This window comes from Sphingobacterium sp. JUb56 (genome assembly GCF_014191365.1).
GTDB classification, from domain to species: domain Bacteria; phylum Bacteroidota; class Bacteroidia; order Sphingobacteriales; family Sphingobacteriaceae; genus Sphingobacterium; species Sphingobacterium anhuiense.
Genome location: NZ_JACHWL010000001.1, coordinates 2,710,560 through 2,825,902, shown reverse-complemented (window position 1 = coordinate 2,825,902; position 115,343 = coordinate 2,710,560). Strand labels below are relative to the sequence as shown.

The 115,343-nt window shown below is 36.3% G+C and carries 100 protein-coding genes and 2 tRNA genes (2 of these 102 cut by a window edge); 47 read left to right on the top strand and 55 right to left on the bottom strand.

All coding sequences use genetic code 11. From position 1 onward, the window contains the following. The 14 genes from FHR29_RS11910 to FHR29_RS11845 form a co-directional block, all read right to left on the bottom strand. Nucleotides 1-893, bottom strand: partial view of an efflux RND transporter periplasmic adaptor subunit gene (locus FHR29_RS11910; protein ID WP_183914899.1) — the 5' portion only. Its footprint begins 211 nt before the window's first position; 893 of the gene's 1,104 nt are visible here — the first part of the coding sequence; its start codon is at nt 891-893; its stop codon lies off the left edge, out of view. Nucleotides 894-904: 11 nt separating this feature from the next. Continuing rightward, nucleotides 905-4,081 carry an efflux RND transporter permease subunit gene (locus FHR29_RS11905; RefSeq protein ID WP_183914897.1) on the bottom strand — a complete coding sequence of 1,059 codons (3,177 nt, stop codon included), beginning with the start codon at nt 4,079-4,081 and terminating at the stop codon, nt 905-907. A 9-nt stretch (nt 4,082-4,090) separates the two neighbouring features. Beyond that, nucleotides 4,091-5,479 (bottom strand): TolC family protein, encoded by a 1,389-nt coding sequence (locus FHR29_RS11900; protein WP_183914896.1) that lies wholly within the window; start codon nt 5,477-5,479, stop codon nt 4,091-4,093. Nucleotides 5,480-5,597: 118 nt separating this feature from the next. After that, entirely contained in the window at nt 5,598-5,999 is a 402-nt protein-coding gene (locus FHR29_RS11895; RefSeq protein WP_183914894.1) for a hypothetical protein, read from the bottom strand. 189 nt (nt 6,000-6,188) lie between these two features. Continuing rightward, nucleotides 6,189-6,548 (bottom strand): DUF4180 domain-containing protein, encoded by a 360-nt coding sequence (locus FHR29_RS11890; RefSeq protein WP_183914892.1) that lies wholly within the window; start codon nt 6,546-6,548, stop codon nt 6,189-6,191. Nucleotides 6,549-6,584: 36 nt separating this feature from the next. Further along, complete coding sequence (locus FHR29_RS11885; protein WP_183914890.1) at nt 6,585-6,923, bottom strand: n-acetylglutamate synthase; 339 nt, start codon at nt 6,921-6,923, stop codon at nt 6,585-6,587. After that, complete coding sequence (locus FHR29_RS11880) at nt 6,920-7,219, bottom strand: antibiotic biosynthesis monooxygenase (RefSeq protein WP_183914888.1); 300 nt, start codon at nt 7,217-7,219, stop codon at nt 6,920-6,922. Before FHR29_RS11880 ends, FHR29_RS11885 begins: the two co-directional genes overlap by 4 nt. A 467-nt stretch (nt 7,220-7,686) precedes the next feature. Continuing rightward, nucleotides 7,687-7,774: transfer RNA gene (locus FHR29_RS11875), tRNA-Ser, on the bottom strand. Nucleotides 7,775-8,080: 306 nt separating this feature from the next. Next, nucleotides 8,081-9,955, bottom strand: a complete 1,875-nt coding sequence (locus FHR29_RS11870; protein WP_183914886.1) for a sodium:solute symporter family protein — start codon at nt 9,953-9,955, stop codon at nt 8,081-8,083. 279 nt (nt 9,956-10,234) lie between these two features. Further along, the gene (locus FHR29_RS11865) at nt 10,235-11,419 is read right to left on the bottom strand and encodes a glycosidase (RefSeq protein WP_183914884.1); all 1,185 of its coding nucleotides are present in this window, start codon (nt 11,417-11,419) and stop codon (nt 10,235-10,237) included. A gap of 30 nt (nt 11,420-11,449) precedes the next feature. After that, nucleotides 11,450-13,267 (bottom strand): aryl-sulfate sulfotransferase, encoded by a 1,818-nt coding sequence (locus FHR29_RS11860; protein WP_260292074.1) that lies wholly within the window; start codon nt 13,265-13,267, stop codon nt 11,450-11,452. A gap of 106 nt (nt 13,268-13,373) precedes the next feature. Continuing rightward, nucleotides 13,374-14,999, bottom strand: coding sequence for a RagB/SusD family nutrient uptake outer membrane protein (locus FHR29_RS11855; protein WP_183914882.1), 1,626 nt, complete (start codon nt 14,997-14,999; stop codon nt 13,374-13,376). Nucleotides 15,000-15,050: 51 nt separating this feature from the next. Continuing rightward, a complete protein-coding gene (locus FHR29_RS11850) occupies nt 15,051-18,065 on the bottom strand; it encodes a TonB-dependent receptor (protein WP_183914880.1) in 3,015 nt (1,004 codons plus the stop codon). Nucleotides 18,066-18,547: 482 nt separating this feature from the next. Then, on the bottom strand, nt 18,548-19,417 hold the full coding sequence (locus tag FHR29_RS11845) for an AraC family transcriptional regulator (RefSeq protein WP_132845586.1): 870 nt from the start codon (nt 19,415-19,417) through the stop codon (nt 18,548-18,550). Between the two features lie 142 nt (nt 19,418-19,559). Between FHR29_RS11845 and FHR29_RS11840 the strand changes: the two genes are divergently transcribed. Then, nucleotides 19,560-20,126, top strand: a complete 567-nt coding sequence (locus FHR29_RS11840; protein WP_183914878.1) for an NADPH-dependent FMN reductase — start codon at nt 19,560-19,562, stop codon at nt 20,124-20,126. Nucleotides 20,127-20,166: 40 nt separating this feature from the next. On the opposite strand, the gene FHR29_RS11835 is transcribed toward FHR29_RS11840, so the two are convergent. The 10 genes from FHR29_RS11835 to FHR29_RS11790 form a co-directional block, all read right to left on the bottom strand. Then, nucleotides 20,167-20,240, bottom strand: a tRNA-Arg gene (locus tag FHR29_RS11835). A 352-nt stretch (nt 20,241-20,592) separates the two neighbouring features. After that, nucleotides 20,593-21,297 carry an FAD-binding oxidoreductase gene (locus FHR29_RS11830; RefSeq protein WP_183914876.1) on the bottom strand — a complete coding sequence of 235 codons (705 nt, stop codon included), beginning with the start codon at nt 21,295-21,297 and terminating at the stop codon, nt 20,593-20,595. 73 nt (nt 21,298-21,370) lie between these two features. Next, nucleotides 21,371-21,940 carry a Crp/Fnr family transcriptional regulator gene (locus FHR29_RS11825; protein WP_183914874.1) on the bottom strand — a complete coding sequence of 190 codons (570 nt, stop codon included), beginning with the start codon at nt 21,938-21,940 and terminating at the stop codon, nt 21,371-21,373. A 76-nt stretch (nt 21,941-22,016) separates the two neighbouring features. Next, nucleotides 22,017-22,784 carry a siderophore-interacting protein gene (locus FHR29_RS11820; RefSeq protein WP_183914871.1) on the bottom strand — a complete coding sequence of 256 codons (768 nt, stop codon included), beginning with the start codon at nt 22,782-22,784 and terminating at the stop codon, nt 22,017-22,019. A gap of 43 nt (nt 22,785-22,827) precedes the next feature. Beyond that, the gene (gene ribB, locus FHR29_RS11815) at nt 22,828-23,466 is read right to left on the bottom strand and encodes a 3,4-dihydroxy-2-butanone-4-phosphate synthase (protein WP_260292265.1); all 639 of its coding nucleotides are present in this window, start codon (nt 23,464-23,466) and stop codon (nt 22,828-22,830) included. A gap of 26 nt (nt 23,467-23,492) precedes the next feature. Next, nucleotides 23,493-24,668, bottom strand: a complete 1,176-nt coding sequence (locus FHR29_RS11810) for an MFS transporter (RefSeq protein WP_021189470.1) — start codon at nt 24,666-24,668, stop codon at nt 23,493-23,495. A gap of 343 nt (nt 24,669-25,011) precedes the next feature. Continuing rightward, nucleotides 25,012-25,344, bottom strand: a complete 333-nt coding sequence (locus tag FHR29_RS11805; RefSeq protein WP_183914869.1) for a nuclear transport factor 2 family protein — start codon at nt 25,342-25,344, stop codon at nt 25,012-25,014. Between the two features lie 3 nt (nt 25,345-25,347). Next, nucleotides 25,348-25,845 carry a DinB family protein gene (locus FHR29_RS11800; protein ID WP_183914867.1) on the bottom strand — a complete coding sequence of 166 codons (498 nt, stop codon included), beginning with the start codon at nt 25,843-25,845 and terminating at the stop codon, nt 25,348-25,350. A 257-nt stretch (nt 25,846-26,102) separates the two neighbouring features. Then, a complete protein-coding gene (locus FHR29_RS11795) occupies nt 26,103-26,969 on the bottom strand; it encodes a cation diffusion facilitator family transporter (protein WP_132771126.1) in 867 nt (288 codons plus the stop codon). A 167-nt stretch (nt 26,970-27,136) separates the two neighbouring features. Further along, nucleotides 27,137-27,517: a hypothetical protein gene (locus FHR29_RS11790; protein WP_132771127.1), complete on the bottom strand. Its 381-nt coding sequence runs from the start codon at nt 27,515-27,517 to the stop codon at nt 27,137-27,139. Nucleotides 27,518-27,747: 230 nt separating this feature from the next. Here FHR29_RS11790 and FHR29_RS11785 point away from each other — a divergent pair, with 230 nt between their 5' ends. After that, on the top strand, nt 27,748-29,310 hold the full coding sequence (locus FHR29_RS11785) for a serine hydrolase (RefSeq protein WP_221197851.1): 1,563 nt from the start codon (nt 27,748-27,750) through the stop codon (nt 29,308-29,310). Between the two features lie 255 nt (nt 29,311-29,565). Then, on the top strand, nt 29,566-30,108 hold the full coding sequence (locus tag FHR29_RS11780) for a hypothetical protein (protein WP_183914865.1): 543 nt from the start codon (nt 29,566-29,568) through the stop codon (nt 30,106-30,108). 89 nt (nt 30,109-30,197) lie between these two features. On the opposite strand, the gene FHR29_RS11775 is transcribed toward FHR29_RS11780, so the two are convergent. After that, nucleotides 30,198-31,283, bottom strand: a complete 1,086-nt coding sequence (locus FHR29_RS11775) for a TlpA disulfide reductase family protein (RefSeq protein ID WP_183914863.1) — start codon at nt 31,281-31,283, stop codon at nt 30,198-30,200. A gap of 650 nt (nt 31,284-31,933) precedes the next feature. Between FHR29_RS11775 and FHR29_RS11770 the strand changes: the two genes are divergently transcribed. Both FHR29_RS11770 and FHR29_RS11765 read left to right on the top strand, forming a co-directional pair. Then, nucleotides 31,934-32,701, top strand: coding sequence for a DNA polymerase beta superfamily protein (locus FHR29_RS11770; protein ID WP_183914861.1), 768 nt, complete (start codon nt 31,934-31,936; stop codon nt 32,699-32,701). After that, the gene (locus FHR29_RS11765) at nt 32,688-33,749 is read left to right on the top strand and encodes a nucleotidyltransferase domain-containing protein (protein WP_260292072.1); all 1,062 of its coding nucleotides are present in this window, start codon (nt 32,688-32,690) and stop codon (nt 33,747-33,749) included. The genes FHR29_RS11770 and FHR29_RS11765 overlap by 14 nt, the downstream gene beginning before the upstream one ends. Nucleotides 33,750-33,940: 191 nt before the next feature. On the opposite strand, the gene FHR29_RS11760 is transcribed toward FHR29_RS11765, so the two are convergent. After that, a complete protein-coding gene (locus tag FHR29_RS11760) occupies nt 33,941-35,215 on the bottom strand; it encodes an ATP-binding protein (RefSeq protein ID WP_183914859.1) in 1,275 nt (424 codons plus the stop codon). Between the two features lie 223 nt (nt 35,216-35,438). Here FHR29_RS11760 and FHR29_RS11755 point away from each other — a divergent pair, with 223 nt between their 5' ends. From FHR29_RS11755 to FHR29_RS11720, 8 genes are all read left to right on the top strand, one after another. Further along, nucleotides 35,439-36,287: an AraC family transcriptional regulator gene (locus FHR29_RS11755; protein WP_132771129.1), complete on the top strand. Its 849-nt coding sequence runs from the start codon at nt 35,439-35,441 to the stop codon at nt 36,285-36,287. A 96-nt stretch (nt 36,288-36,383) separates the two neighbouring features. Beyond that, nucleotides 36,384-37,706 carry a TolC family protein gene (locus tag FHR29_RS11750; RefSeq protein ID WP_183914857.1) on the top strand — a complete coding sequence of 441 codons (1,323 nt, stop codon included), beginning with the start codon at nt 36,384-36,386 and terminating at the stop codon, nt 37,704-37,706. A 37-nt stretch (nt 37,707-37,743) separates the two neighbouring features. Next, nucleotides 37,744-38,901: an HlyD family secretion protein gene (locus FHR29_RS11745; protein WP_183914854.1), complete on the top strand. Its 1,158-nt coding sequence runs from the start codon at nt 37,744-37,746 to the stop codon at nt 38,899-38,901. Next, on the top strand, nt 38,901-40,454 hold the full coding sequence (locus FHR29_RS11740; protein WP_183914852.1) for a hypothetical protein: 1,554 nt from the start codon (nt 38,901-38,903) through the stop codon (nt 40,452-40,454). The genes FHR29_RS11745 and FHR29_RS11740 overlap by 1 nt, the downstream gene beginning before the upstream one ends. A gap of 112 nt (nt 40,455-40,566) precedes the next feature. Continuing rightward, nucleotides 40,567-41,460 (top strand): NAD(P)-dependent oxidoreductase, encoded by an 894-nt coding sequence (locus FHR29_RS11735; protein WP_183914851.1) that lies wholly within the window; start codon nt 40,567-40,569, stop codon nt 41,458-41,460. 72 nt (nt 41,461-41,532) lie between these two features. Next, complete coding sequence (locus FHR29_RS11730) at nt 41,533-42,108, top strand: Crp/Fnr family transcriptional regulator (RefSeq protein WP_132845609.1); 576 nt, start codon at nt 41,533-41,535, stop codon at nt 42,106-42,108. A 64-nt stretch (nt 42,109-42,172) separates the two neighbouring features. Then, the gene (locus FHR29_RS11725; protein WP_183914849.1) at nt 42,173-43,183 is read left to right on the top strand and encodes an NAD-dependent epimerase/dehydratase family protein; all 1,011 of its coding nucleotides are present in this window, start codon (nt 42,173-42,175) and stop codon (nt 43,181-43,183) included. 157 nt (nt 43,184-43,340) lie between these two features. Continuing rightward, the gene (locus FHR29_RS11720) at nt 43,341-44,315 is read left to right on the top strand and encodes an alpha/beta fold hydrolase (protein WP_183914847.1); all 975 of its coding nucleotides are present in this window, start codon (nt 43,341-43,343) and stop codon (nt 44,313-44,315) included. A 93-nt stretch (nt 44,316-44,408) separates the two neighbouring features. Here the strand turns inward: FHR29_RS11720 and FHR29_RS11715 are convergent, their stop codons facing one another. Next, the gene (locus tag FHR29_RS11715) at nt 44,409-44,921 is read right to left on the bottom strand and encodes a GNAT family N-acetyltransferase (protein WP_183914845.1); all 513 of its coding nucleotides are present in this window, start codon (nt 44,919-44,921) and stop codon (nt 44,409-44,411) included. A gap of 278 nt (nt 44,922-45,199) precedes the next feature. On the opposite strand from FHR29_RS11715, the gene FHR29_RS11710 reads away from it, so the two are divergent. From FHR29_RS11710 to FHR29_RS11660, 11 genes are all read left to right on the top strand, one after another. Next, nucleotides 45,200-46,177, top strand: a complete 978-nt coding sequence (locus tag FHR29_RS11710) for a S9 family peptidase (RefSeq protein ID WP_183914843.1) — start codon at nt 45,200-45,202, stop codon at nt 46,175-46,177. Between the two features lie 84 nt (nt 46,178-46,261). Further along, a complete protein-coding gene (locus tag FHR29_RS11705) occupies nt 46,262-46,555 on the top strand; it encodes a S9 family peptidase (RefSeq protein WP_183914841.1) in 294 nt (97 codons plus the stop codon). A 146-nt stretch (nt 46,556-46,701) separates the two neighbouring features. Then, on the top strand, nt 46,702-47,271 hold the full coding sequence (locus FHR29_RS11700; RefSeq protein ID WP_183914839.1) for a dihydrofolate reductase family protein: 570 nt from the start codon (nt 46,702-46,704) through the stop codon (nt 47,269-47,271). Nucleotides 47,272-47,339: 68 nt separating this feature from the next. After that, nucleotides 47,340-47,729: a DUF1398 domain-containing protein gene (locus FHR29_RS11695; protein WP_183914837.1), complete on the top strand. Its 390-nt coding sequence runs from the start codon at nt 47,340-47,342 to the stop codon at nt 47,727-47,729. A 246-nt stretch (nt 47,730-47,975) separates the two neighbouring features. After that, on the top strand, nt 47,976-48,359 hold the full coding sequence (locus FHR29_RS11690) for a hypothetical protein (protein WP_132771139.1): 384 nt from the start codon (nt 47,976-47,978) through the stop codon (nt 48,357-48,359). 271 nt (nt 48,360-48,630) lie between these two features. Next, on the top strand, nt 48,631-50,115 hold the full coding sequence (locus FHR29_RS11685) for a hypothetical protein (protein ID WP_183914835.1): 1,485 nt from the start codon (nt 48,631-48,633) through the stop codon (nt 50,113-50,115). A 24-nt stretch (nt 50,116-50,139) separates the two neighbouring features. Further along, a complete protein-coding gene (locus tag FHR29_RS11680) occupies nt 50,140-50,772 on the top strand; it encodes a hypothetical protein (RefSeq protein ID WP_183914833.1) in 633 nt (210 codons plus the stop codon). Nucleotides 50,773-50,779: 7 nt separating this feature from the next. Continuing rightward, on the top strand, nt 50,780-51,892 hold the full coding sequence (locus FHR29_RS11675) for an SMI1/KNR4 family protein (protein ID WP_183914831.1): 1,113 nt from the start codon (nt 50,780-50,782) through the stop codon (nt 51,890-51,892). Between the two features lie 138 nt (nt 51,893-52,030). After that, complete coding sequence (locus FHR29_RS11670) at nt 52,031-52,549, top strand: hypothetical protein (protein ID WP_260292068.1); 519 nt, start codon at nt 52,031-52,033, stop codon at nt 52,547-52,549. A gap of 18 nt (nt 52,550-52,567) precedes the next feature. Beyond that, a complete protein-coding gene (locus FHR29_RS11665; RefSeq protein ID WP_183914828.1) occupies nt 52,568-53,059 on the top strand; it encodes an SMI1/KNR4 family protein in 492 nt (163 codons plus the stop codon). A gap of 76 nt (nt 53,060-53,135) precedes the next feature. Continuing rightward, nucleotides 53,136-53,591, top strand: coding sequence for a hypothetical protein (locus FHR29_RS11660; protein WP_183914826.1), 456 nt, complete (start codon nt 53,136-53,138; stop codon nt 53,589-53,591). Between the two features lie 17 nt (nt 53,592-53,608). On the opposite strand, the gene FHR29_RS11655 is transcribed toward FHR29_RS11660, so the two are convergent. Continuing rightward, nucleotides 53,609-54,685, bottom strand: coding sequence for a resolvase (locus tag FHR29_RS11655; protein ID WP_183914824.1), 1,077 nt, complete (start codon nt 54,683-54,685; stop codon nt 53,609-53,611). A gap of 133 nt (nt 54,686-54,818) precedes the next feature. On the opposite strand from FHR29_RS11655, the gene FHR29_RS11650 reads away from it, so the two are divergent. The 6 genes from FHR29_RS11650 (at nt 54,819) to FHR29_RS11625 (ending at nt 63,788) form a co-directional block, all read left to right on the top strand. Next, nucleotides 54,819-55,379: a hypothetical protein gene (locus tag FHR29_RS11650; RefSeq protein ID WP_183914822.1), complete on the top strand. Its 561-nt coding sequence runs from the start codon at nt 54,819-54,821 to the stop codon at nt 55,377-55,379. 490 nt (nt 55,380-55,869) lie between these two features. Then, complete coding sequence (locus tag FHR29_RS11645; protein WP_183914820.1) at nt 55,870-56,430, top strand: RNA polymerase sigma factor; 561 nt, start codon at nt 55,870-55,872, stop codon at nt 56,428-56,430. 62 nt (nt 56,431-56,492) lie between these two features. Further along, a complete protein-coding gene (locus tag FHR29_RS11640; protein ID WP_183914818.1) occupies nt 56,493-57,626 on the top strand; it encodes a FecR family protein in 1,134 nt (377 codons plus the stop codon). 44 nt (nt 57,627-57,670) lie between these two features. After that, the gene (locus FHR29_RS11635; protein WP_221197849.1) at nt 57,671-61,024 is read left to right on the top strand and encodes a SusC/RagA family TonB-linked outer membrane protein; all 3,354 of its coding nucleotides are present in this window, start codon (nt 57,671-57,673) and stop codon (nt 61,022-61,024) included. A gap of 27 nt (nt 61,025-61,051) precedes the next feature. Beyond that, nucleotides 61,052-62,917 (top strand): RagB/SusD family nutrient uptake outer membrane protein, encoded by a 1,866-nt coding sequence (locus tag FHR29_RS11630; protein WP_183914816.1) that lies wholly within the window; start codon nt 61,052-61,054, stop codon nt 62,915-62,917. A 298-nt stretch (nt 62,918-63,215) separates the two neighbouring features. Further along, nucleotides 63,216-63,788 carry a GNAT family N-acetyltransferase gene (locus FHR29_RS11625; protein ID WP_183914815.1) on the top strand — a complete coding sequence of 191 codons (573 nt, stop codon included), beginning with the start codon at nt 63,216-63,218 and terminating at the stop codon, nt 63,786-63,788. A 42-nt stretch (nt 63,789-63,830) separates the two neighbouring features. Here FHR29_RS11625 and FHR29_RS11620 read toward each other — a convergent pair whose 3' ends face one another. Next, nucleotides 63,831-64,361 (bottom strand): HAD family hydrolase, encoded by a 531-nt coding sequence (locus FHR29_RS11620; protein ID WP_183914812.1) that lies wholly within the window; start codon nt 64,359-64,361, stop codon nt 63,831-63,833. Nucleotides 64,362-64,598: 237 nt separating this feature from the next. Between FHR29_RS11620 and FHR29_RS11615 the strand changes: the two genes are divergently transcribed. Then, complete coding sequence (locus FHR29_RS11615; protein ID WP_132846005.1) at nt 64,599-64,982, top strand: DUF6896 domain-containing protein; 384 nt, start codon at nt 64,599-64,601, stop codon at nt 64,980-64,982. 175 nt (nt 64,983-65,157) lie between these two features. Here the strand turns inward: FHR29_RS11615 and FHR29_RS11610 are convergent, their stop codons facing one another. The 9 genes from FHR29_RS11610 to FHR29_RS11570 form a co-directional block, all read right to left on the bottom strand. Then, the gene (locus FHR29_RS11610) at nt 65,158-65,553 is read right to left on the bottom strand and encodes a hypothetical protein (protein ID WP_168125920.1); all 396 of its coding nucleotides are present in this window, start codon (nt 65,551-65,553) and stop codon (nt 65,158-65,160) included. A 432-nt stretch (nt 65,554-65,985) separates the two neighbouring features. Continuing rightward, a complete protein-coding gene (locus FHR29_RS11605) occupies nt 65,986-66,735 on the bottom strand; it encodes a LytTR family DNA-binding domain-containing protein (protein WP_221197848.1) in 750 nt (249 codons plus the stop codon). Between the two features lie 7 nt (nt 66,736-66,742). Further along, complete coding sequence (locus FHR29_RS11600; RefSeq protein WP_183914810.1) at nt 66,743-68,656, bottom strand: histidine kinase; 1,914 nt, start codon at nt 68,654-68,656, stop codon at nt 66,743-66,745. 127 nt (nt 68,657-68,783) lie between these two features. Further along, nucleotides 68,784-71,402, bottom strand: coding sequence for a carboxypeptidase-like regulatory domain-containing protein (locus FHR29_RS11595; RefSeq protein ID WP_183914808.1), 2,619 nt, complete (start codon nt 71,400-71,402; stop codon nt 68,784-68,786). Nucleotides 71,403-71,451: 49 nt separating this feature from the next. Beyond that, complete coding sequence (locus FHR29_RS11590; RefSeq protein ID WP_132771156.1) at nt 71,452-72,246, bottom strand: GLPGLI family protein; 795 nt, start codon at nt 72,244-72,246, stop codon at nt 71,452-71,454. 124 nt (nt 72,247-72,370) lie between these two features. Then, on the bottom strand, nt 72,371-72,637 hold the full coding sequence (locus FHR29_RS11585; protein ID WP_132771157.1) for a hypothetical protein: 267 nt from the start codon (nt 72,635-72,637) through the stop codon (nt 72,371-72,373). A 33-nt stretch (nt 72,638-72,670) separates the two neighbouring features. Then, nucleotides 72,671-72,922: a hypothetical protein gene (locus FHR29_RS11580; RefSeq protein WP_132771158.1), complete on the bottom strand. Its 252-nt coding sequence runs from the start codon at nt 72,920-72,922 to the stop codon at nt 72,671-72,673. A 1,037-nt stretch (nt 72,923-73,959) separates the two neighbouring features. Next, nucleotides 73,960-74,631, bottom strand: coding sequence for an MBL fold metallo-hydrolase (locus FHR29_RS11575; RefSeq protein ID WP_183914806.1), 672 nt, complete (start codon nt 74,629-74,631; stop codon nt 73,960-73,962). A 57-nt stretch (nt 74,632-74,688) separates the two neighbouring features. Then, nucleotides 74,689-75,264 carry a Crp/Fnr family transcriptional regulator gene (locus tag FHR29_RS11570; RefSeq protein WP_183914804.1) on the bottom strand — a complete coding sequence of 192 codons (576 nt, stop codon included), beginning with the start codon at nt 75,262-75,264 and terminating at the stop codon, nt 74,689-74,691. Nucleotides 75,265-75,548: 284 nt separating this feature from the next. Between FHR29_RS11570 and FHR29_RS11565 the strand changes: the two genes are divergently transcribed. Both FHR29_RS11565 and FHR29_RS11560 read left to right on the top strand, forming a co-directional pair. Beyond that, the gene (locus FHR29_RS11565; protein ID WP_183914802.1) at nt 75,549-76,376 is read left to right on the top strand and encodes an AraC family transcriptional regulator; all 828 of its coding nucleotides are present in this window, start codon (nt 75,549-75,551) and stop codon (nt 76,374-76,376) included. 104 nt (nt 76,377-76,480) lie between these two features. Then, nucleotides 76,481-77,047 (top strand): NAD(P)H-dependent oxidoreductase, encoded by a 567-nt coding sequence (locus FHR29_RS11560; RefSeq protein WP_183914800.1) that lies wholly within the window; start codon nt 76,481-76,483, stop codon nt 77,045-77,047. Between the two features lie 141 nt (nt 77,048-77,188). Here the strand turns inward: FHR29_RS11560 and FHR29_RS11555 are convergent, their stop codons facing one another. Genes FHR29_RS11555 through FHR29_RS11545 form a run of 3 tightly spaced genes read right to left on the bottom strand, consistent with a single transcriptional unit; the run spans nt 77,189 to nt 82,905 of the window. Continuing rightward, a complete protein-coding gene (locus FHR29_RS11555) occupies nt 77,189-78,622 on the bottom strand; it encodes a TolC family protein (protein ID WP_183914798.1) in 1,434 nt (477 codons plus the stop codon). Between the two features lie 3 nt (nt 78,623-78,625). Beyond that, the gene (locus FHR29_RS11550; protein WP_132845985.1) at nt 78,626-81,760 is read right to left on the bottom strand and encodes an efflux RND transporter permease subunit; all 3,135 of its coding nucleotides are present in this window, start codon (nt 81,758-81,760) and stop codon (nt 78,626-78,628) included. 2 nt (nt 81,761-81,762) lie between these two features. Continuing rightward, nucleotides 81,763-82,905, bottom strand: a complete 1,143-nt coding sequence (locus tag FHR29_RS11545; protein WP_183914796.1) for an efflux RND transporter periplasmic adaptor subunit — start codon at nt 82,903-82,905, stop codon at nt 81,763-81,765. A gap of 97 nt (nt 82,906-83,002) precedes the next feature. Here FHR29_RS11545 and FHR29_RS11540 point away from each other — a divergent pair, with 97 nt between their 5' ends. The 4 genes from FHR29_RS11540 (at nt 83,003) to FHR29_RS11525 (ending at nt 87,555) form a co-directional block, all read left to right on the top strand. Beyond that, complete coding sequence (locus FHR29_RS11540; RefSeq protein ID WP_183914794.1) at nt 83,003-83,884, top strand: LysR family transcriptional regulator; 882 nt, start codon at nt 83,003-83,005, stop codon at nt 83,882-83,884. 587 nt (nt 83,885-84,471) lie between these two features. Next, entirely contained in the window at nt 84,472-85,689 is a 1,218-nt protein-coding gene (locus FHR29_RS11535; protein ID WP_183914792.1) for an MFS transporter, read from the top strand. Nucleotides 85,690-85,709: 20 nt separating this feature from the next. Further along, nucleotides 85,710-86,660, top strand: coding sequence for an LLM class oxidoreductase (locus FHR29_RS11530; RefSeq protein WP_183914790.1), 951 nt, complete (start codon nt 85,710-85,712; stop codon nt 86,658-86,660). A 124-nt stretch (nt 86,661-86,784) separates the two neighbouring features. Beyond that, nucleotides 86,785-87,555 (top strand): type 1 glutamine amidotransferase domain-containing protein, encoded by a 771-nt coding sequence (locus FHR29_RS11525; protein WP_260292063.1) that lies wholly within the window; start codon nt 86,785-86,787, stop codon nt 87,553-87,555. A 111-nt stretch (nt 87,556-87,666) separates the two neighbouring features. Here the strand turns inward: FHR29_RS11525 and FHR29_RS11520 are convergent, their stop codons facing one another. From FHR29_RS11520 to FHR29_RS11505, 4 genes are all read right to left on the bottom strand, one after another. Beyond that, nucleotides 87,667-90,330 (bottom strand): carboxypeptidase-like regulatory domain-containing protein, encoded by a 2,664-nt coding sequence (locus FHR29_RS11520; protein WP_183914789.1) that lies wholly within the window; start codon nt 90,328-90,330, stop codon nt 87,667-87,669. Continuing rightward, nucleotides 90,327-91,292 carry a GLPGLI family protein gene (locus FHR29_RS11515; RefSeq protein WP_183914787.1) on the bottom strand — a complete coding sequence of 322 codons (966 nt, stop codon included), beginning with the start codon at nt 91,290-91,292 and terminating at the stop codon, nt 90,327-90,329. The genes FHR29_RS11520 and FHR29_RS11515 overlap by 4 nt, the downstream gene beginning before the upstream one ends. A 263-nt stretch (nt 91,293-91,555) precedes the next feature. Next, entirely contained in the window at nt 91,556-92,542 is a 987-nt protein-coding gene (locus FHR29_RS11510; protein WP_165902523.1) for a kelch repeat-containing protein, read from the bottom strand. Nucleotides 92,543-92,552: 10 nt separating this feature from the next. Continuing rightward, complete coding sequence (locus tag FHR29_RS11505; RefSeq protein ID WP_183914785.1) at nt 92,553-93,920, bottom strand: DUF4270 family protein; 1,368 nt, start codon at nt 93,918-93,920, stop codon at nt 92,553-92,555. Between the two features lie 118 nt (nt 93,921-94,038). Here FHR29_RS11505 and FHR29_RS11500 point away from each other — a divergent pair, with 118 nt between their 5' ends. The 5 genes from FHR29_RS11500 (at nt 94,039) to FHR29_RS11480 (ending at nt 100,954) form a co-directional block, all read left to right on the top strand. Beyond that, nucleotides 94,039-95,586, top strand: coding sequence for a cell wall metabolism sensor histidine kinase WalK (locus FHR29_RS11500; protein WP_183914783.1), 1,548 nt, complete (start codon nt 94,039-94,041; stop codon nt 95,584-95,586). Next, nucleotides 95,583-96,257 carry a response regulator transcription factor gene (locus FHR29_RS11495; RefSeq protein WP_183914781.1) on the top strand — a complete coding sequence of 225 codons (675 nt, stop codon included), beginning with the start codon at nt 95,583-95,585 and terminating at the stop codon, nt 96,255-96,257. Before FHR29_RS11500 ends, FHR29_RS11495 begins: the two co-directional genes overlap by 4 nt. Nucleotides 96,258-96,449: 192 nt before the next feature. Further along, nucleotides 96,450-97,088: a flavin reductase family protein gene (locus FHR29_RS11490; protein WP_183914779.1), complete on the top strand. Its 639-nt coding sequence runs from the start codon at nt 96,450-96,452 to the stop codon at nt 97,086-97,088. 559 nt (nt 97,089-97,647) lie between these two features. Further along, nucleotides 97,648-100,074 carry a hypothetical protein gene (locus tag FHR29_RS11485; RefSeq protein ID WP_183914777.1) on the top strand — a complete coding sequence of 809 codons (2,427 nt, stop codon included), beginning with the start codon at nt 97,648-97,650 and terminating at the stop codon, nt 100,072-100,074. Nucleotides 100,075-100,807: 733 nt separating this feature from the next. Continuing rightward, nucleotides 100,808-100,954 carry a hypothetical protein gene (locus tag FHR29_RS11480; RefSeq protein WP_165902522.1) on the top strand — a complete coding sequence of 49 codons (147 nt, stop codon included), beginning with the start codon at nt 100,808-100,810 and terminating at the stop codon, nt 100,952-100,954. 122 nt (nt 100,955-101,076) lie between these two features. On the opposite strand, the gene FHR29_RS11475 is transcribed toward FHR29_RS11480, so the two are convergent. Further along, nucleotides 101,077-101,721 carry an alpha/beta hydrolase gene (locus tag FHR29_RS11475; RefSeq protein WP_183914775.1) on the bottom strand — a complete coding sequence of 215 codons (645 nt, stop codon included), beginning with the start codon at nt 101,719-101,721 and terminating at the stop codon, nt 101,077-101,079. 439 nt (nt 101,722-102,160) lie between these two features. Here FHR29_RS11475 and FHR29_RS11470 point away from each other — a divergent pair, with 439 nt between their 5' ends. The 3 genes from FHR29_RS11470 to FHR29_RS11460 all read left to right on the top strand — a co-directional run bounded on the left by FHR29_RS11470 (nt 102,161) and on the right by FHR29_RS11460 (nt 105,663). Beyond that, nucleotides 102,161-103,033 carry a lipocalin family protein gene (locus FHR29_RS11470; RefSeq protein ID WP_183914772.1) on the top strand — a complete coding sequence of 291 codons (873 nt, stop codon included), beginning with the start codon at nt 102,161-102,163 and terminating at the stop codon, nt 103,031-103,033. Nucleotides 103,034-103,854: 821 nt separating this feature from the next. Continuing rightward, nucleotides 103,855-105,186, top strand: coding sequence for a hypothetical protein (locus FHR29_RS11465; protein WP_132845953.1), 1,332 nt, complete (start codon nt 103,855-103,857; stop codon nt 105,184-105,186). Nucleotides 105,187-105,201: 15 nt separating this feature from the next. Continuing rightward, nucleotides 105,202-105,663: a hypothetical protein gene (locus tag FHR29_RS11460; protein ID WP_183914770.1), complete on the top strand. Its 462-nt coding sequence runs from the start codon at nt 105,202-105,204 to the stop codon at nt 105,661-105,663. A gap of 277 nt (nt 105,664-105,940) precedes the next feature. Here FHR29_RS11460 and FHR29_RS11455 read toward each other — a convergent pair whose 3' ends face one another. Continuing rightward, nucleotides 105,941-106,564, bottom strand: a complete 624-nt coding sequence (locus tag FHR29_RS11455) for a hypothetical protein (RefSeq protein WP_132845648.1) — start codon at nt 106,562-106,564, stop codon at nt 105,941-105,943. Nucleotides 106,565-106,960: 396 nt separating this feature from the next. Between FHR29_RS11455 and FHR29_RS11450 the strand changes: the two genes are divergently transcribed. After that, nucleotides 106,961-107,344, top strand: coding sequence for a hypothetical protein (locus FHR29_RS11450; protein ID WP_183914768.1), 384 nt, complete (start codon nt 106,961-106,963; stop codon nt 107,342-107,344). A 78-nt stretch (nt 107,345-107,422) separates the two neighbouring features. Here FHR29_RS11450 and FHR29_RS11445 read toward each other — a convergent pair whose 3' ends face one another. The 8 genes from FHR29_RS11445 to FHR29_RS11410 form a co-directional block, all read right to left on the bottom strand. Then, entirely contained in the window at nt 107,423-107,818 is a 396-nt protein-coding gene (locus tag FHR29_RS11445; protein ID WP_260292062.1) for a (deoxy)nucleoside triphosphate pyrophosphohydrolase, read from the bottom strand. Nucleotides 107,819-107,934: 116 nt separating this feature from the next. Then, on the bottom strand, nt 107,935-108,411 hold the full coding sequence (locus tag FHR29_RS11440; RefSeq protein WP_183914764.1) for a hypothetical protein: 477 nt from the start codon (nt 108,409-108,411) through the stop codon (nt 107,935-107,937). 183 nt (nt 108,412-108,594) lie between these two features. After that, the gene (locus FHR29_RS11435; RefSeq protein WP_132845656.1) at nt 108,595-109,119 is read right to left on the bottom strand and encodes a GNAT family N-acetyltransferase; all 525 of its coding nucleotides are present in this window, start codon (nt 109,117-109,119) and stop codon (nt 108,595-108,597) included. Nucleotides 109,120-109,152: 33 nt separating this feature from the next. After that, nucleotides 109,153-109,332 (bottom strand): hypothetical protein, encoded by a 180-nt coding sequence (locus FHR29_RS11430; protein ID WP_183914762.1) that lies wholly within the window; start codon nt 109,330-109,332, stop codon nt 109,153-109,155. 14 nt (nt 109,333-109,346) lie between these two features. Next, nucleotides 109,347-111,323 carry a leucine-rich repeat domain-containing protein gene (locus FHR29_RS11425; RefSeq protein WP_183914759.1) on the bottom strand — a complete coding sequence of 659 codons (1,977 nt, stop codon included), beginning with the start codon at nt 111,321-111,323 and terminating at the stop codon, nt 109,347-109,349. Nucleotides 111,324-111,325: 2 nt separating this feature from the next. Further along, nucleotides 111,326-111,694, bottom strand: coding sequence for a hypothetical protein (locus tag FHR29_RS11420; RefSeq protein WP_183914757.1), 369 nt, complete (start codon nt 111,692-111,694; stop codon nt 111,326-111,328). Nucleotides 111,695-111,704: 10 nt separating this feature from the next. After that, on the bottom strand, nt 111,705-113,276 hold the full coding sequence (locus FHR29_RS11415) for a hypothetical protein (RefSeq protein WP_183914755.1): 1,572 nt from the start codon (nt 113,274-113,276) through the stop codon (nt 111,705-111,707). Beyond that, nucleotides 113,260-114,729 (bottom strand): hypothetical protein, encoded by a 1,470-nt coding sequence (locus FHR29_RS11410; protein WP_183914753.1) that lies wholly within the window; start codon nt 114,727-114,729, stop codon nt 113,260-113,262. The genes FHR29_RS11415 and FHR29_RS11410 overlap by 17 nt, the downstream gene beginning before the upstream one ends. Nucleotides 114,730-115,066: 337 nt before the next feature. On the opposite strand from FHR29_RS11410, the gene FHR29_RS11405 reads away from it, so the two are divergent. Next, nucleotides 115,067-115,343: the beginning of a hypothetical protein gene (locus tag FHR29_RS11405; protein ID WP_183914751.1), read on the top strand. It continues 2,030 nt past the right edge of the window; the window shows 277 of its 2,307 coding nt (coding positions 1-277); its start codon is at nt 115,067-115,069; its stop codon lies off the right edge, out of view.

Below are 115,343 nucleotides of genomic sequence, written 5' to 3'. Positions count from 1 at the left end.
GTCTTGCGTTTTAATTTTAATTTAACTTGCGCATAGTCGCCTCCTTGTAATTCGCGTGATGGATTGTCGACATCAAATTCTAGTGTAAGTGACCGATCTTGCTGATTCAGTAATCCTGAAGTACGGGATAATGTTGTCTCAAATGTTTTTCCAGGCTGTGAACTTACGGTGAAATTCGCTTGGACACCTTGCTGAACAGAAGCCGCATGTTTTTCTGGAAGTGACAAAGTTAAGCGTAATTTATTACCTTGTGCCATCATGAACAGCGATTGGTTGGATGAAGTTCCTGCCAATGCTCCTACGGAAACATTTCGCTCTGTAATGACGCCATCGAAAGGGGCAGTGATACGCAGATATTGCTGTAATTGTGATGTATGGGTCGTACCAGCTTTAGAAGCTTCGTAAGCTGCACGTGCACTTTCAACAGAACTCTTTGCTCTGTCTAATTCAATTGCCGCTACAGCACCGGCTGTCGCTGATGCATCTTTCAAACGATCGTATGCTTGTTGTGCAAAGAGGTAATCGTTATATATCTTTTGCTCAGTAGCTTTGTCAGAAAGATATCGTTGATCCATTTCTGGGGCCTCTAGTATTGCCAATAGCTGTCCTTTACGTACATGATCACCACGGTCTACATATAACTGTTTTACAAATCCTGATACTTTTGCAAAAACAGCCACCTGTTCATAAGGTTTCAGTTCTGCTGGAACTGAAATCTCATATTCCGGATTTATGAACTGTACCGCCACAGTACTATAATTTATTTGTTTGTCCGCTTTTTTATTCTCTTTTTTAGTTTTTTGTTCTTGCTGACCGCATGACATACATGTAAGGAGGAGCAAAGCAAAGCCCGTTAAACTTGATATTTTATATTTAGAGATTGTCGTATTCATGATGTGATATTTTATATGGATGATGTTTTATTATTAGAATAATACTGACTTGTCTCATCATCAGGATCTAGAGATGGGCTACTAACTGATGTTCTGGACATGAGCGAAGAAAAGAAATGCGGTAAAAGCAGTAAAATAACAATTGTAGATGCAATAAGACCGCCAATAACCGCTCTACCGAGAGGTGCTACTTGTTCGGCACCATCTCCAATACCTATTGCCATAGGCAACATACCGGCAAGCATGGCCGCGGCAGTCATTAATATCGGACGCAATCTTGACGAAGCAGCTAATCTTGCCGCGTTTGTAGGTTTTAAGGCCATGTTTCTTCTGTAATATTCAGCTTGATTAATGAGCAATACGGCATTGGATACCGATACACCAATGGACATGATAATACCCATATATGATTGTAAATTAAGAGTACTGTTCGTAAGAAATAATACAATTAAGCTCCCCGTAATTACAGCAGGAATGACTGATAGGATAATTAAAGGAACTTTAAAAGACTGGTAGTATGCAGATAACATCAAGAAAATAGCAATAATAGCTACAGCTAATCCTGTCAAAAGATTGCCTAATGTATCGTCAAGAAGTTGCATTGTACCTTCAGTCCATATACTAACACCACGTGGAGGTTCGCCCGCATCTTTTATAGCTTTTTTTACGGCTGTAGAAGCTGTTCCCAAATCTTGATTGTAGACATTTGCTATGATCGTGACATATCGGTTAGGACCTTTGCGGTTTACTTGTGCAGGAGCGGTTACTCGGCGAACAGTGGCAATATCTTCAAGTACCGGACGGAGGTTTCCTTTCTTTAAAGGAAGTGATTTAAGCCTTTCTTCTGATGACATGATATGCTCGGGGATCTGAACCTGAACTTGAAAAACAAGCCCCGATTTCGGATCTACCCAAAGATTTTTATCTGTAAAACGGGTAGAAGAGGTGGCGGTCACTAAGCTCTTCGTGATTTCCTGCATGGTCAATCCAAACTGTCCGGCCAAGTCACGGTTAACTTCAATTTCAAGAGTAGGGTAGGCGATTGGTTCAGCAATTCGTACATCTCTTAAATAAGGTATTTCTTTCAAATTTGATTCAATTTTCGAAGCATGTGTATTTGCTGCTTTAAGCTGTCCGGCACCAACTTTAATTTCAATGGGCGTCATAGCTCCCTGTCCCATTATTTTTTCTGTCAGTTCCATCGGTTCAAAATTGAACTTTATCTGTGGATGATTCTGAGTTATTGAAGTTCTTATTTTTTCTTTCAGGTCCTCCATAGATCCAGCATACAAATTTTGATCTACGGATACTTGCAGTACCGCTTCATGTGAAGAACTTGTGAACAGAAAAATAGGATTGATTGGCGATGTAGCAGGTTGCATGCCCACGAAAGCAGAAGTTATCGCTATGCCATCTTCAGGAAGCTGTGTTTTGATAGCATCAGTAATGGAGTTGACGATCTGTTCTGTTTTTTCGATTCTGCTTCCTTGTGGGGCTTGTATACGTAATTGGAAGTCACCGCTATTTGATACAGGCATGACATCGGTTCCGACGAAATTTAATAATAAACCGATTGTTCCCCCAGAAAGTACAATATAGAGTAAAAAAAGACCAAGTGATTTTGCGGACCACTTGCGCATTCTGTAAGAATAATTTACTCTGAATTTCTCAAAAAAAGCTTTTTTTCTATTCGTTTTACTTACAATTTCCTGTTTATTTTTCATTAACCAATTCGCCAAAATAGGTACGAATGTTTGAGAGGCAATAAAGGATGCTATCATTGCAAATGCTACAGCCATTGATAAAGGAATAAACATGTCCTTAGGAATACCGGTCATAATGAAAGCAGGAGTTAACACTGCTAGAATGCAAAGTAGAATTAAAAGCTTTGGAACAGATATTTCAAGCAACGCATCTAAAATAGCGCGCTGTTTTCCTTTTTTCATTTCCATATGTTGATGGATGTTTTCGATCGTCACTGTAGCTTCGTCGACAAGAATACCGATCGATAGGGCTAAGCCGCTTAGTGTCATGATGTTGATGGTTTGTCCAAATAGGTAAAGAACCATAACAGCCGAGAGTATAGCGATCGGTATTGTCAGTACTACGATAAAAGCCCCCCGCGTATCTCCTAGAAATAAGAAAATCATCAATCCCGTAAATACTGCACCGAGTATGCCTTCATGTATCAGATTAGAAAGTGAGCGCTCAATGTATTTGGATTGATCAAATTCGTAACGGACATCCACATCTTCCGGAAGTTGATTCTTTAATTTATCCATGGAGGACTTTAAATTATTTACAGCATCTAGTGTAGAAGCATCTGCTTTTTTGATGATAGGCAGGTATACGGAGCGTTTCCCGTTGACCAATGCATATCCCACTGTTTGATCTGCGCCATCTGACACAGAAGCGACATCTCTGACATAGATGGTACGGTTGTCAGTGGTCTTGATCGGTGTATTTAAAAACTCCTCCGGATTTTTAGCGATTGAGTTAATTGGAGCCATTAAATTTTCATCACCTATACGGATATTTCCGGCAGGAGAAGGAACACTGCTTTTGGTGATGGCAATTGTAATGTCTTCGGCACTTAGTCCGCTGGCCTGCATCGCTTCGGGATCAATATCGACGACAATTGAACGCGCATTACCTCCAAAAGGTGCGGGTGCGGTGATCCCGGGGATTTCGACAAACATCGGTCTGATTTTGGTTAATACAAGTGTCTGTATTTCATTGATCGAGAGTTTGTCGCTTTCAAAGACCAACTGACCTACCGGTAATGAACTTCCATCAAAACGGACTACCATCGGCGGTACTGCACCAGCAGGTAGAAAGCCCATCGCTCTTGAAACTGAAGTAGATACTTCTCCGGCTACTTGTGCCATGTTGGTACCTGGATAAAAGGTAAGCTTCATCAGGCTGAGCCCCTGAACACTTTTAAAGTCTATATTTTTAACACCGCTGACAAATAGGAGCACTTTCTGAAATTCATTTGCCATAAATCCGTCCATATAGGCCGGGGATAATCCGCCATAAGGCATAGCGATATACATAGCCGGTAATTCAACTTCAGGAAAGATGTCTACATTGATTTTTTTTATTGTGCTATAAGAAAAAAAGGCAATCGTAATGACCGCTACCATGATAGCAATGGGTTTCCTGAGTGCAAATCTTATTAGATTCATATCTATATATTAAAGGTTATTAAACAGATAATCGAAATTGGCCGTTAGCTCTGACTCATATGCCAGTAACATCCAATACGAACGGGAGGCTTCGATATGATTATTCTCGGCCTGTTCAAGTAAAATGCGGATCTGTAATAATTCACTAAGCGTGATCAGTCCACTTTTATAACGGGCTAGGTACATACCATAAGCATCTTGTGCCTGTTTAACGGCGATTTGAGATTTCTGTAACTGCTTATATTGCCAGTGGCTTTTTGTTTGAGATGCTGATAGATCTGCTTCCATCGCATCTTGATATTGCGTTTGCAATAATTTAGCGCTGTTGGCCTCTTCATTTAATCCTTTACCTTTTAATCGGTTTGTATATAAACTTGTTATATTCCATGTTATGCCTATACCGACAAGCATATTATTCGTGTTATTTCTAAAACCGTCTTGCCATGCACTTGAACTTTTACCATTGGAGTTAACACCTGTTCCTCGGTAAGCATAGCCACCTAGTAGCTTTAATGATGGCATCGCTGCTCTCTTTTGGGCTTCTCCGCTTTGCGTATAGTATTGCACCTGTTTGCCTAATGCAGCTAATATTGGATGACTGTCGTTGATGCCCTGACTAGCATTTACATCCTGACTTTCCATGGGAGCTGAAAAATGCCGAATGGACGAACTGTACATAACAGTATCTTGACCATATAGTTCTTGGAGTTTGATATAGGAAGCATATTTATTACCGTTCCATTTATCATACTCACCCATGGCCTGCACATAAGAAGAAGTAGCCAAAAGACTATCTGCCGTAGGTTTAAGACCCGAAGCCGCTAAACCTGAACTGATTTTACGGATATCATCTAAGCGTTCCGTATTTTTTTTAGACCATTCTAATTTTGCATGATTATAAAGCAATGTGATGTAGCGTTCAGAAAGTACTTTTTTGAGATTTAGGATGTAAGCATCCTGCTCACTAACTTTTTTCTGAACTAGCGTTTCTGCCACTTCATTTTCTTTTTTAAGTCTACCAAAGGTGAACAATTCCCATTCAACAGTAGCCGAAGCAAAGCTATTTGCTGCTAAACTGCTTCCTTCTAATGCTCCAGGATTACCGCTTACATTAAAAAAACCGGGCTGCGGAAAGAAAGCTCCGGCACTTCCTTCATAAGTGCCATAGGTGTTTTGAAATTGTGTTTTTACTTGTGGAAGATGAGTACTTTTTACAGCTTTGGCATTTAGCTCGACCGCATTTATAGCAATTTTTTTAACACCTATTCCAGGGTAGTTTTCTTCCACCTGAGACCATAAACTGCCCAGTGTGTTTTCTTTTTTTTGCTGTCCGTATAAGGGTAGCACGGATGCAAGGGCAAGCCACATACATATAGCTGCCACTATGTCTTTTATCATAATGATATTATGTTTTTGAAAAGCCGTTGAAATAACAACAAGCTGTCTAGAATAAAATAGAAGTTTTGCCTATTGAAAAGTAATGATCAATAGGATTATAGGAAGGTAAAAAGAAGTACTAAATTTGGAGATTGCGATCTCTTATAAAAATAGGAATGGAGCCTGATAGTTTCAGATTACCATAATTGGGGTGTACTTGTTGACTGCGGATAACAATGTTAAGCAGTAACATAAACGCAAGGGTAAATAATACAAGTGGAGCAAAATCACCAACATGAAAAGAAACAGCTTGTGATATCTGTGTATCTGTGCTTTCACTATTGATACATTTTTCAGCTACGTTGCTGGAAAAGAGATTTCCATTTTTTATCGGAGCTTTTGTTGTATTACTTGTTATATCTGCCCAGCTTTTGATGCTACTTTTTATTGCACAGGAAGTCAACAGTACACAAAAAACCGTTGCAACGACAAATAAGATGCGTTGCGATTTTCTTGCGATATGTAGTCTAAAGCGGTTCATATAGAGGTAAAGCTAGGGCTTTTTATGCGAGCCAGCAAATATTAGGTGGTGTTTTTTTCATATCTAACAGTTTTGTTGCTGAAGCAGGTTTTTTCTAAAAAACAGAAAATTTAAATTTTATACTTCATTCAAGCTTATGAATAATACTTGCATTGCCATTGAAAGTTCAAAATCACTCCTTCATGCTTTTTATTTTGTAAGAAGTGACAGTGCCTCCTCTAGTGTTTTTACAAAATTAACCTGTCTTCCTTTATTACTTTCATATATGAAATCAATCATGCTTTTGGAAGTGAATTTTGAAAAATCACCTATAATAATGATTTGCATGCGGTAATTAGAAAACTTTTGCAATACTTCTCCCGCGATTTTATTTTTAAGATCAAAAAAATCTGATATCAAATTTTTTTCGTGTACGATTACTTTAGAGAGATCCTCATAATAAAGATTTCCTATTAAATCTACGGCATCATCTGCTGTTTTTATGACTACGGCATCGGAAATTAATTCTGCTACTTTAATGTGATTGATCTGGTGGAACGTGAAATTCATTATTTATTGTTTTAGTAATGGTATTCAAGATATGGTTTACAATTCTTCAATAATAGACTGCCCTAAAGATAGGTCTCCCGAAGTCCATTGCCAGCTTTCATGTAATCTTATTTTTCCATTCGGTAAGATTTCGGGTTTAGATTTACACATTCCAGTCATTAATTTTCCTTCTCTATTCACCTGTTGATAGCGCATATCAATCTCACCCTGCTCATTCACCAGACCAATCAATTGACCATGGATGATTTTACCTCCTTTATATTGAGCTGTTACAATAGAGTCAACCTGTTTATAGTGGAAAACTGTTTCATGCGATGTTTCTCCATTATTGCTATTGTTTACAGCAGAAAAACTTTTGTTATTATAATTTATCATATTTTTTGAGGTAAATCTTCGTAATGAAAAACTTGAGGAAAGGGATCATAATAGTCGTGAAGCAGCTCTTTCCATTTTAAATATTGCGGAGACTGGCGGAATCCAATTTCATGTGCTTCAACCGAACTCCACTCCACTAGAAGTACATACTGGTTTTCTATCTCAATACATTTTTTTAGTGAATGCCTTATATAGTCGTCAATAGCTGCAATATATTGGCTGGCTGTGATGAAGTCATTTTCAAATGCAAGCCGCTTACCTGCTTTTACATGTAATATCGCTAATTCTAATATCATCGGTTTGTTTACATTATCGGTGGGAAATTAAAACGATTTCGAATTGTCTTTAATTCCATTTTCCAAAAAATAAAAAAGTTGAAATCTTTTATTTCTTTATCTTGCAATTTAAAAAATATTTGATAGAATAAAGTATGCTTGTTGTTTCGATACCGATCGTTTTTAATATTTGGAAAGTGTGGCGGATTATTTTATGATCCCAGGAAGAGGCATCCCTATAGAATATAGTAATATAAAAAAGCTTGCAAAATATCATAAAAAACAAAAGCCCAAATTACTTTGGGCTTTTGTTTTTTGGCGGAGAGCGAGGGATTATTTCATGATCCTAAAAAGGGGGGGCTTCAATCACAAAATATAACCATTCGCTTTGCTCATTTCTTTTGTTGTTTATAGAGTTTTATTTAAGCAAGCTTCAAAACTTCATAAACAACAAAAGCCCAACTTTGCAGTTGGGCTTTATTTTTTGTTGGCGGAGAGCGAGGGATTCGAACCCCCGGACCTATGACAGTCAACAGTTTTCAAGACTGCCGCATTCGACCACTCTGCCAGCTCTCCGCGACAAAAGTACGAATTTTAACATTCCTACCAAATTTATTTTAAAAAAATAAAGGTAAAAATAGATTTTGAACAGTGATTTTGCTGATTTTAAGTGTCTTAATTTTTATTAGTTTTTTGTTTTATGATAAAGAGATCGATGTTTTCGATAAAACAAACATCACTTGTATTTCCAAAATCCGATAATACCGTGTTCCAGAAGCCATATTTCGATTGTTTTAGACATTCATTTTCCGTTTTGAACTATATTTCATATTGGATCTATTATGAAAAAGGAGTTGTATGGAGGGAAGAATCTTCAGTTTTTTATGGTGTGAAATTCTTTTTCATAAATGCATCGTATTCTTTCTCTTCTATATTCATTTTGTCGTACCAATTTTTCTTTAATATTAACGAGGTAATACTCAGAACCAATATACTGGTTATTAATGGAAATCCTTGTTGAACAACAATATACATCGGTATTAATGTCAAAGAACACTGCCACACAATACCGATAACAATATTGAACATATCACGTTTGAAGTTTTTGTTTTCCTTTAAATCGGGATATTGGGCTTGTGCTTTTTTTATAATTGGATCCCAGAAACCCCACGGACGTACTTTAATGTAGAAGTCTATGAGCGTTTTATCTTCAGTAGGTTTGGATAGTAATGTGCCTGCTATACAGCCAATCAATGAAATACACATTAATATCGGAAAATAATACAAAGGCAATATGTCTGGGAAAAACAATGGTGCCACCATTGCAGCTACAATACCTGTAAACATACCTGAAAAGAAGCCATTGCCATTAAATCTCCACCAATGCCATTTTAAAACATTAGCAGCGATGTATCCGCCATACAATGCAGAAACGATCCATTGTAAAATAGAATTGATATTGTGCAGATAAAGGCCAATTATGGTGCTGACAACAACAACCAGTACGGATATGATGTAGCTTGCTCTAATTTGAGTTTTGGAGGATGCTTTTGTGTGGATGTATTTTAGAAAAACATCATTTACCAGATATGCTTGAGCAGCATTTACAGTGGAGGCAAATGTCGACATAAAAGCAGCGAGCAATCCTGCTAGCAAAATACCTACGAGCCCTACGTATGCAAATTCATTGATCGCTTTAGGAAGAATGGTTTCAAAGTCAATATTATTTCCCATTGTCTTAAATTCGTCACTAAAAAATACAAGTGCAAGTACTGTAAAACCCATGATCATCAAGTATCTGGGAATTAATAAAATGACCGATACCGAGCCACTCATGAGTGCGGCTTCTCTTGGACTACGACAGGCAAGTATTTTTTGCATATCATAGTTAGCTGCTGGTCCTGCCATACTCATAAATACTCCCTTGAAAAGCATCATCATAACAAATATCGTAAACAAGCTATATTGATCTTCTTGGATTTTAGTCATGATAGAGGGAATTAAATTTCCCCAATCAAGATCCAATTTCCATCCAAAAAAAGGAGAGTCCCACCCTTTGGGTGTATGTGCTGCAAGCATTTCCGGACTCACTTTATTCATGGCTATTGTCGCAATGATGATTCCTGAAATAGTCATAATGCTGAATTGGACAACATCGGCCCAAACAATGCTATGCATGCCTCCAAGCATCACATAAGAGGTTGCAATAGTCGTAAAAAATATACCGTAAACCTTAGCGACAGATTCTGGTTCCAGATGAATGGGAACATAGGGAGATATATACTCCCAGGGAAAAAATACTTCCATGAATTTTCCGATTCCGATGAAACCATAGCTAAGAAATCCAAGAACCCCAATTATTGCATATAAGATTACTATTGTATGGGACAGGTTGGCTCCTCGTCCATAGCCAAAGCGTGTTCGGATCCATTCAGCTCCCGTTAAAACATTGGAACGGCGTAACCATACTGATAGGTAGATCATTAAAAATACCTGATTGAAAACGGGCCATAGCCAAGGAATCCAAAGGCTTTTAAAACCATAAACAAATGCAAGATAGACCATCCACATGGTTCCCGAAATATCAAACATGCCAGAGGCATCCGATAGACCAAGCATGTAGAAAGGAAGTTTTTTGCCTCCAAGAAAATAGGAGTCCAGATTTTTTGAGGCTCTTTTTTTTAATAATAAGCCGATAACGATCATAGCGATGAGATAGACGACTATTATAAGTATATCTATGAGTTGGAGCTTCATTGAATATTAACTATTCCTTTCTAGTGATTGATTTGTAAATTGGTTTCTTCGGTAACCAAATATACATTTTTTTTCTACTATTCCTTATCCCGTTTTCAGCGATAGGGATGTTACCATATACATCGTTATCAGGACAATTTAGTATAAGCAGATGAAGACTTTAAAGAAATTAATGATTGTATCGTTGAGATAAAGCCGTCATGAATTCCTAAAATTATGAGAACTCATGACGGCTTTAAGAAAAAATTGATGTTTCTGGCCGATGGCTTGAAATTTCTTTTAGATCATTTTAGCGAGGTAAGCGTGATTTTTGTCGATCAGCTGATTTATTTTTTTTACAGATTCCAATGATCTAAAATCATCTTTTGGTGTATGATGACAGTAATCCAGTAGTCTGTCAATATCTGATATGGCAACATGCATGCGTGTATCACTGGATGCATAGTATATATAAACAGTTCCATCATCTTTTGCAATCCATCCATTTGAAAATAAAACATTGGACACATCTCCAATTCTTTCATCTTTTTGAGGGGCTAGCAGATATCCACCTGGCTCCGCAATCAATAGACTAGGGTCTTGCAGGGCGGTGAGGTAGAGGTATAAGACGTATCTTAGACCCGCTGCGGTTTTACGCACACCATGGGCTAAATGCAACCAGCCTTTAGTCGTTTTAATAGGAGGTGGACCTTCTCCATTTTTAACTTCCTTGATCGTATGGTAATGTCTGAAATTGACGATCTTTTCTTCCTGTACTGTGGCATTAGCGATATCATCTATCAATGTCCATCCAATTCCGCCACCACTTTTGGCCAGGATAAAATCATCTTGAGGTCTTGTGTAAAGTGCATATTTTCCATCGATAAACTCCGGATGAAGCACAACATTACGTTGCTGACTGGAAGCACTCAGATTGGGGAGACGTTCCCACTGGATCAGGTCTTTTGAACGTATAATGCCTGCAGAAGCAAGAGCACTTGAGAGATCACCTGGTGCTGCGTTAGGGTCTAATTTTTCACTGCAGAAGACTCCGTAAACCCAGCCATCTTCATGAACAGTGAGTCGTATATCATAAATATTTGTTTCGTCAGGATCGGTATCTGGCACAGAGATCGGACGATCCCAGAAGCGAAAGTTGTCAAGACCATTTTTACTTTCAGCAATTGCAAAAAAAGATTTTCTATCTGTGCCCTCGACACGGATAAAAAGGAGATATTTTTCTTTCCAGTAGAGTGCACCCGCATTCATAGTCGAGTTAAAACCTATGCGTTCTAAAAAAAAGGGATTCGTCTGTGGATTAAAATCATAACGCCAATGCAAAGGAATGTGATCTTTTGTAATTACTGGATTTTCACAGCGTTGTATAATACCATTTGACGAAGGAATGCAATAATTGGGTCGGTTAAGTAAAGATTCATGGTATTCAGCTACTTGTTTCTTTTGGTTTTCAAATATAGTCGACATCAGGCAGTAAAATCTAGAAGTATTTTCAATTTAGTAGTTCTCTGGGTATAAAGGCATGCGGGTTACACGGTGGAAGGCGAAGCCACTGTTGGCCGCGATTTCAAGTTCAAATAGTATTTCTTTAGTCTTTGGATTTATTTCCATGATGCGGCCCCCTGTTCCCAATGAGGTGGACACACCCATACCGGGACAGAACAGGACATTTCCGGTTTGTTTCAGGTATTGTACTCCTGACACGGCAAGAGAAAATCCCTTAGCACCGCGTTCCTTACCATAGGACCAAAGTTGCTGTACAGTTTTGTTGGCAACATCAATTTTGTACTCCACTATACGACTATAATTCGTTCTAGAGGGGATGGAGTTTGATATCCAATTACGGTCATAACCATTGTCAAATACCAGTATGCGGTCATTGGCAATAGCTACCGGAGTATGAGGCCCCCATGGCCAGTCAAAGCCGTCGATTTGTGCGTCGCCATTGATAACTGCGGGATCTGTAACCGGAGTGCCGTCTTCAGCAATAGGATTTAGTAACAGAGCGTGATATTGGCTTTTCCATAATTTGTGAGGTGATATGATCCAGCGAAGACTTCCGGAATGATTAAAACTTACAATTCCCTGGTAGCGTAGCGTGGCTAATAAATCATTGCCTATTTCGCCAATAGCATTATTGTGGGCCCAGTTGTTGGGTGTCTGCGAGAAAAGGGGCGGAGTAATACCATCTGGCTTTATGTAGCGGGAAGTATCGAGCTGATGAGCAAGATCCCATTCGGTTACTAGCGTACCACTTTCGGGATTTAACTCGATAATGTGGTCATTGACGCGTGGTTCACCATTTCGCAGGCGCGCACCAGTTTTTGTCACTGTAATTAAGAAGTTCCCGTTGTTCGATTCCGTAATTTCATGATGAAATCCATATCCTAGTTTTTGAAGATCCCACTGACGCTTTAAATTACCAAACATATCGATTTCCACCACACGTGCCTGTGCTTGATCACCTGCAATAAAAGTTCCTTTTTTAGTCCGTTTGAGCCCGATAGAGGTCGAAAGTTTCTGTAAATCTGGAGATGATTTAAGAAGCAATAGCCAACGTAATTCTCCTTCGCTATCTAACATATAAGGGAGGGATACATCCGCTTCACTCATACCCGGATAGTTAATTAAATTCATTCCAGGTTCCATTTTTTCGGGTAGTGCTTTCACTTTTTTCCATTTCGGAAAGTCTGTAAGTGAAATCGCTGCTGTACGTATATGTATCTGGGTACTGCCTCGTTCCTTACCTTCCATATCGGTATAAGTAAGATCAACCAGATTGTCATGGTCAGGATAAAGACCCAAAATAGGTACACTTTGGCGGATTGCATTTTCCTGACATAAATGTGTTATTGTTCCGATTGAGCTGTTTTTGCCCTTTACCGTTACTTTTATTCTACCGTAGGTTGGCAACCATACATCGACTAAAGCCGCTAAAGGATTGTATCCGGAGGGGTTGAGTTTTATCTTTTCAACGATATAATCAAGTTCAGTACCTTTGGTCGGTACAATAAGCTCTGAACCGTCGCGGAAGATAATCTTGGTACGCCAGCGCTCAAGTTCTGCTTCGATCCTGGAAATATCCTGCAATGGAATCCGTAGTGTCTCCTTTTCAAAAGTGAAGATATAATCTTCACTTTTAGAAATATTGATCAGTAACTCACCGGCATCGATTTTAGAACTTAGTGACTGCTGTGACGCTATCATTATAGGTGTAGCTTTATCTTTAGCACAAGAGGAGAGCAGTATGATCAGGAGGATTATTTTTAGGATCTTATTTGCTATGTTATTTTGTGTTCTACCTGTTACCATCATCTATTGTATTTTAAAGCTGGAAGAATTTTTTAAGTTTTCTAGCGAAGCCGTTCCTGTGTTCGCTAGAAAACTGTGGTTACTTTATTGTGAGCTGCTTTTGACTAACTTATCTCCATAATGGATGTTGCTGTATTTTTGTATTTGTATTCATCTCCGATTCCGGAATAGGCAGGTAATAATGTTTTGGTTGAAAATTATTGGCTCCTTGTTTTTTATTTGTAATCAGGATCTGTTTCATTTCGGCTGGAGTATACAAGCGTTTTAAGTCAAAGAAACGATGCCCTTCAAAGAAAAACTCGAGTTCATTTTGTTTGATGATCTCCTTCATCAGTTCGTTTTCACCGGTCCAGTTTTTTGTCCCCAAACCAGCTCTACTACGGACACGTGTCAGCGACTTGACTGCATCTATCAAGTTCCCATTCTTTGCACAGGCCTCTGCATGCAATAATAATACTTCAGCAAATCGGAATACGCGAAAATTGTTATTTCGATTTGTTGCATCATACATGCTGTTCGAGCCAGCTGCATTTAAGAAAAAGTTCGTGTATTTTTTGATTAGAAAGCGCCCAGGTTTATTGCTAATCGTTGGATACACCGGTTCGCCACGTTGTCTTTTGCTGCTTGCATTGCTCCACATCAGATCAAAAGGTTGATTTCCGAACCAGGCACCATCTGTCAGACCGGTTTCATAGTCGGAATATTTCCAAAAAAAGCTGGTATACATCCTTTTGTCAAAACGTGTGTCTGATCCCGCCGGACGCTCTTCTGCAATAAAGCTTGACACGACAGAAGCACCCGGCATTAATTTGAACCAAGCTCCGGTGCCATCAGGTCCGGCAAAATTTGGCAGAACAAATCCTTGTGGGCTGTTTGGCGATTCTTGTCCCCAAGGACCATCTGATCCAAATTTGCTGTCATATACCAGTTCCCAGATTGATTCTTTATTTAACTTGGTATTATCTTTAAAGTTATCTTCAAAATTTTCAACCAGATCATACGTGTATGGTGCGGTTAGCAAGGCTTTTAACTCTGTTTCAGCCTGTGCATATTGCTTGGTGTAAACAAGGGATTTGCCAAGATAAGCAATTGCCGCACCTTTTGTTACTCGTCCCGCTTCGGCGGCAGGTCTGGTTACAGGAAGATTGTCTTTGGCTGCTTTAAAATCAGTTATGACCTGTTTCCATACTTCAGCTTCTGGAGAAGCCGGTTTATTAGTTCCTTCTGGATCATCACCAGCTGGAATTAGCAACAGAGGTACATCGCCATAATTAGCAGCCAATAAAAAGTAATACATTCCCCGCAAGAAGCTTGCTTCAGCACTTAGTTCTTTCTTTTTATTTTCATCCATTGGAACCTTGGATATGTTTTGAAAAAACACATTAGCCCTGTTTATACCACTATACAAGCTGCCAAAGTCACTCGCAGAGGTCCCAGCAGAGTTTAAGAAATTAATATATTCCCAGGTAAATGGTTCTTCACCAGCGAGGAACCATACATCATCTGCTCTGTTCATCGTTTGATAGCCACTATAGGCACCATAATATCCGCTCATCTGCGAGCGAATAGGTGAGTAGATGGTAGCCATGGCTGCCTGGGCATCTCCCTCATTGACCCAGAAGATATCTTCCACTGGTTTGTTGGGATTGATGCGGTCTAGAAAGTCAGATTTACAGCCCCCTAGCGACAGAAGAAGGGTTGCCGCGATCGAACATTTTATGATTGAAATTTTCATGTATATCGTATTTAGGAAATTAAAGGTTGTTGTTTAAAAGTCGTCTATCCATTAAAAGTTAGCTTGTATACCGAACATAATGGTACGTGCCAGCGGAAAACGTCCATGATCTGTACCAGCTGTTAGTACACCCGACGGAGCTCCATTGTCACCATTACTTTGTCCAAGATCGGGTGTATAACCTTTATATTTTGTTACGGTAAACAGGTTGTCTGCAGCCAAAAATATACGACCGTTTTTCAATGTAGCTTTGCTCAGCCAGTGTGTAGGCAATGTGTAACCCAATTCGATGGTTTTAAGACGGAAGAAAGCACCACTCTCTATCCAACGGTCACTAACTCGACGCTTATTGTCATTAGGATCTTCTCTTGTATAGCGCGGAATATCGGTATCCGTATTTGTTGGGGTCCAGGAATCTAAGATACGTGCCGAGTGGTTGTTTACCTCATTGGTTTGTTCCATACGAGCGCGCGTGTAGTTATAGATCTTGTTGCCATACATGCCATCAAAGAAAAAAGCAAAATCAACTCCTTTAAAATCTAAGCCTCCTCGAATACCATACGCAAGCTTAGGGAAAGGACTGCCTATGTATTGGCGGTCATTATTATCAATATGTCCATCTCCATTAAAATCGACAAATTTAATATCCCCTGCCATTGCATTGGGCTGGATTACTGTGCCGTTTGCGGTTTTGTAATTTTGTGCTTCGGTATCCGACTGGAAGAGTCCGTTGGTTTCTATCGCCCAAAATCCGCCTATAGGATAACCAACTTTTGCCCATGATACAGTACCTTCGCCCTGTGGGTTATAACCTTCAAATTCCTGTTTGCCACCCACTGTGACAGCTTTTACTTCATTTTTCACGGTAGATGCATTGATGCCGATGTTATAATTTACATCTCCAATAGCATCTTTAAACGTTGCCGAAAACTCAAAACCCTTGTTTCTGATTGTACCCGCATTCATGGTGGGGGTACCACTAAGTCCTGTAGAAGGTGGCTGATTAATTCCTAAAAGAATATTTTTTGTATCCCGGATATAATAGTCGGCACTGATGTTCAATTTGCTTTGCAAAAAGGCTAGATCTAAACCGATATTGCTGGTTTCAGTCTCTTCCCAGGTTAAATTCCGAGGCGATACCCAGCTGTTACCGGGGATAGCACCCTGCCACCACATACCACCCTGTATATAATTGATACCGTAGGTGGTTACATTTTGTGTTGTATAATCACCGATTTCCTGATTCCCCAATCGGCCATAACTCGCTCTCAGTTTGAAATCATCCACTGTATTTTTAGCGCTTTCAAAGAAACCTTCGTTCATGATATTCCAGCCAAGGGCAACAGAAGGAAATACGCCGTATCGCTGTCCGCTGGCAAATTTGGATGAACCATCTCGACGTACTGTGGCTGTGAACAGATACCGGCTATCGTAGCTATACATTAATCGGCCAAATTGAGATATTAAAGCGGCTTCATTTAAATTTCCGGAGGTGGACTGTTCGGCTGGTGAACCTGCACCAATTACGTCAGTTCCTATCGGAATATCCTTTCGGCCAGCACCAAACCCCCGATTGGAGTTTTCCTGTGATGAATAACCCGCTAATGCGGAAATCGTATGCTTATCAAAAGTATTGTCATAGTGAATGGTATTTTCGATCAACCATTGATTGTTGAAGAAAGCGTTTTCATTGAGGGAAGATTGATTCTTGGCTGTACCATAGGTATAAGCTTCATTCTTGTTGTAATTTCTTCCAGAAGTTCTATTGATCCCAACGTTTAACCTATATTTTAAGCCTTTTATAAACAGATCTGCTTCAGCATAACCATTAAGCATGATATCTGTTTGATAAACATGTTTATTGTATAGATTTAGATAGCCTACAGGATTTTCTAAATTTTTCATCCAGGGTGCATAGGTGGCATAACCACCCAGCGTATTTTCATCATAGATCGGTAGCAAAGGATTTTGGCGAAGGATATCAGTAATGGTCAAATCCGAATATTTCCGATCACCTGATTTTAGTAGAAACGTATTTCCGATGCGGAGGTGATCATTAAAAAAATTAAATGTATTCTTTGAACGAACATTGAATGCTTTGTAACCCGTTGTTTCTAGGATCCCTTCTTGATTTAGGTAGCCCGCAGATACACTATATGTAGAGCGTTCCCCACCTCCAGAAATATCGACATTGATCTTATTAATAGGAGCAGTGTCAAATACCTCATCCTGCCAGTCGGTATTGGCATTGAAACTTTCAGCTTGTGTTGGGAGATATTTATTTTCCTTTTGAAATTTTTTCCATTGTGGTCCATCCATCAGGACCATTTTTTTTGGAAGACTCTGTATACCTGTATAGGCGTTTATTCCAAGTGTAGCAGGTGAAGCTCTTTTTCCACCTTTAGTTGTAATTATTACCACACCATTTGCGGCACGAGAACCGTAGATTGCAGCAGCAGAAGCATCTTTTAACACATCTAATGATGCAATATCGTTAGGGTCTACCAGGTTAATATCACTGAATACACCGTCTACGACATATAATGGTGTATTGTTTCCCATGGAGCTTAGACCGCGAATATTGATACTCATGCCCGCTCCAGGTGTGCCACCAGCATTGGAAACACTTACGCCGGCTATACGGCCCTGCAAAGCACCTGAAGCACTTTTTGCAAGGTTAGACTGTAAATCTTTACCCGTAACTGTGGCTACGGCTCCCGTTAGATCTCGTTTTTTTACCGTTCCGTAGCCGATAACGACTACTTCATCCAGTTGGCTGTCACTTACGAGGCTTAGATTGATAAACGAATCGTCTTTAATCGGTACTTCTGCACGCTGCATACCTACATAGGTAATGAGGAGAAGTTTTCCAGTAGGAACGCTGATCGAAAAATTACCGTTTTGATCCGTCTTTGTGCCATCTGTGGTTCCTTTCACAACAATTGTTGCTCCGACAATTGGATTATTTTCTTTGTCTTTTACCGTTCCTTTAACTGGAATAGCCTGCTGTGCCCATGCAAATAGGCTAGAGCTGCAAAGTAGTGATAGTAATATGGTTTTTCTCATATTCTTGTTGATAATTAGTTGTTTGTCATGTTGGCGGATTTAAGGGTAAAATGATTTATCCTTAAGCTGCTAATTGGTTTATTAGTAATCAGTGGGGGCTAAACTACGGTAAAACACAATTGGTAAATTGTACAATAGATTCAAGTTGATTGAACTATTTATTCTTTGTTTATACAAATTGGGGAGAAAAGAGGAATAAATAACCGAATAGAACGGGTTTTGGTCTATTTATGCTTCATTTTTAAAACTATTCGTCTAAGAGTTTGAAAAGTATTAATGAGTTAATATTTAGTTAGTTATGTGTTGGTTGTCTTTTTGACACTTGCACTCTACACTCAAATTATTTGAATTTTAAGCTCTTTGGTGGAAAGGCGCGGAAGGGGAGAGGCTATTTAATAGGGCTTATATCATAATAAACCCTATTTTGAATGGAATGTGGGAGATGATCGTTTGATGATGAGAACTATGTCTCTAGGTTGTTGTTAGATAATGAGCTGATGATTTTTACAGTTGTCCCTAAATTCTGCGGGTGTAACCCCTTTAGCTTTTTTAAAGACTCTATAAAAATAGGAAATGCTATTAAATCCGCAGAGATTCACAACGTCTGCGATGGATGTTTGTTCTTTTAGCTTTCGTGTGGCCAGATTAATTCGGAAATCGAGCAGGTAATCGGTGAAATTCATGTCCGTGTGGCATTTTATAAATCTAGCAAATGTAGAACGGCTCATATTAAGCGTATTGGCAGCTTCCGGTAGTCGAATCATGTGACTAACATTGTTAGAAATGTAATTCTGTAGTCTTTGTAGGAGTATTTCATTTGGGGTCATACCCATTTTTGTGGAACTAGAAAGTTCTCTGAGGTCTTCTCCTTTGGATAATTCATATAGCAGGATAAAGAGTTTCATGACAGCGTAAAAGCCATCTTTTTCCATGGTCAAAATGCGTAGTAAGGGAAGCACCTTCTCAATAGTTGCGGTGCCAAAGTGAACTCCTTTGGATGCCCTGTTAAATAATTCCTGTATGCTTTGAAATTGCTTTTTGTCTAAGATCTGTTCAACCAGCGAGGGGTGAAATTGTAAGGTGATTTCGTGAATGTCTGTTGATGTGCATTCCCCATCCTTCCATGCGTGTTTTAATTCCGGATTGGCAATAAGAACTAAATCTTTGTGACCGATGGTTTCAATGGAATCTCCAATGATCCGTTGCGCTCCAGATGCTCCTTCTACATAATTCAGTTCATACTCCGGATGTATATGTACAGGAAAGGTAAAAGATGATTTTCTACGGTCGAATACTACGAAACAATCCTGCTCTGATAAAGGTGATTTTTCTCTATAGATATCTGACATCATAATGCTTAAAATATTTGGTTTAATGGTTCGCTAATGTAATGATTTTTAAACTTAGAAATCATGTTGTGTAAAGACAAATCAGAGAATTATATGCAAACCAAAAGCTACTGTTGTACGTTATTAAAAAAACAAATGATCATTTATGAAACCATTTAAAGTTGCACTCATCGTTGGAAGTTTAAGAAAGGAATCTTTCAATAAAAAGATAGGAAGAGCTATTGGCCAATTTAAAATAGCCGGTATGCAGTTTGATGACATTGAAATTGGAGAATTGCCATTGTACAATGAGGATTTAGAAAAAGACGTACCTGTAGCTTGGCAAAATTTTAGAGAAATAATCAACCCTTATGACGCGGTATTATTTATCACTCCCGAATACAATCGATCGGTTCCTGCAGTACTTAAGAATGCACTGGATGTAGGTTCAAGACCATACGGAAAGAGTGTGTGGGATGGTAAGCCTGCGGCCATTATTAGCTGTACCCCGGGAGGATTAGGTGCTTTTGGTGCCAATCATCATCTTCGCCAATCTTTGGTATTCTTAAATATGCCCACTTTACAACAGCCGGAAGCGTATATCAGCCATGCTGCAAAGTTGTTTGATGCCAGTGGAGAACTTATAGATACTTCTACACATGATTTTCTAACCTCCTTTGTTGAAAAATTTGAAATGTGGATCGAAAGAAATGTTCAAGTGAAAAAGTCATAAAGCAAAAAATCCTCTTTACAAAAGTAAAGAGGATTTTAAGTACGCCCATCAGGATTCGAACCTGAGACCGTCGGTTTAGAAAACCGATGCTCTATCCAGCTGAGCTATGAGCGCGTTTCCCTTTCGGTGATGCAAAAGTACTTAAATGATCTATATTTCCAAAACTTATGTACTTTTTTTTTACTCAAAAACATTAAGTCATTGCATTTCAAGCTGATTAATTTTTCTGTCCAAATACAAAAAAATGTCGATTGGTGGCATCTGAGCTTATTTACTTTCTTTTGAAAGCTCTTTTGACTTGATTTTTTTTAGTTTTATTGTGATCTAATTTAAATATGCGCGTAACATTGCCATCGTAGTTCTTTCGCTATTCAAATCTATTCTTCTAGTCGTAGAGCTTCGTAGGGTAATTTTGTTATTTTGATCAATCTCTCTTTGTACCTGCTATAATCATCTTTATTACATGTTAAATGATTGTTTTGTTCCAAAAGCTTTTGATGTAAATCGTACTGATGTTATACATTGGATTATCTTTTAAATAATTATAAATATAGGATACTGTTTTAGAATCACCAAGTATGTAAGCAATGGTATTTGTTTTATGTTCAGGAAAATTAAGGGAAATCAATTCAATAATTTTCTGCGGATTTAATGATTCAATTATGTGCGTTTCTAAAGGAAAACTATGATCGAGATCTGGAAAAATATCTTCTTGATGTTCTGCAAAAATAAAACTACTTACTTGTTTACTTACCGATAAGGCTCTGTTTATTTCATATAGATGAGATAAAGCAATAATATCCCCAATTAAAAAGTAGTGGTCTGCTGTGTCATTCATACTTATTTCACCAGACGGTTCTTTGAAAAATATGGTATCGCCTTCTTGTACAGTTTGAACCCATTGTGCCCCCTTGCCATTGGAAAAGGTATTAATGGCAAAGTCTGCAACATGATAGACCGGTTCATAATTCCAGAATGAATATCTTCGCACTTCGCTCAGTGGATTGTAATAAGGATTGGATAAAAATATATCAATAAAAAAACCAGGAATATAGTGGATACGCGAAAAATCCATACTCTGAATTTTGATATGATACGTATGCTCAGCTATTTTATTCTTCTGAAGAATAATTCCTGAAAATATTTCGAAGGTACGGGCCTGGTTGCTCATTGTCTTTGTATTAGTGATACAAAGTTGGTCAATAGCATATATTAAAACATTGACCTGAGTCAAAAAAAGAAGATCAGATTTTTGATTTTAGTCTACTTAGCGTCTCCTGAGAAATATTGAGATAGGAAGCGACAAGCTTATTCGACAATCTTCGGACAATAATCGGATTTTCATCTAAGAGCTGCCGATATTTTTCCAAAGCGTCCTGCATTAGAAAAGACATTAACCTTTTGGTATTGGTTACGTAAGCAATTTCAAGATATATACGGTAAAATTTTTCCCATAGGGGTATGATATCCAGAAGATGATAAAAGCTTTTATGTGTGATGTAATATACTTCCGAATCTTCAACAGCCTGAATAAATTCTTCTGAAGGTTCGGAAGTAATAAAACTTACTAATGCTGTTGCAAATTGATTCTCAAAAGCAAAATATCGGGTGGAGTCCGTTCCTTCTTCATTGATAAAGAAAATGCGCAGACATCCCTGTGTAACAAAAAATGTCCGTTGACTGGATTGACCATTTGTTAGTACGAGTTCATTCTTTTTGAGCTTTATTGGCTTAAAATGGGACAAAATGATCTCTAGATCTTTATCCGTTAATGATATTTTACTTTTAATATATGAAGCTAATAGTTCTTGCATGTACTTGAAATCAGTGATAGACAAATTTACCAATAAAAGCTCGATCGTAGCGCTGTTTATTTGTCGTGTTGTATCTTTAAAGATATGCGCTTTCAGATTCACCAGACTTCCAATAGCTGCAGCTGTATATCATCTGTGGATCCCACTCTAGGTCAGTTTTAAAATAGTTTCTTAATTCTTTGACAGTAGCATATTCAGCGGCTAAATATACATAATTACGCAGGTCTGCCTTTGCGAATGTAAAAGTCTTTACTGTAGACGCTAATTTGCTTCCTTTTTCAGGATGCGGGTTGTATAGCCAGTCAATATCTACATTTGCCGAAGATGGAATATTTATGCGATCTTCTTTAGCAGATACTTCCAAAATAACCTTAACATCAATCCCGGTTTTTAATTTTTCTAAAATTGCACTGATTACGGGCAATGCTGTTGCGTCACCTATGAGTAGATAGGAATCGGCTTCGGGCACTAAGGGTTTCATACTTTCTTTCATACCGATACCTAGAGCATCGCCCGGTTTAGCTTTTAATGCCCATGCAGATGCAGGTCCATTATCTCCGTGGGCGACAAAATCAATGGTCAGTTCCTTTTTCTTCAGATCAATTTTGCGATTGGTGTATGTTCTTATTGATGCCAGCAATTCAGGTCTTGTTTCTGATTCTTTTTCAGGGAAATAAATGACATTTCTATCGGCAGGCGGTATGAAAATTTTATTATTAGATCCGGACTTTATATGCGTTAAAAGTACCGCTTGTTCATTACTGATTCCAAACACCACACGAATCATATGTGGTGTCAGGAATTCTTTGCGTTTAACGGTAAATACGAAACGTATTTTTCTCATTATGGTATTGTTTAATGCTGAATTTTTGATGTATTAAAAGACTTTATAATTCATTCGCTACTAACTGCAATTTTCGGTATTCGATAATATCGGCGATGGATAATATTGTTAGATGATGATCTAGAGCAAAGGCGATCATCTGTGGCAGACGCGACATGGTTCCATCATCTTCCATTAGTTCACACAATACGGACATTGGTTTTAGACCAGCAAGCTTCATGAGGTCGATACTGCCTTCAGTGTGACCATTTCTTCCTAAGACACCATAATCGTGAGCGCGCAATGGGAAGATATGCCCCGGTCGAACCAAATCTCCAGGTTGCGCATTTTCAGCACATGCCGCTTTAATAGCGGCAATTCTATCAGATGCCGAAAGACCAGTTGTTGCACCTTCCCGAGCATCAATCGAAACTGTAAAAGGAGTCTGAAAGAGACTGGAATTAGCATTGACCATATAAGGTAAATCGAGTTCATCAGCCTTTTCATTTGTAAGACACAGACAGACTACACCACTACAGTGCCGTATCATCTGCACCATATCCTGAATGTCCATGTTTTCTGCCGAGAAAATAAGGTCACCTTCATTTTCTCTATCTTCATCGTCTAAGAGGATAACGCCTTTACCAGATTTTAGTTCCTTTAAAGCATTCTCAACCCTTTCGTTGGCATCTTTACCAAACATTTTTAATGTATTTTCCATTGTTATACTTATTTTTTATTCATCATTAATGTTATCATCGAGAGGATGCAACTTATTCCTCCAAATAAATAGACAGTCTGGTAATCGAACCAGCCAGCTATTAACCCTGCTAGAGGCCCTGCCAATCCCAAAGAAAGGTCAACAAAAGCTACATAGGCACCTAAAGCCGTGCCCCTCATTTGTGGCTTTACTTTCTGGATAGCTAGAACACCTAGAGCTGGAAAAACCAGTGAGAACCCAATCCCTGTCATCCCACATCCGATAATGGCAATCGTTTTTGATACGGAAGTCCAGATCAAAACTTGACCAATCACTTCAATAATAAGTGAAAGCAATGCAATTTTATAACCGCCATATTTATCAGGAGAAGAAGCAAAGAAAATTCTGGTTAAGATGTAACAAGCCCCAAAGACCATAAAAGCTAATGAGGCGTCACCCCAATTTTTTTCGCTAAAAAACAAGGCGATGAAAGAAGCAATACAGCCAAATGCCATTGAAGAAAAAGCGAGACTTAATCCTTGTCCGGATATAGCTCCGATTACTTTGTAAAAAGGTGTTCTGACATGGTCTTTGTCAACTGCTATTGCGGGTAGTTTTACTGTAGATAGCCAGCTGACAAAGGGCAGGAGCATGATCATGATAAACGCTGGGAAACCGCCATAACTTTTATTGATCCAAATACTTAAAGGTGCTCCAATTGCAATACCTGCATACATCGCTATTCCGTTCCAAGTCATTACTTTCCCAGAATTTGATGGTCCGACAAGTCCGATTCCCCAAGTTAACGCTCCTGTAACCAAGAAACTTTCTCCTACACCATGAATGATTCTTGCAAATAAGAGTAAGGCTAATGCAAAGATTACATTACTTTGTATTGTGGCTGATAGGAGATATGTAATGCCAGCTATTACTGCAAGTACTACACCGATCATTTGGCTTTTTTTAGCTCCTCTGGTATCTGTAAGTTTCCCTGCATATGCCCGAGTTAATAAAGTCGACAAGAATTGCATTCCAATAACAAGGCCTACAATGATACTGTCAAATCCTAAGGTTTGCTGAACAAATTTTGGCAGTACACCTAATGCAATCCCTATGGTAAGATACACTCCGAATACCGATATTATAATCGGCGTTATGGCCCTGTAAAAATTACTGGTTATGCCATTTTCTAATGTTACACTCATAATTTTTTGTTTTAATTATTATTATGAGTGCAAAGCTGCAAGTATTGCAAACCTTAACCTTTGACTTAAGTCAAAAAAGGAAAAATTATTATTTAATCATCAGCTGATGCGGTAAGGAGGTATAGGGATAACGGCTCCATTAACATATGTGCCTTTAATACTCGTGTGTTATTATAAATCTTCTTAGACAGGAAAACTAGCTATGGAAGCTTATGGCACTGCGCATTTATTTATGCTACAGGGTAAAGTTTTATGTTTACAATGCTTAAAATCAGCGGATGGTTTTAAGTGAGTAGGGTATGGCTAACGAATAGTGTAATAGGTGATGAAATTAATAGAAATATTAATTATTCAGCGTTCCGTAGAATACCCTGACCTTTTTTATTTTTGCATTTTCGATCTGAAAGTATTCGGCATTTTCAAACTTATTTTCATTATCAGTCGTGCAGGTATAAATGACAAAAATACTGTTTTTGTCTTCCAGGAAGGTATCGATGTGATATGCAGATGCTTTTTTATGAAATGGCCAGCACTTTCGGAAATAGTCTTCTTTAGTAAGCATTGGATCGTGAGGACTACTGAATTGAAAATCTTCATCCAGCAGGCTTTGTAGCCTATTCCGGTCACCTATTTCATAGCAATTAAAATAAGCTAAAATGAGATCTTTATTAGTCATATTTTAAGATTTAATTGATTGAATCATATCTTTTAACTGATGTACATGCCGCTGTGTATGATAGGTATTGAACCAAGCCCACTCCAAAACTGTAAATGGACCATATTCCGGGATGGCAAAATCGATACAGGTATCTGAAAGATTTTTCTCCTTAATTATGGTTTCGATCTGGGCAGTACGATCACGAAGATTTTGTAGTAAACGCTGTTTGTCGAGTCGTTTTTCAGAAGGCAATATCGCTTGAGGAGATTTCATGCGTATTGTAAAGTCCGTAAATGTATCTTTAATGGTTGTTACCTTTTCATCTGGTTCCCGATGAGTCGATTCGGTACGCCCATTCATGACTTCTGCTGAAGCATAAGACTTCAATATAGGATCGCCGATTTGTCCAGGCGACCAATCGTCAGCTTTAGGTTTCGTATTCAGTTCATTTTCATCTAAAGAATCAAGTAGCGAGATGAAATCTTCTGTAATTTGTTGAAATGCTTTATTTAGTTCCATGACCTAAATTTAAGAATATTAAATGAATCAAAATATATGATAGGAACAAGATGAATAGTTTTATAAATTAATGATTTCCATCTATTAATCTGCTGTTAATGAGGTGGAAGTAGTGAAAAGATACCCATGTAGGAAATCTTTAAATCTTCGTTTAAGATATTACATATCATCTTTGATTTATGTGTAGCTCAATCCAGTTGTTTCTAGTTTTTAATGAATTCATAGGACGTTTGGATTTTTCTTTCAGACTGCCAGCGTTAATCTGGTTCAATATGTATTAAAATGTTTCCCAGTTGGGGCATTTTTTTTTGCAGATAGTCCTGAAGTTTATGTGCTAATTGATGGCCCTCTTTTACTGAGATATCACCACTAACAATTGCATGTAAATCAACCAGATGTTTTGTGCCTAATTTACGAACAAAGCATTTCTCTGTACCCAAGATACCATCTACCTTTACGGCGTTGATACGTATCTCAGCGATTAAATCATCGTAAAGGTTTTCATCCATGATCTCTCCCAAGGCAGGGCGAAAGATAAGATAGCAATTGTAAAGTATAAATCCCGAAGCAAATAGCGCTGCAAAGTCATCGGCACTCTCATAGCCCTTTCCTAAAATCAAAGCGATTGATATGCCGATAAAGGCTGCTACCGAAGTGATCGCATCACTTCGGTGATGCCATGCGTCGGCTCGTAATGAAGAGCTTCCAGTTTCTTTACTTTTTTTAATGACAACCCTAAAAGAAACTTCCTTCCAGATAATGATCGCCAATAGGACGAATAAAGTCCATGGTTTGGGCAACTCATGAGGGGTGCGAATATTTTGAATGCTTTCGTAAGCAATGATTGTCGCTGAAATAATTAAAAAGCCCACTACGACAAATGTTACAAGTGGTTCAATGCGACCATGTCCGTAAGGATGGTTCTCATCTGCCGGCCTCTTTGCATATTTTAATCCAAGTAAAACCAAAAAAGAGGAAAATATATCTGCTGTAGATTCTATTGCATCTGCAATAAGCGCGTATGAATTTCCAAAATAACCAGCTAACCATTTTAAGAGCGCCAGTAAAAAATTTCCAATTATACTAAAGTAGGTTGCTTTTATAGCCGTTTGTTCATTTGACATTTTATTGTTTTTTAAGCGTCAATTCAATGAGAATATAGAAATGTTTCCCCAATAACCACGGATTTGCATGATCAGCAAAGGTTATTAAAGAAATCCAGACCGTAACCAAATGCTGTTTTAACTAACAACAAATGAATGCAGATAAAGGATAAAAAAAATGAAAATAATTAAGAAATTTTTGGAGGTTGCCAAATATGGCAGGTATAAGTATTTAAATAATACTGATCAGGGTAAAATAACAGCTTTTTCTCAAAGAATATGCTTGATGTCATTAATGGTACTTCCGATGACACGGTAGAAGAAATTGCTGTGATGTTTAAAAAATTGACATGTTTTACAAAAGGAAGTTTTTCATCTGTATCCCGGTCATTATCTTTTACAGGAATATTATAATGATCATTTAAGAATTGTACAAACGTCAGTTTACTGTTGTTATTTTTATGTTCTATACAATGAGAAATTAATACAGGAATTTTCAACAATTGAATCAGTTCAGTTGTTGAAAACAAATAAATTGATAATATCAATAAGATTGAAAAATTTTTCACTGAGACAAATGTAGCAACTTTTTATTTATTATGAAGTTAAATGAGTCTAACAACATCAATCTTAATAAAATATGAGAACAGACTAAAAAACCACTATTTTCCCATTAAAGAGATTTTATATTTTAGACTAATTTTACGAACTTGTAGACTATCGTCATTCTGTTACAGTTTTTAATAAGAGCAATGATTAACAATCTAATCCAAAGAATTTTAAAGCCATATTAATAATTATGAAGAATTATAAGTTGATTTTATTCACGATCTTAATTCATCTCCAAACATCACAGAAACTTGTTGCTCAGATCAATGTTCCTCTTGTCGATTCACTTATGGGAGCGGCCATATCAAAACTGAATGTTGTTGGTGCGGCAATTGCAATTGTCAAAGATGGAGAAGTAATCATTCAAAAAGGATATGGAAATCCGGATATTGGATCACAGATTAAAACCAATGAACAGACTAATTTTCAAATTGCCTCTAACTCGAAATCCTTTACTGCGACCGCTTTGGCAATTTTAGTTGATGAAGGAAAAATTACTTGGGAAGATAAAGTCAAAGATCATATCCCTGAATTTAAGATGTACAATGATTATGTGACTAATAATATGAATATTGCAGATCTCCTGACACATAGGAGCGGTTTGGGGCTAGGTGCCGGTGACCTCATGCTTTTTCCTGATGGTGGAAATTTTACGGTCTCAGATGTGGTTCAGGTTTTTCAACATTTTAAGCCGGTATCTGCTTTTCGTACACAATTTGATTATGATAATTTACTTTACATTGTCGCCGGCGAAGTTATTCATCGTGTAAGTGGACTTTCTTTTGCAAACTTTATTGAAAATCGAATACTAAATGTGATTGATATGAAGCGGTCAAGTGTAGGTAGAAAGACATTGTTACAGGATAAAAATGTTGCTTATCCACACAGTATTACATCAGAAAAAACTAAAAAGATAAACTTCTTTGAAGATGAATTATCAGCACCAGCAGGTGGTATTTATTCCAACGTGACGGATATGACTAATTGGATGTTACTTCTTTTGAATCGTGGTAAATATGGCGAAAATCTCGAATCATCTCTTTTCTCTATAGAGAGTAGTAAAAGAATGTGGACAATTCATACGCCAATTGCCACAGATGAATCAAAACGTTATAACACAAACTTTTTGGGATATGGGTTAGGTTGGTTTCTAACTGATATGAAAGGACATTTAGTAGTTTCCCATACGGGTTTTGTTCCAGGTATGCATTCAACTGTTATTCTTGTTCCAGATTTAGGTTTAGGTATTTGCATTTTAAATAATACAGATGCTGGTGGGGGGGCACTTAATCATAGTGTGACAAGTTCTATTTTAGATAAATTTTTCGGATTGAATGAACTACCTTGGGTAGATATGGGAGTGAAATTTCTCTCTCAAAATGCAAGTAAGACTGATGAAGAAGCAAAAAAAGTATGGACATTAGTCGATTCTTTAAAGCAAACAAGATTTGAAACTGAAAAATATATTGGCACCTATTCTGATAGATGGTTTGGTGATATGGTAGTATACTTAAAAGATACTGACTTGCGAATCAGAAGTGTCAGATCTCCGAAATTAGATGGTTCTATGCATTTTTATCAGAAAGATATTTTTGCAATTCGATGGGATTATAGAGATATGAACTGCGATGCACTAGCCACCTTTTCACGAGATGAAAAAGGAAATGTGCAAAGTGTTAAAATGAAAGGCATATCGCCAGATATAGATTTTAGTTTTGATTTTCAGGATTTGGATCTTCGTAAAATTTTTTAAAATAAATACGTATTTGATTAAACTAAACCTTTATAACAAGAATTAAGTAGTTTGCAACTTTATTTTCTCTAAAAAAAATAAAATTTGGTGAGGAGACTAGTTGTCTTCTGGTTTTGAATCGTTTTTAGATCATATTTTTATTTAAAGCGTAAATTTCAGGGTTTATCATAATCAATGAAATTGCTACATTTGAGTAAATTGAAAATGCTCCAAATAGATAAAGCTGATTAAGTAACTTTAAATAGTGAAATAAGTATGAAACCTGAGACAATCATAGAAAATCTTAATTTTAGAGCGCTTGAAACTAAAATGTATCGAATAGCGATCTTTCTTATCGTGCTAGCGATCTTAATACCTGCAGCTGTTTTTATGATTATTGTCATATATTATGATATCAAAAATCTTGGACGAGGGCAGATCATCAGTATAATGGGACTTGCAGGATTTGCATCATTTTTTTTGGTAGCATTTATCTTTTCTAAATTCTTGACGAAAAACTATGTTATGGCTTTTTATCCTGAAAAACTTACTGTTCAATCTGAGCTTAAGGAAAAACAGTTCGAACTGAATAGGATACGGAAATTTGAAGTCTGGAATAACTCAGATTATTCCAAATTGGTGCTATACTATGACGATGAGGAAATAAAATATCATGTGGGATTTGCTAATTTGTTAAATGTAAAGCCCATCTTACAGGATGAAAATATATTAGATGTTGTTTTTACTGAAAAAAAGGGATTTATAAAGCAGGTTAATAATGTAAAAGGGTTTTCAAAGATTTGCTATATCAAAGCGTGACGACGATTTTTTGATTGATAGGGTTGAACTGTTTAAAGAAATAATGAATTGATAATTTTTAAATATAAAGTACTTATAATTTAATAAACCTAGTTCACTTCTTTCTGTTTGTACTGATGCAGTTGTGACTCTAAAGCACTTAAATCAGATGTTGAATAGTTTTGTCTGTTTTTTAAAACTTTTATGGATTTTTTTTGTGCTTTTACCGCTTTTGATCTATTGTTCGCTTTCCAATACCATTTAGCCATATTTTTATAGTATTGAGATATATCTTCGAGTGTGGCATCATCGACATTCTTAATTTCTATCTGATAAGCTTCTGCACCTAAAAGATAAATTTCAGGTTGAAGTTTTAAAGAATCCTCTTTGTATGTAAGAGCTTCAATAATATCATAATACAAATACTTATTATCGTTTGATTTTAGCATGCTTTTACCATAATCATGTGCTTTTTTTTGATCAATATAAAGTAATGATTTAAATATGTAAAAATTAATTAAACCGGTGTTTTTTAAATTTGGTTCTTCCTTAACGATCTCATTTACTTTATTAAGAGTAAGAATGGCCTTTTCAGCATCACCTATTTTTAATTTATCTAATTCATATCGATGATTAAGTAATGAGTAACTTGCTTCTGATTTTAGAAGATTGAGTTGTATTTCATTATTTCGGTCTTTTAATGCTTTGTTAATATTCCATTTATCAGCAATCATTTTAGTTAATATAGCATCTAAACCATTAGGATGTCCTATCCATGCTATCCTGCCTTCTGCATTTACAACAAAAGATCTTGGTATACCATTACTTTTTTCACCAAATGCATGTATCCAGTTATCGACCATCTGATTGTTACTGTCTATTGCCACATGATAAGTCATTTTATCGCCCATACTGTTAACAAATGCCTGAATTTCCTTTGTTGAAGTATTTTTTGTTTCATAGACACTTACACCTATAATCGTGATTTTGTTTTTGTATTTAGATGCTAACGCAGATAAATGAGGCATAGCAGCAATACAAGGTTTACACCAAGTTGCCCAAAATTCGATTACGTAGATACGACCCTTTTCAAATTGTTGTATGGGTGTGCCTTTTAGCCATTCTTGTACATATAAAGATGGTGCTGGATCAGCTATATTGAAGGAAACCTGAGCTGTATCTTGCGCATGTGCCATATTTGTTAGAGTAAATAAAAGGAGACATAAATAGGTTTTTAATCTCATATGTTTTGTAATTATGATGCCACATTCTCCCAATCGAAGCCAACTCCATAGAAATCACTTTTGCATCTAGGGAATATGATATATTTGCTTAGTTATCTAGATACTTTATCGCGTTTTCCGCTTAGTAATTGGATAATGGTACCGCCATGTCATTGGTTTATTTGGTAAATTACCCTAATTTAGGAAAATTGATGAACATAATTATAGTTTAGAGTAAATTAAATTTTTAATATAATCTGGTCAATATCAATGTTACGGTTTAGATATTGATCTCTATTTTTTTGATATTGCTCTTGTAATTCGCATTATATCAATTGATGGTTTCATGTACATCGCTAATCGTAACGGACCTTAAATTTATCTTTTAAAACCGAACGTATCATCTTTTCGATCAATAAAAACAATATACGTTATTCCTGCGCAATCAAGTTGCGTAGCTACTGCGATTCGACTTGGTTTATTTTGATCTTAAATATTTTATTTTTTTGATTTTCAGTTTTTTATATTGTTAATTTTTATTGCGCAGTTAAGCTGCAGTAGGTAGATCTCATCTTTGTCATGTAGTACAAAGGAATGTTCCTTTGTGGAAAATAAAATTGAAAATGGATCATCATTATTTATGCGGAATCATTCAAGAGATTGAAATTAAGGAAAATATAAAGATACTTTATGCATGTGAGTCAGGAAGTCGTGCATGGGGTTTTCCATCTTTAGACAGTGACTACGATATTCGGTTTATCTATCAAAGACGAAAGACCGATTATCTATCGGTTTTTTCTATAGAAGAGGATATTAAGTACCCAATTGTTGGTGATCTTGATATTTATGGTTGGGATATTCGCAAAGTACTGAAGCTACTTTACAAAAGTAACTGTACATTATATGAATGGTTGCAATCCCCAATTTGTTATGGAGATTATAGTTTTTTTAAAAATGATTTTATAACACTACTGGATTATGCACCTAACTTGCGTGCACATATGCACCATTATTTAGGTTTATGTCATAAGAAAATGGAAGGGCTTGATCAGTCAAACATCTCGCTGAAAGATTTTCTTTACATTGCTAGAAGTCTTTTATCAGCTCTATGGATTGAAACAAACAGATCTTATGCGCCAATGGAAATGAAAGATTTAATGCGATTGCTTCCATCCGATCTTATTAAAAGTCTGGAGTCGATTATTATGATAAAAGCATCAGTTAGAGAAGATTTTATATTCTCTCCGGATGAGAAGCTGTGTATCTATATGAAAAATACATTCAAAAAACTTAAAGATACTGTTATGACAATACCTGCTTTAAAAATCTCAGTAGAACCGGTCAATAGTTATTTTATAGACTTAATTCGTAAAGAAGATGATGACAATTAAAGATCTGCATGATCAAAATCTGATTCTGTTTAAAGCAATAACAGGAAGTAGGGCTTACGGTTTAGATACAGCGACATCTGATACAGATATTAAAGGTGTGTTTTACTTACCAAAAAATGTGTTCTATGGTTTAAGCTATATCGCTCAAATTAATAACGATAGTCATGATGAGGTATATTATGAATTAGGCAGATTTGTCGAATTACTCAGTAAAAATAATCCGGGAGCAATGGAACTACTGGCTAGTGCTTCAGCATCCATATTGATAAATCATCCATTAATGGCAAATTTTCAATTTAAAAAACTCCTTAATATGGGATTGATAGATAGTTTTGTTCAATATGCGATGCAGCAGGTGAAAAAAGCCAAAGGCTTGAACAAAAAGATCAATAATCCACATGTAGGAGCGCGGAAAAGTTTATTAGATTTTGCTTACATAATGAGTAGCGGAAAAAGTTATCCTGTAGAATCATGGTTACAGGATCATAAGTTAAAGTCTCACTTTTGCGGATTGATTAAATTGAATCATTGTAAAAATGTGTTTGCATTATATTATGATAAGAATGAGCAAGGATTATATCGCGGTATAATGGCAAAAGCAGATAGCCATGAAGTTGCCTTGAGTTCCATTGCCAAAGGAGAGGAGACCTTAGCATTGCTCTTTGTTAATCATGAAGCCTATTCTTCATATTGTAAAGATTTTAAGGCATACAAGGAGTGGGAAAAGAAGCGTAATGTTATACGTTATGCTGGAACTGTCGCACATGGACAAGGATATGATGCTAAAAATATGATGCATACTATACGTCTGATGGAGGTTGCGCGAGATCTGTTATTAAAGGGAGAACTCATTCTTAAGCGCCCTAATCGTGAAGCACTGCTCGAAATAAAATCAGGCAGATGGACATATGACGAATTATGTAGAAAGGTGGAAGTGATACAATGTGAAATTGATGAACTGTATTTTGAGAGTTCATTCCCAAAATCAGTGGATACCACTTATTTAGAAAAAAGTCTTCTTCAAATACGCGAATCGTTATATCAATAGATACTGAATATGATCGTTCGTATAGAAATATAATTGTCTTAAATATTTTTTATGTTTAAGACAATTATACAGTAAGTCAAAAGCATTTTTCAATTATTTCGCAGCCTTGTCTAACGTCCAAATGAATTTAATTTCAGATTTGGATACGGAAAATGCTTAAATTTTAAGTTCACCCATTGAATACAGCAGATCTACCTTTCCAGTATCTTTCTGATCGTATCACGCTCTTTTTCCGAAAGCGCAATAGCATTTTCAAAAAGTGGTACTATATCCTGTTTACGGTCTGTTTGCAAGAGCAAGTCCAGAAGACCGAGATAAGTACGTATGAGGTCAGCTTTGATGCCAATAAAGGCACGTGGATCGGCAATATACAGTTCCTGAATCAGGGATAGTAAAATCCTTTTTCGGTTTACATCGATATCCGACGAACTATAATGCGGCAGTAGGTTTTTCTTCTCCAGTTCTTCAAGTTTGACTGTGACGGCCTGCTCGCGAATATATTTTTTCTGTTTACGCTCCAGAAAATCACGTAATTCAGCCAGTAATTTACGATAAATAACCTGCTGTTCTTTTTCACTGAAGAGATTGCTTTCCGAAGAAATCGCGATATCAGCTTGCTCGAATTGATCAAAGAAGTCAGATTCTATATATACCGAGTGGTGGAAGTCGATCGCATTATTATTAAAACTACTGAGCAGTTTTGCTACTTCAGTTTTGTTGCTGTTTAAAAAATAGTAATAGTAACGGTCTCCGATCTGTTCTTTCCATCGGATATAGTTTACACGGAAGCTGTACGAGTTTTCCGCTATACTATAAAGAGTGAATATCGTACTGTCGGTTTCCTGTATCAGGTTATGATAATGAAGTGCAGACCCATTGAGGAGGATGCAGTACCCCCAATCCCGGTTGAGAAGCAGATACCAACCAAATTCCTGCGCAAGAAAATCTGTAAATTCTTCAGACTCCAGTGTAGTAGCTGTTAGTCCAAAGATACCTTCCAGTTTGACAGTTGTACCAGTTCCCTCAGGTTTAGCCGCTGATTTGATATCCCCGATATCATATTGTTCTTTAGCGTCACGATCTATTCGTATGCTATAGGAAATCAGCTCATCGTCTGTCTTAACAGTGGTATTCCAAGTTGCTCGTGTGGCAAAGAGTGAGAAAGAAAAACGGCCTTTTCCCTTTTTTCCACGCGTATAGGAGCTCCGTTTTAAGCTATTTTTCTTGAGCGAATCTAAAAAATTCCCAAATGAAAGGTTCAGTGTTTCCCTGGGAATTCCTTCCCCATTATCACGAATGCAGATACTTGTTATAAATCCGAGGGTATTACTTTCGATGTCGATAGAGACTTCTGTAGCCTTAGCATCAAATCCATTCCAGATATATTCTGCCATAACATGTTTGGCGTCTTTTGGTAAACCTGCCGATTCTATACTTGTATTGGTGATCTTGGTGTTATTCTTCATAATGGATTGATCTATTTAAAAGTACAATAATAATTGGGTAAATCATAGTCCTGTGTGACTGATGCTGATCATATATATGAAATAGCTAAAAATTACGCTATAGTTTCTGCAACATACCTGTAATGAAAGTAAACGAGTCATTCGATAGACAGCGTCAAAAGATAATATTGCATATAAAATAATTTTATCTTAGTTTGTCCCTTAGTACTTAAAGAGTTTGCTGATGTCATTGATAAGAATACTAAATGAAAAAGACTTTTTTGAAAATGCTAAGATGGGCCATATCCTGAGACCCGCTAATTTTAGCATGATTTTTATCAGAAGCGGATCCATTCATTTGGAGATCAATAACCAATCTGTTTCTTATGTGGAGGATCACGTTTTACTGATATCCTCGCATAACAGCTATAAATTGAGCCATTATACCGATGACCTTAAAATATACATGCTGATCTATAATCGGGAGACTATCAGGGAAAAGATTCATTTTAACTTTAGCCGGTACGATGTGTACCGGATCATCAATGCGGAGAAAAATCAAAATATCTTCAATCCAGATAAAGTGATTTTTGACCAGTTAACAGGTTTGGTGGAACTTATGATTTATCAGACTGATATGGAGAATAGACAATCTTTCTTTCACGAACAGATCATCCTCTCCATATTTTCCACCATAACCTATAAATTGATGGATTCATTAGAAATCCAGCTTCAATTTGACCGAAAACGAAATGCACGAAAAGAGGAAATCACCTTGCAGTTTCTTGAATTGGCTACAGATTATTATAAAACGGAAAAGGAGTTAGATTTTTATGCCAAAAAACTCAATATCTCGATCAAGTATCTATCGATTTGTGTCAAGGAAATTACCGATATAGCACCTTCTGTATTTATTGCTACAGCCTTACTCAATGAGGCTAAAACTTTACTGTTCAGTTCAAAGGATACCATTACTAGAATTGCCGAGGAATTAAACTTCTCAGATCAGTATGCTTTTGGTAAATTTTTTAAAAAGCATACGGGATTAAGTCCCAAAAATTACCGGAATAAACACGAGGTTACCTTGTTTTGATACTATTTGGACTTCTTTTGCCCCGCTTTCAACCTTTTTGTTAGGGTTGTTTTTTACGACTTTTGTGCTGTGAAATTCTAAAATGTATCGCACACAATGAAAATAAAACCATTCAGTTATCTGTTTTTGGTAATCGGATTGCTTTTTTCAGACTCCTTACTATTTGCTCAGGAAGCTACTCAAAAAAAGCTCAGCGTTGAAGAACTCTTTTCTTTGGTTCTGGAAAACAATCCAACTTTATCAGTTTCCAAAGCAGGTATAAAAATAGCAAAACAGAACGTAGAGGTCGCTAAAAATTTACAGCTTCCTGATCTTAATCTAAGCGCCAGCGCCCTTTATATCGGTGACGGTGTCCTACTTGATAAAGATTTTTCCAATTCGACGACGGTCAAGATGCCACATTTTGGCAATAACTATGCCTTAGAAGCGACTCAGTTAATCTGGAAGGGTGGTATGGTCAAACATACTATCGAAGCCAAATCGCTACAAGAAGATCTCGCAACCCTGAATTATCAGTTTAACGAGCAGAATATCAAGTTGCTAGCCTTGGGCTACTATTTGGACTTTTATAAGTTGCAAAATCAGGCTTCCGTATACCGTAAAAATATTCAATTGGCCGAGCAACGGTTACAGAATATCAGCCGGTTTTATAAAGAAGGTATGGTCACTCGAAATGATGTGATCCGTGGTGAACTGCAGATCTCTAATCTAAACCTGGCTTTACAGGTGATCGAGAATAATGTGCAGATCTTGAATAAACAGCTCTTGGTTGCCTTGGGTCTTCCTGAAGGAATACAGCTCCTGGCAGATGAAAAGCTATTGCAAACCAATTTGGAAGCATCTCCTTTAGCGTTCTATCAAAACGACATTGATCAGCACCCCTCAGTTCTCATGAGTAAAAAGGGGGTTGAACTATCCGAAACGGCAACGAAGATAACAAGGACCGAACGTATGCCCACTTTAGCCGCTTTTGCAGGTAATAAATTGCAAAGACCAATTACGACGACATCGCCCGCCATGGATATGTACTCAAATGGTTGGAATGTAGGTTTGTCATTAAGCTATGATATCAGTTCGCTCTATAAATCTTCGAAAAAGATACAGGCTAACAGATATGAATTAGAGAAAGCTAAAGCCCAGGAAAATGAAACAGAAAAAATGATCGAAGTTGCGGTTAATGCCGCCTACATAAAATATAATGAAACACGTAGCCAGAACTCAACATTGGCAAAAAATAAAGATCTGACAGAGGAGAATTACAGAATCATGGAAAGTAAATACAATAACCAGCTGGCCATTCTGCTTGATATGATCGATGCAAGCAATGCGAAGTTGGATGCTGAACTGCAGTACACCAACTCGGAAATCAATATTGTGTTTGCGTATTACAAATTATTGAAAGAAAGCGGGAAAATGTAAGAACTGGAAGCTAACTCCATTGAAGTAGATAAAAAATATGTCACAAAATCAAGATCAGAATCAAGGAACAGATTCGGTAGAAAATACAGGTGTTAAATCAAGTAAAGTAAAACAGAGAATGCCTAAAAAAAAGAACAGAGGAACGATCGTCAGCATGTTGGTGCTATTATTGGTATTGGCAGGACTCTATTGGGTGATCCACGCCTATTTCAATATCGGTAATAACCGTTTTACCAATGCAGCACAGGTCGAATCGTATATTAACCCGATCAATACCCGGGTATCGGCCTATATCAAAGATATTCGTTTTATCGAGCATCAGTACGTAAAAAAGGGAGATACTTTGCTTATATTGGATGATAGTGAGATTCAGACTCAACTGGGGCAGGCAGAAGCAGCCTATTTGTCGGCACTTGCATCTAAGCATGTTACGGCTAATTCGGTCAGAACGGCAACTAATAATATCGGTACAGCACAATCCAACAGCGATGCCGCTCAGGCTAACATTGCTTCGGCAAAAGCAAGATTGTGGAATGCGGAACAGAATTTTAACCGTTATAAAAATCTTTTGAAAGACGAGGCGGTAACCCGTCAACAGTTCGACCAGGTGAAAACGGAATATGAAGCGAGCAGTGCTGCTCTGGAGGCGGTATCTTCGCAATATGAGGCGATTGCGAATTCCCGGAGTACTTCTGTGCTCACGGTGACTGAGGTACAGTCCCGATTAGGAATGAACGATGCAGAGATCAAACGTGCTGAAAATGCATTAAATATGGCTAAGCTCAATCTTTCATATACCGTAATCACAGCGCCTCATGATGGTATCATGGGAAGAAGGACGATCAATATTGGACAGCTGTTGAGTCCAAGTCAGCAGGTAGCCACTATCGTAGACAGTAATAACATTTGGATCACGGCCAATTATCGTGAAAAGCAGATGGAAAATGTTATGATCGGAGCTTTAGCGACCATTCAGGTAGACGCTTTGGGGGGAAAGGAGTTTGTCGGGAAAATCACGGCGATCTCAGGCGCAACAGGCGCGCGTTATGCGGCAGTACCTTTGGATAACTCCACCGGTAATTTTGTAAAGGTACAGCAAAGAATACCTGTAAGAATAGAATTTACTTCGGAAAATAAAACCGAGGACTTAAAACTGTTGCGTGCAGGAATGAATGTGGAGGTTACTTTAAGATAATGTATAATAAAGGATTGTTTGCAGCTTGGGTGCCCAAACCGCTCATGTTATTGCTCATTTTTATTTTTCTGATCCCGATACTCAGTATCAATAGCGTTTACAGCAATAGTATTACCGATATTTCAGGGGCGCTTGCGACCTATACGGAATATATGGCGATGGCAAGTAATGCTACTACAATCGGAATGGGAGTAGCTATTATCTTTAGTCTGCGGGTGAAAATGCGTTTCCGCTCTAAGGAAATCATTGTGTTCTGTTCGATAGTTCTTGCACTGTTATCGTACTGTATTGGTACGACTGACAATCCTTTGGTCGTTATTATTGCAGGTTTCTTTATTGGTTTTTTTAAAACTTTTCCTTTTATAGAGCTTTTATTGGTCATGATGGTCATCCTGACGCCTACTGGAGATCGCGGCAAATTCTACGCGATGTTTTATCCGCTTTCGATCTGTCTGTCTCAGTTATCAGCTTATCTCATGGCCGACGTCGTGTTTGACGGAAACTGGCAGGCACCCTATTTTCTGATGTCTGCGGTTATGCTGGTCATTGCGGCGCTTTCATTGATCTTTCAGCACAATCAACGGTTCTCCTTTCGGATGCCCTTATCACAGATTGATTGGCTTTCTTTAGGTTTACTTGCTATTGCAGCCTTGAGTTTGGATTTTGCACTTACCTTTATGAAGCAACAGGGATGGTTTAATTCTCCTTATATAATAGTGTCTATTCTGCTATGTCTACTACTTATAGCAATCGTAATTTATAGGCAAAAGGGAGCAAAACGTAAATTAGTCAAATTTGAACTGTTTACCGCAAGAGTCAACATCTGGTACAGTATGTTGCTGCTGTTGCTGCTGGGGATATATCTGGCAACTTCTACTTTGCTGTCGCAATATACAGTAGGAGCACTCGGCTACAATAATCTCTTAAATTCGGAGCTGAATCTATGGATGATTCCTGGAATCATATTGGCAGGTATATATGGGTATATCAGTTTTAAGCATAAATGGTTACTGAAGTATTTTATTGCTTCGGGATTTCTGGTGTTCTTTATTCATTGCCTAATGATGTATCTGCTCATACAGCCACAGATGAATATGGAATATCTTTATTTTCCGATGTTCTTAAAGGGGCTAGGGATGGGAATACTCTATATTGGAATCTGGTTTTATGCCGGTTCTGGTCTGAATATGGATGAGCTTCTCGGTATTGTAGGGGTTTTGATCATAGTCAGAACATTTGTAGCAACGGCACTTGGCGCCGCTATTTTAAATTGGGCTTCCTATCAAGGGCAATGGCAGAGTCTGTATGACAGTGCACTGTATATGGATATCGGTGATTTTTCCAATGGGATAGCGATGTATCCGGCCTCACAGCTCAATGCCATGCTGGCGGCTTTGAAGATCGTCTTCGGTGTATTGTGCTGGATCAGTATTCCGGTGCTTCTATTGGTGCTGTTGCATCACTTTGGCAGATTCAATCAAAGACGATTGGTGCTGTTTCGCAAAATAGTCCGGGGAAACAAGGTGCGTGGATATTATTTCAGCCGCCGTTAGTCTTAAGAAGATCGGTTGTAAGAGAAACCTATGTCAAAGCAAAGTGTCTGTCTCTTTTGCACAATTCTATTTAAAAGAATTTGCTGGTGTATTATTTCGCTATATTTGATGAATGAAATTTAATCAAATTACGATTATAGATGATTGTGGCATTCAAGAATCTATTGTACAAAAGATAGCCGAATTGTCGAAGTCGTCCATCATCATATTTAATAATACACCCGTTTCTAAAGAGGAAATTATTCAAAGAATTGGTGATAGTGATTGTATTCTTCTAAGTTGGAAGACAATTATTTCTGCTGAAATTTTAGAAGCTTGTCCGTCCTTGAAATTTATTGGACTTTGTTGCAGTTTGTATGATGAGAGTGCTGCAAATGTTGATATAGCAGCCGCGCGAAAACTAGGAATAACGGTTAAAGGTGTAAGGGATTACGGAGATGAAGGAGCTGCCGAATTTATCTTTGCTCAATTGATCTATTTATTTCAGGGATTAGGAAAATACCAATGGAAAGCTGACTCAACCGAATTGAAGGGGAAAAGTATAGGTATTATAGGTTTGGGAACCCTCGGGAGTATGGTCGCAACAATGGCTGGACATTTTGGAATGAAAGTGTTTTATTATAACAGAAATAGAAAAACAGAAGCCGAACAAAAAGGAATTACTTATTTACCGCTGCATGAGCTTCTTGCTATTTGTGATGTTGTTACGACCCATCTTCCTAAAAATACAATTCTTCTTGGAGAGTCCGAGTTTAGTATCAAGAAAAAGAATTCAATATTGATCAATACATCATTAGGATTGACATTTGATAAAGTAGCTTTTAGTCAATGGTTGCTTACTGATGAATCTTCTTATGCAATTTTTGATGCAGATGGAATGGCTCCATATGCTGACGAATTGTCTAAAAAGAACCGGGTTATCAGTTCTGATAAATTTGCGGGTTTTACTGCTGAGGCGAAAATAAGGTTATCTGAAAAAGTATTGGAAAACCTGTTGGCTTATTAATAGCTTAGTAAAACAATTCTCTTGTAAAAACTATTTCCGTAAAAAAAACAGATCATTATTAAATTTCAATCCATGCACGCAAAGTTTATTGATCTTATCACCAAGCATGTTATCCTTTCCGATCAGGAAAAAGAATTATGCCGGCGTTTTATGGAACCTGTTTTTTATCCTAAAAATCAGATCATCGAAGAGCAAGGGAAGGTTCCGGCTTATCTATATTTTGTGGTATCAGGCTTTGTACGTTTGTTTCATTATAATGAAAAGGGTGATGAAGTGACGACTCATATCAACTGTCCTCCTGGGTTTATCACGTCCTATATAAATTTTAGCAATCAGACCCGATCGGACGAAAATCTTGAATGCATCACCGAATGCGAGCTTTTGCGTATTACCAGATCTGATCTGGATCTTTTAATACAACAGACACCATCATTCAAAGACTTTAGCATCTATGTGTTTCAGCAATCGTTATCGTACAATGAAAAAAGATCCAGGGAGTTGGCAACACTAACGGCAGAGCAACGGTATTTAAAACTAATGAACGAACAACCAGAAATACTTCATCACGTTCCGATGCAATATATCGCTTCTTTTTTAGGAATGAATCCTAAAAGTTTGAGCCGAATCCGTAAAAAGATCATTAAGTAACATTTGTGAAGTGGTTTAAAATGAATAAGGCAGAACTTTGCTTTATCATTTAAAATCAATGAACATGAAAACTAAAGATTTGGTATTGGTATCCGGAGCAAACGGGCATTTGGGAAACAACTTAGTAAGATTATTAATAAATAAAGGTTTTCGCGTTAGAGCGTCCGTCCGTAATATTAGAAATCTAGATTACTTCAACGATCTGGATTGTGAAGTCGTGCAGGCAGATATTACAGACAAGCAATCATTTAAAAAAGCATTGCAAGGTGTTAATACTTTCTATGCCGTGGGGGCCGCATTTAAACTATGGGCTAAAGATCCACAGAAAGATATCTACGATGTAAATTTGCAGGGGACCCGCAATACCATCGAAGCTGCTGCAGACGCAGGTGTTTCGAAAATTGTGTATGTAAGTTCCATAGCTGCTTTGAACTATACCCATACGCCAACAAAAGAAAGTAACGGTTACAATCCCGATCGGAGAGATGCCTATTACAACTCTAAAAATGACGGCGAAAAGCTTGCTTTCAAGCTGGCAAAGGAGTTAGGAATTGAATTGGTTTCCGTTATGCCTGGAGCGATGATAGGCAGCGAAGCCCTACTTCCGCTGAATGTATCCTATGCTGTATTGACGTTAATCTTAAAAAAACGGATTCCTGTAGATACCCATATCGCACTCAACTGGGTCGATGTAAAAGATGTCGCCGAAGGTTGTTATCTGGCTGCAGAGAAAGGTAGGTCTGGAGAACGGTATATCCTCACTAATGAAAGATGCATGAGCATTACCGAAACGACAAAACTTGCACAAAAGCTCTATCCCGAACTTAACCTGCGTATTCCCGTTTCTGTCCCGAAGTTCATACTATATGGTATTGCCGGATTGATGCAGTTTGCAGCAAAGCTAAGTGGAAGACCTCCCTTAATTACAACTAAAGAAATCGCCATGTTTTCTGGATTGCAGCAAGATTTTGATATTTCCAAAGCAAGAAATGAATTAGGATTTAATCCCAAAAGTAGCCAACAGGCTGTTAAAGAAGCATTAGCTTATCTTATGGAACACAAGGAAATGCTTTAGCAATCTTTTATTTTAATCGTGTACCATTTAGAAAATTCAGTTTTTATTAGATAGTTTGGCCTGTTTAAGATTGATAAATGCACTTCGCCTTCCCATTTTAACTAAATAAGAATTTCTAATTTTAATCTTTATCTTTAGTATTCAATTACAAACCAATATGGTTAAATATTTTTTTCTTTCACTTTTTCTTGTATTCTCAGGTTTCATGGAAGTACAAGCTAAGCTTCATATTGATGAACACTTGATTGTTCCGATAGGCGGTATCAATCAAGTTATCACGATAAAGTCTACTGGAAGAGATAAACCTATTTTATTGTTTTTACATGGTGGACCAGGAAGTTCACTGATACCTGTTTCAGCGAGCTTTACCGATCAGCTACAGACTGAATTTACAGTTATACAATGGGACCAGCGTCAAACAGGGGAGACAGCGGCTTTAAATAACTCTCCGGTTCCGTTAACCCCTGAATTGATGAAATCCGATGCCTCTGAAATGGTTCAATATATTTTGAATAGATTGAACCAACCAAAGTTATTTCTTGTTTCACATTCATGGGGTTCAGTATTAGGGTTTGATTTGGCAGAACATCATCCGGAATTATTGTATGCCTATATCTGTATAAGTGGAATTATAGATCAAGAGAAGAATGCTGCATTAACAGTGGACATGTTGCATAAGTGGGCCAAAAGCACTAAAAACAAAGAAGCGAGTAACGAATTAAAGAAAGTAAATATTCCCTTTAAAGTTGCGGATGATTTGTTCTATTCGCAGAAATGGTTGTTTATTCACAACGGAGTTGAATTTGCTCAGAAAGAGGATTTTAAACCTACCTATTATAGATGGCTCGATACTTGGTTTCCAATGTGGTTGGCATCCGTTCAAGGAAGTAAATTCAAGCAACTTACTGAAGTAAAATGCCCAATTTATTTTCTAGAAGGCAATGGGGATAAGCAAGCGTCACATCAAATTGTCGAAGACTATTATCATTTTATCAAAGCTCCTAAGAAAGATTTTTTCTGGTTTACCAAGTCTGGGCATACGATTTTCAATACGGAGCCTGAAAAGATCCAATCTGTTATCATTAAGGATATTCTGCCGGAGACTCATCCGTCTTATTTGCTGACTAAATAAGCTTTAAATCGCTATTTATGTTCTTAAAATGCCAACACTATAAACAATATTTATCAGGGTAAACTTTGCGACATCTTATTGTCCAATACATTATTAGAGGTCTAAAACATAGTAGAGTACATCTTCAGTAGTACCATCCAGCCAGTTCATTGTTTCCACATGTGTATAGATAAATCCTATACGTTGGTTTGCTGCTTTTGAAGCGGTATTACTTTTACGGTGGCTTACTGTCAATCTTTTTAGATGTAATTTGACAGCATACTTCATTCTTATTTGATACAAAAGCTTTGAAAGTCCTAGTCCTCTAAATCTTTTTTTAATATAAGATTGTCCTAAATATGCCTCTTTATCATTGATTAGCAACATACTCGTCATACCGATCGGTTTTTCATTTTTGAAGAGGATAAAAACGATTCGTGGATATTTAATTCGCTCTTGCCATTCCAGGTCTGTTAACTCATTTTCGGGAGGAGTACTGATTCTAAACATGGAAGCTTCTGTTTGGATAGCTTCCAGTCGCATTGTTTTATAAAGTACTGCTTCGCTTTCTTTAAGTTGTCGAATTTTATACATTCCATTATCAATTTGCAATAGGGTCTCTTCCATAAAATAATCTGTTCTTTTACATTTTTCAAATATAGGAAGGCATAGTCTTTTACTAGTTACCATTTGACAAGAAATATAACCATTGTAAACCCATCTGAAACTTTTCCAGTTAAGTCAATTTTGAAATAAAGTTATTTTTTTCATTAAATGGGGAAATGGTTGCATATAGTAAGTGTTGTAATAATCATTTAGTTATATTTGATTATAATACCAATCACCCACTTTATGAAATTAAAATTACTTCTCACTTTCTTAACAGCTCGTGCTTTATAAATCAATTGGCAGCACAAGATCTACCATCTAAAACAGTATGGGAGGGCAAAATAGAAAATATCCGTATATTTCTAAGGATATCGAAAGATAGCTTAACAAATCAGTACGTTGCCGTTTTTGATAGCCCAGATCAAGGTGCTATGGGATTGAAGGTTTCTGAGTTAAAGGTCACAAATGACAGTGTGACTGCTTTTTCAGCTCAAATAGGCGGAGGTTTCTATGGTGCATTTAAATCAGGTAGAACTGAATTGGTTGGCGAGTGGAAGCAAGGAGGCGCACTACCATTGGTTTTAAAAAGAGTTGAAAAGGAATTTGAGATTAAGCGGCCACAGATGCCCAAGGCTCCTTTCCCTTACAAGGAAGAAAAAGTTATTTACTACAATACCGATAAATCAATTCAATACGGTGCTACTCTGACTTTACCTGATACGAATAAGCAAGTACCCGCTGTAATTTTAATTACAGGATCTGGGCAGCAAGATCGCGATGAAACTTTGTTTGGACATAAACCTTTTTGGGTCATTGCTGATTATCTGAGTAGAAATGGTATTGCTGTATTACGTGTTGATGATCGCGGTGTTGGAGAAACGACAGGTGAGGTGATGAATGCGACGTCATTGGATTTTGCGGGAGACGTGCTGGTCGGTATGGAATACTTGAAGGCACATCAGGGGATTGATACCAAAAAAATAGGCCTTATAGGACATAGCGAAGGTGGTATTATTGGCCCTATGGCAGCTGTGCAGTCTAAGGATGTAGCCTTTATCGTTAGTTTGGCAGGAGTAGGTATTAAAGGCCGGGAATTAATGGCGATGCAGTTAAAGAGTAATTATGAACAGCTCGGATTAAATACGGAAGAGGTTAGTAGATTTGACAGTCTGTTGAATATGTTATTTGATCTTTCGGCGACTTATTCAGACAATGAGGAATTCAAGCCAATATTTGCAAAGAAAATGAAAGAATGGCTCAATAGCCAGCCTTAGCCATTCCTGGCTAAGCTTGGTTATACAGGACCGCAGGCTTATAATAATATTGATGAATTTGCGGCAAGATTCTTTCTGCCCTGGATGCGCTCTTTTTTGAAATATGATCCAGCAACCACTTTAACAAAAATTAAGATACCTGTCTTAGCTTTGAACGGAGAAAAAGATGTGCAGGTATCGGCTCAGGAAAGCCTTTCTGGTTTTAAAACGTTGCTTACGAAAGCAGGAAATAAAAATTTTAAAGTGATTGCGATGCCCGGGTTGAATCACCTGTTTCAGCATGCAAAAACAGGTCTAGTGAGTGAATATGTTACTATTGAAGAAACGATTTCACCTGAGGTGTTAAATATCATGAAGAATTGGATAAAGAGTTTGTAAGTAGGTTGTTATAGACAACTGATCAGTTCCTTATGGAAAAATACAAAAGGAATGGCTAAAAGCCCCCTTGTATTGTCGCAAATGCACCCTGATCGCGTAATTTGTATACGTTAATTTTGATTAATCATTGACCAAATTGAAAAGACATGAGAAAGATTCGAATTTTTGAACATATTTCGCTTGATGGTGTGATTGAACATGACGGCGATTATGAATATGGGGCGTGGACGACTGCATATCGAAGCGCAGCTGGTGCAGCACTTCTTTTTGAAGCATATGGACCAAATTTTGACCTTCTCCTTGGACGTACTACCTATGACATATTCAGTGAATTTTGGCCCAATGCTGGAGATTTTCCAATGGCCAATGCGATCAATGCAGCTACTAAATATATTGCAACACACAGCCCAAAGAGTTTGAGCTGGGGTCCGGTGGAAGGCTTGGGCACGGATGTGCTTCAGGCAATTACAGCACTTAAGGCAACAGCTGGACCTGATCTGATTATTGTCGGAAGCTCCACGTTAACATCAACATTGTTAGATTCCGGACTTGTAGATGAGGTTGTATTGATTACCTATCCTGTTTTGCTTGGTCACGGTAAACGATTGTTAGGAGACGGTATAATCGCGCGAGAACTTGCATTCGTAAGCTCTAAAGCAACTCCCACAGGACTGCTTATCAACACTTACAAACACATAGGCCCTCTGAAAAAGTAGTTTATAACTTTAAATTATGAATTTGGATATAAATGAATAGTAAGAACAGAAAATAACATACAAAAAAGATGTTTACAGTAGAACAGATCGAGGAGGCGCATAGCAAAGTCAAATCAGGAACAGACTTTCCTAACTATATTCGAGAAATAAAAAAGTTAGGTGTAATAGCATTCGAAACTTGGGTACGAGATAGTCACACCGAATATTTCGGTGAAAATGAATTTAAGACCGTTTCAAAACCCTCGTATGCGAACTTAGAAATTAAAGCAGTCTGTGATCCATTAAAATTTAGGGATTACTTAAAGATACACCAAAAAGGGGAGACTGATTACTTCACTTTTTGCAAACATTGTGCGGAGACCGGTGTGGAAAAATGGACTGTTTCACTGCATTCTATGACATGCACATATTATGACATGACAGATAATGAAATTTTAACAGAAAAAATACCGGAGTAGGTGTATGTGATGATACTGTGAGATAGAGGAATATCATTGTTCATCTCTAAGGTATGTTATTGACTACTGAAAATCCTCTGGAAAAGCAATGAGCTTACTAATTAAGGAGGCCGTCGGTTAGCTAAAAATTAAAGTTACATTTTAAAAAATATCGGGTTAGATATAGTCGCAATTTCCGTGTTATTCCCACATTAAAGTTTCAAAAGGCATAGTATTTGCTTATCGAATTCCATAAAATTAATCCATATGAAAAAGACCATTTTACTTTTTGTATTGTTATGCACTGCTTTTTTTTCGCGAGCAGATCAACTTCAGGCTTTAACACAGAAGCAAGCAGAAGCGGCAGTCGTCTACCTTAAAAAAGAACCAATCGTGATTTTATGGTGCAGTTGCTGTGATAATGAAACACCTAAAAAAGTTACTGTTAATGAAGTTTTTTATAAAAAAGATAGCGATGGAAAATACTATTCTGTCATATTAAAAGGAAGGGATGAAAGTGGAAAGGAAGTGGAAGAATATTTAGATCTGGCCTATGTGTTCGTAAAAAAAGGTAGAAAAGCACAAAGTTTAGGTAAGGTTTTAAAATTTGAGTGTGATCCTTGTACTAAGCCATTTGAATGGTCAATGTAAAATATAGAACAATAGCCTGCAAGAAGCTAGGGTATTTTCAAAGCTGATTTACATTCAAACCAAAATGCCGTTATTTTAAAATAACGGCATTTATATTTTAGATGAATTTCTAAAGATCAACTTCAAGAAATAGCAGAGTGCCTAAGTTCTTTGTCTTTTCAAAATCCAATTGGAAACAATATATTAGGCTAAAATATAGCTGATAACTGGGATAGTATTCATCTTATATTCTATCTAATATTGATGGATAAGATGAATAAAATTATTAAGCATGAAAACTATAGCTTTTAGTATCCTATTTATGTTGATTTCAATCACAGCTTGTACACAAGAAAAAAAGGACAATTCTCCTGATGTTCTTTTAAAAAAGAAGACAATAAATAGTGTTCCTTTTTTAACGAAGCAAAATGATTTTATCTATGTAGATAAAACAAGTTTGAAAGCTGTCACAAATCAAAAATTCCGTACGGCATCCCTATTGACACCGACAGGTTTTGCAATTGTTGAAAATGACAAGAATGAATATGCAGCCATAGACGAAAATGGAAAAATAGTTTTGGATTTTTCAGCCAGTGAAATCAACTTAAACGTTATAAATGGTTTAACTTTTTACAAAAGAGACCTGGAATATGTCAAGAAGATGCCGATCTGGAAATGGGAATGGAATATTCTGGGAGGTGGAATCCAAAAAGAAAAAAACTACCACAACATTGAAATAGGAGTAGTAGAAACTAAGCAAATTTTACTTCATAAGGATGTTCCATATTTAGACGACAGTTACTATTTAAATTTTATTCCAGTAGATGAAAACCACATCTTTTGGAATGGTACCCTGTATGAAATCAAAAAAAATCGCTTGAATAAAATTGAACATAATGTCACTGAATTGCTTGAAAATAAACGCTTTATTAAAGCTTCAAATGCAGGTTTTTCCCTTTATGAACTGAACCATAAAAAACCGATTCACAACAGATTGGAAGGTGTCGAAACACTTTTAATGCAATTTGAGAAAGAAACAATCGTGCTCAATGAAATTAATAAAGAACGTTATACACCTGAAGTTCCTAAACTACTATTAGATAGCGAAACCAATGCTGTTTATCCGTTTCCACAATATGAAAAGGTATTTCCAAAGGAAATCACAAAGGTAACAGCTAAACAGATCGATTTCATAAGAAAAACTACCCTAGTGTATTCAATAACTAATTCACCTTATTTTCTATTGGGTGTTTTTAATTATGATCATGCTATTTGGGCGTTCGATTGGCTATATATTGATACCAAAGGAACTGTCGTTGATACCATTGATACGTATAATTTTAAGGTCATGGATCAAGTAGGAAATTTGGTCTGGCCCGATAGAAAGATGATTTTACCAAATAGATACATGGATAAAAATTGGAAATTTGGGAAAATAAATTCATACGAAGGCATGGGTGATTTATATATTATTCCGATTGAAGACGAAAAACAATTTCGCACTAAAGGCTTGTGGAATCGGCACGAACATATCTGGGAGATAAAGCCCGAATATCATGAAATATCAGTTTTGAATACTGAAAATCAGATCTATGCTCTTCAAAAAGAACAGGGTGGATTGTATGCGCTTTACGATAATAAAAATAAACAATACATTGGATCAAAAGCCTATCAATCCATTAATTCGGATGGACTGGTCACGGTTAAATTGAATGAAGAGCAAACTATTTATTACTATATTGACATTTGTTCTGGAAAAGAATACAAAGAAAATTAATAATAAACTCCAAATACGATATTTATGATTTTCAGAATGCTGTTAGCACTTGTTGCTTGTGTTTTAAGTTTATCCTCTTTTGCGCAAATACGTACTGGAGTATATTTTCCTTCTGATCAAAAATTCAATGAAATAATTGATGATCTTGGAAATCCATTGCCCGGAAATCCGGTAATGGTTGTTCAATCATTTGTTCCCAACCGCGGAAGTTATGTTTGGTTTTTAAACGAAAGCAAAGCTGCACAGGACGCTTATCTTAACGATAACCCCAAGGATCTGCACGCAGGAATTTTTCTGGAAGATCATGGCGGATTAATTTCAAAAATTACCTTTAAAGATTTTGCTGTAGGATTGGCACAACCGATCTATCTCATTAACTACTGTGAAGTGGGAGATGCAAATAAGGATGGTTTTCCTGAGTTTTACCTTACTTATTTTCAAGAATCAGATGGTTTAGATGCTAAACCGCTGAAAGTTATCGTTTACACAAATGGGGGCGGAAAAACATTCTTAAAATCAAAGATTACCGGTTGGATTCCTTTTCAGGAAGAAGATCAGTATCGGGAAGAAAAGGATGCAAATTTTAAGTTATTACCCAAAGAGATAAGACGGAACGCTGAAAAAATACTGCAAGATGCGAAAAGTCAACTGAATTAACATACCTATGAAATTACCCAATCACTGGCAGAGCTTTATTAAAATATTTCAGAAGAAATTTAATTCTGAAATCGTGTATGGTAGCATACGTGTTTTTCAAGATGAAGAAGCTATTAAAGAACGCTTTACAACCCATCAGTTTGAGACGTATTTGCCCTTTTATATTCCTGTGGCCGATGATTCTGGAGGGCAAGTGGCTGTAATTTCTAGAAATGACGAGGACAAAAAGGTATATCTTACTTCTTATGGCACCTTGGAAGAAAAATATTTTAAAATATTAGATCGAGATTTACTGCATTGGATGCAACGAAAATTTCCTTTTGATAACGAAGATAAACAGGAAAACGAATTAACAGCGGAACAGCAGGCATCTTTTGAAAGTGAAAATAAGCACCTCTTAGAGCAAATTGGTCAGTTTCCTTCCTTATTAAATTTTTGGAATCAAACGTATTCGATTGAAAATCTCTGTCTCCCGGAAAACTTTCCAGTAGTAGATCAACTGCTGGCATTCCAAGATGGATACGCTTTTAATACGGTTGCATCCAAAAGCTTGATTGGCGAAAAGGAAGGAGATTTTAAGGAAAGCTGGCTAGTCATTGCCAGTAATTATTTTGCAGACCCCTTTTTTATCGATTTTAACGATTCAGAAGAAAATTTTCCCGTTTATTTTGCCTTTCATGGTACAGGAAAATGGAAACCCATTAAAGTGGCGAATAGTGTTGATACTTTTCAAAATGTTTTACGAACCATTTTCGAGCTACGGTATGATAAAAATGGCCTACTTTCATTATTAACGGAATTTAGTATTTCAGGCAATGAATTTTGGGATGAAGTTTATCAAAATGTGCTGGAGATGCCAGAGATGGCAGAAGATGAGCAAAATGAAATGATCAGCGAATCGGATTGGCAGGAGGCTGAGGTGTATATCACAGATATCGGTCCAAATAAAATGAAAATAGTCTCCTTATTAAAAGCGAAGTACCGATTGTCGGGTGCTGAAGCGCTGCAAATGAGTAAGGAAGCGCGAATATTGTATCACAAAGGTCCTAAAAAATGGATACACAGCAGCGTTCAAGAATTAGAGAATTTAGGTGCTCAGGTAGCAATCGTTATACGGTGATCATTAAAGTGGATGTATTAATAGGTTGTTGGAAAAAAAGTAAAAACTTTAAAAACTACCAGTATCGGGGATATTTTCAAACGGTATCTTTTGTTATCTTTAATTCAAAGATTTATTAGGAATAAGACCGTGAGATATTTGGCAGTTTTAACTTCATTTTTAGCGCTATTTGGCTGTAAAACAAATGTTCAGAAATTGCAGATTTCTACTATTTACACCGAACCAAAGCGGGTATTAAAAGAAATTCCAGAAACTGGTGCAATACAAACTTATGTGAACCGTAAGGAAGTCACAGAACGCCTAGTTCCTCTTATTTACATGCTCTATAAAGATGCTGAAACTCTCAAATTTCGGATGCAGGGCAACATCAGTTCCAGTGGCCATGCTGTTCATCAGCTTAGAAAAATTCGTTTTGAAAGAGGAGAACAAAAGGGGAATACCATCACATTGCGGTATTATGTAGAGATTAAAAAATATCCAGGGAAGGAAAGCGCTGATGTAAAGGGATATAATTATACCAAAGATGAAATTTATAAAATACCTAATGATGTTAAATTAATAAATATCCAATTGTATGAAGATCGGATCGATGGCATAGCAGCTGCCAATCCAAAACTTATAGCTGAGCAGACCTTTAATTTCTTTGCAAAAATCTAAACATCTGAAAACGAAACGATGAACGTATTAAGTGAATACCTACATTTTATTACGAAGGACTCTGATCATGAAACTTTAAATAAAAGATTTCAGACACGATATTCGAACCTGCCGGATGATTATCTTGCTTTTTTAAAAACATACTCCTTGCTCACGAACCACTCCGATACAACATGGTTTAACAGCATTACAGATTTTAATGAGACAAATGAAGAAAATGATTTCAAATGGAATGAATTTGAAATTCTGTCCTTAGACGCTTTTGATGGAGATGTTGAAAATCGACAAGTGGTAAAGAATTTTTGGAATCAACATGTACCTATTATTCTATCTGTTAAAAACGGTTATGCCTATTTTGCTCTTCATGTTTCAGAAGAAAATTTTGGGAAAATCTATTATGGTCAAGAACCTGAGTTTGAAGAAACAGAACTTGTGTCGGACAGTTTTAGTGCTTTTATTGAAGCGATCCAAAAGAGATCATTAAAGAAAGAATACCTGGATTTGTTTTAAAGATCATAAAATGGTCAAACAAATTTTAGAAATGATTGTACTTGAAAAGGCTTGCATATTAAAAAAATAAAGCACAATGAAAAAAACTGCTTCCTTTACTTTTTTTAGCCTCTTGCTGACAATAACGATTCTAAGTTGTGCAGATGCTGAAAGAAAGAAAAACAATTTCCCTAACGATCTAAAAAATAGCAAATGGATCATTCAGGAAGGAGGGCTTGTCACGATAGATGGTGATACAACCTATCGCTTATCAAAAAGAATAGATACGGCATTTATTTTCAATTTTTACGCAGTAGACTTTCTCGATCAAGAAAGATTTACAAGTTATGATAGTTGGGAATGTGGCAATGATTGTTTCACACAAATATTTGGAAGATATTATTTCACCAAAGCAGATCAAATTGAAATGCAGGTTGATAGCATTGCCCGATCTGGAACATGTGAAGCCCCAACCCAGGTTTTCACCATATCAAAAGTCATGTCCTTTAATATGGTGAAAAAAGGTGATCAACTGCAGCTGATCAGAAAATAGCAGTTATATATTCTTAACTAAAATAGATTCGGCTTCAACTGAATTTTTATGTAAGCTGTCTTTTGGTTTTTACCCTTCGCCGGGGCTGAATTTGTCGGGAATACTTCAGCATAAAAAGTGTCGTTATCCGCCCAAAAAGCTTTTTTATGATCTGCAATTTTGAAGTTCGTAAAAATAATATACAGCAGGTTTTCTTGATCAGAAACTTGCTCCGCGTATTTGTTAATGGTAAAATCACTTCCTACGTCATTGTTTGAATTGACATAAGAAATCCAATTTTTACCTGGAATAATTTGTGGATAACCACCGGTAAACGTTCTAAAATTAACTTCAGGTTTTATCGTATAAAACGAGTAGTACATATCGTATACTTCAGGCGATTCTTCTTTGAAAATCTCTAAATTTAGTGTAGGAGACTGCCCGATATATTCATTGGATAACATGCCGTCTTCTGTATGGACATTCTCATGCTGCACAATCGTGGTTTCTTTTCCATTTTCCGTATACACCCAGTTGCCATCTTTCAGTTTTACTTTCGGATTTTTCACTAAGACTTCATCGATTCGATTTTTAGAAGCTGTTTTAAATTCTTGTGCTGAAACCTCTGCTATCGTACCGAATTTACGGAATGATTTATTTTTAAAATCTTGAGTTTTCTTCAATAAGCTGCTTCTGATCTCATAAAGATCTTTACCTTCTAAGGTCAAATCAAAAGAGGCTGTGAATTCTGACTTCAAAACAAAAGCTTCAATGCTATTCGAAATGTTATTATCAATGCTAAAATGGATCGCGTAAAAATCATCAAACTCCTCAAATCCGTAGTAATTATCGAGTTTATTTTTAGCTACTTTTAGGTGATCAGCATCTTTGCTTGGAGCCATAAAAAAATGAACAGAATCTAGTATAGTAAATAATTGAAAGGGTACATCCTGTATATTATCTACACCTTTTATCTTTTTGAAATCGGTTAGTGTAATGATTTTCTTCGTAACTTCAGCGGTCTCTTTACTCGTTTCAGTTGCTTTAGGAGACGGATTACATCCCACAAAAGTAACAACTAGGGTGGATATGACGAATGGATATAATGTTTTCATTTTTTGTGTCTTTTAGCAAAGATATTACTATTCAAATTGGCTTAATATGGCCGAAAGCAGGGATTTATCGAAGGACATATTTTAGACAATTTTAAAAAAGATAAATGAAAGACTTTAAAATTATTCAATACACATGAAAAATGTAATCATCAACTTCTCTTTTGCGATGGCTCTACTCGCTTCTTGCTCACCAGTTGCCGAAAAGAAAGGGGATAAATCTACTGATATAGTTCCAAAAGTAGATACAGCCGCTGCGCCTGTTCTTCGAGAAAATACGGTAACTAAAGTGGATCTTCCGACTGATCTTTCAACCTTAATCCCTATTGATGTATTGGATAGCACAAGTACAAATGTGTATGTGAAATACGGTATAGAATTCTCCGGGAACTGTTATTCATGCGATTTAGCTAGTTTATCCATTACAAAGAATAAAATGATATGGACCAATGTCTGTGATGAAAAAGACACTTTTGAAATTGATGATTTCGTTGCTTCTATCGAAGGAAATAAAACAACTTTAAAAACATCAGAACGCACGTATATTTTAACAAAAATAGATAAAGCACCTGTTTATGAGCTGGTATTAGAAGGGAAGAAACTGGAACTAAAAAACAAAAGAATATCAAAGTTTTTTACAGTTAAAGAAGCTTTACCACTTTTTAAAGAACATGATTGTGGCGATTTTGGAGGATAATTAATGATTACTGTTCAACTTCTATTCGAACATAAAATTGAATATGTCGAGCATAGCGCTTATAATTACATTCCAAAGAAGAGAAAAGAACGAAAAACATAATTTGAGAATTAGATTTTTTTTTGTGCTGATCTCGAAGAGGTGCCAGGGGCGTCTGCGTTTATAAGCAAAAGTTATCAATCGAATATCTTTTAAACCCGTTTGGTCGTTCCAAACGGGTTTTTTATATGATTCTTTTTTCCTGTTGGTTTTAAATCATTTTCCTCTGAATGACCTAAAAATGAATTATTATATGCTACGGTCTTTGAATTTCAGCATATGTTTATTATAGGCTTTATCATGAATTGAAAGGCAAATAAAAAAATAATGCTCCTTTTTTATGAAGGATTAAAAATTAAATAAAAAACTATCCAGCACTTGTAGTGATATAGGATTTTGTTATCTTGCCCGCAACAACTATAAACTAAGGGCCCATTATTTTATTCATATCATGTACACGGAGAATCTCTATTCTTTAGAAGAATTATATCTTTTGGTGAAAAGATCTGACGTGGATGCTTATAATGTATTGTATGAAAGAACTTGGAAAGGTTTATATCAACACGCTTTTTCAAGGTTAAATGATGAATTGATCAGTAAAGAGATTGTGCAGGATGTATATATTGATTTATGGGTCAAGCGTCATGAAAAAGAAATTCAACAGGTAAGTAACTATCTGTATACAGCTATACGGTACAAGATTATTGATCAGTTTAGGAAATCGACTAAAAAGCTAGAAAGTCTAGAAACGATTGTTGAGTACATGGCAAGTGTGGATCAGGCAGATCATAATTTTAGAGAAGAGGAACTTCAAGTTTATCTAAATTACTGGATTGATAAACTGCCGAAGAAAAGAAGAGAAATTTTTAAACTCAAATATTTTGATGACTTGAACAATAAGGAGATTGGCGAAATATTAAATGTTTCTCCAAAAACTGTTCAAAACCAATTATTAACAGCCTCCAAATGGTTGAAAAACCAGTTGAAGGAAATATTATTTTTATTTTTTTAATTTTTTGGGAGTTTTGCTATAAATCACGACATATAATAAAGACCAACTTATAAACTTTATATATGTCCACTAGTAAAACTAGAATTAGAGTATTTATTATAAATATTTTTAATAAGTATTTATCCGGTAAAACCTCAGAAAATGAGGATCAACTAATTGAAAAAATATATGACCGTCTCGATATTCACGATCTCGATCATATCGATTATGAATCCATTAATAAAGATATTAAACAGCAAGTTGACGCTGCCATAACCCGGAAAATTAAAATTTCCAATCGAAAAAAGCATTATCAGATAGCGGTTGCGGCAAGCGTATTGTTTGTTCTTTCATTAGGTGCTTTATTCTTGTACCAAGGAAAGGACACCATTATGTCTTTAAGTAGAAGTAAACATACTGCTCGTGATTTCCCTCAATTAACCTTCAACAGAGAGCACCGCATCAATCTTCTCGACTCACTACCAGTAGGCAGTACACTTCACAAAAAAGGAGAGGGGCATATTTTAGATCTGACACATATGGAGCGATCACAAAAAGTCGAACTTATTGAAATCAATAATCCATCCGAAACCCCTTTTACCGTTGTTTTAAAGGATCAAACAAAAGTTAGCCTCAATAAACATTCTTCCGTTTCATTCCAGTCCAATTTTGGTATACACTCAAGGGAAGTGATGGCGGTAGGGGAAGTTGATTTTGACGTTTCTAAGCAGCAATCTCAAGATAAGTGGGTTCCTTTTACTGTCCGAACTAAGCTACAAACCATTGAAGTCTTGGGGACACAATTTCATGTTTCGACGACTATACCAGGAGAAGAAAATGTACTGTTGAAAGAAGGTAGCATCAGGTTGGCACATAATCATTCGGACGGTACGGTTATGCTTAAACCTGGAGATAAAGCATTTCTTCAAGAAATACAACCTAAAATTATGATTTCTTCGCAAAGCAGCAAAGCTAAAATAGATTCATGGAGAAGAGGCGAATTTTATTTTGAAAATGAAAAACTGAGACAGGTTATGGACGAAATCGGTACCTGGTACGGCAAATCGATTGAAATGAGTGATGACACAGGTGCTAAAACACTTACCGGAATATTTACAAGATACAATACTATCGAAGATGTGCTGCACATGATCGCACTCACAAATAGTGTTGATTTTAAAGAAAAGAAAGGAGTCATCTATGTAACAGTCAAATAAACAGTTAACAATTAAAATCACCAATTTTTTTAATAAACTAATTTATGAATCAATTGAAACCAAAACAAACAAAACAAAATATTCGGGGTGTCAGACTCCTGATGTATCTGGTCTTATTGACCATCTGCATCACTACGACGAGTTCTAGTCTGAAAGCAACGTTGCAAAAAGAAATTTCCATTGAATTTAATAATGTAACGATTAAGCAGGCGTTGCATGATCTTCATGGAAAGATGGGTGTTAAATTTGTTTATTCACCTAATGATATTGATGAAAATAAAAAAATAAAACTATCATTTCATAATGAAAAGTTAGAAAGTATTCTGAACAAATTGTTTACCGGGATGAATGTATCTTTTGTTATGAAAGACTACACCATTATTCTAAAGAAATCAGCAAAAGTTGAACAAGTTATTCAGAATAGGATTATTGAAGGGCAGGTATTGACCGAAAGTGGTAACCGCTTATCAAATGCTACCGTTACTGGAAATGTGAGTAACCGGAGTACATCTACTGATGATAACGGACGCTTTAGTTTAAGTGTTTTACCTACAGATCGTTATATTTCCGTTCGTTTGGTCGGTTATGCACCTGAACAGATTGAATTAACAGATAGAAATTCGTATAGAATTGTTTTAAAGGATAGTGTAAGTGCGCTGGATGAAGTTGTTGTTGTTGGTTTCGGTACCCAACGTAAAGCTTCAGTAGTAGGAGCCATTACCACCATACAGCCAAAGCGTTTACAAAGTGGTACAACACGTTCTTTAAGCAATAATCTTGCAGGCCAGCTGTCCGGAGTGATTGCTGTTCAACGTTCTGGAGAACCAGGATATGATAATTCTAATTTTTGGATTAGAGGCATCAGTACCTTTGGCGGGAATCGGAATCCTCTAATTTTAGTAGATGGCGTCGAACGATCATTGGATAATATGGATCCCGAAGAAATCGAATCATTCTCAGTCCTTAAAGATGCTGCAGCCAGTGCCGTTTACGGTGTTCGGGGAGCAAATGGTGTCATCTTAGTCAATACAAAAAGAGGAAAAGTGGGTAAGCCTAATGTTTCGTTTCGATTTGAAGAGGGATTAACTTCTCCCATTCAGTTACCAAAATTTGTCGGAGCAGCAGAATACCTAGAGGTCATGAACAGTATCCGTGAAGAACGTGGTGAAACAGGGTTGTATTCACAGGAGCGAATTGATAATATCCGCAAAGGTGTGGATAAAGACCTGTATCCAGATGTCAACTGGTTGGATGAGATCTTAAAAGATAGAGCAGGAAACAGCCGAGGCAATTTAAGTGTCAACGGCGGTTCAGATATTCTGCGTTATTCCTTAGTTACTTCATTTTATAGAGAAGGTGGAATCATAGAAAGAGATAAGAAGCAGGATTGGGATTCTTCTTCCAAATTAAATCGGTACAACGTACGTTCCAATGTAGATATAAATGTCAGCCCGACTACCTTATTTCGGTTGAATATTGGCGGTTATCTTCAAGACCGCAATCGTGCACCTCAAAGTGTTGATGCTCTTTTTCAGGAGGCATTTACAATTCCCCCTTACGTCCATCCAACCATTTACTCTAGCGGAGAAATACCACGTACCTCGGGACGTACCAATCCCTGGGCGCTAGCTACGCAACGCGGGTATGAAAGATTAAGTGATAGCAAAATTGAATCCTTGTTTTCCATAGAGCAAGATTTAGCCTTTTTTTTAAAAGGGTTAAAAGCAAGAGGTCTTTTTTCTTTCGATCGTTATTCTAGTACTTCCGTAGTACGAAGTAAAGATCCAGATTATTACAATCCGGCCATAGGAAGAGATGAAGAGGGACGTTTGAAACTTGTTATAGATAGCTATGGGCAGGAGTTCTTAGGTTACAGCAAAGGATCAGATTGGGGAGATAAGAGTATGTATTTAGAAGGAGCAATTAACTATGCTCAAAATTTCGGAAACCATAACATCGAGGGGATGGTACTCTATAATCAGCGAAACTACGATAATGGCGATCTGTTGCCTTACCGTAATCAAGGTATTGCAGGTCGTTTTTCCTACAACTACGCTAACCGCTACATAGGTGAGTTCAATTTTGGTTATAATGGATCTGAAAATTTTGCTCCTGGTAAAAGGTTTGGTTTCTTCCCCTCTTTTGCATTGGGATGGTATCTATCAGAAGAAACTTGGATGCAACATCTGAGAAGTACGGTCAATAAACTTAAGTTCAGAGGTTCCTACGGTTTAGTCGGAAATGACAAACTGGATGGTCGACGCTTCGCTTACATTACCACGATTAATGAGTCCACGGGTTATTCGTGGGGTATCAATAATGATTTCAGACGATCGGGCAGAATTGAAGGTGATCAGGGAAATCTTGATTTGACGTGGGAGACGGTAAACAAGACCAATCTAGGTTTTGAACTGGGACTGTGGAATGCACTTGACTTTCAAATCGATTATTTTACAGAAAAGCGCAGCAATATTTTTATGCAACGTCGGTCTATACCCGGCTCCAGTGGATTTACAAATGCGCCGTGGGCAAACTATGGTAAAGTGAATAATCAAGGAGTAGATGCATCAGTTGAATTTAGTAAAGCATTAAATCCGGATTTATTTCTATCAGTAAGAGGTACATTCACTTACGCACATAACAAAATCATTGAGCAAGATGAGCCATCAGCAGTAATTGGCACATCCCGTTCTTCGACAGGGAAGTCAATCGGACAGCTATTTGGTTTAGTGGCAGATGGTCTTTTTGAGGAACAGGATTTTGCCGATGTCGCTAATGGACAATTAAAAAGTGATATTCCTAAACATACTTTTGGCCCTGTTCGTCCTGGAGATATTAAATACGTGGACCTAAACCATGATGGTGTGATTGATGCATTTGACAGAACTGCAATAGGAGGTACAGAAGATCCTCAGATTGTATACGGTTTTGGAGCAAATGTGCGCTATAAATCTTTTGACTTTGGCTTCTTTATGCAAGGACTTTCAAAGACGGACCGTATTATCGGAGGATCTAATTTTATTCCCGGTAGTTCCAATGGTGCTATGGGAAACATGTTTGATAACGTATCAGACCGTTGGACAGTAGCCGATCCCAGACAAGATGTTTTTTATCCTCGTTTGTCAGATTATCAAAGTTCCAATAATAATATGGCCTCAACCTGGTGGTTGCGAGATATGAGTTTTTTGAGATTGCGAAATGTTGAACTGGGTTTTAATATGCCTTCCAACTGGATAAATCCCATTCAAATAAAAAACCTACGTATTTTCTTAAGAGGGAATAATTTATTGACTATTTCAGATTTTAAGCTTTGGGATCCGGAGCTAGGCGTCAATAATGGTATGCGCTATCCAATTATGAAGTCTATGTCAATAGGCATGGAATTGAATTTTAAATAACAGCCTGATTACTATAAAAATACTGTAATGAAAAAATCTAAGATATTAATATCCATCATTTTTATAACCTTTGCCCTAACCTCGTGTACAAAATATTTGGATAAGATGCCAGATGATCAATTGACATTAGAAATGGTGTTCAATGATAAAACGCGTACTGAGGATTGGCTTGCCGGTATATATAGTAATATTCCCGATCCCTATTGGGGCTATACCCGTTCGATCGGCTGGGATCCACTATCAGACGATATGGCGCCATCTACAGGATGGGAACAGTTTGGTTGGACCTTGCTTGCAAAACAAACCGGCAATTGGAATCCAACTAGTGATTGGGATCCTAATTATTGGAGCGAGCTACCTAAAAGAATCCGCTCTGCCTATATCTTTTTAGAACATGTCAAACCCAATGCTGCACAATTGGTAACCGAAGACGAAGTAAACCTGATGAAGGCGGAAGCTCGTTTTATGATTGCTTATTATTATTCGCTGTTGCTGGAAACATACGGAGCAATACCTTTTCAACTCGGTATGGCAGATCCCAATGGCAGTGAAGAAGAGTTAATGCTAGGTCAAACGCCATTTGATAATGTCGTCAAATGGATCGATCAGGAGCTATTAGACCTGTCTGCGGTGCTGCCTGCAAGCTACACCAATACACAAAAATATGGAAGAGCTACTTCCATTATGTGCTTAGCTGTTAGAGCAAGATTACTTTTATTTGCGGCAAGCCCCTTAGTTAATGGCAATAGCGCCTACAAATCTTTTGTAAATAATAAAGGAGAGGCCATTTATAATGCAACATTCGATGCAAATAAGTGGGCCATTGCCACCCAAGCCAGTAAATTGCTTATCGATCGTGCTGAAGCTTCAGGACATAAGCTCTATTATGAATATAATGCAGATGGAAGCATAGATCCATTTATGTCGTATCTGAATATGATGTTCAGAAGACCGCAAGATGGCAATAAAGAAATACTATTCGCAAGACCTAATTCAGATTTTGGTGAATACGATCGACATGCCCAGCCTCGTGGGACAGGAGGCAATGGAGGTTTAGGAATCACCCAATCATTGGTTGATGCATTTTATATGGAAAATGGGCGTACCATCAATGATCCCCTCTCAGGGTATCGGGAGAAAGGATTTTCAACTGCCAATGAAATTCGGAATACACAATGGGCAGAATCCAAAGGAGGAGGTATTGTAACCCTAGAGGGAACTTTTAACATGTACACCCATCGTGAACCACGGTTTTATATTTCTGTGCTGTATAACGGCGCTTGGTTTAGGAGAGAAAATCGAACAACTGAATTTTATTTAGGAAGCTGGGATGGTGGACCGACACATGATGCGCCACAGAACGGGTACCTGGTACGAAAAAAAGTACACCCCGATTATGACCCTCGCAACGGTACGAATCCTTATCGGCCAGGTATTCTCTATCGTTTAGGAGAAGCGTATCTCAATTATGCAGAAGCATTAAATGAAAGTAACCCTGGTCACGCCGACATATTGAAATATTTAAATTTAATTCGGGAGCGGGGAGGTATTCCACAATATGGAACAGGGCCGTCCGCATTAGCCGTTCCAAGCAGTCAAGAACAGGTACGTCAGGCTATTCGTCAAGAAAGACGTGTAGAGCTCAACAATGAGGGAATTCGTTATCGCGATATTCGTAGATGGAAAATAGGAGAGCAGACTATTAATGGTAATTTTTATGGAATGAATTTTTCTGGTACAGAAAAAGATGATAACGATGCTAATCCGAAAGCGTTTTTCAAAAGGTCAGTATATCAGAAACGTCTTTTCTCAGAAAAAAATTATTGGTTTCCAGTGCCTCAGTCGGAAATTGATAAGAATAAAAATTTAGTTCAAAATCCTTTCTGGGACTAGGGTAATCATTATTGCATTTTTATCATGCTATTAATTTTCTAGCCGTCAACACAAACTAAGTGTATTGTTTCTAAAAGTATCGCACTTTTGGAAATAATACATTCAGTTTGTATTATGTTTTCACAATGATGGTACTCCTTGATATTGAATTTATCATTTAACTATTTAAGGAAATACGAACAACCCGTCTATTAAAAAAAAACTCCAACTTAAAAGAATCAAACTACTGTTATAAATAGTATTGCGGAACTTATGTATATTAGGCTAGTATAAGCAACTATAAGCCACAAGCACAAAAATGAATATAGAAACATTTTTCTCATCTGAATTGATTCTTGAAAACGAGTCAATTTTTATGCGCCCTTTGACCATTCATGATATTGATACAATAGAATCTATTAGCTATAGTACAGCACTAGGCGAATTTGGAGCAAGAGTAAAAAACCGGAATGATCTAACAGATTATTTTAATTTCTGTCTTCATGCAAAACAGGAAAAGGAATTATACCCACTCATCATTATCAGGAAGGAAGACGGTGATCCAATCGGATTAACGATGTTTGGAAATATCAGTTTTCAGCATAAAAGATTAGAAATCGGATGGACATGGATTGGCGAAAAATATCAAGGAACAGGTATAAATACAATTTGTAAAAGACTTCTCCTTGACTATTCCTTTGACATCTTAGATCTACGTCGAGTAGAATTTAAAATAGATATCAACAATCTCAAATCACAAAGAGCAATAGAAAAGATCGGTGCGGTTAAAGAAGGGCTTCTAAGAAATTACAATATTCAGTCTTATGGTGAAAGTAAAGGACCGTATGTTTACAGTATTCTTCAAGAAGAATGGGGAACAATGCCTAAATGATCAGTAATGGAGTTATTACGCGGTGAAGAAAAACCATTTAAATTATCCATTTCTCCAAAATCTTTTTTCAATTATGCGAACATTTTCGGCGTCTTTCAGTGTTTGAAGATAATTCGATAACTGTAGCAATTCATCATCCACAGGGTCTCCGGTGAATTCAGCTACCTGGACTGCATTACCATAGTTTAGCATTGATTTTTCAGCTGTATCATCGATTATAAGCGTCCTTTCCAACTTAAATCCTTTTTGCTTGATTTTAGATAATCTTTTTACAAAGTAGTAGTCATCAGTCACACTTTTACGTTTTTTTGTCGTTCGTGATCTTCCCCAGACAAATTCAAATGTAATATGCGCAGGTTTGATTCTTTCAACCAATTGTTTTACATAAACATCGTCTGCCGAACTCCATATCGCTAATTTGAAATCCCTTGCTAATAACGTAAGGAAGTGATCTAAATAAGGTCTTTTATAAATGAAATATGAACCCATCTTGAAGTCTTCATCTCTTTCGAGTTTATTTTGCACAGCATAAAGCAGAGTTTTGTCTAGATCCAAGACTATTAGGGTTTCCATTTTACAATCATAGGGAGATTTTCGCAATATTTTACTCGAAATTTTCAGATGTCACTAAAATTGGATCATTTTAATAATCATGTCCCTCATTTGGACCAGATAAGATTGATTATTCGAAAAAAGTATTAACAGATCACTGAATCTTAAATACTTTAATTTTTAGGAATAAGGCCAGAAGATTATTACTTTTACTTGTGAAAGGAACAAAGTAATTACAGTAATTTTTTTCTGATAAACATGCGAGATCTAGATGTCATCTATTCCAAATTTATTGAAAAGTTAAAATTAGTATTGCGATATATATTGGAAAATTTTGGGGAGAAAGAAATCTTGATGCGAAAAAACCAAGGACTTATTCAAAATCGAAATTTTGGCATCAAAAATTCTCAGATTAAAGGATATGTTTTTCATGGTTATGGTTGCGATTTTAGATTTAAAAATGAAGATGTGGATATTGAATTTGAAAACGATAATATTGGATTTACAGATTGGAGTTTTTATTTATTCGTGGATGGGCATAATTCAGAGATAACAGAAGCAATGTGTAAAGCATTTTTGAAAGAGAAAGTTGAAAAACAAGAATTAAGATTTCTAAATAGAATATATGAGATTAATGAATAGCAACTTTTATGAAAATGCGTTCTACATTTAAAGTTCAAATTACTTAAATTAATTTTTATATTCCTTAAGATGGAAATAAAAGGCAATAAAGTACACCTAAACCAATGGTTATTTCAACTTTGTAATATAGACTATAAACTATAGATCTATATTTCTGAAAAAATAAATCAGGCTATTAGTTATAGAGTCTCGGTGTCTGCAGAATTTTTAGGTCTTTTTCAAGTTTTTTTAAACGATCGTCATAGTTGGACGTTATTTGATCGACCTTCTGTTTTATTGCAATCCCGTTCTGGAAAGTAATAGTAGTAAATAATTTTATATCGCCCAAAACTTCTACGTAGTGTAAATCTTCGTTTCCCACATCCTTTTTCACTTCAGCAGAAGTTGATAATGGAAGGCCAAATTTTTTTATAATATCTTCTTTTTTCATACCAACTGATTGCGCATCTGCAAATCGGCTTTGAGGTATTGCTTGTCTTATTTGATTTTGAGTTGTCAAATGAGACGAAAAACATGAAGTTAGCGTGAAAATTAAGTAACCGCAAGAAACTAAACTATAAAATTTTCGCATAATGATTGGAGTGATAATAAAACAATGGATTACTTATCTGTAACCGTAATTTATAAATATACAGATTGTTATCTTTTAAATCGTGAAGGTTTTCTTATTTCTACGTAACTTTTTATAATCTAAATTTCTTAAATTGTAAGATATAATTATCAGCTTCAGCGTTAGTAACTCGATATATACGTTCTTATAATCAATTAATATTTACATCTCTAAAACAAAACAACTATAAATTGCTAATCAAGGATCTGAAGAGCTTTCAAATCTTTTGAGTATTATCCATTTCTTGGTGATTTCGTGCATTCATGATCGAATCCTATTAAATATTTTAATACGATTTATTATCAATCAGATGCAAAACTCCTATAGCTTATAGCAGTTTTGCATCCTGTACCATTTAATTTTAATGCATAAGAAGGTGAAGCAAGACAGCTATCAGGCTAAATTTTCAAGATACAATAAGACCTCTTCCTTTTTTCTAATTGATACCGGTATCATTTCTTTATTGGTCATTTCGAGAAAACCCTCCCGATAGTATTTTTTTACATATAAGAAGTTTACTAAATATGACTGATGGCAACGGAGAAAACCACATCTGGCCAACATGTTCTCATAGAGCTTGAGCCCTTTAGAGACCAGTACCTCTCTTTTATCTGTGAGAAAAAACGAAGTGTAACTTTTATCGCTTTTACAGTAAAGGATATCGTCCATCGATACGATTTCGATATACTCTTGACTTTTGAGTGCGATCCTTCGGTTCAATGGGGTTTCCGGAGAGAGGTAGTGATCTTTAGCTAGAGTAACACGTTCCGGATCCATTGTCATTTGCCCACGGTGCTGTCGGCATTTATCCAGCATATCATGTAGGGACTCTTTGTTTACAGGTTTTAAAAGATAACCAAGTGCTCCAAGGTTCAGCGCCTCAATGGCGTACTGATCGTATGCTGTTAAAAAAACGATCTGAAAATTTTCTGTTCCGATTTCATCAAACAATTGAAAGCTATTGCCATCCTTCAGTCTTATGTCAGCAAGGATCACATCTGGTTTTAAAAGAGGTATTTCCACTTTCGCTTCAGCGATCCCTTCGGTATAGCCAAGCACCTTGATGTCCGGCATTTCATTCAGTATCTGCAGCAGATGGCGCAGAATAATTTTTTCGTCTTCTAAAACGTAGACCTTTATCATAGTTTCCTTATATATTTTTGATAATGGGTAAATTTATTTTAATGCAAATGCCTTGTTTGCCAAAGGCTTTTTTTTCAATGAGCTCAAAACGTGCTTGCTGATTGTTGAGTCTATATAATAACTGAAGACGTTCTCTCAATATATCTTGCGCCAATGATTTCTTTTTCTGACTTGATGTTTTTTGGTGTGTTAGACCGCTTCCATTATCATCGATCGTTATGATAATTTCATTTTCCTCTAATTCAACCCGGATAATAAGTTCGCCCTTATAAGCAATATTCCTAAACCCATGTTCGATCGCATTTTCTACAAAAGGTTGCAATAACATAGGTGGTATAAACACCTCTTCGGTATCCAGTTGTTCATCTATATCTATGCGGTAGCCGAAAAGGTTGGGATAGCGCATCTGTTGCAAATGGATATAATTTTCGAGCGAGATAATTTCTTCATTTAGATCTATAAAATCCATCCGGCTCTGTTCCAGTATATCCCGTAGCAATTGGGAAAACGAAGAAAGGTAACGTACAGATTCTGTGCTGTCTCCTGTTGCGATGAGACCTTGCAGGTTGGCGATGGAGTTAAAAACAAAATGTGGATTGAGCTGGGTCTGCAAAAGCTTATGCTCCAGTTTTAGCCTACTGTTATCACTGTGAAGTAATTTGTTTTTTTGCTTTAGACTTTTTTGCTGATATACGTTATAGATAAGTGCCAGTAATCCAGCTGCCAAAGCTAGACCTGAGAACAGCATATATTTCTGTTGCCTAATGATGTCTTCACTATGCTGATTTTTACTCTTTAAAGTCAAAATATTACGGTCTTTTTTTTCTGCTTCATATTTCTCTTCTATTTCCGCAATGTTAGCCGCTTCGATCTCTTTAATGGTTTTTACTTCGAGTTGGCTAGCCATATCTAAGGTTTCATATGCTTTTCTGTAATCACTTTGTAGTAAATAGGCCTCGGACAGGCCTTTGTAAAGAAGATATCTAGGTTTATCAGACATATTCTTCTTATTCATTGCAATCGCTTTTTTGTAATAATATACTGCCGAATCTAGTTGGCCGATATTTATAAAGCTTTTGGCTAAATTGTTGTAAGCTACATCATGGATATCGTTGTTTTTTTCTAAAATGGAAACAAACGCTCTGCTCATCTTTAGACTTTCATCATAGAATCCCATGCGGGCGTAGATTTGTGCTTCGTTGTCGTATGTACGTGCTAGGGCGAGGTTATCGTTAGAGGCTAATGCCAGCTGTTTTGCTAGTTTGTTGTATTTTGCCATTTTTTCATAATCATCCAGTCGGGATGCTAGCAAGAATATCATATCGTAGTAACGTCGTTTGACAACAGGGTGCTCCTTATAGGGGTGAGCGTGATAATATTTGTCCACATATATTGCTGCCGCCTTTTCGTTTTTATTCTGATAAAATGACTTGGCGGTGAGGTCATAAAAATAGTAAGTAATCCTACTGGATGAATTTTCTGCTTTTTGAAGGAGTTCTTGTATTTTTTTCATGACAGCAGCATCCACCACGTTGCTTTCGCTGGTCTGCTGATCAAGCGAAGCTGATTTTTTTAAAAAATAGAGATCGCCAGACTGTTGCTGCACGTTCATACTATCTAGCGAAGCAGACGCATTTTGAGGATCGTTTCCCCAATATTTAAGCTTTGCCTGAAAGAAATAATGCATTGCTCTTGATACACTATCTTTCCTTTTCGAAAGGATACTGTCTTCTAAGGTTATGGCCTGTATTTTTGCCATTAGCGGTAAAGTATCTGTGGATATAAGAAAAGCAATATAATCTTTTTCGGAAGTGCTGTTTTCCTGTTCCGCCGTGCTGGAAGAACTACTACTTTGACCGCAGGAAAACAGCAACAGCGTAAGCAATAATACGGTTATATAGTTTATTTTGGTAGAAGCCATGCTAGATGAATGTAAATTATATTTAAAGGTAATGCAAAGTACCCGTACTATTGAAAAATTAGCAAAATCTGTCACCTGTCAATCTTATTTATTTAAGGATCGGATTGCACATACTTTCCAAGGTTCGTTAAAAACTCAGGTTTATGCCAAGCATAACCTGTCTTGGACGTAGCGCATAAGATTGTGTCGACTGATGGCTGTCCGAAAGCACGGATTGCGTAAATGTATCTACATTGAAGATGTTTTTTGCTGTAAGTTCCAATTGCATTTTTTTTAGGATAAAATACTGTAAAGAAAAGTCCGAGAACAGATAATACTGACTTGTGCTGTACTGCCCTTTTTCGAATCGATAGAGTTCGTTTTTCAGTGATGTACGTATTTTTTTACTCAAGCGGGCATTGATATTTGCTTCAAACTTAGATTGGACAACGCTTCTTGTTGATCCATTTCGAAGTATCGAATTATAGAACTGCAGTCCAGTAAAAATATTGATAGGCCCTTCCCAGACGCTTCGGTAATCAAGACTAACCTGGTAAACTGCCGTTTGTATCGGTAGGGGTGGAAGTCCTTTGACCTGCGTCTGGTAATTCGCCAGCTGACCATCCCCGGTAAGTCGTATATTACCTTTTATTCCAGCGACGAAATAGTTCAGCTGCGCATTAAAATAAGTCAGCGTTCTGTTTTTAAAAAGAACAAGATTGTTGCGGTTGTAGTCAGGATTCAGTTCTTGCTGTTGTCCGATGTAATCGAACTGCTGACTATATCCACCCGATAAGATTGTATACAGTTTATCCGTCATTTTACCTAAAGTATAGACTGCATTAATATGAAATGCATCTAGTACCGGATTTTCTTTTAAACCGCTTGAAAAAGTCCGGTTTCCTTTATAAACAAAGTTGGGTAGTACATCAAGAGCATTTTGCGACATATTCATTTGGTAGGAAACTTCACTGCGCAGTTCCCCCTTGCTATGTGTTCTCCATAGAATAGTCGCTTTTGGAGACCATAATTTATTTATGCCGGACTGGGCCTGTGGAGCAAGCTTGTCCTGTAAGGTAGAGTGAAGCAGGCGTGCTGTGATGCTCGGTGTCAACTCCAACCTTCGGGATTTCCAGGTATATTGTGCAGATAATGCTGTATTGTGTTCTTCAAAATTCAACCGATTAAAAAAATCCTTTGGACGATAAGTTTCTCCAGAACCATTCATCAGATAGAATGCCGAATTGAAGCCACGAAACGTGATCTCATGCGCTATCGAAGCACTGAACGGATTGCCTTTCGCATCGCGCTTTACTAACTCGGTGATCATTCCATAATAATCCACATTATTTTCAGTATCCTGCCAAACGTTTTTGATACTATCAGCCTTTATACCTTCAGCTTCGAACAGATCGCCATAGAGGTACTGGTCTACCGCATAGTTGAGGGGGGATTGCTGCCTGATCCAGCGGAATGAAGATACCAGTACGGCACGTTCGGCTAATTTCTGCGTGTAGCTCAGTAAATGGTTTGAAAGTAGACTGCGTTTTTTGATCGTTTCCAATGATCCGATACCATTGAATGTCAGTTCGCCGATATCATTAGCTTTGATATTGCCCAATGTACCTATATATGTAATGGTCGAATTTTTACTTGGATCATATTGCAGCTCTATTTTGCTGAAATAATTAATATCCGAATTGGTGTAATGAAGATCTTCTTGGTTTGTGAATTTTACATCTTCAATCGCATATTCGGATAAGCTCTGCCTCACAAAACTATTTTTCTTGCTGTTGGCAAAGCCCAGCCATTTTATCTTCAGATCTTTTCTTGGCGAAAAGATGCCATTGAAGGAGAGAAGCTTGTCGTTGTTGAAGTTTGACCGTTGCGGGTCAAACTCATTTAAGCTCGGTTTGTTCTCCAATAGGGAAGGAGTTGAGACTTGGAGACCTACCTGACCAGGTTCATTCGGATCCTGGCTCAAGATGAGATGGTCTATACCACGTAGCGTCTCCAGACCATTATTGTTGGCCGATCCCAATAGATAATATTTTGTTTTTTTTCCAAAATTCATCAGATTAGCCTGTGCATTGTAAAATTCAGTAGGGATTACACTTGCTGCCGCATCGATACTGCCTACCCATTGCGATTTACTTTCACTTTTGAGGGTTAGGTTGAGTGCTATCTTTTCAGAATGTTCAACTCCTTTCAGGTGCTTATTGTTTGAGTATCGCTGCAGTACCTGTACCTTTTCTATCGGATGTACGGTGAGGTTCTGCGTGAGCAGTTTGTAGCCTTTTCCAAATAAATCATCTCCTTCCACCATAACCTTTTCGATCTCTTTGTTACCCACTTTGATCGTGCCGTTTTCACTGATCTGCATACCCGGGATCTTGCGCAACAGGTCTTCAACGGTACGTTCTTCGCCCTGCAGATAGTTTTTGGCATCAAGTTCAATAGTATCGCGCCCGGCCCTAATAAATTTTTTTGGTGCTACATATACCTCCTGCAGCTGTATCCTGCTTTCTTCCAGCTCGATTGAAAGTTCCAGCGTATCTGAACTGAGATGAATGGATCTGTTGAGGGACTTGTAGGCCAGCGACTGAAAAATAAGCGTATAATTTCCATGACTTACCCCTGAAAAGAGGAATAGGCCTTTAGCATCTGTAAAGGAGTAATGCGAGCCTCCAGAACCATTCTCAGTAACGAGATTGACACGAATACCAGCTGGGGTAGACGATGGTGCAGTTACTTTACCCCGTATCAAGGTTTGGCAGTAACTTTGTGAAAACTGTATTAAAAATAACAGCAAAAAGCTAATTCGAACCATGCTCCCATTCATACACCTGCTCTACTGTGCCTCGAGTCTTCGTTTTATTTTCGGTACTGAATTCAACCCCTTCAGGTAGTTTGGAACGCATAATGCGCATCTGCTCTGCAATCTTACGTTCATCCTGCTCTACATATTTTTTCAGTGACATCGTAGGCAAGGTTTGTACATAGTTGCGGTCTACAGGAATCTGACCTTCGAAAGGGTAGGAGACCTTTTTCAGTAACCAATAGTGCGGATGAGCACTTTCGGTATATAGCATCACAATAAGACCAGGAAGCCCTCCAAATTTGTACGGTCCGGCCGGTACAGGGATAGACGGGTCATAATAGGCTACTACTTTTGTACCCCGATAGTCTGCGGTCGCTTTTTTACACATTTTATCTCCGAATTTCTCCTCTTCCGGGTAATCGGTATTCCAGTTGATCGCTTTAAAGGTGTGATCTTCTACCAGATAGTTTTTACTGTCCAGTGATCGGGTTTCTATCAGTCCCTTTTGTTTAGGATCTTGGATAACAATTTTACGGAATATTTTGCCTACATCCAGCACAACAGAAAGCTCACTCGACTCCATTTCATCTTCAGACTGGCCTGTGGTTGTTTCTTTTTTTAGCGAAATCGAGTCGCGGACCGCAATCTTTACAGTACCGTCATAATAGACATCCTCTTTAAAGGTTGCGACGGGCGAGGGAATATATTCGTAACTCGCCATCAGCTGTTGGGCTTTCGAAGTTAGACTTCCGCTTACCGCTAAAAGCAGTAAAATTACATTACGTATCATGGGTATTATATTTTAATTGTAGATTCGGTTATAGCGCATATGAAGAGCACTATAAATATGATCTGAGCCATAGAAAAAATAACACTATGGCTCAGATTAGAAAAGCTTTTCAATTTAGGATACCCTAGTTCATCGAAAAACCTTGATCAGTGTACATTTTTTTAATGGCTTTAAAGAACGTGTGGCACGAGCCATTGGTCGTTGTGATGTAATGATCGTAACCTACAGCATCACCGTTCACATAAATGGTTACAGACATTGTGCATCTCCATGCCTTTTCGTTCTTTACTGCAGTTTCTTTAGAAACATGTTTAGTATTCATTTCAGTTGCCATGCTCGAAGCATAAAGTCCAAATGTGGCAATCAGTGCAAATAATAGCTTTTTCATCATGTGTAATTTTTAGTGTATAATCAGTTGTTTTTGTTAATTCAGTTCGTATCCTTGTGAGGCATAGTACGATCTCATGGTTTTAAAAAAACCGCCACAAGACCCAGTACTCTGATAGGATAAAGTTGTTTCTGTATCCAAATAATTCCCGTTAGAATCATAGAATTTCAATCTGAATTCACAGAATATTCCAGCATCTTTCGCTTTTATCGGTGCCTTGCCCGATCCCGCAAATGCAGCTGAGGACATTAATCCGACAGCGCAAAGTGTCATTAAAATCTTTTTCATGTTCTTGTTTTTAAAGAGTTATTAATTGTAGTTTATACTATCAAATATAGATAGAGGGGAAGGGGAAGACTAAGGCTAAGCTATATTCGTTATAAAGTATCTGATATTCGCTGTAGCTAGACCAAAATACGTTAGCGTAGCGCAATATGACCGGGTAGTTATACGCATAAGGTTTAAATGCTTCAAGAGCCTAGAGATCGCGTAGTTATAGTTTAATCAACGAAATAGGCAAGAGCGAGATCGAAGCAATTTAACGATAGACCGAGGATAACGTGTACGTTACAAGTAAGAACTCGGTTCAAAACCATACACAGTGCAATTGTAGTTTTGAGTATTTTCTATTCTTGTTTAAAAACAGTATAAATTTTGTGTTTAATAACAATAGATTTGTGTGCATGCGTTGTAAGTGGTTTTTAGCCAGTGATCTGAGCGAGAGTTGATAGCACTTTTATCATTGGGGTTAATTTACTTTTTTTAATTTGAAGCCGTCTTAAGCTTCTCATCATTTTATCCTAAGGCATTAGAAGAGGTAACTCATTTCTCAATGGTTCTTTATAACTATTTTTCCATGTATAAGAGACATTTATTTGTGTTGTTTCTTTTAATCCGTAAAAAAAATGTATAATTTAGCGTAACACAATATAAAAACTTTAATTCGGTACCCCATTCCGATTATTAAAGGCTCTAGAGCACCTTCTAGAGCCTTTTTAGAACAGATGAAAAGCAGTGGGATTTGAGATCTCGCCGATAGGTTGCTTCTTCTGTCCGACCTTTATAACAACCATTCATTTCAAATGGATATTTAATGCTGTTCTGCGTTGTTAAATTGCCAAAACACATTAACAATTTTCCAGACTCCATTCAGTTTAACAAGATGTATTGTACTTATGGGGTTGATAGTTGTATGTTTATGATTTTAAACGAGACTGGTGAACCGAAGAGGGTTAGTGTGAACGATGACTAAATTTATGATTTTTAATGCAATACCGTATACGGTTCCAACATCCGTAGAAAAATAAATCTAATATCCCTTTCTGCTATGCATCCTGATTCGTCATAAACTGTTCTAATTCCCCCTTATCATATAAAACAGGTCCGTGTCCAAAACAAATAATCTTGGGCTTTAGGTTATAAATTTTTCGAATAGATGTCAGGTTCAATTTCCTATCCTTAGTAAATAGATCGGGCGGTTGGCTTAATCCGGAAATAGTGGTTACTAAATTCATATTCACAAGCACATCACCGAGGATTAAAACCCGATCTTTCTCTCTAAAAAATGAAATATGCCCCGGTGAATGTCCAGGAGTTTCGATAACAATAAAACTACCAATCGTGTCGCCCTCCTTTAAAATACGGGATACACTATGACCTTCTCCAGCCCAATAATGTTGCTGAAACCGAGCAATAAAGTGCTTTTTATTCGGATATTCATTCGTGACATTTCCTGATTCCGCATTATTTTTTTCAAATTCAGAAGTCCAGAGTGGAATCTTTAACGTGTTGCATAGCACAGCAGAACTTCCCTGATGGTCAGCATGGGCATGAGTTAAGGCATGGGTGGTGATTTTTTTATATTTAAGTGCCTGTAGTATGGTTTTGCTTGAACTTCTTATTCCTGCATCAATCAGTACATCGTCAATGATATAGCAGTTGATACTGTTTCTTGGTAGTAGCGGAATTTGGAATACATTTTTAGCGATCTCTTTCATTCTTGTATTTTTTTATACAAAAATGTCTAATCGCTTATTGTTTCTCCTTGATAAATGTTAAGAAATCTCGCTTCTGATTCTACTTAATGATTCTGGAGTTATACCTAGATACGATGCAATATGGATAAGGGGTGTCCGTTGCACTATTTTTTCAGAAGATGTTTTTAAAAATTCAAGATACTTTTCTTTGGCTGGAATAGACTGGAGTTTTAACAGCCGATCTGCTAAACATAACACATTCTGTTCTGAGAAAAATCTTCCTATTCTTTCCCATTGGGGAACAGTTTCATAAAGCTCCTGCATATCCTTGTAGCTGATGGCCAGCGTTTGCGATTTTTCCAGGCACTGGATATATTCATAAGACGTTGACTGGTTTATAAAACTTGAATAGGAGGAAACAAAACCATTGTCACTCGATAAGTAGCTCGTTATCTCTTTGCCATCTTTTACGTAAAAGATGCGTACCAAGCCAATCGCAATAAAATGTAGGTGCGTAGAGACCTGACCTTCTTGAAGAATATATTCTTTTTGCTTAAACTTATGTTGTGTAAATTTTGACTTGATAATCGCAATATCAGCCTCAGAAAACCTCGCGTAAGTTGAAATTAAAGCTATTAAATTATCGATTCCCATTGATCATCGTGTTGATGTGTATTTTTTTAATCTGTGCAATTTCCGAAGATACGCATATTGCAGTTATTTTATTAAAAATTCAAAAATGGATAAGTAGATGCTAGTGAAGTATAAATACAAAGAGTATGACTTGAATTTCTAGCTGAAGAAAATACGCCAAGAAGTAATTATCATGTAAAATAATTCACTTATCTTTAAGTTATAACAGTAGTTTTTGGTAATAGTTTTGAGCGTTAAAAGGAGCAATTTAGGAAATCATTCTTACAATCAATATACGATATAAAATGTCAGAAAATAAGGAAAAGTACAGCAGTTTTAGAATACCTGTTCCCGCAGCATACGAAGCGATTTTCTCCCATTTCTATGTTGCTGAAAATAGATCTTCTGCGTCTATTACCAAAACCCTGCTTCCTTCCTTTCAAACGATACTCATCTTTAATTTTGGTGTTCATGCAGAACTGTGTAGCCAACAAAATTTAAAAATCAAAATGGAGAAATGCATTGTCTTAGGACCAATAAAACGCGCATTTGATTATACCTTACCACCCGAATCAGAAATATTTGTTGCCAATTTTAAGGATGATGCTTTTTATCGCTTTTTTGGTCATGTGTCTCTTACCCAATATTTGCCACAAAGCCCGGATGCATTATTGAATGCAAACTGTTTCAATATGCTATGGACTGAACTAAAAAAAATAGGTGACCCCGACCTTAAAGTAGCTTATATCCTCGAATTCTGCAAGAAATATCTGAGACAACAAAATACCATTACGGAACATTTGATAAACTTTGGAGATACCGGTATTAGTTCGATCAAATCTGTTGCAGAAATGTATAATCAGTCAGAAAGAAACATCCAGCTCAACCATAAAAAATCTCTCGGTTATTCTTCCAAGGAAGTCAATCGATTTCGTCGTTTTCTAAAAGCAGTCAGTTATATACAAAAGGGCGCTGTAACAACTTTCCCTTTAAAAATAGATTGGTTCGAAATTATTGAGGAATGTGGCTATTATGACCAGAGCCAGCTCATTAATGACTTTAAACATTACATACATCTTACCCCAACAAAATACCTCAAATTTCAGCAAGAAATTTGTCATGCTGGAGCTTAAAATGGTATATGAGTTTCCGATAACAGCAACAGTGATTTCGTTTTCTTACAATTTTAGCAGAACAACTTCCTTTAGTTTTGATGTGTAAGATAAAATATATCAAGATGAAACACTTAATTGTTTACGCGCATCCGATTAAACAGAGTTTAAATGGATATTTTAAAACGACATTAGAAGAATACTTAATCGAAAACCATGAAGTTGAAGTAAGAGATTTATATCAACTCAATTTCAACCCAGTCCTTTCAGTGGGAGATATGGCAGGTCAACGAAAAGGAGAAGTCTGCGAAGATGTGAAGAAAGAGCAGGGTTATATTGTATGGGCGGACTGTATTACATTTATTTACCCAATATGGTGGACCGGTATGCCAGCCATGATGAAAGGGTATATCGATCGCGTATTTAGCTACGGTTTTGCCTATCGTTATGACAGTGGTATTCAAAAAGGAATGCTTAAGGGCAAGCAGGTAACTATTATTAATACCCATGGAAAATCTGATGCAGAATATAGCGCGATTGGGATGGATAAGGCGCTATCGCTTACATTGGACACCGGTATCTATATCTACTGCGGTTTGGAGATCAATAAACATTTCTTTTTTGATCAAGCTGATCGAGCAGATGCAGAAAGAATTAGCGATTGGGAGAAGCAGATCAAAGAAATATATTGATATCTACTAATGCCACCAAGTTGAGGTAATTAATGAAAAAAACCGTTTGGGAATCCAAACGGTTTTTACGGTAATAACTGTTTAAGTAACAACGTAGGTATTCGTTCTTAACAGCTTCTTATTCTTTTAGAACGATGAAAATTAAATCTTGTTAATACCTAGTGATATGTAAAGTTTTATGAGTGAGGTGTTCAGCATATTTTCTGATGCAGCGATCTGTAGCTCATTCTTTAATAAGTTTTGTTGTACATCTAAAATTTCAAAATATAAAGCTTCACCATTATCAAACATTAACTGCGCATTTTTTAACGAGAGTTGCAAAACTTTACTTTCCTCTTGTAGATACCTTATTTTTTCTTTGGTCTGCTCGATCTGAATAAGTGCATCTGATACTTCATTTACCGCTATAAGATAAGTATTTTTAAAGCTTAGTATTTTTTGCTGAATATTAAATTCTTGAACTTTTACTTCGGTTTTATTTTTACGTCTGTTAAATAAAGGTTGTGTCATCTGCGCTACAAACTGTGATAAAAATGAAGCGGGGTTAAACCAGTCACTTACCCGCATGCTATTCAAGCCTTGGTTTGCAGTGATCATAAAGGAAGGATAAAGATTTGTTTTACTAAGACTTAATTGCCCATAAGCGATCTCTACTTCGTGTTCCTTAGCTTTTAAATCTGATCGTTTTGACAGTAAGTCCGCTGGTACACCCAATACTATTTTTTGATCATCTACCATAGCCGTAGGAGATATGAAAAGTAAAGATCCCGGGTTTTTACCCATTAATTGATTCAAATAATTTTCGTGGATTTGAATTGCCTGTAATAGATCTGGAATCTGTCCTGAAACATCTTGATATTGGCGCTCAGTTTGTTGTACGGCGAGGCTACTAATGTTTCCATTTATGTACTGAGTTTTCATCATTTCTACTAAACTCTTCTGTATGCTTAAGTTTTTGCGGGTAATGAGTAATTGCTTATTGAGCATTTGCAGCGTACTATAAGTTTGTGCAGCGGAAGATAGTAGTGCCACTTGTAAACTATGTAATTGCATTTCCGATTTTAAACGATTATAAAATGCAATCTTTTTTTTGTTTTTTGTACTGCCGTAAAAATCTAAAGTCCAATTAATATTCGCATGTACAGAATAATCTTCAATTTTTCTGGAATTTAATGTCGACGCTATGTTAGTCCCCTGACTACCGTAGAATCCTTTTTCTGAAAAGTAATCCACTTTTGCCCCCAGCACTAAATTTACTTCAGGCAACCCCGAAAGGTTAGCTTCTTTTTGATATTCTTTATACATATTTAAAGATTGTTGAGCCATTCCTATTTCGAAATTATGGGCCAGCATCTCATTCAATACCCAACGCAAAGAATCATCCTTAAAAAAATCACTCCACGAATCAAATGAAGTATGATCAACTTCTTTCGATTTATTTAAATCTAATTCCGTTTTATATTGTGGCTGGATCGATATATTTTTTCTGTAATCTTCTTTTACTATTGCGCAGGAAGAGAAGAAAATACTAAGAGAAACTATGCTTAAGTTTTTAATATTAGTTGATCTTTTCATGCGTTATATTAGATTGTTTTTTTTAACTCCAAATATTTTTTCATGCAAATATTGAAATGTAACGAATAAGACAGGGATAATAAAAATCCCAAGTATAACACCCAAAAACATACCTCCAATGGTACTGGAGGCAATGGAAAGATTTCCTTGCTTCGTTGCGCCACCTGAAAATAATAACGGCATCATCCCTGCAATAAAGGCAAAGGAGGTCATCAGAATAGGTCTTAAACGTGATGCGGCCCCTTGCATTGCGGCTTCTACCAAAGAACGACCAAAATGCCTGCGTTGCAGTGCAAACTCTACAATTAAAATGGCGTTTTTTGCCAGTAGTCCGATGAGCATGATCATACCAATCTGCACATAAATATTATTACTGACCTGCATGATATTGATAAATCCAAAAACACCCAATATACCTGGAGGTAAGGAAAGAATGACTGCAAAGGGAAGTATATAACTTTCATATTGTGCCGCCAGTAAAAAGTAGACGAAAACAATACAAAGTACAAATACCGCAACAGTCTGATTACCCGCTTCACTTTCCTCTTTAGCCATCCCTATATATTCATGCGAGAACCCTGCTGGCAGTTTAGCTGCAGTCTCATTAATAGCGGTCATTGCATCACCCGAAGAAAATCCTTTAGCAGCCTGTACATTCAAATTAATGGAAGTTGCCTGATTGAGATGGGTAACTTGTTCAGGTCCAAATACAGGCTTTAGATTAACAATTGACTGTAAGGGAACCATTTGTCCATAGGTATTTTTTGCGAATACTTCTTTTAGTGAGCTTTCATCTTGACGAAATTTGGAATTTGCTTGCACAACTACCCGATAATATTTTCCGAACCGGTTAAAATCTGAAGTAAAAGTTCCTCCAAAATACGCTTGCATCGTTTCCATTACGTCTTTAACTTCCAATCCCAGTTGTTTAGCCTTTATAGCATCAACGTCAATCATATATTGTGGAAATTTTGCATTATAAGAGGTAAACGCCGATGCTATTTCCTTCCTTTGGGATAATGATTTTAAGAAACTATCGGTTATTGTTGCAAATTCCTGAATATCGCCTCCTGAATTATCTTTGAGAACAACATCTAGTGCATCCACATTTCCAAAACCTGGTACTGTGGGCATAGAAAATGTCAATTGCTTTCCTTCCGGTAATTGATTAAAATAGTACCGTATAGAATCCATGATTACATTGATATCATGATTGATCGCTCTATCTTTAGGCTGTTTTAGAATGGAATAAGATGCCGCGTACGAAGGGGATGCGGTACCTGCCAAAAGGTTATTGCCATTAACCATCGCATTATAGTACATACCGTCTATGTTGCCTAGCTTCTCACTAAGCTTTGCTGTGACTTCTTTTGTCCTTTCTAATGATGTTCCTGGCGACAAACTAAAGGCAGTCATAACCAGACTCTGATCTTCTGTCGGGATAAATGCTTTCGGTGTGCTTTTTGCAAGGAGTACTGTAATGATACTTACGATTACCAACCCAGTTATAGCGAGCCACTTCTTCTTTATCAATAAATAAACGATCTTTTTATATTTATTTGTGGCGGCATCAAAACCGACATTAAACACATAAAAAAATCTTTGTAGGCCTTTAGTTTTCTTATTGCTTTCGGTGTGCTGTTCTTTTAATAGAATAGCACATAGGGCAGGACTAAGGGTTAGTGCGTTAATGGCAGAAAGGGCGATAGCAATAGCCAGAGTAAATGCAAATTGTTTATAAAAAACTCCTACAGGCCCTTCTATTAATCCAATTGGTAAAAATACGGCAGACATAATTAAGGTAATCGACAATATTGGTCCTGTAATTTCACCCATTGCCGAAATTGTAGCCGATTTAGCACTCTGATTTTTTCCATGCAGCTTACTATGTACTGCTTCGACTACTACAATTGCATCATCAACCACAATACCAATAGCCAATACCATAGCAAATAAAGTAAGCAGATTGATCGTAAAACCAAAAATACTCATGAAAAAGAATGTGCCGATAATAGAAACCGGAACTGCAATTGCAGGGATTAATGTGGATCGGAAATCTTGCAGAAATAGAAAAACGACTAGAAAGACTAAAATAAATGCCTCTATCAACGTACTTTTTACTTGACTAATGGAAGCATCCAAAAAGGTTTTGGTGCTATAAGCAATATAATACTTGATACCTTCAGGAAAATCTTTCTCAGCCTTTTCCATGAATTTGAGTATTTCTTTTTGGATTTCATTTGCGTTTGAACCTGGAGTCTGAAAAATTGCTACTCCAGTACCTGGGTTTCCATTTAGCGTTTGTGCAGTTGCAAAAGAATGATCTAGCGAACCTAATTCTACTTTCGCTACATCTCCTAATTTTAAAACTAAGCCATCAGCATTTGCGCGGATAACGATATTTTTATACTGCTCTATATCATTAAATTTACCCTGATATTTTAAACTGTATTCAAAAGAAAGGTCGCTACCTTCGCCAAATTTGCCAGGAGCTGCCTCTATGTTTTGATTATCAATTGCTTGCAGTACTTCTTTTGCGTCAATGTTAGCGTTAGCCATCTTGGCAGGGTCTAACCAAATGCGCATCGCATAATCTTTGCTTCCAAAAACCTGTGCTTTTCCAACGCCGGGAATACGTTGGATGTATGGAACAATATTGATTAAGTCATAATTATTCAAGAATGTAGCATCATACTTCGGATTTGTACTTTCAAAATCAATGATCATAATCATACTGTTATTTTGCTTAGCTGTACTGATACCATTATCAATGACTTCCTTAGGAAGCTGACTCGTCACCTGTGCTACACGATTTTGTACATTTACTGCAGCCTGGTCCGGATCAGTACCTAGCTTAAAGAACACCGTGATATTTAGATTTCCATCATTAGACGAAGAGGATGTCATATACATCATGTTCTCTACACCATTTATAGCTTGTTCCAGAGGGATAGCGGCAGAGCGAGCCACAGTTTCTGAATTTGCTCCGGGATAACGCGCACTGACGACTACAGATGGAGGAGCGATTTCTGGAAAAGTTTCCATTGGTAAACGTATCATTGCCAAAACTCCCATGATCACCATTAAAAAAGCGATTACAGTTGCGGTAACCGGTCTATTTATTATTTTCTTTAACATCTTTATTCGTTTACGGGGTTAATACGTTGTCCTTCTTTCAGGCGGTCAGCGCCTTTTGAAACAATCCGATCACCGATGTCAACACCTTCAGACACCACATAGTGATGCTCATCCTTATCCCTTATTTTTAAGGAAGCAAGATGAACGGTATTATCTTTTTCAACAGTATAAACCATGATTTTATCTTGAATTTTAAATGTAGCCGATTGGGGTATTTTAATAACATCATCATAATATTTTGGCAAAATAATTCTACCTGTGTTTCCAGATCGTAGCAGATTGCCCGTATTTTTAAAGGTCGCTCTAAAATTGATAGCCGCTGTATGTGCATCAAATTGCCCGAGGACTAAGTCAATTTTTCCGTTTTCAGAAAAAATGGATTCATCTGGTAACTGTAATTGAACAGGAGGAAGGCGCTTAATTTTCTCTTCAATAGTTGAACCCGAATAATGCGATTTAAATTTTAAAAAATCTGTTTCACTCATGGAGAAGTAAATATGAATTTCAGATATGTCCGATAGTACAGTGAGCGGTTCCTTTTCTTGTAGACCAACTAACGCACCTTTTTTGTAAGGAATTCTTCCAATGTAACCACTAACAGGGGCAATTATATGTGTAAAGCTCTTCTTTATGGCCGCTAATTTTTCATCTGCTTCCGCTTTTCTAACCGCAGCTTTTGCAAAGTCGAGCTCCTCCTTAGCCGTTTGTAGTTGAACATTAGAAAGCACATTTGCACGTTCAAGCTGTTTAATTCTATCGTATTCAATTTGTCCTTTTTTTACTAATGATTGTGCCATTTCTGTCGAAGCTGTAGCCGATTGATAAGTCTCTTGAAATGTCTTTTCCTGAATAATAAATAGTACTTGTCCTTTTTTTACATAAGCACCTTCATCCACTAAGATTTTATCCAGATAGCCAGAGACTTGCGGCCGTACTTCAACGTTGTTAATTCCAGAAGCTACTCCAGGAAAGTAGTCCGCCATTTCATAACGCTCTTTCTTAATTTCAGCGATAGGAATTGTAATCGATTCCTCCTCAGATTTCTCTATTTTTGGGGAACAAGCCGCTGTTAAAAATAATAGTCCTAGTATAATTCCAAAATACCTTTTACTTTTGCGACTATAAAAATCATAAATATTGTCCATTTTTATTTTTTTGTGTGCCACAAAGCTAGTGTAGCTTTGTTTATAAAATAAATAGGTTAAATTATCGATATCTATAAAATAATTTATATCAAATGCTATGGTTAATTTAGAATGGTTTAGAACATTTAAAGCGATATATAATACAGGGACTTTAACACAAGCCTCAAAAGTTCTCTTAATTTCACAACCTAATGTGAGCCAGCATCTATCGTTTTTAGAAGCACACATAGGAAAGAAATTGTTTGAACGCAAACCCCGAAGAATGGTTCCGACGGATTATGGGAAATTGTTTTATTCACAACTGATTGGGCCATTGGAGGGCTTGGAGCGACTTGAATCTGAGTTTAGGTATACCAGAGAATCGGATATACCCCTTACCTGTATTGGTGTTTCAAGAGATTTTTATACAAATAAAATTTCTTCAAAGGTTGGACTTGCGCCCGCTAATCTTGTGTTTGAATTTGATGATTTTTCGATCCTAAAGGACAATCTGTTACATGGTAATCTAAATTTTTTAATAAGTGAATATTCTGGTCAAGAAAAGAACATTCAATATGAAGAGATTTTTATAAGCGAGGATATTGTTGTAGCTAATTCCTCTTTGGATACACATGAACTAGATATACTATCTGTCGATCAGCAAGATGAAATTGAACAATGGCTATTAAATCAAAAATGGTATACCTATAGCAGTGATTTAATACTCGTCAAGAGTTTCTGGCAAGAGAATTTTAAGAAACGACCCAATATTAAACCATGCTTGATTATCCCTGATTTTAATGCTTTAATAGGTACGCTTATACAGGGGCATGGTCTGAGTATTGTTCCAAGCTATATTGCAGAATCCTATATTCAGGATAAAAAATTAAAAGAGATCTGTCCTAATCTAAAAAAACATCCTATTAAACTCTATTTAGCCTACAATAAAAATGTCGTTTCATCGCATCAAATTGATATGATTAAAGATCTGTTATTGTAATTATGGATCCAAGACGCAAAATTGATATCCCAAAATAGATGTCCTGTCCACCAAACGGTATTTTTTGTATGTTGTTTTATCTAACGTTTCATTATTACACTGCAATCAATCCAGCTAATTTCAGTAAAGATCTATGGAGTATCCTCGATTTTTAATGTTATTAACTATTTAGTGATTTCCCCTCTTGTCGATTTCTACTATTCTTGTTAAGAATAGAGCACATTTTTGATAACGCAACATATAACTACCTCAGTAATTTTTCAGCCTAATTTTTCTGATAAATAGCGCCATTTTCTTCAAATATTAGAATAGCATTCTGCTATTATTATTTTTATACATAACTATAATTCTTATTATTTTGATGATAGCTGTATCCGCCCGTACTTTGTATTGAAATAGCAAATAAAATGTGCGAAGTATTTTGCCATGAGCTACAATGTTTGGATCATCAATTTAATTTAGAAGTCATTGACTATTCAGATGTATACAAACAAATATGCCGCGCTCTTTATTAGCTTGATCTCATTTTGTGCTTTTACTAAGAATACAGTTTAAGGATACTTGACCAAATTGTAAATTATAATAATATGAATAATATAGCATCAAATTTACCCAAAGCCTCCTTGAGAGATGAGAAAAAAGGTCTGCCAGCATCACTTTGGGCACTGACCATTACAGCTTTTGGAATTGGTACGACAGAGTTTGTTATTGTAGGACTGTTGCCTACTGTCGCGAAAGATCTAGCGATTTCCATCCCCTCAGCAGGTCTGTTAGTTAGTCTTTATGCCATAGGGGTAGCGATAGGAGCGCCTATACTTACAGCTTTGACTTCCCGATTTCCTCGTAAACCCTTGTTAATTTCCATAGTCTTGCTGTTCATCATTGGAAATATATTTGCAACACTTGCTCCAGGGTTTATCACCTTAGTTATTGCGCGAGTTTTAACCGGTTTCGCTCATGGTATATATTTTTCCATAGGATCCACGATTGCAGCCTCTTTGGTTAAAGAAGAAAAAAGAGCGACTGCTATATCCATTATGTTTGCCGGGCTTACACTCGCGATTGTCACTGGCGTACCGTTAGGTACATTCATTGGTCAGCATTTTGGTTGGAGAGCAACCTTCGTAGGCGTTTCCATATTGGGCATTATCGGTTTGGTATCAAGTGTTATGCTACTACCTAATACATTGAAAAATGCTAAAGGAATAGCATTAACTGCACAACTTAAAGTTCTGACGAATAAGAAGCTGATCTTGGCATTTCTGATGACAGCAATGGGGTATGGAGGCACATTTGTTGTCTTTACCTACCTTTCGCCCATTCTCCAGGAGATTACAGGTTTACAAGAGTCGACAGTAACCGTTATCCTGCTGATTTACGGTATTGCGATAGCGATTGGAAATCTTGTAGGCGGAAAAATTGCCAATAAAGCTCCTTTAAAAGCATTGTTTTGGATGTTCATTATCCAAGCACTTGTTCTTTTCGTTTTCTATTTTACGGTATCCAATACGGTGCTTAGTATTATAACGTTATTTCTAATTGGTCTATTGTCATTCGCCACTGTACCAGGTTTACAATTGCTTGTTGTTCAGATTGCCGAAAAAGAATTGCCGGGCACGGAAGATGTCGCATCAGCAATAAATATTGCAGCATTTAATATCGGCATCGCGATCGGATCTTACGCCGGAGGGTTAGTCGTCACTTCATCCCTAGGTTTGCAGAGTACCCCTTGGATTGGTACACTATTCCTAATTGGAGCAGTATTACTTACTTTTTATAGTATTCGATTGAATCGTAATCGGTAATTTTTAAGTTTAAATGATACATGATGAAAAAAAATAATATGAGACATAAAGGGTATTCAAATATTTTTAAACCCGGAAAACTCACGTTTGGTTTTATGTCTCCTATGGTGGGTTACCCCGACAGTCCGGTACCTGATATATCCAAGTTAGAAAAAATAGTTTCGCTCGCAGATCAAGGTGGTATAAGTGCCATATGGCTAAGAGATGTTCCCTTTCTAGATCCCCAATTTGGCGATGCCGGTCAGGTCTATGACCCTATGGTATATGGCAGTTATTTAGCTGGGAAGACCAGTAATATTACGATTGGTACCGCTGGCATTGTACTCCCGCTTCGTGACCCTTTGATCATTGCAAAACAAGCCGCGACACTCGATCAGCTTTCTGAAGGACGTTTTCTTTTAGGGCTTGCTTCTGGAGATCGGTTTGGTGAATATCCTGCTTTTGGTTGCGATTTTGAAACCCGTTCGGAAAGATTTCGCGAAGCAAGACAAATTATAAAAAAAGTTATTGAAGAAAGCTTTCCTCAATTTCGTTCTGAATTTTATGGTTCCCTCGACGGTACCTTAGACCTGATACCGAAACCTATTTCAGGACATATACCCACCATTTCAATTGGACGTGGGGGGCAAAGTATTGAATGGATCAGCAATAATATGGACGGATGGATCTGGCATGGTGATGCGGCAAGAAATGTGAAGTTGCGTGTACAGCAGTTAGAGCAAGCTGCAGATCATGACAGATTTATACCTTATGGTTATGGACAATTCTTTGATTTATCGGAAGATCGTTTTAGTCCACTGGTGTTGTCCAATTTTCATTTATCAGGAGGGCGAGACGCTTTAATTGAATTCTGGGAAGAACAGCGTAAAGAGGGATTATCACATATAATATTAAATATCAAACCCACACGAAGACCAGCAGATGAATTGATACAAGAGTTTACAGAGTTTATTGTTCCTCATTTCGCATAGCTGAAAAACGAATAGAGCCTAGCTATCGACTTTTGCAGGACTACATTCTTGCGAAGCAATGGAAATCGAACGCTATATTTCTCATTAATATATATAAAATACCTTAAATTAATACTATCAAACAATGAAGATGATCAGAAATGGAATATTGGCCTTTGCATGTTGCGCCATTTTTTTCTTAACAAATACCGCAACTGCACAAATTGCAAAATCTCCAAATATGAAAAAGAAAATTTTATTTGTGGTGACCAGTCATGATAAAAAAGGAAGTACAGGAGAACCCACGGGTTATTATCTTTCGGAGGTATCCCATCCATGGAAAATATTTAAAGATGCAGGATATGAAATGGACTTTGTGAGTCCAAAAGGAGGAGAGTCACCTGTCGATGGCTTTGATTTAACCGATCAGGTCAATGCCGAATTTTGGAATGATCGCGTTTATCATACTAAAATAACCCAAGCTAAAAAACCAAGTGAAATAAATCCTGCCGATTACGTTGCTATTCACTATGCAGGCGGACATGGTGCCATGTGGGATTTTCCTGAAAATAAGGAATTGGCAACTGTTGCAACCAAAATATATGAGCAAGGTGGTATTGTGAGTGCAGTATGTCATGGACCTGCTGGTATAATAAACATTCGGTTAAATAATGGTCGTTATCTGATTGAAGGAAAGAAAGTCAATGGTTTTAGTGATGATGAAGAAAGAGCCGTAAAATTAGATCAGGTAGTTCCGTTTTTATTAGAAGAAAAGTTAAAAGAACGAGGTGGTATTTACGAAAAATCAGGTGTATGGCAAGAACATGTCGTAGTAGACCAACGATTGGTTACGGGACAGAACCCACAATCAGCAAAAGCTGTTGGTGAAGCCGTCCTGACATTACTTTCCAAGTAAAAAAATAGTGGACAAGTTTGTCTAAAGGTTGTAGATAAGCTTGTCCCCACTTAATAAATGAAGGGAGCAATTTGACAAGTGGATAGGTGAAGACCAATAATTTTCCTGCTTTTAAAAATTAAATGTGGTTTTGATCATCATTTGTCGTCCTGGGAGACGATAGTTCGATACCTTCATTGCGTTTGGTGAAAAATCAATCGTTCCAAATTTTTTGATATTGGTCAAGTTTGTTAATCCAACTTGTAAATCGGTTTTTATTTTCACAAAAACGAATCTCGAGCTGAAATCTGAAAATATAAAGTTTAGGTTTGGCTGTCCCGCCTGCTGTGTAAAACGATGCTCCGCCGAAAGGGTTATAAATAAATTTTTAAAATAATTTGCAGTTAAACCGGATCTTTGCGTAAGCTGTTTCGGGTTTATTTTTACTTGTGTATCAATTCCTGGTATGCTGTTGGTGATGGAATAGTTGCCAAGGTACGACCAGCTGAGAAAATTTGTAAGCTTTGATTCGATACCTGCGGCATAAGATACTGTTGATGTATTGAAATTTTCAACTAAACCATTTTGCAGCTGTGTGAACCTCTTGATTTCGTAGTTAGCCGAAACATTAAATGTACTTTGTATAGGAGGTAGATATTTACTGCCGTTTGCATTAAATGATAAAACTGAATTTCTATTTTTCATAGCCAGGATTATTTTCTGTTGCAGATTTTTATCGACCCGAAACGATGAAATAGTATTGAAAGATGTATGATCGTAACTGACAGATAGATTAAAGAAAAGCATGTTTAAAGACTGCTTAAATCTAAAGGTAGCGTTTACATGATGGGATTTCTGTTCTGATACTGGAGCATCATTTGCATACAGAGACCGATAGTTTTTTAAAATTATTCCTTTGTAGACTTCTTCGATTCCACCAAGTTTATTGTTGAAATTATAATTTACTGCTATCTCATTTTCAGTTCCAATCCGATAATCAACTTTTACACTAGGATCAACAAAAACACGGTTTAAGGAGGTGTCCAATTTTTTATCTAAATCAAGGTAACTAATCTTATTAAATCCTACAGGTACAATAAGAGAGGCTCTGATTTTATTTCCAGTATATTCGTAGGAACCTTCGGCATATACCTTTCTTTTAAACCACTCAATATCATTGGTCATTGTGTTAATCAGTTGCTTGCTTTCGTCATACTGTTCACGATAGAGGTTCGAAATAAGTTGCTGATCTTGTGTACTAACTCCCACTTTATAATTTTGTTTAAATCTACCAGTACGCAGGCCATATGTCACGTAGTTGTTGGTGAAAAAAGTTGGCGTCTCTACTTGTTGTATTAAACTTGCATAAGGAATGCCATTATTGAGCAGGGAGTCATTTAACCCTGGATTTATGGAAAGCGATTCAGGTTGTGATGTGAGGTTTAAGTAAGAATGGAAGTTAACCGTATGAGATGATTTCATCTTCTTTATATAGTTTAGTTCATTTGATATATCAAAAGTTTGTTGTTTAAGTATCTGATCAGCATCCTTGAGGTTGATTGCTATTCCAGAATTCACCTGCTTTGGGTCGAAGCTTGCGATTAGCGTATTGTTAAAAAAATAAGAATCAGTATTGCCTGTTAAATCAAGTTCGCTATGTATTTTTTGTATATTCGTTTTATTGAGCTGTGTTTCTTCGTAGCTGAATGTCTCACCGTTACTTAGATAGGTATGAGATGAAACGTCCATCTGTTGCGTTTCATGCTGATATAGATAAGAGAAATTAAATTTTGCAGTAAGATCGTTATTGATCCTGTAATAATTATTTAGGTTTGCTAATGCTGATGTATTGAACAGATATCTGCTCTGAGGTAGAGGAGGACTACCTCCAGTTCCGGTTGATAAAAGCTCCTGCGGTTTATTGTTTTCATTAGCATATTTATTGTTCCCATGTGTCTGGATTTCAATTCTAGGATCTATTCCAATATTGTTTGCTGTTGCATTGTTAATAAATTTAAACTTTTTACCGAAGGACATCGCTATAAAATTCGCTTCGAATTTTTTCGGGATTCCGATTCCTGCACAAACTTCCTTTATGATATCTAATTTGGCCTCATCCTTTATTACGAGATTGATAGCAACATCGTCGCTCATATTATTCTGTCGCAAAAGTTTGATCGGTTGATCTTTTTCAATGACCTGAACTTTTTCAACTGCTCCGTGTGGAATTTTCGTTCCGACATTGTATCGGTCATTGAGCATATTATCACCATCTATATAGAAATTGGATATAGCTTTACCATTATATTTTATTTTTCCATCATCTTCGATTTTAATTCCCGGCATCTTCCTGATCACATCTGCAATTGTTCGATCCTCGCTACTGGTAAAATGAGCAGTTGTGTAATTAAGCGTATCCCCATTGGACGTGATTTTTGGTCTGCTTATAATATCCACTGTTTTTATTTTAAACGGCTCTTCGATCATTACCAGATCATAATTAGGTTTAATATTTTTTTTATCTAAAATGATGCGTTGATTTTTAAGACCGACTGCTGTTACAGTTAATATAATCGTGTCTGTGGTATTGATCGGAAATGTAAGGTTAAATAAGCCTATTTTAGATGAACTTCCAAAATTTAAAACAAGTCCATCTTTTGTTTTCAAGATCAGATTTACAGCAGGAATAGGCTCACCATTTGAATTTGTAATTTTTCCTTTTATCTGCAACTGTGAAAATGCAGATAAAAGAAAACCAAATGTCAACACAACTGTCATGCATACCTTCTTTTTCATTTAGGATCATTTTTCTCAATGGGATTATTCTCTTTCATATTTTTGATCATACCGCTTCCGAATGATAATGCGGGCATTGTTTTGTGACGAGCATCCGCAGTGCCGAAATCCATTTGTGATTTAAAAAATCCTTCTGGATCTTTTTCTAGTGCTTTTTTAAGTTTAGTGAGCTGTTTTATATCTGTCTTGATGATATGCTCTGGTAATTTAATTTCATCTCCCAAATACGTATTAATTTCATTGATATAGAGCTGCATTTCCGGACGTATACCAGCAGCTTCTAATTTTATTTTCTCTTGAGACATGCTGTTCGCAGCAGTTACATTTTCTATCCCTGCAAACCTGAACTGTACCTCTTCATTTTCATCATAAGCCTCTATAATTAAACCTGGAAGTCCGTTTAATTTCCATGGACCACTTTGGAAAGGAAGTTCTGGAGAATACCAGGCAACCCATTTTCTACCTCTAAAGTCTGCTGTTGCTTTTTGGCAATGTATACCGGAGAAGCTGGTCGTATCATTAGTCACTGTCCAACTAATTTTTGGAGCGTCTTCCTGAACCAAATATTGTTTGATGATCTGTTCTTTTGTATAGAATTTTTGCTCTTTAAAAAAGAAAAAGTAATCTGTTAAAGTAGGGATATCCCTGATTTCAGACCCTACGGTAGTTGATGCCGAAGAAGCTGCACTTGCCGTTGTGGACATAACAGTAGCATGTTGTGCATTTGAAGCTATTAGCATACGCTTGATACCCTGAGCCTGCGCTATTTTAAGGCCACTAGTGTATAAGGATGCATTTTTCCCGATTATAAGCAACATTTCTTCTCGATGGATAACATCTTTCTTAGTCGTGTCCTGTAGGTGCATAAAATTATAACGCACTCTTGCTAATACCTTATCTGCTGTCTGGCTGTAGGTAGAAAAGGTTGCAGTTGCCAGTAGGCAAGTCAAAAAATGTTTCATATCTTTTAATTAATTTGGAATAGTAATAGTGAGATCCAACAGCCATTTATATCACTGTAAAGAAGGATAATGGAATTGCCAATAATTTGATCTTCAACCTGTATGACGAATTGGATCATTTTTTTAGAATTATATTTTTGATTTGATGCTGTTAATTTATGTGGTGTCAATGAAAAATTTCATTAACACTTTTTGGAATTAATCTCGCCCAAAATTGGCATCCCAAAATTGCCTTTTTTGGCACGAGATTATCACTCCTTCAATTACCAGGGGTTTGGTGTGAAATTCCACATATCATAAAATGGAGTCGTTCCGGAACGGCCTGTAGTAATATATGCGACATTACCATGTACAAAACTAACCGCTTGATGCCGGGCAGAACCGGGGAAATTCTGATGTTCTTGCCAATAATCTCCTGTTGCAACATACCTCCACGTTTTGTTTGCAGGAGCACCGCTGCTTGTTGTCAAACCGCCAGTTATATATGCATTGTTATTGAGTACAAAAGCAGAAGCACTTAATCTTGTCAGATTGTAATTATATTTGTCATCTCTTCCAGCAAGTGGCTGTTTTTCTTTCCAAGTCGTTCCATCAAAGCTATAAAATGAACTTACATTTTGATTGTTACTTGCACCACCACCTAAATAAGCTAAATTATTCAGGATAAATACAAATGGAAATGACCGTTTATTTGGTGTGCTCGCTATTTTCTTCCAGTTGCCTCCAGTCGGGGTCGACTGATAAGAGAAGAAATCATTATAATCCTGACCATCAAAATCCCGCCCTGTACCGACATATGCTGTTCCATTTAGCGTAAAAGCAACGGCACCATAACGAGCTGCTCCTATAAAATCTGTAATTTTGCTCCATTTATCCGTCTTGGGGTCATACTCATAAAAATCGGTGTACATCACCTTTGAATTTGTACCTAGACCGACATAACCTTTTCCATTAATAACAAATGCTACTGCATTGTTTCTTGCTTCACCAGGAAAGTCTGCTACTTTATCCCAACTCTGTAACTTAGGATTGAAACACCAGGTATCAACAAAGCGGGTAGAATTTGTGCCATAACCAGTAGTAATATAGGTTAAATCATTAATGGTAAAAGAGGCGGCTCCGCTACGGGGTAAACTTTCAAAATCAGCACCACGTGTCCACTCGTCAGGATCATCATTTTTTTTGTCGCGGCAAGATATACTGACACTGCACATGACGGTCATTAGTACTACTTTCATTATCCAATTCATCTTCATGTATTTAATAGTTAACATATAATATATTTAATTTTATTGCGGGTTTGTTTTGTTGATTTGCAATGATCAGCCGATTGACAGAAGACAGCAAGTCTTTTGTAGGAAGGGTGAGCAGAAGACTCTGCTTTTCGTCAAAACCACTTTGCTTTATTAGTTTTGATACGTAATCTGTGATATCGAATTCATATCTGCCATTTATAACACCGCCACTCTGTGTGTTTGGTTGGTAGACAGCGGTTGCATTGCCGTTGGCACCCTGTACGATTGACGTGGGAGTTCCATATTTATTAGCAACCATCAATATTAAAGAAGTGGGCGGCGGCTGGTTCCCAATACCTGACTGCTCTGTTTCAATAATCAGCGTAGCCTTACTCAATGCCTTATTATCAATACTTAAAAAAGACCGGAGGGTAGGAAAGCGCAATCTTGTCACTATACCCGTACTACCCTGTATGAACGTCTTATTTTCGGTCTTGGAGCTAGCGATCTCTTGATTGTCGAAGGTTAGATCAGCGAGATTAGTATTATTTCGGTTCGCAGTTATTTGATTATACTGGTATTTACTAGGGCCAATACCGAGCATCAACGCACCAGAGGCTTTTTTACCGTCAATCTCGTTATCATAGGAATAATGAATGCGTAGTTTTAAAGAATCTTGAAGTCCAATGGCTGCATGTGAAGCTCCATCCGAACGTAACAGAAGACCTTTAAAATATTCGACAAAATCATCGTTATTAACGAGTTTGCTATCCTTATTTACGGCCAGACCGAGTAGTTGTTTTCCTAAAATATCATCGAGTCTAAATCTTAGGGTATCTGTTTTCGTATTCGGTCGCGGTATGATCGTGATACCACCGAGTGGTATAGGGTCATAATCAAAAGTCCGATCCGAATATAAGGTAGCTTCGGAAACAAATACGGGATATTCATCATCTTCCAAAGCAATAGGGAGTTCTTTTGGTTCAATATCTTGAATCACCCGGTGAATATCTAGTCTTAACGCCCGACTGGTGTCGCCATAACTGTATTTGTTATAGTAGAATTCGATAGAAAGTGAATCATATGTCACCTCGTCAGGTAATTTTTCTAGCGAAAGGTCCGAAGCTGATAATCTGAAATAGGAAGACACTGCTACTTGACCAAATTGCTCATCAACAGTGCCGCCAACGAGCAATTTCTTATTCGCCGCAGTTGGTAATGGATCTAATAAAAAAGATGAAGCAGTGATGGTAAGCGTATCAGCATTATTGATCATCAACTTTTCATCATTAATATCTATGGTAAGTCCATCGACACTCTTGCAACCGAGAATAAATACACAACAGCAACAGAAGAGTGGATGTATAAGATTTTTTGAGATCAAGTTTTTCATATCATTTTACTTATTTCTTCAAAATTGATCATATGCGTTGTAAACGAATGTTACATTTTGTTAAAGTAGGTTAACCCGTTAATTAGCTGTGATTTTGATTGTTATTTTTGTTCCGTAAATGAAAAAGAAATTAAAACTAATACTTGTTCTGGTGCTGTTGGGCGGCATGGGGATACTGCTCATTTTGGGCACCTGGTTATACGCGAGTTATAAGCAGCGCATGGGCTTATTTCTAACAACTGCAGAACAGTCCTTATATATGGCGATACACGAAACGATAGCAGAAAAGCAGGAGCTTGATCATGATGACAATCTAGACCTACCTGATAGTCGTGCTTCGCTGCTACCAGTACATTTAGTACAAACGATTGTCAAAAAATTTCCGCAAATACAGGAAGCTGATCTCCAGATTTTTTTAGATAGTTTGTATCATAATGAATTAAGAGTAGTGAGCACCACTAGGAGTATGCCTGCTGTTGCCGCCACCATGCATCCGGTACAAATTGCCGGAACAGTAGATAATGAAATCGCTGATATGTTGTGGAATGAAAGTGTGCATCGTAGGATAGCAGTGCCGCTGTTTAGTTTTTTAGGAGATTTATCGGACCAAGAATCGTTAAATAAAATTGAGAAACGGTTTCACAACGATCTTCTTGTAAAAGGTATTGATATCAAGTATGATCTGAAGGTTGTTCCCGCAGCAGAAGATAGTACCTTATTAAGCGGGCAACATTCTGTAGTGACTAGGAGAAGTGTAAATGATGGGGAAGCAGTTACTACTGGAACTGTTTCAAGTCTTTCTATAGATGATACAGATCCCTACGCAAGAAAATTCATTACCGTTGATTTTCTAAATCCCTGGCAGTTCTTTTTCTATAGTTTGAGCTGGCAGTTGATTATATCACTGATCATGGTTTGGATCATCATCGGCTCTTTTGTTTATCTCTTTCACACCTTGTTAAAACAGAATAAACTGGAAATACTTAGAAAAGCCTTTGTCAATAATCTGACTCACGAACTACGAACCCCTGTAACCACAGTATCTGTAGCACTGCAAGCACTTGATGGTACTGTCGGAACCTTAAGCGATCAGATCTCCTATCATCATATTGCCAGCGAAGAGCTCGACCGTCTTTCTTCCATGATCGACAAAGTATTACAGATTGCCGAAGATGATCTATTAATGGATAGGCAGTTAGACTGTACAGAATATGATCTGATAGCATTGATACAGAAGTGCATATCAAGTGCCCGTGTGAGCAATAATCAGCATGATGTTAAATTTGTTTTCTCACCATCAACGGATAGTGAATATATGCTAGGAGACAGTCAGCATATGAGAAATGTAATCGCTAATTTAATAGAAAATGCGATAAAATATGGTGCTGACGAGGTTCATATTGTGTTACAGATCAAGAAAGAAGATTTTGTAACACTATCCATTCAAGATAATGGTATCGGTATTGAATCTGCATATCACGATCAAGTCTTTGAACCCTTTTTTCGAGTACCAGAAGGAGATCTCTATACGGTTAAAGGCTTTGGTTTAGGTCTGGCTTATGTACAGCAGATTGTTCATCAGCATGGTGGAACTATAAAGTTAAAAAGTGTGTTACATGAGGGGAGTACCTTTATCATATCTATACCTAAAAAAATGAAAAAATGATTGATATATTATTCGTAGAAGACGAAGAAAAAATGGCCAAAATTGTGCGTGATGTATTGATCTCCAAAGGATTTAACGTTAGGTTCTGCACGGATGGGCAACAGGGGTGGGAATCATTTTTTCTCAATAAACCCGATATTGTAGTTACCGATATCATGATGCCCAGAATGGATGGGTTTACATTGGCTTCTAAAATCCGCGAAGTGGATAGCGCTATCCCGCTGATATTTCTTACTGCCCGCACCTCCGAGGAGGATGTGTTAAAAGGATTTGATATGGGAGGAAACGATTATCTGAGAAAACCCTTTAATATTGACGAACTTGTGGCTCGTATCAATTCCTTGAACAGACTGAGAAATAAATACAATCCGACCGACCGAATCCTGATCGGTAAATATGAATTAAATCCAAGCCAGCATACCTTGCGATCTGGTGATGAATGCATCGAGCTGTCGTTTCGGGAGAGTGAATTGTTAAAAAGACTATACGAACGTCGGAATACAGTTATAGGCCGTAAAGAAATCCTTTTTGAGTTCTGGAACGGTAATCAATGTGCAGGTAGGAGTATGGATGTATTTGTATCTAGATTACGAAAACATATCAAGAATGATCCAAATGTCAGAATCCTTAACGTAAGAAATGTAGGTTATAAACTATTCATCCGGGAATAGAAGAGAAAAAGTGTTTTTTTAATCTAATATTGTTAATAATTTTAATAGATCTAAGTGCAATAGTATAATATTATACTTTGTATGCGATTGAGATTAATAAAATTGCTCCTTTGAGCTGTAGTTTTGCATTCAACCATGTATAATAACATGTTCCTGTTCTATTCAAAAACAATTGTTTAAATAAAAAATAAGATGATCACAATAAAAAGAAATCAGATCGATGAAATGGAAAAATTCTATCGGATCAGCCTGGTCAATAGTCTGATCGGTTTTAAACCAGTCAATCTTTTGGGTAGCTGTAACATAGATGGATCACCTAATTTAAGTATTATCAGTTCAGCATTTCACTTAGGAGCCAACCCGCCCTTGATAGGACTCGTTATGAGACCTCAACGCGAGCATAACGATACCCTTAAAAATATCCAGGCTACCGGCCAATATACCTTGAACAATGTATTGCCAGATTGGTATAAACAGGCCCACCAGACCAGCGCCAGTTATGCTTCAGGGATATCTGAATTTGAAAAGTGCCACTTCAATGAGTTGTATACCGATGGATTTAAAGCTCCTTTTGTCAGAGAATCAACTGTCAGGATAGGCTTGGAGTTGCGAGAAATCATGGATGTACCGCTTAATGGAACAAAGATTGTCATTGGCGAAATCGTTCAGATTTTACTGGATGATTTGATTATCGAAGAGGATGGCACTGTCGATCATGTTAAGGCAGGATCAATGGCTGTAGCCGGATTGGACCGTTATTTTATTCCGGAGTTTTTAGGTCGTTTATCTTATGCAAAACCAGGAATTAAGCTGGAGGAAATAAACAAGTAGCAATAAACTACTCGATTGAATAGTTTCACATTTCGTAATAATTTCATTCGACCTATCAAGCAAAATAGCCACTTAACAATATCTTAAAAAACAACCTATTATGTAGTCAAAGCTCTAATTGAAAGTTTAGCTAATCATTCTGAGTAAATTCATCATTCGTGAAGAGTTATTTCATTTGGTCATTTCCACATTTGGGAGCGATATTGTATTTTTCTTATATTTTCCCTCAACCTCATTAGTCTCTGTTTTCATTTAATTGTGCGATAAAATTGCGCAATCGATTGATTTAAAATAATTATTTTTTTGATACATTATTTATTTAACTTCATTTCTAATTGTGTGAGTTATTGTGAATTGTGTCATCCATGATTTAAGTAGCTTGTAAATAAACCTAAAAAGTCCATAATGGATTTTCTTTTTTCAAGTATTGCGCTCGTAAGGGTGAAATGTATAATTTTTATTAAATATTATTGATGATATGGGTATTCCATCAGCATTAAAATTAAAAAAGGTAAATGTTTTTTCAACAAACGCTTTTCGTTTTTTTAGAAAAATCGGCGTGAGAAAAAGGTTTGATTATCAATCCTTTTTACTTACGTTATTATTGCTTATTGCAATTCCTAAAGTTGGTATATCGCAATCAAGCAATATGTACCTGCATACTGACCGAGACTATTATTTTCCGGGCGATACAGTATGGTTTAAAGGTTATTTTTTGAGCGAAGGACTATTTGCTAACAATCTTCATAATATGTATATGAAGTTAATTGACACACAAGGAAAAGAATTGTTACAAGCAGTTGCATTTATCAATAATGGAGTTACAGCAAGCCATTTCCGAATTCCTTCTAACTATGCGGCAACCGAGATTTATATTAATGCCAATACGGTCTTAGATTCATGTGCAGATAGCAAACCCTATTTTAAGCGACTGCATATATTACAGATCGCTAAAGCAGATGAAGGAATGGAGCCTCAAGGAAAACCTATATTGAATCAGGGATACCTGTTGAATATCATTCCTGAAGGAGGAGTATTGTTGAGTGGCGTGGAAAATAAAATCATCCTTCAAGTTTTAGATGGTAACGGATACCCTGGTAAGGCTGACGGAAAATTAGTGGATGATAGAGGTAAAGTGTTGGAACAGTTTCAGACCGATTCTGTTGGATTGGCTGCTGTTCAGTTAACAGCAGAGGCTGACCGTGATTACACTATAGAATGGACAGCTACTGATGGTAATAAGCAAAAAAACATATTGCCTAAGGCGGTATTTGGGAGCAAAATTAACTTGGTGGATCAGGATTCAATCGTTCTCGTGCAGTTGCAAACAACTAAAGAATCTGAAAATGTGTTTGTCAGTGTTGGTATAGGAAAGCGCAAATTATTCGATCAGGAGTTGACTTTAAAGAGTGGAAAAAAGATTAATATTCCCCTACAAAAAAGAGATATTGAAATAGGTATCCTACAAGCATCGCTATTCGATACCCAGCAAAAGGTTTTATCAAGACGCAGCATGTTACTCGAACAGGAAAGAGTTTTTTTAACACCTCAAGTTACTTTTATGGGGGAATTCAGAGATAAATCTGAAGGAAAGGTTAATGTTCAACTTCCCGATGGTGAGAAAATTGCAAAGCTGTCTGTATCTGTTACAGATATTGCAATTCCAGTTGACACTACTCAAAGTATATTAACGGATCTCTATTTTCAACCATTAAGCCAGGAGGAACTCCTTAATCCCCAAACTTATTGGGAAGGCGCAAAACAAAAAGATTTATTTATTCAGGCTCACAGATGGAATTATACTTATTGTCCTACTGCTGATTCCATGATTATAGATCCTATCTTGACCATCAAGGGGCAAATTAATTTAGAAAAGAAATCGTTCACTAAGTTTTATGAAGAATATCAAAATGAAATAAAGAAAGGTAAGAAAAGGAATATACCGGCTCGCGGAGCTTCTTTCGGCTATCAGGATGAACGTTCCGATCGCATGCAGTATACAGAAGTAATATTTGATAAAAATGGCCAGTTTACAGTACCCAATTTAATTGTATTCGATTCGCTGGACACCAAATTTGTTCAAGTCTATCGGATTTTGAAGTTTACCCCATTTAAAGTGAAATATCAGTTTTATGATAAAAAGCAGTTTTTAAAACCGATCTATTATCCACAAAGTTTATTTAGTGAAAGATCAAAACTACTTTCCGGTAATCAAGATGTAGAACGTGATGATTATTTGCGGGATGCGCGTGGTAACCGTATTCTTCAAACAGCGGAAGTCACCCGTACTAGAAAACAGAGAGAAATAGACCGTTTGCAAAGACGTTTTCAGACTGTAGAGCCACATACTGTACATGACCCCGATGTCATCCTGTTGCCTCTTATGGATAGCGTTGTTATTAAACAAAGTCAGTCTCTGCGTGAATATGTAGATCGTAACTTGCAAAATAGTTCTACAATAAAATATCTATTAAATGGCAAGGTGGTATTCGATCCTAAAGCTATGAGCAAAACACCATCGAAAAATCCGTTGCAAAATGTCGGAGTAGCGAGCGCGGTAGAGGAACAAAAAGGTTCAAATATTTCTTTTTTAGATGAAGATGTTTCCAACTTTCCTTATTTAAAATTTTATAGGACCTATAGTTCAGCTGAGTTTACCGGGACAAATGTACTTCTTGTTTTTGAATATTCTCCTTCTGAAATCGATCGCGATATCGGCAAATCTGAGTATTTAGAAAAAATTATGGGTTATATGCCTATAACAGAATTTAGCAATAAAGTTTACGCTACGGCAAAGGAACGTTTGAGTTCTAATTCAGATAATCGAGTCACTTTATATTGGGATCCATACTTTGACTTTGAAGAGGGAACAAAAAACAAAGCATTCACTTTTTACAACAACAGCAAAAATAAAGGGGTTTACGTTACTGTTCAGGGACTAACTTCATCAGGTAAGGTGATATATTACCGCAAGGCATATAAATGATAAGTAGGTTTTGGTACCGCTTTGTTATACGCGGGTAAATTTGATGATTTCGTGATCTTTGTGCAAGATCCAATGTCTGTAACCGATCCGTATAAGAAATTGCGGAATATACCGGTCCTTGAAACCTGGGGCGGTAGGCGAATTGTATATCAAAATCAGTATCAAAGGAACGCATAAAAAACACATTAATTGATTTCCATAAGATCGTTCCTCTATAGCGAGGTGCGATCTTTTTCCTTGTCATACGATGCTTAAATAAAACGTGCTTTCAATATCATAGCGTTCGTATATAAGTAGCTGACAGGTCTTAAATTTAAACTGTAATTACGAAGTGATCTATCTTTACATTAGTGATTACACATTGCTTTGCTATTTCTTTAGAAATAACAGTCCCCATTTTTCCGATATACATTGTTTTTTCAAATGTTTGACCGATTTCATATGGTTGTTGAACCTGCAGTTTAATTATTCTTTCAAAATGATTGTCTTTAATTTCAACTAATGCTTATCATTCCTTATAGCTAATGAGTAATCGATAATCTTTCCACTTATATCTATGCTCTTACTGCCCTCAAAATAAGCGTTGCTAAGAATTATAAAGGAAACAACTGTGCCACTAAAAATAAATGTCATACCTAGTGTCATAAAAAATATTCTAAAAATTGACCTTAAGGTTGTCGGCATTTGAGTTGTATAATTTTTGGTCTCGTGTTGCTTAATAAATTTCAAATAAATGAAGGAACAACTTGGGATCATCACGATTAATATCGGTAATACAAAAAAATTAACGGTTCATTTTATGGCCAGAGAAAACTCCGTAAATTTTAATAAGAAAGTGGGGAGTATCATAATCAATATAGAAAGTCCAATGACCAGATAGAAAGATATTTTAAATTGTCGCATATTTATGGCTATAGTATGCGCAATACTAGGTTGTTATTGTGCTGGTTTTAAAATTTGTATAAATAAAGAGTATGAGTCTCGGACTATAATTCCATTAAATTATAATACTTTTTTAAGCAACAACTCAATTTCTTGAGCATGAGTCATGGTCATAAAATGACCTGCATTTTCAATCACATAAGTTGGTTTAATGTTACGAATGGGGATGATACGATCTTTGTTACCATGAATATGGATGACAGAGGAAGGGACCACGTTATTTTTCCAGTGTAAGATTTGATTGATCGCCCATTTTAAAAATTTGACATCAGTATCCTGCAATATCTGTTTGAGCATCCGTTTATCTTCTATTGAGCTGATACCAAAGAAATAATCGACCAACCTATTGTGCTGCTTTAGAAAAGTATTCGGTAGAATATAATTGAGTTTTAGAGCACCTATTATTTTGTATAGAAAAGGCAGTTCATATTCACCTTTAGCAGAGGCAAGCAGGATAATCTTCTGCACCTTAATAATTTTAGCTATTTCCATGGCCATCATTCCCCCAAAAGAGAGACCAACTAGTATCGGTTGTTCATCATTGATCTGCAATGACAGTCGCTCAGCATATGCTGCCATAGTCTCTTTTTTTAGCGGGGCGATCCAGTCGATATGGATTACCTGAAGACCTTCAAAATTTATTTTTGAAAATACCTTCCGGTCAACACCTAAACCACTTAATATATAAATATGATTATTGCTCATTTACATTTTATGGAATAACATATGATCAGTTTTTGATCTTTAATATTGCTAAAATAAGCAATTTGAATTGCATTTAGTTGACCAATTTCGCCCATCGACTTAAGCTCAAGGAAGTATTATACCCTAACTTTCAAACGGAGAAAATTTTCCTGTAATTTTCCGTTTTTTTTAAAGTTCGCATAGTTTATTTAAGTTATTTAAGAACATAAACCATGTTTTTATATGAGTTAATATCATGTTATCTCAGGGTGCAATCTTCAGTTTAATAATAACGTTATTTTTGGATTTTTACTCTAAATTATTCGTAAATTAGAGCATATAAATACTTCGCTATGGAATGACCGATTCCATACCATATTCTACCCAGAATGCTCAGTAGCATGGGGTAGACACTGCAAGAAAGCAATACTAAATTTGTTAAATTATTAACGCCATTAAAATGAAAAATCTACACAATTTGTTATTAGTCGCATTTGTACTAATGGCTTCATTTTGCTTTGGACAAATATTGCCCTTTACTGAAAATGGACTTACCATCAGTTATGATGGACCTAAAAAAATAGGTACCCGTTACGATGAATATTGTAAAACCACATTCGACATTTATAAAGTAAAAGGGATCGTGATAAATGCCAATAGTGATAAAGCAGCCCATGTGAAAGCTATTTTAAACTTTGAAGGTCACACCTGTAATAAAATCTACGGCGAAAATGGACCTTCAGGAGGAGAGGTAATCAATAAAATTTATACCCTCAATATTCCTCTACAAACTAAACATCAGAGCCAATATTGGGTCAATCGGTTTGTATCCCTGTTACCTCAAGACTCCATGTCTGCCGAGATCAATGTCGAAGTAGTGAAAGACGAAGAATGCCCGGATCCAAGTTTTTCATTTAGCTACGAACTTGTGGATTCGAAAGGCAATGTGCCCGATAGCAAAACCGAAGCGACATTAGTAGAAGAGATACCTGAAATAAAAACGAGCCCGAAAGGTAATTTTAGCAACTACAGCACGCTTATTCTGGGTGACTGGTACATGGATCGTGCAACTGGGGTTGATAACGGAAGAGAAGTAGCGCTGGGATTTGAATATGCCAAAGATAGTTTTCGTTTTGGAGCCGATGGTAACGCTATACATCAGGCCTATAGTACGAAAACTAATATCAGCTGGAATATCGAAAATGATCAACTTAATCTTACTATAAATGGAAGCATAAGAACTTTTGAAATCGAAAGATTAGATGGTTCATCATTGCTTTTAAAAGACGGTTCAGGACCAAAGTATTTACGTCTTGTTTATATAAAGAAGTAAAATATAGATAAAGTGCTATATTTTTTCTGACTTGGCCTTATAGTCTAAGAGAAAATAGCGATCCCAAGTGGTTCGCTATTTTTGTAATCATTCGATGATTTCCTTATTTCCCATTCAAAATGAAATATTACTAAACAGATGTTATTTTTTTATTTTCCGTATATGATACTTAGTTAATCAAATGTTTTTTAATTCAATAAATAATTGATTTTAAAATTTTAATTTTATACTTTTTGGGAAAATAAAATTATATTACAAATTGTATTTAGGTTTTGTAATTTCAATATTAGTATTTATATTACTAATATTGAAATTCTTTCATAAGGGAATTTCTTAAAAAATATTGTTTTAAATATTATAATTCTATTTATTCGTATATCTTATATAATATTATAGAAGATCAATTTTTAAATTTTTATTTATATAATCCTTATTATTAGATTTTTATATATTTTACTCTGATTAATTTTTAATAAAATATTCATGTATCACGTTTGTTACTTTTGATTAATTAGTTGTTTTACTTTAAATTAATAACTTTGACAGTGGTGAGTAGTTGTGAAGTGTAATTAAAGAGTATTTTTATTGATAAAAGAAAATAATTTTTAATTTTTTGAATATATTTTTGGTAATAGTGATTGCACTTAAGTATTTTTTGTTTTTGATCATTACTTAGCTGTGATCATGTTGATTATAATTATTTGAAAATATGGGTAAGAATCCAATTAATTTAAAGATGAATGGGTGCTTATCATATTTTTTGTCATCAAACCATATTAAGTATTTTACTTTAATAAACATAATATATAACAAAAGGATTAATGAAAAGGAAAATTTATTTTATGCTAGCTACGTCTAGTCTTTTAGGATTTGGCTCATGTAGAAAAGGTGACTCTGAAAAAATGGAACCAACGCAAACAGCTCATGCTCTTAAGTCAGATTTGAAAGCATTTTTAATTAAAAATAATACTTATTCAGAGATGGGGAGGATAATTGCTAACTCCGTATTTGATAGTAAAATTGTTCAAGAGGTTTATACTAATACCAAACTATCCTTGTCTCTTGGTTTAGATGAGACATTTTATTTAAAAGATATCGTAAATGATGTTAAGAAGATCAATAAAAATATAAAGAGCGATCTTTTTATCTCATTAATTAATGAAAATTTACAAAATAGCCCTGTCTCATCTAAACAAGCCAATTCTAAAGGACTTGCAGGTACTTCTGGAATTGATAAATTGAAGATTTTGTTAAATGAGGCAGATTACCAAATTTATTGGCCATATGTAGAAGATTGGGATGGAAAAGAAAAGCCAGCAATTGTGTTTATAGATGAAACTAATGAGAACAATGATAAGATCGCTGCGCTAATACCTTTAAAAGATAATCCTGTAAAATTTGATACCATTATAGTGGATGAAGACTATGCAAAGAAACATCCAGTATGGGTGCTTAGTAAAAAGTCAGATTTAAGTTACAGTGAAATTCCAGCACTTGCGTCAGGAGAAAGGACAAAGGGTAATGTATACTTCTCTGAAATTAATCATTTAGAGGATAAAGTATCGGTTTCAAACCAGAATTTAAAATCTAATGTAAATTTAGTAAGTAATACCGCCACGCAGATATATAATGTTAAATTGGGTAGATTTATGGCCACAAAACAATGGGATCCATGGTTAAAAGGTGGGTCAGAGTTTTATCTACTTTTTACAGAAACGTCAGTTAATTCTAATGTTGGAGGAAATGCAAACGAAATTGGAGCATCAACTTCAATAAATATGATTTTTGTAGATAGACCTAGAAAAACGATTAGTAAAAAACGATGGGTAGATGTTTATAAAAATGCGGTTTCAAACTGGAGACCAGAAGTTCATAAAAGTACTTTAGTGATAATGGAAAAAGACTGGGAAGGTTGGGGAGTTGACGAACGAAAAATTCCTTATGACATTCCTGTCACTGTGCAAGGAAAAACTTATAATATAAAGGGTGATATTATAATCGAAAAACGTGATGACCATATCACAACAAAAGTTTATGATCGAAATTATATTTTTTCAAATTTGAATTTTTCTAATAATAATTGGACTACTTACAGCGAAAATGGTGTAAATTGGACACTTCCATATACAATTGGTACATCGATAACTAACTAGGTTTTTATAATTATTATGAAAATATCTTTTTTAACATTAAGCTTAATTCTGTTTTCCACCTATTTATGTCTTGGACAGGAGAGGAAAAATTCAATAGGATTGACTTCGGACTTTCAGCTTGAATCACCTTCTTATAATCTTTACTATGGATTACAGGGAAAACATGATTTTAATAAAAGACACGCTGTTCAATTACAGTTTGGTTTTAGTGATGCAAATATAGGTTTTGTAGGAGCAGACTACCTCTATAATTTATTTTTATTAAAAGAAAATCCACTTATATATGTTGGAGGAGGGACTGCGTATGAATACATGACTAAAGGTAAAGGAAATGAACTGTCTTTTAATGCTCAGGTAGGATTTCAATTTAAAATAGGAAAAATTGAACCTTATATAGGTTATAAATCTAAATTCTATTTTGAGGCAGAATCTTTTGATCCAAACTTTTTAACTTTAGGGGTAAGATACAGACTTTAGTTTTATAAAATCTCAATTCACGTTTAAATTATGTGAAAACAAGAAAGGGGTAACATCAAGTTTACCCCTTTTCTATTTGTTATTGAATATGGCATGGAGAGGTTTTTTGGTATCCTTACGAGTTCCTTGACAGGCAGGCTAATAGATGGGTGTGTCCAAATATTAGTAATACGTTGGACAATATTATTGGAAAAATACACTTTCTGTTGATTCCTCGCTTTGATATTTTAGGCCTACGATATCAAAGCGAGGAATAAAGCCAACATGCTCTTACAAGTTATTTCTTTTTAACAAATATGTATTTGATATTGTACCACGCGACTTCATCATGCTCATTCTTCATATCTTCAGGCCCTTTAAAAAAGGGCGCTTCATTATTAAAATACTGTGAATATTTTACTTCACCTGAATTGTGACCATTTACACCTGATGCGAAAGGTGGAGTGTTCTTCTGAAAATTATAGAAACATACATAATGCTCTAAAGTATCGCCTTTTTTTATGCCGTAAAACTCCCAAAAATCTGCATAACGATTCCAGCGGAAAACACTATCCTTTCGTTGTTCATATCTGAAATCATTGATTTCATACTCATATGGCCTTTCTAAAATACTATCTTTAGTAACAGTTAATGTATCGTAAAAGTAATCAGCCAGTTTGGTTGAATTCCAATAAGATTCTGGTTTTTCAGAGGCAGAAACATCTATACCGCCTTTGGAAGAACCTTTAAACGCTTTAAAATCGATGACTTCTTTTCGCAAGTATATATAGGTGTCTAACATAGCCTTCGGTTTTTCTTCAGGTTTTTCCGGTAACTCGGGCGTATCGTTAGTCTTACTGCATCCATAAATGAAAACAGCAACGGGAAATAAAAATAGGATGAACTTGGTTGTTCTTTTCATTAAATGATTATTTTAATTTAAGTAATGCAATTTTTAGTTTTTTATTGTTTTAACTTGCGTTTATTTCTTTAAACAATAGTCGAAGGTAATAATATTTAAGTTAACATCTGTAGATCAATGGATACAATTCTGCTAGTTGTAATATTATTACAAGGTCTTCAAATTCAATATAATCCAACATTGGTATAATTCCTATTGCTACCAGCACTTTGTCAACCACTGCATTTAACTTCCTTTGATTTTCCAAGAGGGGATATACGGTTCAGCGATACTGAAACAGTCATTATGCATGCAAATGATTTAAAAGAGCAGTTCCGTATCAGAGATGAAGATTATAGATAAAATAAAAATACTATCTTCGTCTTATTAGACAATCAATATAAACGATTTGCAAGCATGATCATCAAAAAAACTTTCGGTGTTATTTTGCTCTTACTAGGTTTGTTTCTTGCATTTGGTCTACTTAAAGACAGCAGATTGATGCTTTTTGGTAGTAAAATTAGAGCCGATGTCATTGGGATAGATAGTGTAAAAAATAAACGATTCGGATACGTACATTACCCGATCCTTCAATTTTATTATAAGCAACAACAAGTTCGTTTAGTAAAGGATTTAAAGAGTGTTGACCCCCAAAATGTACCGAAGCATATGGAAATCTATTATGCGGAAGGCATTGGTGTTAGTGATGGTTTCACCGTTACTTATGCTATCTTTTCGATCATCAGCATCATCATGATCATCTTTGGCATCATCGTCATTCGTACCAAACATCTTTTCTAACCTGAAAACAGCATTACAATTCTTAGCTTAATCCTAAAATTTAAGTTCATAAACTTGGACACGTCTTCTAAGAATGAATTATTCAGACAGCTTATACGTTTCTATTAATGCTTCTGCGATAGGAACATCAGCAGGGGCTAGCGTCCATTTTAATAAATCTGGAACTTCGATCCATTCTATTTGATCATGATCCACTAATTTGATTACAGCATCTTCTGTTTCGCAGCGATAGGATATCAGTTCAATCGTCTTTAGATCGTACTGATGGATGACCGTTTTAAAATGATTTTTAACTGTCACCCTCAAATCTAGTTCTTCTTGAAGTTCTCTCGCTAAGCATTCCTCATAAGTTTCACCTTCTTCCAATTTTCCACCAGGAAACTCCCAATATCCACCTAAAGATTTCTCGGGTTTTCTACGGCAAATCAAAATTTGTTGATCCTTTATAATAAGACCGCATAATACTTTAGTCATACCCATGAGTTTATTTGTTATTCCAATATTAATCTTCTTTTTTTACCTGTATTAGCATGATGTCTTTTTTATTTTCGAAATGATATTCCTTCGGAGTATGAGCAATTCGCTAAATATTAGGGGTTGATCGCCCCCCAGATCATTACACTAATTAAAAAGTAAACTGCAAATGCAACAATAGCGACACCGATTGCTTTTAAATATTTAAGGCTTTTACTGTCATCATTTCTTAATAATTGTATATTATATATATAACCAACAGCTCCAATGAGACCGCCCAACGCACCACCACCAATAAATACGATTGAAAAGGGAAATATAACCAGTATAGCTTCATACCATTTAAGTTTCTCTACGATGTTATATTTATTGTTATCAATTACCAGTACAGGTACAATGTCAGGGTATGCAGGTTTAGCGTAGGCCTTTACGATCTCTCCATTCCTATCTGGTATTAGAAAGGGTTTTCCTTTTTCAGTTGATCGCTCAACAGCCATATCGTCTTTGTAAATAATCTGTTTACCCGTCCAAAAAGCTATATCGAGTTCAAAATTTGATTCAGGAAAGGCCGGTAATGTAAATTGATGTTTCATTGAATGTTATTATTAATATTTTAATTCTAGTGTCGCACTAGGAATATTTATTGGGATAGACTGTTTTAGCTCTTCAGCCATTGCTATTTTTTGACTAAAATCTTTTCCTGTCCAAAAAATGATAGAAGTTATGCGCAATAAGCATCCAAGTAGTATGGTTGCTTTCAGCATTCAGAACAATCATTAATCGGTTGATAAAATGGCGTAGCCATAATTATCAGACCAGCCCGATTTTAAGGGTAATAATTTTCGTGTGTGCGCTTCTCGCAACATTCCAACCTTTTCTAATACATGAATAGAACCCGTATTTGCCACAGCACAACCAGCTTCTATTCTATGAAGGTTTAAATCGTCAAAACCAAAAGCTATTATTCTTTTTAAACTTTCTGTTGCATAGCCTTTATTCCAAAATCTGGGATCCAATTTGAACCAGACTTCCGCATTTTTATATTTCTCTTTACCTAAAGTAATTCCGATTAACCCGATAAATTCGTTTCCTTGTTTTTGTTCAATAGCAAATACGTATCTTTTGTTTTCTAAAGTCCAGCCTTCAACAATTTCCCTTGTTTCATTTATATCTTTAGGAATTCCTAGCGTATTGAATTCATCGGTTTCAGCTAAACTGTGTAGACGGTGAATATTTTCTATATCTTTTTCTGAAATTGGTCTTAAATATAATCTTTCAGTATTAAAATTTAATTCTGTCATTTTTGATATCTATTTCGTTTTAGTACTTTGATTTTATTTTTTCGGTAATGCTAGTCTAAGTGGTAATGTATAACTTACAGCTGTTTTAATACCTTCAATTTTTGCTACTTTCCGGTTTTTAGCCTCAGAAAGCTTTTTCACGACCTGGTCATCCAGATCAGTATTCGCTAGGATGGATAAAACTAATTCAGTATTTGTCTTTCGTATCTTCAAAAACACATGTAAACTTAGTGAATATACCCCTGATCCGTGTAAAATAATAATCCTCCTCTTTTACTCGTTATTTCTTTTAACTGAACAAAATCAACATCAATAGCTTGATATAACATGATTTGTACATCGTCCTTTAATCTATATATAGCCTCTGGTAATTTCCCTATTCTTGTTCCATTTAGATTAATGATATTGATTTTCTTCAGGTCACAAATAGATTCGGGAAATTTTTCCAATTTGCTATAATTAAAGTCTAATTTCTCTAGTCCATCCAAGTTTCCAAAACTTTTTGGAAAGTGTGTAATAGTCGATGCCCTTGCATTGATTTCTTTAAGGTTTTTGAGTTGACCGAAGGTTTCTGGAAAAGTTGTTAACTTACTGCTTTCAAGATTTAAGTAACTTAAACTTGTCAAGTGTCCAAATTCATTCGGCAGATTTTGGACAGAAGATGAAAGCCATAAATATTTTAGATTTTTAAGATTGCCTATCGAAGGGGGCAGTGTTTTGAATTGACCAGCTACTAACCAGAACTCCAGATTGGATAAGTTTCCGATATTATCTGGAATTGATTGTAAAGACTGTCCCTCGATCCACAAGTGTCTTAGATTTTTTAAATTTCCAAATGACTGAGGTAATGTTTGCATTCTATGTTCTCCGGTTATTTCCAAAGTATCCAATTTAGTCAAGTTATCTATATCAGAAGGTAATGATACCGTAGAGGAACCAGAATTCCAAAAGCTTAATCGTGCAAATCGTAAATTGGCGCATGTACTGAAACTCGCTGGTAAATAGGCTTTTTGGGCTCTTATATCCAAAGATTCAAGCTTTTTTAAATTTCCAAAATCATTGGGTATATCTGTAACAGTACACGCCAACGTCTTAAGATTTGTTAATTTCCCCAAAGTACCGTTGAAATCAATATTTCCAGCATACTCTATTCTCAAATATTCTAAAAAACTTAAGTTTCCGAAAGATTTGGGCATTTTAAGAGTCCGATTTTCAGTCGCACTATAAAGTGGAGTAAGATGGAGACTCTTGAGTTTAGTCAGATTTCCAAAGTTTTCTGGAATGTTCAGATCTTTACCAACCCCATCCAAACTTAGTTCTTCTAGGGCTAGATAGTGATCACCAAAAACTGTGGGCACATCACGTAGAGAAGAACCGCCTAATATCAGCTTTCTTAGGTATGTGAAAGCCTTCAAAGCAGGAAAGCTTTCCACCTCATTAAATCTATATGCAATTCCTGAAGCTTGCATATTGAGCTCAATGACATGTCTATTCTTATCTTCAACTACTCGGGAAGTTCCTCTTCCCATTTGTAATTCATGCAATGCTTCATCTTCCTGGTAATTTCCTGTTTTAATTACTTTTGAAAAGCGATAGCTTTTACCCCCATAATTAATAAGGTACTTGATTTCATACTCCGTGTTAGCAAACCCATGCACCTCTATGGTTGGATTATCTTCAACATTAGGTCTAAAATAACCGTCGTGATACATACTGTGCAAGTGACCGACAGGTTTGTCAATTGACCATTTGCCGATATCTTTATACTTCTCGTCAACGGCAAAAAAACGTATCGTCTGAAAATGATCCGGTGTATATTCCTCGATTTTGATCTCTAATTCCGGAATTTTTACGACAACTGAACTGCTGCTTGTGCTTTTATTTGAATGGGTCACCGTCCAGGATAGTGTATATTCTTCCCCTGGCAGTCCCAAAAATAGTGTGTTAGGATTATCAGGATCTTTAATTTCAACAAACTTTTCCATCAACTTACCTTTTGCAATTTGCCAGCTTCCCTTTTCGTTTTTCTGTAGGGCATTACCCTTTAGCTGTACTGTAAATTCGCTATATAATTCTGATGGATCAGCTTGAGCAGCATACTCTGTTTTTAATATATCTTCCTTTTCCTTGCTACATCCTAAAAAAAATAAAGCTAAGAAAGTAACAATAAAAAACCGCCTTATTATATTATAATTAAAGTACATGATTAAGGTTGTGTTACAAATTTAAAAATATTAGAACGAACAGCATTTTCGGACTTGTCAAATACAATCACTTGATAATAGTATGTTTTAGATTTCCCTAAGGGATTAAAGAAAACAGCATACTGATTGTTGTTTTGATTTTCAGCATGATATAGCAAACCTCCCGTTTGTTTATACATAACAGCAAGATCATCATGTACATATACCTGTACCTTTTTGTACGGATAGTCTGCTAGTGAAAATGAAAGTATGTATTGACCTTTATCATAAATTACTTTATTTTCAATTTGCGAAAAGGCGTCTATTTCATTGTAAACGGTATCTTTTTTACAGGAATAACATAGATTCATTAATAACGCGATGATACCCATTGTTATGATTTTATTGAATTGACATTTCATATATAGTACCATCTGTAAATTGTAGGTTAGCATTTAGATAATGTTTGTTTTTGTAAATAAACATACCGCCATAATATTCATGAGGTACGGTCTTAGGAAGAACAACTGGCTTCAAAGTATTAGTCTTGATTTCGTACAACATAAAGTTGTTTAATCCCATGGAAACGAGTATATTGTTGTTGTAATTTAGAAGGCCAGCAGGAGAATAAGGATAAGTCTCATTTTTATTACCATAACGGTATTGTTCGGTAAGTTTAAAATTTGTCGGATCTACTGTGTAAATAACGAATGTAGACCCGACATAGAAGCCCTGATCCAAGACATTTGTTTGTCCAAAAGCATAAAGTTTTCCTGAAACAGATATAAATTGATAGTTTCTAAAATTATTATCAAAAGTTGTTAAATATTCAAAGCTTTCCGTTTTATTATTATACTTAACCACTTCGTTGGTCGTATTATTTTTCGTATGGGAGATTTTATCAATACGGGTATACGCCTGATATATGTTTTTATTGTGTTCAAACAAACATATGCTTTCGTATTCATGACTTTCTTTCTTTTGAGGTTTACTAAAAAAGTGAGTTGCAAATTTAGTATTCTTCACATCAAATGATCGGCTCAATAATTCATATCCATTAAAAGGATCGGGAGCTTCAACAGGTAAGTTATGTGTTACAGGCTGCGCCTGAAAAATTATTTTATTCTCCAAGGTTAAGTAATTGGGTGACATGTATCCCAATTCAATAGGTATATCGGCTATTTTCGACATACTGCTTGTTTCCATGTCTAGAATTGACACCACGTTATTCGTGAAATAGTAAATTTTATCATTAATGACAAAAGGATTTAAATTTCTCAAGTGTGTCGCTTTGAGTTGTAAAGTAAGGGCATTGCCTTTATAGCTAAAATCAATAGCTTGTCCCATCACTTCTTCTCCTTTATACAGAACCCGCATCATGTAATTTCCAGCTGGCAGGGAAAAGTTACCTGTTGCAGTAATTTGATAATTGTCTTGTTCCACCAGCTTTGGATAATCCAGTAATAAGGTATCACCACCAAGAAGAATAGCAAGATCATGTAAATTGATATTGTTCAGGTTTTTTCCTTCAACCGTTGTTTTATATTTTCCAAATTCATCATAAGTCACGTCTGTATTAGACCACTTGAGCGAAAATTCAGAAGGAAACAAAGCAGTCGTAGTTACTTCTTTACTATATTCAGCTACAATGGTCTGATTGTCATACTCGGCAAAAGGCCGAATAACATACGTTGATTCAGGGTCCAGTTGATCAATCAGTACAAAAAAAACTCCATCTTTACGTACTGCTTCAATTATTTTGACCTCTTGCGGATTTTCTTTTTTATAGTATTTTACTCCAGACTTATTATAGCCCAAGGCTGAGATCTCGTAGGTCAATGAAATTGAATGATCTCGTATACTAACGATAGACTCTTTAATAATTTGGGCTGAAAGTACTGTGTTTTCCTTTTTACAAGAACCACAGAATAAGATCAAACCCAAAACAATTGAAAGTTTAATATAGTTGACCATTTGACTTCGTTTTGATGTAAATAAAGTTTAAATTATTTAATGACCATGTCTGCTGATAATAAAAGAATAAGTTGTAGGAATTATCTTTATTTTGGGTGACAGTCATAAATCTATGCATTGGCAATTCAGGATATTGTTTTGAGGACAGGACTTTTAGGTTTTTATCATATTTATTTATCGTGCCATAAGTACTGATACCACCTCCATCTTCTTGACCATATACGACAAGATTGTTATCATTATCAAAAAAAGCACCTTTAGGTATAAGATTTACCGCTTGCTTCGTTTTAGATAAAATTTTGCCATTTATATCAAATTTAAAGTATCGAAGGTTGTAATAAAACAGATCATACCCCCACAAATAAAAATTATCATCATTATCTTTAATAAGCGAAGACATCAAATAAAGGTGATCTGCCTCATAGCCTGGATATTTACCATCAAACTTAAAGGTATTGAGCAGCGAACCTTCGGAATCTGTTTTTTGAATCTGTATATCCGAATTGTGGAAGTTGTCAAAGCAATAATAGATTTTTCCGGCATTATCAAATTCAATTGCTTTTATTGGATAATCTGAGTGTTTACGTTTCCAGACGACCTGATAATCATCTTTATTTATTTTAAGTAGATTTCCCAAAGCGGTACCAATGATTATTTCACCTTGTGCATTCAATTTGGCTGCGGTAAAATAATCTTCCGTTGGAATAGTCTGTAATGTGATTGGCTTTTCGTTTAGCAATGTACCCTTATTGGCATCTATTGCATATAGATCGCGGCCTACCAATAAGAGCGCATTCTCTTTTTTATCAGATAAGATAAATTCAAAAGGTTTACCAAAGTACTCTAGATCAGCGATGAGTCTATACCACAAGATCTCCCCCTGCATGTCCGTACGGTATACAATAACTTTAAAATAATCTTGGGTAGCAATATTATCATGCTGTAGATAAGAACAGATAAGATGACCACTATCATCCAATAAACGCGCTATACTTGGGTTGGTTAGACGGGACTGTGTATGTATTTTATATTCTTTATAATACATATTGTCATCCTTATTTCCTCCCAGCGTTTGTATAGTAGACGATTTCTCTACTTTTAAACCAGAAGAAGAAATAGCCTGCACCATGATGTTGTAGTTTTTATCCTCTTTCAGATTAATCACACTGTATTTTGTGATACTAACATCCTTAGCCACTAACTTTCCATCCAGGTAGATCATGTAGGATACCGGATTAAAATGTGAACTTGTTATTTTTTCCCAAGAAAATTCAATAAAATTTTTACCTACCGCACTAACAGATAATGTTAGTGTGTTTAATTTTTCCTCTTGTTCAGTATATTGATCCGGTTTGTTTCCAAGACTTTCATCTTTCGAGCAGGCTGCTAGTAACATCACCAAAAAACACAATAGAAATAGATAACCGAATCGATTTTGTATAATTTTTTTCATAATATAAGCTGAGGTAAATATATAACATTTAAAGAAATTATTATTATTTCATAACAACTTTTTTTATCCAAATCCATATAGCAACCACTGTTCGATTTTATCCAAATCCAGACGGTAGAAGCTTCTCGTAGCTGACAAATTCTAACGGTTTATTGATTCCGGAGCAACTGTGCTACTAATGGTATTTAATCGTTTATTTTAGATCTAGTTGTATCAAAGATGGGCTGGTGCACTTTTTTAAATAGTAGCCGAAACCGGGGATTTTTTGAAGGTTGTTCATACACTAACTTTGATTAGATATTTAAAAATTAAACAACACGACAAAATAATTATATAGATGAACATCGAGCAGTTAGAAAATTTATTTTATTCAGGTGATCTTGCACTTTGTATAGAAGAAGGAGAGCAGCATCTTAAAAATCATCCTGACGATACAGCGGTATTGTTTTTAATGGCCATTGCACATTACGATTATGTTTACCCTGGTCACCCAGAGCTTGTCTATGACACGATGAATCAATTTACGGTTCCTTATCTTAAGAAAATTATAAGCCTTGAGCCCGAAAATTCAGAAGCATTACAGCATATACTAAGTTATGCATTGAATAACGATT

Bases quoted from the DNA above. Each gene is read 5' to 3' on its own strand.
- FHR29_RS11905 (WP_183914897.1), bottom strand. From the start codon at position 4,081: ATGAATCTAATAAGATTTGCACTCAGGAAACCCATTGCTATCATGGTA.
- FHR29_RS11900 (WP_183914896.1), bottom strand. From the start codon at position 5,479: ATGATAAAAGACATAGTGGCAGCTATATGTATGTGGCTTGCCCTTGCA.
- FHR29_RS11895 (WP_183914894.1), bottom strand. From the start codon at position 5,999: ATGAACCGCTTTAGACTACATATCGCAAGAAAATCGCAACGCATCTTA.
- FHR29_RS11890 (WP_183914892.1), bottom strand. From the start codon at position 6,548: ATGAATTTCACGTTCCACCAGATCAATCACATTAAAGTAGCAGAATTA.
- FHR29_RS11885 (WP_183914890.1), bottom strand. From the start codon at position 6,923: ATGATAAATTATAATAACAAAAGTTTTTCTGCTGTAAACAATAGCAAT.
- FHR29_RS11880 (WP_183914888.1), bottom strand. From the start codon at position 7,219: ATGATATTAGAATTAGCGATATTACATGTAAAAGCAGGTAAGCGGCTT.
- FHR29_RS11870 (WP_183914886.1), bottom strand. From the start codon at position 9,955: ATGAAGCTCCAACTCATAGATATACTTATAATAGTCGTCTATCTCATC.
- FHR29_RS11865 (WP_183914884.1), bottom strand. From the start codon at position 11,419: ATGTCGACTATATTTGAAAACCAAAAGAAACAAGTAGCTGAATACCAT.
- FHR29_RS11860 (WP_260292074.1), bottom strand. From the start codon at position 13,267: ATGATGGTAACAGGTAGAACACAAAATAACATAGCAAATAAGATCCTA.
- FHR29_RS11855 (WP_183914882.1), bottom strand. From the start codon at position 14,999: ATGAAAATTTCAATCATAAAATGTTCGATCGCGGCAACCCTTCTTCTG.
- FHR29_RS11850 (WP_183914880.1), bottom strand. From the start codon at position 18,065: ATGAGAAAAACCATATTACTATCACTACTTTGCAGCTCTAGCCTATTT.
- FHR29_RS11845 (WP_132845586.1), bottom strand. From the start codon at position 19,417: ATGATGTCAGATATCTATAGAGAAAAATCACCTTTATCAGAGCAGGAT.
- FHR29_RS11840 (WP_183914878.1), top strand. From the start codon at position 19,560: ATGAAACCATTTAAAGTTGCACTCATCGTTGGAAGTTTAAGAAAGGAA.
- FHR29_RS11830 (WP_183914876.1), bottom strand. From the start codon at position 21,297: ATGAGCAACCAGGCCCGTACCTTCGAAATATTTTCAGGAATTATTCTT.
- FHR29_RS11825 (WP_183914874.1), bottom strand. From the start codon at position 21,940: ATGCAAGAACTATTAGCTTCATATATTAAAAGTAAAATATCATTAACG.
- FHR29_RS11820 (WP_183914871.1), bottom strand. From the start codon at position 22,784: ATGAGAAAAATACGTTTCGTATTTACCGTTAAACGCAAAGAATTCCTG.
- ribB (WP_260292265.1), bottom strand. From the start codon at position 23,466: ATGTTTGGTAAAGATGCCAACGAAAGGGTTGAGAATGCTTTAAAGGAA.
- FHR29_RS11810 (WP_021189470.1), bottom strand. From the start codon at position 24,668: ATGAGTGTAACATTAGAAAATGGCATAACCAGTAATTTTTACAGGGCC.
- FHR29_RS11805 (WP_183914869.1), bottom strand. From the start codon at position 25,344: ATGACTAATAAAGATCTCATTTTAGCTTATTTTAATTGCTATGAAATA.
- FHR29_RS11800 (WP_183914867.1), bottom strand. From the start codon at position 25,845: ATGGAACTAAATAAAGCATTTCAACAAATTACAGAAGATTTCATCTCG.
- FHR29_RS11795 (WP_132771126.1), bottom strand. From the start codon at position 26,969: ATGTCAAATGAACAAACGGCTATAAAAGCAACCTACTTTAGTATAATT.
- FHR29_RS11785 (WP_221197851.1), top strand. From the start codon at position 27,748: ATGAAGAATTATAAGTTGATTTTATTCACGATCTTAATTCATCTCCAA.
- FHR29_RS11780 (WP_183914865.1), top strand. From the start codon at position 29,566: ATGAAACCTGAGACAATCATAGAAAATCTTAATTTTAGAGCGCTTGAA.
- FHR29_RS11775 (WP_183914863.1), bottom strand. From the start codon at position 31,283: ATGGCACATGCGCAAGATACAGCTCAGGTTTCCTTCAATATAGCTGAT.
- FHR29_RS11770 (WP_183914861.1), top strand. From the start codon at position 31,934: ATGGATCATCATTATTTATGCGGAATCATTCAAGAGATTGAAATTAAG.
- FHR29_RS11765 (WP_260292072.1), top strand. From the start codon at position 32,688: ATGATGACAATTAAAGATCTGCATGATCAAAATCTGATTCTGTTTAAA.
- FHR29_RS11760 (WP_183914859.1), bottom strand. From the start codon at position 35,215: ATGAAGAATAACACCAAGATCACCAATACAAGTATAGAATCGGCAGGT.
- FHR29_RS11755 (WP_132771129.1), top strand. From the start codon at position 35,439: ATGTCATTGATAAGAATACTAAATGAAAAAGACTTTTTTGAAAATGCT.
- FHR29_RS11750 (WP_183914857.1), top strand. From the start codon at position 36,384: ATGAAAATAAAACCATTCAGTTATCTGTTTTTGGTAATCGGATTGCTT.
- FHR29_RS11745 (WP_183914854.1), top strand. From the start codon at position 37,744: ATGTCACAAAATCAAGATCAGAATCAAGGAACAGATTCGGTAGAAAAT.
- FHR29_RS11740 (WP_183914852.1), top strand. From the start codon at position 38,901: ATGTATAATAAAGGATTGTTTGCAGCTTGGGTGCCCAAACCGCTCATG.
- FHR29_RS11735 (WP_183914851.1), top strand. From the start codon at position 40,567: ATGAAATTTAATCAAATTACGATTATAGATGATTGTGGCATTCAAGAA.
- FHR29_RS11730 (WP_132845609.1), top strand. From the start codon at position 41,533: ATGCACGCAAAGTTTATTGATCTTATCACCAAGCATGTTATCCTTTCC.
- FHR29_RS11725 (WP_183914849.1), top strand. From the start codon at position 42,173: ATGAAAACTAAAGATTTGGTATTGGTATCCGGAGCAAACGGGCATTTG.
- FHR29_RS11720 (WP_183914847.1), top strand. From the start codon at position 43,341: ATGGTTAAATATTTTTTTCTTTCACTTTTTCTTGTATTCTCAGGTTTC.
- FHR29_RS11715 (WP_183914845.1), bottom strand. From the start codon at position 44,921: ATGGAAGAGACCCTATTGCAAATTGATAATGGAATGTATAAAATTCGA.
- FHR29_RS11705 (WP_183914841.1), top strand. From the start codon at position 46,262: ATGCGCTCTTTTTTGAAATATGATCCAGCAACCACTTTAACAAAAATT.
- FHR29_RS11700 (WP_183914839.1), top strand. From the start codon at position 46,702: ATGAGAAAGATTCGAATTTTTGAACATATTTCGCTTGATGGTGTGATT.
- FHR29_RS11695 (WP_183914837.1), top strand. From the start codon at position 47,340: ATGTTTACAGTAGAACAGATCGAGGAGGCGCATAGCAAAGTCAAATCA.
- FHR29_RS11690 (WP_132771139.1), top strand. From the start codon at position 47,976: ATGAAAAAGACCATTTTACTTTTTGTATTGTTATGCACTGCTTTTTTT.
- FHR29_RS11685 (WP_183914835.1), top strand. From the start codon at position 48,631: ATGAAAACTATAGCTTTTAGTATCCTATTTATGTTGATTTCAATCACA.
- FHR29_RS11680 (WP_183914833.1), top strand. From the start codon at position 50,140: ATGATTTTCAGAATGCTGTTAGCACTTGTTGCTTGTGTTTTAAGTTTA.
- FHR29_RS11675 (WP_183914831.1), top strand. From the start codon at position 50,780: ATGAAATTACCCAATCACTGGCAGAGCTTTATTAAAATATTTCAGAAG.
- FHR29_RS11665 (WP_183914828.1), top strand. From the start codon at position 52,568: ATGAACGTATTAAGTGAATACCTACATTTTATTACGAAGGACTCTGAT.
- FHR29_RS11660 (WP_183914826.1), top strand. From the start codon at position 53,136: ATGAAAAAAACTGCTTCCTTTACTTTTTTTAGCCTCTTGCTGACAATA.
- FHR29_RS11655 (WP_183914824.1), bottom strand. From the start codon at position 54,685: ATGAAAACATTATATCCATTCGTCATATCCACCCTAGTTGTTACTTTT.
- FHR29_RS11650 (WP_183914822.1), top strand. From the start codon at position 54,819: ATGAAAAATGTAATCATCAACTTCTCTTTTGCGATGGCTCTACTCGCT.
- FHR29_RS11645 (WP_183914820.1), top strand. From the start codon at position 55,870: ATGTACACGGAGAATCTCTATTCTTTAGAAGAATTATATCTTTTGGTG.
- FHR29_RS11640 (WP_183914818.1), top strand. From the start codon at position 56,493: ATGTCCACTAGTAAAACTAGAATTAGAGTATTTATTATAAATATTTTT.
- FHR29_RS11635 (WP_221197849.1), top strand. From the start codon at position 57,671: ATGAATCAATTGAAACCAAAACAAACAAAACAAAATATTCGGGGTGTC.
- FHR29_RS11630 (WP_183914816.1), top strand. From the start codon at position 61,052: ATGAAAAAATCTAAGATATTAATATCCATCATTTTTATAACCTTTGCC.
- FHR29_RS11625 (WP_183914815.1), top strand. From the start codon at position 63,216: ATGAATATAGAAACATTTTTCTCATCTGAATTGATTCTTGAAAACGAG.
- FHR29_RS11620 (WP_183914812.1), bottom strand. From the start codon at position 64,361: ATGGAAACCCTAATAGTCTTGGATCTAGACAAAACTCTGCTTTATGCT.
- FHR29_RS11615 (WP_132846005.1), top strand. From the start codon at position 64,599: ATGCGAGATCTAGATGTCATCTATTCCAAATTTATTGAAAAGTTAAAA.
- FHR29_RS11610 (WP_168125920.1), bottom strand. From the start codon at position 65,553: ATGCGAAAATTTTATAGTTTAGTTTCTTGCGGTTACTTAATTTTCACG.
- FHR29_RS11605 (WP_221197848.1), bottom strand. From the start codon at position 66,735: ATGATAAAGGTCTACGTTTTAGAAGACGAAAAAATTATTCTGCGCCAT.
- FHR29_RS11600 (WP_183914810.1), bottom strand. From the start codon at position 68,656: ATGGCTTCTACCAAAATAAACTATATAACCGTATTATTGCTTACGCTG.
- FHR29_RS11590 (WP_132771156.1), bottom strand. From the start codon at position 72,246: ATGATACGTAATGTAATTTTACTGCTTTTAGCGGTAAGCGGAAGTCTA.
- FHR29_RS11585 (WP_132771157.1), bottom strand. From the start codon at position 72,637: ATGATGAAAAAGCTATTATTTGCACTGATTGCCACATTTGGACTTTAT.
- FHR29_RS11580 (WP_132771158.1), bottom strand. From the start codon at position 72,922: ATGAAAAAGATTTTAATGACACTTTGCGCTGTCGGATTAATGTCCTCA.
- FHR29_RS11575 (WP_183914806.1), bottom strand. From the start codon at position 74,631: ATGAAAGAGATCGCTAAAAATGTATTCCAAATTCCGCTACTACCAAGA.
- FHR29_RS11570 (WP_183914804.1), bottom strand. From the start codon at position 75,264: ATGGGAATCGATAATTTAATAGCTTTAATTTCAACTTACGCGAGGTTT.
- FHR29_RS11565 (WP_183914802.1), top strand. From the start codon at position 75,549: ATGTCAGAAAATAAGGAAAAGTACAGCAGTTTTAGAATACCTGTTCCC.
- FHR29_RS11560 (WP_183914800.1), top strand. From the start codon at position 76,481: ATGAAACACTTAATTGTTTACGCGCATCCGATTAAACAGAGTTTAAAT.
- FHR29_RS11555 (WP_183914798.1), bottom strand. From the start codon at position 78,622: ATGAAAAGATCAACTAATATTAAAAACTTAAGCATAGTTTCTCTTAGT.
- FHR29_RS11550 (WP_132845985.1), bottom strand. From the start codon at position 81,760: ATGTTAAAGAAAATAATAAATAGACCGGTTACCGCAACTGTAATCGCT.
- FHR29_RS11545 (WP_183914796.1), bottom strand. From the start codon at position 82,905: ATGGACAATATTTATGATTTTTATAGTCGCAAAAGTAAAAGGTATTTT.
- FHR29_RS11540 (WP_183914794.1), top strand. From the start codon at position 83,003: ATGGTTAATTTAGAATGGTTTAGAACATTTAAAGCGATATATAATACA.
- FHR29_RS11535 (WP_183914792.1), top strand. From the start codon at position 84,472: ATGAATAATATAGCATCAAATTTACCCAAAGCCTCCTTGAGAGATGAG.
- FHR29_RS11530 (WP_183914790.1), top strand. From the start codon at position 85,710: ATGATGAAAAAAAATAATATGAGACATAAAGGGTATTCAAATATTTTT.
- FHR29_RS11525 (WP_260292063.1), top strand. From the start codon at position 86,785: ATGAAGATGATCAGAAATGGAATATTGGCCTTTGCATGTTGCGCCATT.
- FHR29_RS11520 (WP_183914789.1), bottom strand. From the start codon at position 90,330: ATGAAAAAGAAGGTATGCATGACAGTTGTGTTGACATTTGGTTTTCTT.
- FHR29_RS11515 (WP_183914787.1), bottom strand. From the start codon at position 91,292: ATGAAACATTTTTTGACTTGCCTACTGGCAACTGCAACCTTTTCTACC.
- FHR29_RS11510 (WP_165902523.1), bottom strand. From the start codon at position 92,542: ATGAATTGGATAATGAAAGTAGTACTAATGACCGTCATGTGCAGTGTC.
- FHR29_RS11505 (WP_183914785.1), bottom strand. From the start codon at position 93,920: ATGAAAAACTTGATCTCAAAAAATCTTATACATCCACTCTTCTGTTGC.
- FHR29_RS11500 (WP_183914783.1), top strand. From the start codon at position 94,039: ATGAAAAAGAAATTAAAACTAATACTTGTTCTGGTGCTGTTGGGCGGC.
- FHR29_RS11495 (WP_183914781.1), top strand. From the start codon at position 95,583: ATGATTGATATATTATTCGTAGAAGACGAAGAAAAAATGGCCAAAATT.
- FHR29_RS11490 (WP_183914779.1), top strand. From the start codon at position 96,450: ATGATCACAATAAAAAGAAATCAGATCGATGAAATGGAAAAATTCTAT.
- FHR29_RS11480 (WP_165902522.1), top strand. From the start codon at position 100,808: ATGAAGGAACAACTTGGGATCATCACGATTAATATCGGTAATACAAAA.
- FHR29_RS11475 (WP_183914775.1), bottom strand. From the start codon at position 101,721: ATGAGCAATAATCATATTTATATATTAAGTGGTTTAGGTGTTGACCGG.
- FHR29_RS11470 (WP_183914772.1), top strand. From the start codon at position 102,161: ATGAAAAATCTACACAATTTGTTATTAGTCGCATTTGTACTAATGGCT.
- FHR29_RS11465 (WP_132845953.1), top strand. From the start codon at position 103,855: ATGAAAAGGAAAATTTATTTTATGCTAGCTACGTCTAGTCTTTTAGGA.
- FHR29_RS11460 (WP_183914770.1), top strand. From the start codon at position 105,202: ATGAAAATATCTTTTTTAACATTAAGCTTAATTCTGTTTTCCACCTAT.
- FHR29_RS11455 (WP_132845648.1), bottom strand. From the start codon at position 106,564: ATGAAAAGAACAACCAAGTTCATCCTATTTTTATTTCCCGTTGCTGTT.
- FHR29_RS11450 (WP_183914768.1), top strand. From the start codon at position 106,961: ATGATCATCAAAAAAACTTTCGGTGTTATTTTGCTCTTACTAGGTTTG.
- FHR29_RS11445 (WP_260292062.1), bottom strand. From the start codon at position 107,818: ATGACTAAAGTATTATGCGGTCTTATTATAAAGGATCAACAAATTTTG.
- FHR29_RS11440 (WP_183914764.1), bottom strand. From the start codon at position 108,411: ATGAAACATCAATTTACATTACCGGCCTTTCCTGAATCAAATTTTGAA.
- FHR29_RS11435 (WP_132845656.1), bottom strand. From the start codon at position 109,119: ATGACAGAATTAAATTTTAATACTGAAAGATTATATTTAAGACCAATT.
- FHR29_RS11425 (WP_183914759.1), bottom strand. From the start codon at position 111,323: ATGTACTTTAATTATAATATAATAAGGCGGTTTTTTATTGTTACTTTC.
- FHR29_RS11420 (WP_183914757.1), bottom strand. From the start codon at position 111,694: ATGGGTATCATCGCGTTATTAATGAATCTATGTTATTCCTGTAAAAAA.
- FHR29_RS11415 (WP_183914755.1), bottom strand. From the start codon at position 113,276: ATGGTCAACTATATTAAACTTTCAATTGTTTTGGGTTTGATCTTATTC.
- FHR29_RS11410 (WP_183914753.1), bottom strand. From the start codon at position 114,729: ATGAAAAAAATTATACAAAATCGATTCGGTTATCTATTTCTATTGTGT.